Origin of the sequence: Micromonospora sp. NPDC005205, assembly GCF_040608275.1 — a bacterium.
GTDB lineage: Bacteria > Actinomycetota > Actinomycetes > Mycobacteriales > Micromonosporaceae > Micromonospora.
The window spans coordinates 227,785-342,791 of the sequence record NZ_JBEXHV010000002.1; the positions used below are offsets into that span (position 1 = coordinate 227,785).

Here is a 115,007-nt window from a genome sequence, read left to right on the forward strand (position 1 = left end):
CGGCCGGGTCGAGAACAGGTTCGGCCAGCCGTTGCACGGTCCGCTGCGGGTGGATGGGCACCAGCAGCAGACCGACCGCCAGGCCGATCAACCCGCCGACGGCGGCGTCGACGAAACGGGGCACGGACAGGTCCCGTACCGGCGGTTCCAGGGTGGCGATGAGCACAGCGGTGCCGCCGGCCTGGGTGAGCAGCGAACCGCCGCCCTTGAGCAGTACCGCGACGATGATCGCCAGCACGACGACCACACCGGTCTGCCAGGCCCCGATGCCGAAGAACGGCATGAGCGTGTCACCGACGGCGAGCCCGAGGACCACCCCGACCAGCAGTTCGATGGTGCGCCGCAGGCGTGAGCCCATCGAGGCGGCCACGATGCCGACCGCCGTGGTGGGCGCGAGGACCGGGGTGGGATTGCCCAGGAACTGGAACACCACGAACCAGGCCAGCGCTGCCGCGACGCCGGCCTGCACGGACAGCAACCCGTAGAGGCGGAGTCGCCAGGCGCGGGTACGCAGCCCATGGCGCACCCGCTCGCGCAGCCCGTCCCACCTGCGGCTGGCCCGGGCCCCCTCACGCGGGGACGGGTCGCCGCCGGTCGCCGGCTGCTGCTTCGCGGGCATCCGCGCCGCTTACCCAGGGTGGGCGTCCCTATCCGGCAGGGACGCGGCCAGAACCGGTCAGTGGGCCGGATTCGGCGTGTGCGGAAGTTTGCCGAGTTGACGCCAGTTCGTCTCGGCGACCTCGACATCGTAGTGGGCGGCGGCGGCGAGGATGTTCTGAAATGCCAGGTCACGCTCCTTGTCGGTAACGCCCTGGACCTGGTCGAACCGGGCGATGGCGTTACGGACGTGGCCCGCGTCGGTCATCGGCTCCTTGCGTTTGTCGGGGAACGCGAAAACGCTCTCCGGCAACTCGCGCTTGTCCTTGTCCGACAGGCCACCGTGTTTCTCGTGGGGTTTCCAGGTCGACGTCATCCCCCACCGGTACCCGCCAGATGTCCGGTAGCACCTCGCGCGCGGACATTTCCGCTGCTGACCGCCCACCACCACAAGATCCATAACATGCGACCGACGTGCGTGCGGCCGAAGCCCTTGCCCAGCGGTCCTTTGTGGAGTGCGAGCATGGCTTGCATGGCCATCCACAACCTTCTTTAAGGAAGGTTTAGGAAGCTGTTGGTCGTGATCGGGAAGCGCCTACCATACGGCGGCCGTGGCCGTCCGGGTCAGCGCCGTCGTCAGCTCGTGGGGAGTGACCCGTGTCGTACGCCACGTTGCCCGAACCGGACGCGAGCCAACCGCCGCCCCGGCACCGCCCGCCGAGCTGGTTCACCCGCAACAGACTGGGCGCGGCCGCGGGAGCCGCAGTCGCGCTCGTCATCGCCGCCGGAGGCGTGTACCTGGCCAGTGGCGACGTGACGCCCGAGCCGTCGAACGCGGCCAACGCCCTCGAATACCCGTCGCCACCGGCCGGGCAGCCGGCGTCGCCCGGGGTGGCGGCATCGACCGCCGCGACGCCGTTGGCCGCCACGACACCGCCGACCGGCGCGACACCGTCGACCACTGCCGCGCCGAAGGCCCCGGCAACCGGCTGGATTCCGGTCGACCGGGCGACCTGGAAGGCGCAGGCCGACGCGTACCGGGCGTTGAAGATCGACCCCGTTCCGTCCGGGGTGGGCAACCTCCCGGAGTTCCGGGCCGACTGCCAGTACAGCCACCGGCTTCCGGACGACCCGATCGTCGCCCCCGGCCTACCAGGCGCGTCACACATGCACTCGTTCGTCGGCAACAAGGCCGTCGATGCGAGCACGGTCGCCGGCGACCTGACGAAGTTCACGGCCACCTCCTGCAAGCCCGTCCAGGACCACTCCGCCTACTGGGTGCCCACGCTCTACGACAACGCGACGGGAAAGCCGGTCGAGACCACCGGGTTCCGGGTCTACTACCGCTCGCTGGCCAAGAACTCGACAGGCCAGATGCCGATGCCCAACGGCCTGCGCATGATCTCCGGCGACGCCAAGAAGAAGAAGCCGACCCCGCGGGGCGCGACCGGCCAGTTCTACTGCGCCTTCTACGGCCCGGGCGACCTCGACGGCATCGCCCGCAGCACCAACGGCAACTGGCCTATCTGCGGGGGCGACGCGACGCTGCACTTCATGATGCAGTTCCCCGACTGCTGGGACGGCAAGCACCTGGACAGCCCCAACCACAAGGACCATGTGGCGTACGGCGGCGGCAACGGCTGCCCGACCAGCCACCCGGTCCGGATCCCAGCGATCACCTTCGACATCCAGTACCCGGCGAAGGGCACCCCGGCGGGCTACTACCTCTCCTCCGACAAGGAGGGTAGGAGCGCCTCGTCGATGCACGGCGACGCGTTCGTGATGTGGGACGTCGACACCATGAACAAGCGCACCAGGAACTGTGTCCAGGGACGCCGGACCTGCGACAACTACGGTTACCAGAAATAGCCGGGGCCAGGCCCGTGTCGGCCTGGCCCCGGGGTTCTGGGTAGGTCAGCTACGCAGCGTCCACTGCTGGTTCGCACCACCGTTGCAGGACCAGAGGATCATCTTTGTGCCGTTGGCGGTGGCTGCGCCGTTCGCGTCGAGGCAGAGCCCCGACTGGGCGTTCGTGATGGTGCCGTTGCTGTTGACGTTCCACTGCTGGTTCGTGCCGCCGTGGCAGTCCCAGATGATGACCTGGGTGCCGTTGGCCGTGCCGTTCCCGGACGCGTCCAGGCACTTGTTGCCGTAGACGGTCAGTTGCTTGCTGCTGGTGGCGGTCCACCGCTGGTTCGTGCCGCTCCCGCAGTCGTAGAGCTGCACCTGGGTGCCGTTCGTGGTCGACGAGTTCGGCACCTCGACACAGCGGCCGGACTGGCCACCCACGAGCTGCCCCTGCCCCGTACCGCTGCCGCCGCCCTGCTGCTGCCGGACGATGAATGTCGACTCGGCCGATCGGTTGCCCTGTGCGTCGACGACGTAGAGCCGGTATTCACCCTGGGTGGTGGGCACGGCGATGGAGGTGGCGGTGCCGCCGGCCCTGGTCATCGTCGCCCCGGCGGTGAAGGTGGTGGTGCCGGACGGTGCCAGCCAGACCGACTTGGTGGCGTCGCCGGTGCTCCGGATCGGGATCGACGCCGTGGCACTGGCGACGAACGTGCTGGCCGGCAGCACGTAGTTCGGCGCGGAGAAGTTGCTCGCCGGGATGATGTCCCGGTACGCGTCCTCAAGGCCGGAGTTCGCCGCGATGCTGTACGCCGCCGCCGGCCAGACGTAGTCGGAGGAGACGAGGATGTCGGCGACCGTACTGTTCGGCAGGTTCTTGTTGGAGACCTTGTTGATCGGGCCGTAGATCTGGGTGATGCTCAGGTCGTGCTTGCGCCCGAAGTCGTCTGAATTGATCATCCAGGTGACGTTCTTGTCGATGCTCAGCACGTTGTCCCGGAAGGTGATGAAGGCCGATCCCTCGTCCGGGTGCAGTCCGTACTTGTGGCCCGAGGGAACGCCCTGGAGATAGTTGTTGGTGATCGTGGTCCCGGGCTGGCTGCCGAGCGTGTAGATCGGCGCGGTGTCACTCAGGCGCTGCACCGTGTCGATGATGTGGTTGTAGCTGATGGTGTTGTTTCTCGCCGTCGTGGTGGGTCGGTTGGGCTGGATCGAACCCGACGACCCGTCGAAGTTCCACCAGCCCCAGCCGAGCGTGATGCCCGACCACGGGGCCTTCTCGATCCGGTTGCGCTGGATGGTGAGGGTGTCGGCGAAGTACGCCGAGATGGGGCTGTGCCCGTTGAACAGGACGGCGCTGTCGTACAGGTAGTTGTTCTTGATGTCGATGTTCTTCGGCAGCCCCTCGACCGACGCGGAGTACTTCTCCCGGTTGGTCGACGTGCCGTCGCCGATGTAGACGTGCTGGGGATGACCGACATTGATGGCCGACCCCGCGATGTCGTTGGTGGCGTTCCCGATCAACTGGATGCCCTGCACGTCGTTGACCATGCTGATGCCGTCCGCGCCGGTGTGCTCGATCCGGTTGCGTTGCAGCAGGAGGCCGTCGGCGTTCTGGATCTGGATGATGCCGGGGGTGACGTCCACGTTGCGGTAGTGGTAGACGTGGAAGTTGCCCTTCGCGTACACCTGGGCGCCGAGGTTGCCCTGCTGCGCCTGCTTGAAGGACGAGCCGGCGACGTTGAACAGGTTCCAGTCGGAGTGCCGCACCGTCAGGCCGGAGAACGTGATGTTGCGGGCATGGCTTGACGTCGAGGTGCCGGCCACGCGCAGCACTGTGGTGACGTTGTTCGGCGCGTAGACCGTGGCTGTCGACATGTTCTCGGCACTGGCCTTGTAGTAGTAGACCGTCCTCGTGCCCTTGTCGAAGTAGAACTCACCCGGCGCGTCCAGGAACTCGTACGCGTTCATGAGTTTGTGGGTGCCGCCGACCTGGGCGTTGCCGTTGAACGCGCCCTGCGCGATGGCCGCGCCCGGCTGCTGGAACAGGGCGACCCGGCTCCCGCCGTCGGTGGTCACCTGTCGGACGCCGACGATGGCAGTGGTCCAGGTCGTGCCCGTCTCGATCTCGATGTCGTCCTGGTTGCGCGCGATGGCGGGGAAGTCGCTCTGGTTGTACCTGGCGCCGTCACACTGCGACCCCGACTCCCAGGCCCACGCGGCCTGGTTGGCCGTGATGTTGTACGTCCCGAAGCACCCGCCCGAGCTGATCGTCTTCGTCGCCATGACAGCGCGCTTGTCGTTGACGTAGAGCGCCCGCAGCTTGTTGGCGCGGTCCAGCGGCGCCTTCCAGATGTTGCCGCTGTGCTGGGTCCACCCGGTCACCTGGACGCCACCGTCAAGGACCGGCTTCTCGTTGGCGTAGGCCCCGTAGCTGATCCGGTATCCGTTGGTGCCGGAGTCGCTCGACCCGAATTCGATGGTGCTGGTCACCGGATAGGTGCCGCCCCGGAGGAGGACGTTGACGTCGCCGGTCAGGTTCCCGCTTATCGTTCGAACGACGTCCCGTGCACGTTGGATCGTCTTGAACGGCGACTGCAACGTTCCCGGATTGGCGTCGTTACCGTCCGGGGCGACATAGTAGGTCGCCTGGACCGCGGCCGAGGCCGGGAGTTGGTTTGTCAGCACTGCCGGCAGTGTGGCGGCGACAAGCGCCGCCGCCACCAACACTGACATTCGAGCGGTGGATAAGGCTGACTTCACGTCTGTTCCTCTCACTGGTCGTCGATGTGGTGCCCAAAGTGCGTATCGAGCGACGAGTAGGGAACAGCGACGCCACGAAGGGCCGGCGGGGATTTCCGTCGCCCCGACCGCACTCTTTGTTAACCGCCCCGAAATGCTTACTGGGAGCGTAGGTCACACGTCTGACCAATGCAACAGTCAATCGGGGAGCGTCTATGCAGAAATGCCCACGGACCGGGCAGATCAACCATGTCGCCCGGACACCCCTGATCATGTCGTCCGACGAATCCACAGTGCTGCGACGACGTCACCGCCGAGCACCGAGCCGGCACGCGGCCCGAGCCAGGTCGGGGCCGGGTCGACGATCGACCCGGCCCCGACCTCCGGTCAGCTGATGGAGAACTCCGCCAGCCGCAGCGGGGAGTCGAACACCAGGTACACGTCGTGGGTACCGACGACCCGGGCCAACTCGGTGCTGGCGCTGACGTACCGGTACTCGTCGCCGGTGCTGGGCACCGTGGCCGTGCCGAGCAGCCGGCCGGTGGGCGACCCCATCCGGATCTGGATCGCGCCGGCACCCGCACCGACCCTGGCGACCTTCGCGGTGAAGGTTCGCTCGCCGGCACGCAGCGCGGAACCGTCGAAGGAGATCCACTGACCGGCGGCGGTGGCACCGACCGCCGTACCGCGCGGTTTCGTCTCGTCGACGAGCCGGACCCCCGCGTACCTGTCGAAGTTCTCCGCCCGGGTGGGCCGGGACAGGTCGCGGGCCGGGATGGTCTCACCGCGGACCCGGACCGCGGCGCGGGCGCGGATGTCCTCGACGGACGCCCCGACCATCAGGTCGTGGACTGACGACTCGACCACCCACCTGCTGCGGGTGACGTCCCAGTGCGCCAGATCCGCGGCGGGCAGGCGCAGGGTCACCGTACGGGTCTGCCCAGGCGCGAGTTTCACCTGCTGGAACGCCTTGAGCTGGCGGATCGGGGTGGTGTCCCGCGAGGTGCGCTGGTGGGTGTAGAGCTGAACGACCTCGGTCCCGGTCCGGCTGCCGACGTTCGTCACGTCGACACTGGCCGTGATGGTGCCGTCGGCCGCCACCGACTGGGCGCCGGCACGCAGCTGGCCGTACCGGAAGCGGGTGTACGACAGCCCGTGGCCGAACGGGTAGAGCGGCCTCGCGCGGTTGTAGAGGTAGGTCTGCCCGGACGAGATGATGTCGTACTCCAGAAGGTCCGGCGGTAGTTGCGAGTCCGAGCGGTACCAGGTCTGGGTGAGCCGGCCGGACGGGTTACGGTCGCCGAAGAGGACGTCGGCGATGGCGTGACCGGTCTCCGCGCCCGCGTGGGTGGTCCAGACGATGGCCGGTACGTGCTCCTGCTCCCATCGGATGGTGACCGGGTAGCTGGTCTGGAGCACGAGCACGGTCCGCGGGTTGGCCCTGACCACCGCCTTGACCAGTGCCTCCTGGCCGGCGCTCAACGCCGTCGAGGTCCGGTCGTGCGCCTCGCGACCGTTGATGAACGGGTTGCTGCCGACCACCAGCACCGCGGTGTCGGCCGCCTTGGCTGCCGCCACGGCCCGGTCGATGCCGCTGCTGATCAGGTTGCGACTGAAGTGGGTCGCGGCGTCCGGGGTCGATGCGCCGAGCTTGAGGGCGCCGTCGTCGCCGACCGTCACGTACGTGTCGGCGCCGAACCAGCTCTCGGTGGTCTCGTAGCCGACGTAGCGCAGCACCACAGTTCCGTCGGCCTGCGGCTCCAGCTTGAACTGCTGCTGCACGTACCAGCCGTTCGGCTGCTCGTCGCGGGTGATGAACGGCCCCCAGTTGTAGCCGAGGTAGCGGCCGCTGGCGGCGTTGCGCAACGTCACCACGTCCTGCCCCCAGTCGACCACGTCGAACTGGGCGACGAGCGCCGGGACGGCACCGGTCCCGAGGACCGGGTCGGCGTCGGTGGTGCCGGTGGCAGAGACGTACCGGCCGGTCGACACGTCCTTGAGCGCGATCCGGTCCGCCCCGTCGAGCCCGCGCACACTGGCCGAGCTGCCCAGCCGTTCGCGGATGCCGTCGAGCGCGGTCACCTGGTAGGGCAGGTCGCCGCCGTACCAGTCCGAGTAGAGGGTGTCGGCCAACGGGCCGAGCACCGCCACCTTGCGGGTCCGGGCCGGGTCCAGCGGTAGCGCCTGCCGCTCGTTCTTCAGCAGCACCATCGCCTCGCCGGCGGCCTGCCGGGCCAACCGCTGGTGTTCGGGGCTGTTGATGACGTCCGGGGTGATGCCGCCGTGCCGGCCGCCACCCGGGTCGAACTCACCCAGCCGGAATCGGATGTCGAGGATCTCGCGGATCCGGGCGTCGATGTCGGCCTCGGTCAGCAGACCGGCGGCGAGGGCCTGCTTGATCGCGGTGATGGTCGGCTGCGCGTTCGTGTCGTCGGTGATGAAGCTGCTCAGGCCGGCCTTGATGATCGCCGCGTTGCCCTCGGCCTGGGTGGCGTAGTACTTCTGGGTGTTGACGAGGTTGTTCGGCGCCCAGGCGTCGGTGACGTTCATCAGCGGCCTGTCGGTCCAGTCCCGGAACACCGTCATCGGGTCCGGGTCCACTGTCGCCGGACGACCGTTGACCAGGTTGTACGACGCCATCACCCCGGTCGCCGCACCGGCCGTGATGGCCGGCTTGAAGGCCGCGCGGTCGTACTCGTTGAGCACCCGAGGTGGCACGTTCGAGGAGGTCACGTCGCGTCGGACCTCGTTGTTGTAGGCCAGGTAGTGCTTGAGGGTCGGCGCGCTCTTCAGGTGGTTCGGGTCACCGCCGGTCATTCCCGATCCGTACGCGGTGGAGATCTTCGCGGTGAGCAGCGGGTCCTCGGAGTAGCCCTCCTCGTTGCGGCCCCACCGGGGGTCGCGCAGCAGGTTGACCACCGGTGCCCAGAGGTTGAGCCCCCAGACCCGGGGATTCTGCGCGTGGTAGCCGCGCGCCTCGTCCCCGACGGCCGAACCGACCTGCCGGATCAGGTCGGTGTTCCAGGTGCTCGCCATGCCCACCGGCTGTGGGAAGGCGGTGCCGCGAGCCTTGACCACCGCGCCGTTGTTGTCGATGTCGGTGGACCAGGCCACCCCGTGCAACGCCTCGGTGCCGGTCTTGAACAGGCCGATGCCCAGCCGGGGAATGGCGGGCTGGTACTGGTGCAGCCAGGAGATCTTCTCGTCCTGCGTGAGCCGGCCGAGCAGGTCGTCGACCCTGACGTTCACGGGCAGGCTGGGATCTCGGAACGGGTAGGTGGGTTCGGCGAGCGCGGTGCCGGGAACGGCCGGTAGGGCTAGCAGGGCGAGCGCGAGCGCGGTGATTCCGCGCCGAAGGCGCCAGTTCCGCATGCGGTTCTCCTCATGTCGTACGACAGGCGCCCAGCGGACGCCGAGGCCGGCGTGACCAGGCTCGACACCCGGCTGACGGGCCTGAACGACGAATCGTCGAAGCGCTTCGACGACCCGGCCGCGTCACCACGGCCATGATTGTTGTGATCCGCGCAACTATAGATGCCCCTCGATGAGCGGGCAATAGCTGCTCCGACAGGATGAGCCCGTCGGGCCAGCCCAGGACGTCGTGGGAGGCGCACCAACCGAATCACCAGTGGTAGAGCACGTTCACTGTCAGCGCGGCCACCTCGGTGACGAAGAAGACGGCCCATCCCACCAGCTGACGGGAGCCGACGCGCAGATGGGCGATGAGCGCGCCGATGAAATACAGCACCAGCCCAGCGGCGGCGAGGGTGCCCAGCAGCGGTACGGCGAAGCCCGCCAGCAACCCCAACGCGCCTGCCGCCAGCGCCATGCCCAACCGCGGCACCCATGACCGTGGCACGCGCTTCATGTCCGCCTGGGCCTTCGGATAGTCGTGACCGATCAGGTAGGTGACGGCGGCGAAGCCGGTGAAGATCGACGCGATGATGGTGACCGTGACGTAGGCAGCGAACATTCTTTCCTCCGTTGTGTCTGCTCGCCCCCTGGACGATCTGGCAAGGCGGAACGTGACGGCTACGGGATGCGCAGCGATCAGCTCGCCGGTCGCAGCGCGCCGAACCGCACGCCGGTGGCCTGTTCGGACAGTTCCCACAGGCGGCGGCCGTGCTCGGGGTCGGTCGCGGCGGCGGAGAGCTTCGCCGGCGCGGGGTGGCCGCGCAGTTCGCCCGGCCCGCCCGGGGCGACGAGCTGGCCCGGCTGCGCGTGGGGATCGGTGGCGGCGAACAGTTGCGGCCAGACACCGCGATCGACCGGCTGGGCGAGGAGCGGGTTGCCAATCCGGCCCAGCAGCAGTCGCCAGATCGGCGTGGTGGCGCTGCTCTGCAGATTCGTCGCGGTGTAGCCGGGGTGGGCGAGGAAGCTGCCCAGCGGACTCGCCACGGCGCTGAGCCGCCGGTGCAGCTCGTAGGCGAAGATGGCGTTGGCCAGCTTGGACGTGTTGTAGAAGCCCATCGGCGAGTAGCCCCGCTCGCCGGTCGGGTCGTCGAAGCGCATCTTCGCCTGCCGGTGGTTGACCGAGGTGACGGTGACCACCCGTGGGTCCCGGCCGGCCAGCAGGAGGTCGAGCAGGAGCCCGGTGAGGGCGAAGTGCCCGAGGTGGTTCGTGGCGAACTGCATCTCGTGACCCTGCGGGCTGAGGGTGCGCGGCAGGGCCATCACCCCCGCGTTGTTGATCAGCACGTCCACCCGGCGATGGTCGGCGTGCATGCCGTCGGCGAACTCCCGCACGGAGTCGAGGTCGGCGAGGTCGATCCGCCGGACTTCCAGGTCGATGCCGGGCCGGGCTGCGGCGATGTCGGCCGCCACCCGGCGACCTCTCTCCTCGTCGCGGACGGCCAGCACGACGCGCGCACCGCGGACGGCGAGTGCCCGGGTCGTGACCAGGCCGAGGCCCGCCGTGGCACCGGTGACGACGAAGGTGCGGTCGCTCAGGTCGGGAATCTGGTCAGTGGACCAACCATCGACAGTCATGCGACCCACTGTGCTACTCATGGCACTCAGTGTCAAGCAATGCGCATGATGCCAACAACGGCATCATGCGGCAGCGAATGACGTAGCATCGACTGATGAAATCCCGTGCGGACAACAGCCTGGCCGAGCGCAAACGCCAGCTCGTTGCCGACGAGTTGCGTGACGCCGCCCTGATGCTGCTCGCGACCAAGGGTTTCGACGCGGTGACAGTCGACGACATCGTGGCGGCGGCCGGCATGTCGCGGCGCACCTTCTTCCGCTACTTCGCGTCCAAGGAGGACGTGGTCGTCCGGTTCCTGGCCGACACCAGCGCGGACATCATCACCGAACTCGCGGCCCGACCGCCCGCCGAGCCGCCGTCGGTCGCGCTGCGCCACGCACTCTGGGTGCCGCTCGCCGCCTGCAACGACCACCCGGAGCACTCCGAGCGGGCCCGGGTCGTCGTCCGTCTGATCCTGGACACCCCCGCCCTGCACGCCCGCTGGCTGGAACGCCAGATCGGGTGGCGCACCGAGCTGTCCGCCGAGTTGGCCAACCGCCGTCGCCTCGACCCGCACACCGACCCCTACCCACGGATGGCCGCCGGGATGGCACTGCTGGCACTCGACACGGTGCTTCAGCGGTGGCAGCCGGGCGACGACGAGCAGCACCTGGCCGAGCTGATGGACCAGGCGTTCGCCGTCGTGGCACCGGCCCTCGACGCGCCGGCCGCGTCACCCGCCGCCGGCTGAGCGCGAGTCAGCGCGGTTTCAGCACCCTTTCAGGCAGCTCAATACGTTCGCGGCATGACACTCACACGTTCCACGCGCACCAGGCGCGGGACTGCCGTGCTGGCGATGATCACGGTCACCGCGGCAGGCGTGCTCTTCGGTGAGCCCGCGTCGGCCGATCCTGTCCCCGTCCCCATCCCTCAGGCAGCGCTCACCGACCGGGCCTTCGGCCAGGTCGCCGAGATCCACCTCCAGGGTGCCGCTCGGATCAAGACCGCCGTGCTGTCGGCCGAGTTCGTCGGGTGGCACCGGCTGCACCCGAACGCCACCGCCGAACAGGCACAGACCCAGCTCACCGCACGCCAGCAGCTGCTCGACGGCTCGCTGACCGCGTTCGACCTCCTGCTGCCGGAGCAGGACCTGCTGCTCAGGTCCGTCGACATCCTGCTCGGCGCGCCCGGCGGCGACACTTCGACCTCGCCGGAGATCACCGGCCTGGTCGGGGCCGTGATCGGCAAGACGGTCGAGCCGTGGGACACCCGCGAGGAACTCGCCTCCGGCGCGCTGCGGACCGCCCAGTGGCTGCGCGGCCGTGACGACGCTCTCGCCGCGGTGTGGTCCGCGACCCGACAGGCGGGGGCAGCCAGCCCGCCGGTCGCCACCGCCTGGAATGCCGCCCTCGGTGCGCCGATCGGGGTGGACATCACCAGCACCTACGAGGAACTCCAGCAGGATCCCGGGCTCACGCACGTGGACCTCGACGCGATCCTGGCACTGCGGAACGACTCGGTGGCGTACGTCGCGGCCGCCAAGCAGCAGCTGGCCAACCTGCACGCGCAGCTGCTCGGCCTGAGCCTGGAGATCCGCCTCGAGATCGGCGAGAACAACAGCAAGTGTCCGCCAGAGGGGCCGCCGAGCGCCGCGTGCACCGCGGCGGCCAAGAAGGCCGCCGAGGACCGGAACAAGGCTCGGCAGCAGACCATCTCCGACATCAAGGCCGGGGTGGGCATGGTGTCGACGATCATCGGGTTTGCCGACCCCGCCGTCGGCAAGAAATCCAAGGTGATCGGCGAGGCCGTCCTCACCACGATCAGCGCGATCTCCACGTACGCGGCGGCGATCACCGGTCGCGGCCTCGCCGGCTCGATCTTCAGCACCGCGACGTTGGCGATGACCGGCAATATCTTCGGTGCGGTGATGTCCGTCGTCGGGCTCTTCGGCAGCAGTGGACCATCGCTGGACGCGCAGATCCTTGCCCAGGTCACAGCGTTGCGCAACGAGGTACGGGCCCTCGGCGACGAGATGCGCGCCAGCTTCGCGCGGATCGAGGCCCAGATCAACACGGTGTACGCGAACATGATGGCCCAGTTCGACAAACTGAACGCGGCGATCGCCGGCAACACCGCGCAGATCACCCTGGTGCAGCAGCAGGTCGCCCAGCTCGGCCTGCGCCTGGAGGACATCGCCGCCACCGTGCTGGCCGCGATCGGCGATGCCACCCTGCACGACGCCCGCGCCGACATCAACAAGTACATCGGTTACCGGGAGAACTTCGGTCAACCGATCCCGACGTACGGCGAGTTCATCGACCCGGAGAACGAGTTCCACCTGACCGCGACGCAGCTGGCCGGCGGCGCCGCCTTCGTCGTACCGAAAACCGACGCCGACAACCCGGCGGTCGACCCGACCACTGTCCTGAACAGCTTCGGCGAAGCCCGGTCGATCAACTACCTGGCCCGGATCGCCAACGGGCGTGACTCGTCGATGGCCGAGCCGTCGACACCGGTCGGCAACCCGACGGTGTGGAACCTCGGCGCGCAGGCGTACGCCATGCTGATGCTGCAGAACCCGACGTACGCCGCCCAGGTCAGCGCCGGCCGCGCCGCACAGATCGAGGCCGAGGGCACCCGCATCGCCGACCTCGCGGCCAGCTTCGGTCGACCGGCCAACGGCAACGCCAACGCCCTGATCACCGGGCTGGTGAACGAGTACGTCGCCGCCACCGACGAGCTGTCGACAGCGCTGAGGGCCTTCCGGAGCAACGAGGTCCAGGTCCGCTACGAGCCGGACGCCAACGGCGTACAGGTGAAGACGCCCAAGAACTACGACCTGTTCTGGGACACCGACAAGCCGCTCGCCCCGGCGCCGGCGAAGGCCGACGAGGCGACGGTGCCCGCGTGTGAGGGCAGCCGGCAGATCGACCGACCCAGCAACGTCACCTACGAGCTGATGTCGAGCATGGTGCGGGCACTCCACTACGCGTACACGCCGCGCCACGACGAGCCCCCGGCGGGGGTACGGGAGTTGCCCGAGGTCGGCTACTGCTACTCGCCAAGCTGGGTCCACACTCGCATCACCGACAACGGTGGCGTGGTCCGCGCCTACGGCAGGCTGCGGTTGCAGATCCACAGCCGGTTCCGGCTGAACTCGTCAGCGCCCTGGCAGAACTCGCGCACCGCCGACTACACCTGGCCGGGCGAGCAGGTCTACCAGGTCTACTGCGAGTTCTTCAGCTGCGACAGCGAGACCACACCCGAGCAGGGCCTGACCCAGAAGTGGCCGTCCGGCCGGTACGCCTTCGCGAGCGGCGCCACGATCGTGAACAACACGGCACTGGACACCACGCTGAAGTCGACCCTGCGCGGTTTCCTCCAGGCCCGGCAGAAGTCCATGTACGACCGGGTACGGGACCAGAGCACCCAGATCGGCGGGCCGGTGCCCACCGCCCTGAAGAAGGTGAACACTGCGGCGCGGCTGCTTCAGGCGTACACCCGGTTGGGTCTGCCCAACGCCCTCGACTCGGACGACGTGCTGTCCGCGAACCTGTTCGGGCAGTACCAGATCCCGGTGAACATGCCGACGGACGCCAAGATCGGCAATGCCTATGCCAGGGCGAGCGAGAACTACGTCCCCTGCGCGCCCACACCGTGCTCGCTCGAACCCAGCCGCCCACTGCTCAACCAGGTCAGCCTCAAGGCGCCGTGCGAGCCCGCTGTCGACTCGTCGAACCTGCCCGGTGACCCACTGGGCGACTGCCTGATCACCAGCGCGCGGTCCCGCGCCAACACGCTCCTGCAACGGTACGAGGTGTGGGCGGACCAGATGACCGCCGGCCTGCACCGCGAGCGGGTGCCGTGGATGAACGACACCCTGCTGGGCCTGCGCATCACCACACGCCTGACTCACGCCAACTGAGCCAGGGCGTTGCCGGCGTCTACGGGCGCCGGCAACCCCGTCTGTCGTGACCGTCCGACTTGCATCCGGTACCCAGGTACACGCTTACCGTCGTTGGTATGACCACTGACTCCCCGGCGTGGGTGCCCGAGTCGTGCACCTTGCCGAGCAGGCAACAGCCGCTGCGGCTGGCCGAATTCGACAACCTGTTCGCCACCTCCCTGCTGGCGCAGCAGCGGCTCTCCCCCACCGAACTGCTGTGGCGTCTCGACCCGGCCGCCGAGGCGGCCGCCCGGGACCTCGTCGGCCGGGAAAGCTCCTGCTGCTCGTTCTTCTCGTTCACCCTCGCCGCCGACACTCACACGCTGCGCCTCGACGTACGGGTGCCGGCCGCGCACGTCGATGTCCTCGACGCGCTCGCGCAGCGCGCCGCCGCCGGGATGACGGCGTGAGCGGACTGCGCAGCGGCCAGGTCGCCGCCGCGGCCGGGGTGAACCCGCAGACGCTGCGCTATTACGAACGCCGCGGGCTGCTCGCCGAACCAGACCGAAGCCTCGGCGGGCACCGCCTCTACCCGACCGAAACGGTCACCCTGCTGAAGGTGATCAAAGCGGCGCAGCGGCTCGGGTTCACCCTCGACGAGGTCGCCGAGCTTCTCGACGCGGGCCAGCACCGTCACGGTCGCCACCCCGACGCCGGCCTACGGGCCCGTTCCCAGGCAAAGCTCGCCGAGGTCGAGGCGAAGATCGCCGATTTGCAGGTCATCGCCGGCACACTGCGCGCTGCGGTGAAGGCCGGCTGCGACGACCTCGTCGAGTGCGCCGAGCAGCCGTACTGCCCCATCCCCTTCACCACCCTCGGTACGGTCCACGGATGACCGTCGTCCGCTCGATCCTGTTGTTCGTCGTCGCCGCCCTGTTCGAGATCGGCGGGGCGTGGCTGGTCTGGCAGGGCTGGCGCGAGCACCGCGGCCTGTGGTGGATTGCCGCCGGAGTCATCGCCCTCGGCGCGTACGGATTCGTCGCCACCTTCCAACCCGACCCGAACTTCGGACGCATCCTCGCCGCCTACGGCGGCGTGTTCGTCGCCGGATCCCTCGCCTGGGGCGTGATCGTCGACAAGTTCCGGCCCGACCGGTGGGACATCATCGGCGCCGGCATCTGCCTGATCGGCGTCGCCCTGATCATGTACGCGCCGCGTTCGGCAGGCGGCTCCTGATCGCCAGGACGCCAGTGGCCTGAGGTTGCAGAACAACTCGACCTGAGAAGCGGCGCACCGGAGGCGTTCGCAGTGTTCGGACCTGTTCGGAACTGTCCGCGCGTCTGTCATTCACAGAGGGATCGCGCCCACCATCGATCGTGACGACCACACCGGTCGTTTCTCGACGGTAGGAGGTTGCCGATGATCCGCAAGAGTTCACGCTGGTTCGGTGCCACGCTGATGGCGTTGGTGCTCACGGCCACCGGGCTCGTGGCCACCACGAACACCGCCTCTGCGGGGTACCCCATCCTCGTGTATTCGGCCGACCCGTACTCCGCCGGCAACGGCTTCGCCATCTACACCAACTCCGGAATCGATGCGGCGTTCCGAGCCTGCGACGAGGGCAAAGCGGACGGCCGCCGTACCATCGGCCGCATCTGGTGGGAGCCCGTGTACGCCAAGGTCACGCTCCACGCGGCGAACGGCAGCGGCACCTGCTCCGAGCCCTACTACGTCAGACTGCTGGCGGGCACGAGAGTCTATGTCGAAGCATGCGAACGCAATGGCGCGAACGGCGCCGACGAGAAGTGCCGAACGACCTGGGACATTGTGGCGTGACTGAGGTCGGCCGGTCGGCGTTCGCCGACCGGCCAGCCGTCAGGCCGGTCGCCGCCGACGTTCCGGCGGGCGGGACGCCGGCGCGAGCACCGCGGCCTGTGATGAATCGCCGAGCATCAACGCACCATCGCTCGGTTCTGAGGTACGGTCGGCGTCAGGTTCACCGATCCGCTCTGACGATGATCGGAGAGATCATGGACGACGGCCTGCGATCGATCGCCCTCACGGGCACGTGCGCGGCGTTCGTCGCCGCACCCGTTCTCGGGGCGCTGATCGGCGACGGAGAGCAGACAGACCGCTACGACACGGTGATCACGCCTCCGGACTACGCCTTCGCGGTCTGGGCGCCGATCTTCGCCGGATGCATCGCCTCGACCATCGGTCAGTGCCTGCCGCAGGGTCGAGGTGAGCCCATGAGTCGTGCGGTCGGGTGGCCGCTGGTTGGCGCCTACGCGATGAACACCGCCTGGTCGGTTGCCGCGCAGAGCGACCGTTTCGCGCTCACGCCGTTCCTCCTGCCGGCCGCCGCCGGCTTCGCCGCCACCGCTCACCTGCGCCTGCAACGCGCACCCGACACGACCACGTGGACCGCGCTCACACCGCTGAGCACGGGCCTCCTCCTGGGGTGGACGACAGTGGCCAGCGCCGTCAACATTGCCGCAGCCAAGGTCGCCTCCGGCGCTTCTCCGGACGCACCGCGCACAGTTACCGCGTCCGCCGCCGGACTACTCGCCACCTCCGCCGTCGCAGCCGGCGCGGTCGCGCGAAGCCGGCGGGGGCGGCTGCCGCTCGCACTGGCCTCCGGGTGGGGGCTGCTGACGACGGCCCTGTCCGCCAACCGACCTCGCCGTGTCCGCATCGTCGCCGCAGCCGGTGCTGTCATGATCGCCGCAGCCGCCGTGCATACCGGACGCAATCAGCACGCGAGTCGCGGGTAGACCACGCCTCTGGGCGTCGGCATCGCTTACGTCGCTACACCGCGAACCTCATCTCGCCGGAGGCGGTTCGGCGAGCTCCATGCCGTCGCGGTCGCTGGGCTCTCTGGCCACTCGATGCTGAGGTTGACGAACGGTGCGCCGGATCGGCGACATCGGTAGCCAGCTGAGCTGCTCTACGGGGATGGAACGCTCGGTAGCAGGTCGTCGTCGCGTCCGGTCTGGGGTAGCCCAGCCGCAGCAGCGATGGCATCAACGGCCTCGTCCAGCCCGGTGGTCTCGGGCAGAACGAGCTCGTCGGGCCAGCCCAGGACGTCGTGGGCGGCGTACCAGCCGCTCATGTGCTCGGAGGTGAACTCGCTGGCCTGCGGGCGGGTGAGGTGCCGGCGCAAGGTCTCGGGCAGGGACACGTCTAGATAGCAGAACAGCGACCGGCCGCGGTGGTCGTCCCGCAGAGAGGTCAACATGCTTCGATGGCGACTGGTGTGCAAGATGCCCTCCACGACCACGTGATAGCCGTGGTCGAGGGCGAACCGAACCGTCTGCCCGATCAACGCCGGTGCCGCGCCGCCGGGCTTGTCGCGCTCGCGCAGCACGATGCGGCGCAGGTAGTCCTGCTCGACCAGGGCGCAGCCCCGGCCGTGCCGGCGTCGTAGCTCCCGGGCGATGCTGCTCTTGCCCGAGCCGGAGTTGCCTCGGACGCAGACGAGGACCGTGTCCGGGCTGCCGGTGGGTTCAGCGAGCACGATGCCTCCTCGGCGTCAGTCGTTGCGCACAGTGAGTTTGAGGGCGGCGACGGCCAGCTGGGTGAGGTCAGGAAGTTGGTCCTCGCCGAGGGTGACGCCGCGCAGGTTGTCCAGCGGCGTCTTGAGGCCCTGGAGCCGGCTGCCGCGCAGATCGGTGCCGTCGAGGTGGCAGGAGTCCAACTCCAGTCCAGCAAGGTCACACGACCGCAGCGCGATGCTCCGTAGTCGGCAGGAAGACCACGCCCCGTTGGTGAAAGTGCAGTCGGTGAACGCGACCGAACCGGCGGCGGCGACGCGTTGGAAGGTGGCGTAGTCGAAGCGGCAGCCGTCGAACAGGACGTCCTTGAGGCGTACGTCGCTGAGCCTGGTGCCGGTAAATCGGGAGCCGGTAATGGCGCAGCGTTCGATGGCGGTACCGGTCAGGGCCGCGCCGGAGAAGTCGGTGCGGACGATCTCGCAACCGAAGAGGCTGCCCGCCTCCCAGGTGCTCTCGCTCAAGTCCACACCGGTGATCAGGCTGCTGCGGATGCTGACGTCCTCAAGGTGCGAGCCGCGCCACCCTGCGCCCTCGACGAGGGCCTCGGTGAGGCGGTCGACAAGCTCCGTCGTGCTGTCGAGGTCGTCGTGTTCGAGGTCCGGCAGCAGGACCTTCACGTCGCCGATCGTGGAGGTGCGCATGTGTCCTCAACCGCTCAAACTAGCCGGCTCGTAGAGCCGGCCGCGACCAGGCGCTCGAACGCCGTCCGCACCTCGTCCGGGATCTCCTGCGGGATCGCGAACCCGCGCCGTCAACATCACCTACCAATTCCGGTGCGCGCTGGTTCCCTCATGCCGCCAGCGTAGGGCCATCTGGGCAGCGCGACGCCGCTGACTCCAGCACCACGCCTCGTTTGGCCGAGAGGCCAACCCTCACCCCTCACGGCTAGTGCCGGATCCATTCAAATGTGAGACCGTCTATGTAACTGAAGGTGCCTGGGCGGCTGCTTTTAGCGATATGGGTGGTTCCGTTGGAACAACTTCCGTTGTGGGGATCGAGCACAGACGAAGATCCGAGACCGAAGCCCGTCCTGGCACGACCAACGACACTCCGCCTCCTGATCACAGTGAAGGCGGCACCCAACCCCTCCGCGCGGTACGGCGAGACGGTCTGCGTCGGGGCACTGGGCATGGACCCGCCCTGGACGGGTTGGATTCGCCTCTACCCGGTTCACTATCGAGACCTCGACGACGAAGGCAAGTTCCACAAGTACGACATCATCCACGTCGACGCACTGCCAGCCGGTCAGGACCAGCGGCGCGAGAGCTGGAAGCCGATCATGGACACCATCACCACCGAGCGGCACATCGCCAGCCGACAGTCGCGTCGAAACCTCCTCGATCCCCTCGTCGAAGACTCCATGTGCCGACTCAACAAACAGGCCCGCGACGACCGGAGCGCACGATCGATCGCGCTGATTCGCGTGGCCGACATCTCGTCTCTTCAGGTCAAGCGACATCCCGGCTGGTCGGCGGAGGACCGCAAGAAGATCGCTGGCTACCTCAACCAGCTCGACCTACTGGAACCAACCAAGCGCAGCCCGCTTCACGCACCACGCTTCAGCGGTGCCTACCGCTATCGCTGCGCAGACCGTCAGTGCCGCGGTCACCAACAGACACTCTGGGACTGGGAGTTCGTCGCCCTACAACGCCGCCTGGGCCAGCTCACCGACGCGGAGGCTGCGGAACAGCTGAAAAACAGATTCCTCACCCAGCTCTGCGCCGCCGACCGCGACGTCGCCTTCTATGTAGGCAACCAAGCGGCAAGACCGCAGTCCTTCAGCATTGGCGGTGTCTACGCACCGAGACGGCCCACCTCGCGATACCGATTCCACGTCAACCGATGACGTCGGTCAGCACGTCGGCATGGCACGCATCCTCGACGCGGCACCAGCACGCCAACTGCTTCCCCGTTAACTCCCGCCGGGCCCGGTCAACAAGGGCCGGCTGCCCCAGCAGCCACTGCCGATAAAGGCGTAACGCCTCCGCCCGATCATGCTTTCGCAGGCTGAACGGGTTGGCCCAGGGAGAACGCCGTAACCCGAACCCCTGCCGACCCACATACACGGCTCCCGGCGGCACTACCGGGTGATAGAGATCCCCCTGCATGCGAACCCGGAGCTGTCCCCCCACGCCGCCAGCGTAATCGCCACCGACTGGATGCTCGCAGAAGCGCGGCGGACGCCTCCGCGGTCGAATACGCCCGGCCCACCGGGCTCCCGAGCACCCGCAGCGCGACCACCCACCGCCGCCCTACGCGAAGAAGGCCCTGACCCGGTGTGAACCACCAGGTCAGGACCTTGATCGTTAGTGCGCCGCCAGGGACTCGAACCCCGAACCCGCGGATTAAGAGTCCACTGCTCTGCCAGTTGAGCTAGCGGCGCTCACCGACAACGGGACGAGACGCTAGCACGCGGACGTCACCCAAACAGGAGGGGGTTCGCCTCACCGCAGTGTCAGCGTGACCTGCCCGGTTGCGACTCCGGACGGCCGGCCTTCGCACGCTCTGCCGGGGACCGGTCCCGGCCGTGACCTTGACGTACCGGTGGTCGTCGCCGGTGTCGGGCGCGGTGGCCGTGTTCAGCGGTCGGTCAGGTCCGGTGATCAGGCGGGTACGCTCGTCACTGCTGCATGCTGCGCCGACGGTGCCATCGGCCGGCTCGGCCGCGAACCCGCGGCGGCTCCGAGCAACCTCGCGCCGATCCAGGGGAATCAACCAGGTGAGCACCCATTCGATGTTGTTGTTCGTGCTCGCCGCTGTCGCGGTCATCGTCGTCGTGCGGTGGGTGGCGGCCCGCACCGGGCTGCCGGCCGCGGCGCTTCTGCCGCTCATCGGCATCGTGTACGCGCTGCTCCCCGGCCCCAACGTCGGCCTTGACCCCGACCTTGTGCTCATGATCGTGCTGCCGCCGTTGCTCTACAGCGCCGCACTGGACTCCTCGCTGTTGGACATCCGCCGGAACCTCCGCATCGTGGTCAGCTTGTCCGTGCTGCTGGTGCTCCTCACCGGGGTACTGGTCGGCATCGGGTTCCACCTGTTCGTCGCCGGGGCGACGCTCGCTGCCGGGATCGCGGTCGGCGCCGCCATCGCGCCGCCCGACCCGGTGGCCGCCCTGGCGGTGGGCCGCCGGGTGAACCTGCCACCGAAGATGGTCACGATCATTCAGGGCGAGGGGCTGCTCAACGACGCCACAGCGCTGACGATGCTCAGCGTCGCGGTGGCCGCCGCTGTGGGTGGTGAGTTCTCGTTCCCGTCCGCCGTTGCCCAGTTCGTCCTGGCGGCGGTCGGCGGGGTCGCCGTGGGAGCGGCAGTGGCCTGGCTGGTACGTCTGGCCCGACCGTTCACCGCGGACCCACTGTTGTCGAACGCCATCTCGCTCGCGACACCGTTCGTGGCCTACCTGTTGGGCGAGGAACTGCACGTCTCCGGGGTGCTCGCCGTGGTGATCGCCGGGCTGATCGTTGGTCACAAGACACCGCAGCTCACCTCGGGGGCCGCCCGGCTGCAGACCAGCGCGGTGTGGCGGCTGGTCGACTTCCTCCTCGAAGGCTTCGTCTTCCTGCTCATCGGCCAGCAGCTTCCCGAAGTCGTCAAGGGCCTGCGTCAGTACGACACGTCGACCATCGTCATCGCTGTCGCCATATCGGTCGGCGTGGTGCTCCTGCTGCGCCCCGCGTGGCTGGTGCTGACCCAGTCCCTCCCCCGGTCGTTGCACACCCGGCTGGGCGGCATTTCCGAGCAGGACGACCCCGACGAACCCGGGAGTGCCCGGCGGATCGAGCGCGCTGACCGCAACGCCCGCCGGCTCACCTCCCGTGAAGTGGTGGCTCTGAGCTGGTCCGGCACCCGTGGCGTGATCAGCCTGGCCGCGATCTTCACCCTGCCGCTGACCACCAACAGCGGCGCACCCTTTCCCGACCGTGACCTCCTGCTGTTCTGCACCTTCGTGGTCGTCCTGGTGACACTCGTCGGGCAGGGCCTGACGTTCGCGCCGCTCGTGCGGATGCTGGGCCTGCGCGCCAACGAAACCGACCAGGCCCGTGTACGCAACGAGGCCCGCTCGGCGGCGGTCGAGGCCGCCCTGGCCCGCCTCGACGAGGTTGCGGCGGCGGAGCCGGACAGCACGGTGGCCGTCAACACCACGCGTACGCAGCTGCTGGCTCGACTGGCGCGCTACCGCGGGCGGCTGGACCTTCTGGAGCAGAGCGACTCATCCGAGTTGCCCACCTCGCCGGAGTACGAGACGGCGCTTCGGGTCCGGCGGACAGCCATCGCCGCGCAGCGCGAGGAACTCGTGCGCTGGCGCGACTCCGGCCGACTGCCGGACGAGGAACTTCGCGTTCTGGAACGTGAACTCGATCACGAGGAGCTGCTACTCCCGAGGCGGGCTTCCAGCTGACCTGCAGGGTGACGGCGCCCAGCCGCACACTACGGCCACCTGATCGACGAAGTCCCGCTGATCAGTGTCGTTGAGAGCGTTTTCCCAGCGCTCGGACCGCCTCCTGAAGGCGGTGACCACGTCGCGCAGCGCCTGCTCCGGGTCGAACGTGTCCATCAGCCACCCACCAGCGGGACGAGCTTGAGGAACGTGATCCGGGACCCCGCGTGCAGGTGGACCTTGTCGTCCAGGGCCGTCACCTGCCGGTCGTCGACCAGCACCACGAAGCCGTTGCGGCCGAACGCCTCGAGCGTCGTCCGGGTCCGCTCCTCCGGATCGACCTGCGCGCCGGACTCGGCGACCTCCAGAAAGACCCGCCGCCGAATCAACTCGTCGAGGCGTACCTCCTCCTCGAAGACGTCCATGGTCCACTCAGGACCATCCGGCGCTCCGGTCACTTCATCGGCGATGGTGATCATCGGCAGGGCGCAGAGGTTAACTGAGCACTCCGACAGCGTTTCGCTCTCGTTCCACCGCCGTTCAGCCGCTGAACGGGGCGCGATTGATCCGTCGTAGGCCGGGTAGCTGAACAGCATGCGACTACCAACCCTGGCCAGGACCGCGGCAGCGGTCACTGTGACAGCCGCCGCCGGGGCGACGGTCACCGACGCTTCCTCACGCTGGTACCAACGGCTACGCAAGCCGACCTGGCAACCCCCGCCCGTGGCGTTCCCGCTGGTATGGACGCCGCTGTACGCCCTGATCGCGGTGGCCGGCGCCCGCGTGCTGGACCGCACCAGCGAAACCGACCGCGCCGCGTTCACCCGTGCCTACGGGCTCAACCTGGCCCTCAACTTCGGTTGGAGCGCGCTGTTCTTCAAGGCCCACAGACCCGCCATCGCGCTAGCCGAGATCGCCGCGCTCAACGCCTCCAACCTCGTGCTGCTCCGCCGAGCCTCACAGGCCGACAGCGTCGCGGCCGTCGCACTGGCCCCGTACGTCGCGTGGACGCTCTTCGCGACCGCCCTCAACGGCACCATCGTCCGCCTCAACAGCAACAGGTGAGCCTGCGAGCCGTCACCAGGGCACCACACCGGCGTCCTCGAAAAATCCGCCGGTGGGGCCCCCGTCGGGCAGTGTGGCCAGGCGGATGGCGGTCGCTGCGCCCTCCTGGGGAGTACGCACGCCACGGAAGCCGTTGAGGTCGGTGGCGACGAAGCCCGGGCAGGCGCAGTTGATGAGGATGTTCGTGTCTGCCAGTTCCCGGACGTACTGAAGGGTCACCGCGTTCAGGAATGACTTGGAGGGCGCGTAGGCCACAGCGACCGGACCTGTGGAGGTCTCACCACCGGGGCCGGACTGGCGGGCCAGAGAACCGACGCTGCTGGACATGTTCACAATGCGCGGCGAGGCCGACCTGCCGAGCAACGGCAGCATGGCGTTGGTCACCCGGATGACGCCGATGACGTTGGTCTCCACCACCGTGCGGATGACGGCCGGATCGACGCTGCTCGGCTGCTGCGGCCCGCCGCCGGTGATTCCGGCGTTGTTGACCAGGGCATCGAGGCGTCCGGCGCGTTCGGCGATCAGATCGGCCGCGGCGGCGACACTGCTGTCGTCGGTGACATCCAACGGGACACCGAAGGCGTCGACGCCGGCGTCCCGCAGCCGTGCCACCGCCGCGTCCCGCCGGGTCTGCTCGCGGGCCCCGACACCCACGCTCCAGCCCAGCGCACCCAGGCCTGCCGCGATCTCGTACCCGATGCCCTTGTTGGCCCCGGTTACCAGGGCGATCTTCGTGTCACTCATGTCTTCGACTGTGAGTCATGGCCCGCAAGCCGTCCAAGACCACCTGAGTCATGGGCGATACCCTGAAGGTATCGTCGCGCCTCCGTTCCCGGCTAGGCTCGACACGTGGAGACACGGGAGCTGCGGTACTTCGTCGCCGTGGCCGAGGAGCTGCACTTCGGCCGAGCGGCGCAACGCCTGGGCATAGCCCAGCCGCCACTGTCGCGGGCGATCAGTCAGCTCGAACGCCGCCTGGGCGTCACCTTGCTGAAGCGTGACAGCCGGTCGGTGACGCTGACCGAGGCCGGTGCGGTCCTGCTGCACGAAGGACGAGCAGCGCTGGACGCTGTGGAAGCTGCCGAACATCGCACCCGCCGCGCAGCCCTCGCCGTCACTGGTCGCGCCAGCGTCGTCCTGGCGACCAAGGCGGGAGCGACCAGCGAGTTGCTCGCGAAGCTGCTGCACGCCTACGCCACCGAACCGGGATCGGTCGACGTCGACGTGATGCTGTGTGGCCCCGGCGAACAGGAACGGCTGTTGCGGACCGGCCGTGCCGATGTCGCGATCCTTCACCACCCGTTCGACGACCTGACAGGGTTCGACACAGAGGAACTGCACACCGAGGGCCAGGTCGCCATCCTCCCGGCCGGCCATCCCCTCACCACTCGCAGGAGTTTGCAGCTGAGCGAGGTGACCAAGCTGCCCGACCTGCCTCTACCGCGCTGGCCCGGGAATGACGGCACCTATCCCGACGGCCCAGGTCCTGAGGCGCAGAGCCACTCACAACTTTTCCAGCTGATCGCCCTTGGCCGGACCTTGCTGGTCGTGCCTGACTCCGCCCGATCCCAGTTGAACGATGATCTCGTCGCCGTGCCGATCGTGGACGCGCCGGAAGTCACCACTGTCATCGCCTGGCCCCCGCACAGCCGTTCCCGAGCCGTCGCTGATCTGGTACGAGCCGCAGTCCGCCTCTAGCCGCTGGCACCGCACCTCGTCGCACCGGCGTACGCGAAAAAGGCCCTGAACTGGCAAGGATCTGCCAGGTCAAGGCCTTCATCGTTGGTGCGCCGCCAGGGACTCGAACCCCGAACCCGCGGATTAAGAGTCCGCTGCTCTGCCAGTTGAGCTAGCGGCGCTCGTTCGGCAACGGAGAGAACATTAGCACCCCTCCCGAGCGGCCTCCAATTCGGTTCCCCGGGTCCCCCCTTCGGTCGAGCTTTGCCGGCAAAAGCCCCGAACCGGGCACCACCGTCAAGATCGGGACGTGGGTTGCGGCGTCGATGCGGCACGATGTCCGCCAGGTACGCGAGAACAGAGGTGGGCATGGCACGGTTCACGCGAGCCGGGGCGGTGGTGGGCGCCCTGACTCTGGCGGCGGCGCTGGCACTGACCGGATGCGGCGGCGACGGAAAGAAGCCGGAATTCGTTGGCGGTGCGTCCCCGGACGTGAGCGCCACCCCCGGCTCAGCCGCACCTTCGACACCGAGCACACCGAGTGGGCCGGCGCTCACGCTGAGCCCGGCGAACGGCACGAAGAACAGGCCGGTGAGTACGGAGATCAGCGCGAAACTCCCGGACGGCGGGAAGGTGTCAGCTGTCACGCTGACGGCGGACGGCGGCGGCTCGATCGAGGGCAAGCTGCGTAGCGATGGTTCGTCCTGGGTGCCGTCCGCTCCGCTGAAGTGGGGCACCCGCTACACCGCCACGGTGACGGCCAGCGCGTCGGACGGTACGAGCAGCCAGGGCACCAGCAGCTTCACCACGATGGCCAAGCCGAAGTCGACGATCGGGTCGGGCCTGTACCTCTTCGATGACAAGAGTTACGGGGTGGCCATGCCGGTGGTCACCGAGTTCCACCCGGGTATCCCGAAGAAGGACCGGGCGGCGGTGCAGAAGCGGATGTTCGTCAAGACCGACCCGCCGCAGCCGGGCGCGTGGCACTGGGTCAGCAACGGCACGCAGGCCTACTACCGGGCTCCGGAGTACTGGAAGCCGGGCACCACCATCACCGTGCGGATCGCCCTGGCGGGGATGCCCTTGAGCAACGGCAAGTACGGCGACATCGACCGCAAGGCCACCGCCAAGATCGGCCGCTCGTTCGAGATGAAGGTCGACAACGCCAACAAGAAGATGACGGTGTTCGAGAACGGCACGCCGGTACGCACCATTCCGGTGAGCCTGGGCAAGAAGAGCACCCCGTCGTCGAGCGGCACGATGGTGGTGATGGAGAAGAAGGAAGCCACTGTCTTCGACACCCGCGACGACCCGGATCCGGCCAACCGCTACGTGACCGACATCCAGTTCGCCCAGCGGCTCACCTGGGGCGGCGAGTACATCCACGCCGCGCCCTGGTCGGAGCACGTGCAGGGGCGGCAGAACGTCTCGCACGGCTGCGTGAACGTGTCGATGGCGAACGCCAGGTGGTTGTTCGACAAGACCCGGATCGGTGACCCGATCACGATCAAGGGCACCGAGCGCAGGATCACCGCCGGTAACGGTTGGACGGCGTGGAGCCTGAGCTGGTCGGAGTTCATCAAGGGCAGCGCGTTGCCGGTGCCCAGTGGCGGGGCCGGCCCGGCGGTCTGAGCCGTCGGCCTCGTTGCGCCGGCTCGGCCGTTGGCCGGGCCGGCGTACTCTTGCACTCCCGCCGGTCGATGACGACGCGGCGACCCCCGCACTCCCGGCACGGAGACGAGCCAGGCTCATGAAACGCCGGATAGTAGCAGTATTCGGGCACTATTGACGGCGTGTTTCGGTTCACCCTCGGCAACCGGGGCCGGCTCTGGCGCGTCAGTAAGAGACGATGGGGCAGCGACCACAACTGTGAGGGACTTCATGCGAGCTAGCCAGGACCAGCTGATCAGGCCCGGTGGGCGACGCCGCGTGTTCGCGGCAGGGCTCCTCGCCGTGGCGCTGGCCTTCACCTCGGCCTGCACCGACGGCGACGGCGGCAAGTCGTCCTCGTGGCACGGGGGCGGCGAGAACCCGGCACCGAAGGCCGCGGCGACGATCAGTGAGCCGGCGGCAGACGCCAAGGACGTGGCGGCGTCCACCGGCATCACCTTCACCACGAAAGACGCCGTGGAAACCGCGGTCGAGCTGAAGGACCCCGCCGGCAAAGCGGTCGAGGGCGCCCTCGCCAAGGACGGCAAGTCGTGGCTTCCGGCTGGCGCGCTGGCCTACGGCACGAGCTACACGGCCACCGTCACCGCCAAGGGCGACGACGGGCTTCCGGCCACCGCGACGAGCACCTTCACCACCATGGCCAAGCCCGGCAACCAGGTGCGGGTGAGCAGCTTCCTCGGTGACAACCAGGTGGTCGGGGTGGGCATGCCGCTGATCGTGAAGTTCAGCCGGGACATCCCGGAGGACTACCGCGACGACGTGCAGCGCCGGATGACAGTCACCTCGACGCCGGCGCAGGAGGGGATCTGGCACTGGGTCAGCCCCACCGAGATCCGGTACCGGCCGAAGGAGTTCTGGAAGCCCAACAGCAAGGTCTCCTACCGCGTGCAGGCCGGCGGCCTGCCGATGGGTGCGGGTTGGTACGGCCGCGCAGACCTCTCGGTGGACGTCAAGATCGGCGCTGCGGTGGTCATGACCGTCGACAACAAGACCAAGCGGATGACGGTGACCCGCAACGGCTCTGTGATCAAGACCATCCCGGTCAGCCTGGGCAAGAAGAGCACCCCGTCGTCCAGCGGCACCATGGTCGTCATCGAGAAGCTGCGCAAGACGGTCTTCGACACGTTCGAGGAGCTGGGCCCGGAGGAGGGCTACCGCACCAAGATTGACTTTGCGCAGCGCCTCACCTGGGGCGGGGAGTTCATCCACGCGGCACCCTGGTCCGAGGGCCAGCAGGGCACCACGAACGTGTCGCACGGCTGCGTCAACGTGTCGATGGCCAACGGCGACTGGCTCTTCAAGAACACCCAGATCGGCGACCCGATCACCGTCAAGGGCACCGAGCGCAAGCTGCAGAACGGCAACGGCTGGACCGACTGGAACATGAGCTGGGACGAGTACGTCAAGGGCAGCGCCCTCCCGTACGAGCCTCCGGCCGACCCGGACGCCGCCACCCCGGCCCCGGACGGGGCGGTCACCCCGTCCCCCACACCGACCGCCTGAGCCAGCACACGGAAGCCCCCTCCTCGGAGGGGGCTTTCGCGTCGTCCCCTGTCTGGCCCCCACAACGACTCAGGCCCCCTCCGAGGAGGGGGCCTGAGCAGTGAAATTAACTGGGTGACTGAGGGGAATTGAACCCCCGACAACCGGGACCACAACCCGGTGCTCTGCCAACTGAGCTACAGCCACCATGCCGCCGTCGCCCGGTCGAACGCTCCGGGCGGGGTGCGGACCAATAATAGCCACACCACAGCCAGGCACGTCCAGCGGGTTGCCGGTCAGCGCGGCCGCGGTCAGAGTTCGGCGGCGATGGCCTTGGCGGTCTCGACGTCCGGGCCGGGCAGCGGAACGAAGACGGTACGCCGGTAGTACTCCAACTCCCGGATGCTCTCCCGGATGTCGGCCAGCGCCCGGTGCGCGAGACCCTTCTGCGGCTGGCCGAAGTACACGCGGGGGTACCAGCGGCGGCAGAGTTCCTTGATCGACGACACGTCGATCATCCGGTAGTGCAGGTGGGCGTCGAGGCGGGGCATGTCCCGGGCGATGAAGCCCCGGTCGGTGGCGATCGAGTTGCCGCAGAGCGGAGCCGTACGCGGATCCTTGACGAAGGTGCGGACGTACTCCAGCACCAGGTCCTCGGCCTCGGCGAGGGTGACCGCCGAACGACGGACCTCCTCGGTGAGGCCGGACCTGGCGTGCATCGTCTGCACGACCTCCGGCATCCCCTCCAGCGCCGCCTCGTCGGCGTGGATGACCACGTCGACACCGTCACCCAGCACGTTGAGGTCGGGATCGGTGACCAGTGCCGCAACCTCGATCAGTTTGTCCCTGCCGAGGTCCAACCCAGTCATCTCACAGTCGATCCAGACGAGGAGATCAGCCACCGGGACAGCCTACGCGCAGCCCACGCCTCGCGGCTGCGCGCTCTCGGCGGACCGGACCGCTAGGGTTTCGGGGTGCCAGCAGAACCCGTCGCACCGCCCGCCGTCACCGAAGACGATCCCGGCGGCCGTACGGTCCGTCGCCTGGTCGCGGTGGTGGCCCTCGGCGCTGTGCTGCCAGCGCTGTACCTGCCCGGCCTCGTGCACAACTTCTTCGATCTCAAGATTTACATGTCCGCGATGGACTGGTGGCGCGTCGGCCACCCGCTCTACGACTACGTCCAGCCCGACCGGGTGCAGGGCGAGTTGTACTTCACCTACCCACCCTTCAGCGCGCTGCTGCTGTGGCCGTTCGGTCTGTTACGGCTCGGTGCCACCGTGGCGATCTTCACGGCGCTCACAGTGCTGGCCGTGGTGCTGACCACCCGGTGGCTGGTGACGCCGGTGATCGCCCGACACGCCCTGCCCCGCAGGTTCACCCTGATCGTCGCCGTTCTGCTGGTGCTGGCGGTGGAGAGCATCCGCGAGACGATCACCTTCGGCCAGATCAACATGCTGCTGGTCGTGCTGATCCTGGCCGATCTGCTGTTCGCGGTGCCGCAGGCGCGACGCTGGGCCGGGGTGGGTGTGGGGCTGGCGACGGCCCTCAAGCTCTTTCCCGGCATCTTCATCGTCTATCTGCTGGCCACGCGGCGGTGGCGGGCCGCGGCGGTGGCGATCGCGACCGCGGCGGCGGCGACAGTGCTCGCGGCGGCGATCGCGCCTCGTGACTCGTGGCGGTTCTGGACGCACGAGCTGTGGACCACCGAGCGGGTGGGACGCACCGACATCGTCGGCAACCAGTCGCTTTTCGGCCTGCTCAGCCGGTTCACCGAGCCGGATAAGCCGGACCGGCTGCTCTGGTTGCTGCTGGTGGCCGCGGTCGCCGGCTACGGGCTGTGGCGGGCCGCCCGCGCGGCGCGGGCCGGTGACGCGTTGACCGGCCTGACGTTGACCGGGTTGGTCGGTTCCCTGGCCAGCCCGATCACCTGGACCCACCACATCTACTGGTTCGTGCCGGCGGTGGTGCTGCTCGCCGACGCGGCGTTGAGCGCGGACCGCCCGGACGAGGCACGTCGGCGTCGGTGGCTGGCCGGGCTCGCGCTGGGCATCACCGCCGTGACGATCTACGGCGTGGTGACGTTCCAGGCCTGGGGCGCGGGACCGGTCCGCACCCACGATCCGGTGGACTTCGTCGTGCAGAACACCTACGTGCTGCTCAGCCTGCTGCTGCTGGCGGCGTTGCCGGTGCGCTCGGGGCTCGATGCGGAAAATCGCACCAAATGGACAGACCTCCCGAGTAGCCATGTTCGCCGCTAATCTGTCCTCATCTACCTCAAGCGTCGCTCGGGTAGCACCGCTCCCCCGGTGAGGGTGGCCCGCCGCGTCGGCAGCGCGGCGGGCCACTCGCCGTCTCACCCACCACCACCGGCCGGGCCGTCACCCGACCGGGCCGCCACGGGCCGGGTCGTCGCCCGGTGCGGCCGCCACCGGCCGGGCCGTGGGCTCGTCCACGTCGGCCGGCGGCCAGGCGAGACTCAACGTCACCTCCGGCGGGCGGGGCAGCCGGACCGGTTCGGCCAGGTCGGCGAGGGTGGCCGCGCGGGCCGCGCCGATCGCCGACCGGGCGGGTTCCGGGGCGCCGGAGCCGACCGGGGCGAGTTGTCGGAGCGGCAACGGCGAGGTCGGCTCGGGTTGCCGGGGGCCCAGGCCACTCAGCGAGGTGACCCCGAGCCGGCCGGCGAGCACCGGCACCTGATCCGGCTCGACCACGAAGATCACCTCGCGTGGCCGTAGCGGCCGCAGCAGAAGCAGCGCCGCGCACACCACCAGCAGCACGCCGACCGTCAGCAGACCCCAGGTGGCCGGGCCGGTCCACCCGACCCGCAACTCGGCGTGCAGGTCCAGAGCGAGGTCGCCCTCCCCGTCGGGGCGCATCACCACCAGACTCATGGGTTCGCCGGCGAGGTCGTCCGCGCTCCAGTCCAGCGAACCGATCCCCTCGCGTACCCAGAAGGGTTGGCCCAGCGGCGTGACGGACCCGTCGGCCGGCGCGACGCCCGGGGTGTCGGCGGCCGGTCCGGCCGGATCGAGCCGGACCGGCAGCGGACCCCGGGCCAGCGCCACGCGGCGGACCGTGGCGTGCGGCACCGCCTCCAGCCACCCACGCACCTCGGCGGTGGGCGCCAGACCGATGAAGGCCGGCCCGCCCGTGGTGCGGGCGTCCAGGCGCAGCCGGGTCTGGGCGGTACGCGCGAAGGGCGCCTCCTGCCGCAGCAACCGGTCGAGGTCGGTGACGACGATCGCGTGACCGGGCGTGCGGACCGTTTCGAACCGGGCGGCGAAGGACCCGCCGGGGTCGGCGTGTCGGGTCACCAGCCACAGCCCGCCACCGGCGAACAGCGCCGGAATCCCCACCACCAACAGCAGCACTCCGGCGATCATCCGCACGAACCGCATCCGCACCGTCCCCCTCCGCAGCCAAATACCCGGCCGACCTTACCGACGTACACCGTCTGATCAGGGGATATCCACGGCACGGTCGACATTGGCTGCGGAAAGCACGCTGGCCCGCCGGAAGATCCGGCGGGCCAGCGGGTGAAACAGGGTCAGACCTTCGCGACCGGCTCCCGGCGGGTACGCGTGAACGCCAGCCCGCCCAGCACCAGACCGGCCAGGCCGGCGACGAGACCGGCCACACCGAGGCCGACCGCGAGCCCGTTGCCGTCGTCGTCGTCATCGTCGTCCGGCGAGGCCACTGCCGCGCTGGGCGAGGCCGAACCCGCCGGTGCCGCCGCGGCGGCCAGGGTGAGAACCGGAGCGGGGTTCTCCGGCTCCTCGGCACCCGGCGCCGGCTCGTCGATCCACCGCGAGATGTTGCCGTCCGAGTAGGTCTGCAGGACCTTGAAGACCATCGAGTCGACCTGCGGCAGCGGCCCCATCGAGACGGGGAACTCCTGGAACTGACCCGGCTTCACCCCGGCGTCGGCGGAGGCCGTCCAGGTGATCTTGGAGACGGCCTCGGTGAGCTGACTGCCGTGCACCTCGATCGGCGGATCCACCTTGCGCTTCTCCGTGGCGACCGTCCAGCCGGGCACCGGCATCGTCGACACCGAGCCGACCGGGGCGTTCTCCGGCAGCACGACCTCCAGCTTGGTGGTCGACGCGGTGTCGCTCTCGTTGGGCACCCGGAACGCCACCCGGGCGTAGCCACCCTGGGTTGCCTCCTTCGGGTTCACCGTGACGTGCGCGGACGCCGGTCCGGCGAAGCCGAGCACAGCGGTGGCGGCGGCGGTGAACGCCAGGGCGGCAGCGGCGGTTGCGGTACGCCGGAATCGGGTCATGGGTTTCGCGAACCTCTCTAACGGATGGGCACGGTGGCGGTCACCGTGGCCTGGTCGATGTCGGTCGTTCGGGCGGTGATCTTCAGCTGCCAGTCGCCGGACGTCGGCATGCTGATGTCGCCGTAGGCGTGACTGTCCGTCAACCGCAGCAACGGCACCTCGATCGGCTCGATCCCGGCCGAGGGCAGCGCGGCTGTCGCCTTCCACTCCGCGACCAGCAGTGGCTGGTTGGCCTTGTCGTACGCGTACAGGTGCACCGTGTTGTTGCCCCGCCCGGCCGGGCTCACCTCGACCTCGACGGACAGGAGCGGGCTGGCGAGCCTGGTGCTGAAGAGGCCGGACTCGGCCCCGGCGGACGGCCCGGCCGCGGCGGTGCGCGCGGGCGTGGTCTGCACGAGCGTGGCGGACACGGCCAGCACCACGACGGTGACGGCCAGCTCCACCAGGACCGCCCGGCGCACCGGTACCGGGCGTTGCGCCGCGACGCGGCTGCGCACCAACTTCCGGGAGTACGCGGCCACGGCGATCACAATCGCGAACAGCCCGATCTTGGCGAGCAGCAGGCGCCCGTACGTGGTGTCGAAGAGCGCCTGCGGGGTGGCCACCTCGATCAGCGCCTGAACGGTGCCGGCCAGCAGCAGCGCCGAGACGGCGAGCGCCGCCCAGCGCGACCAGATCGGCAGGATCGCGCCCAGCTCCCGCTCGTCGGCCTGGCGCAGCAGGAAGACGGCGAGCATGAGCAGGCCACCAAGCCAGACCGCCATGCTGCCCAGGTGGACCGCGTCGACCACCACCGAGACCGCCGGCGCCGGGGAGGCCGCCGCGTGCCCGGCCAGCGGCCAGGTCAGCAGGGCGGCGCCGCCGAGCACGGCCAGGATGATCGCGTCCGCGCGGCCGGCGGGCCGGGCCAGCAGCGGGCGGAGCAGGAAGATGGACGCTGCCAGCAAGCCGAGTCGGACCAGGTGGGCGGCGCCGAAGGCGCTGCCGAAGACAGTGCCGAACCCTTCGCCGGTGACGTCGAAGAGACCACCACCGGCCGTGTAGGGCACCTGCAACCACAGGTCGGCGAGGGTGGCGAAGGCCACCAGACCGAGGCCGGTCCAGGCCAGCCGGGTCGGCCCCCGGCGGGAGAGCCGGCGCGGCCACAGGGCGGCGAGCACCAGCGCCGGCCCGACCAGCAGCACCAGACCGGCGTAGCCGAGGAAGCGGGCGACCTTCACCGCCGTCTCCACCACCGGGTTGGCGCGGCTGTCAGTGCCGGAGTCGACGGGTGGGGTCGAGGGCGCGCCGACCGAGTAGGTGAACGCGCCGGAAACCGGGTGGCTGTCGGCGGAGATCACCCGGAAGCTGACCAGGTAGGTGCCGCGCGAGCCGGCCGGGTCCACCGGGATGGTCACGACAGCGTCACCGAACGACGGTTCGCCCCGGTCGGCCCGGGAACCGTCCGGTGCGATGATCCGGATCTTGCCGGGCACCTTGCGGACCGACTCACTGAACGTGAGGACCACCTCGGACGGCCCGCTCGGCACGATGGAGGAGGCGGCCGGGCTGCTGCTCTCCAACACCGCGTGGGCGCTGGCGGAGGTGGCTGGCGCGATCAACAGGGCGACGACGGTGACGAGCAGGCCGGCGGCTGCCGCCAGCCTGGCGGCCCAGCGGCGGGGGGCGACAGTCATGCCGGACATGGTCGCCGATAGGTGTGCCTTTCGGCGACCCGAGGGGGGTGGGGGCGTCGGTGGTCGCACGTCATGAACTGGTAGTCGGCCCGGAACGGAGAAAAGTTCCCGACGTGGCGCAGACCATCCAAGGGTCGAACGACCCTGACGCGCCGCCGGCCGCCGCGTAACCTGGTGTGTCGTGATCCCTGTCCCGCGTGACTCCGGTGCCGTCAGTCCGGCAGAGCCGGCCGACGAGGTCGCCCGGGACCCGGCAACCGAGTGGGCGCTGACCGCCCGCGACGGCGACCCGACCGCCCATGCGGCGTTCGTCCGCCTGACCCAGGCCGAGGTCTGGCGGTTCGCCGCCGCCCTGGTCGACCCGGACAGCGCCGACGACCTGACCCAGGAAACCTACCTGCGGGCGTTCCGGGCACTTCCCGCCTTCGAGGGTCGCTCCAGCGCCCGCACCTGGTTGCTCGGCATCGCCCGCCGGGCCTGCGCCGACCACCTGCGCACTGTCATCAGGCGTCGGCGGCTCGACGAGCGCCTGGCGGCGAACGCGTACACCGACCGACCGCACCCCGACCCGGCCGGCCAGTTCGGCGCCGCCGACCTCGTCCGTCGCCTCGGCCCCGAGCGGCGCGCCGCGTTCGTGCTCACCCAACTGCTCGGCCTGTCGTACGCCGAGGCCGCCGCCGTCGAAGGGGTGCCGGTGGGCACCATCCGGTCCCGGGTCGCCCGGGCCCGGGACGACCTGGTCGAGGCGGTCGGCGACGCCCTGACCGGCTGAACGCGGAACTTCCGGCGCGGACGGGACGACAAATGAGCGTGACACCACCTTCCACCCGGTCGGGCCGTTGGCCACTGGTCCGCCCGTGGCTCGGCATCGCGGCCCGACTCGGCCTCGCCGCCGTCTGGCTGGTCGCCGGCGCGTCGAAGGTCAGCGACCTCGCCGCCTCCGGGCGGGCGGTCAACGCGTACCAGGTGATGCCGTACGACGTGGCGACAGTGATCGGCGCGGCGCTGCCCTTCGTCGAGCTGGCGTTGGGCGTGTTGCTGCTGCTCGGGCTGGCCACCCGGCTTGTCGCCGGGGTGTCCGCCGCGCTGCTGGTGGTCTTCATCGCGGGGATCGCCTCGGCCTGGGCGCGGGGGCTGGCCATCGACTGCGGCTGCTTCGGCAGCGGCGGGCAACTGGCAGCGGGGCAGGCACCCAGTTACCTCCCGGAGATCCTCCGGGACCTGGGATTCTTGGTCTTGGCCGGATTCCTGCTGATCTGGCCACGTACGCCGGTATCGGTGGACGGGTGGTTGTCCGGCGAACCCGTTGTGGAGGACGAGGATGAGTAGTCGCAAGGGGCAGCGGGACGCCGCCCGGGTGGTCCGCGAGCAGTTGGCCCGCGAGCGGCGCCGCCGCCGCACGATCTGGGTCTCCGCCGCCGCGGTCGTCGTCCTGGTCATCGCCGCCGGCATCGGCTGGGCCGTCTGGTCCAGCCAGCGCTCCGACGACTTCACCACCCCACCCGGCGCCAACGCGGAGGGCACCGGCATCGTCACCGGCGGCGGGCCGGTCACCGTCGACGTCTACGAGGACTTCCTCTGCCCGGCCTGCAAGCAGTTCGAGCAGACCAGCGGGTCCACCCTCGAACAGTTGGTGGCCGACAACAAGGCGAAAGTGGTCTACCACCCGGTCGCGTACCTCAACCGCTTCTCCACCACCCAGTACTCCACCCGCTCCTCGGCCGCCTCCGGCTGCGCCGCGGCGGGCGGCAAGTACCACGAGTACGCCAAGGCGCTCTTCGCCCAGCAGCCGCCGGAGGGCAGCGCCGGGCTCACCGACGACACGCTCATCGACATCGGCACCAGCGTGGGCCTCGACCGGGGCTCCTTCGGCAGTTGCGTGAAGGATGGGACGTACAAGGGCTGGACCGAACACGTCACCGACGACGCCAGCCGGAGCAACGTCACCGGCACGCCGACCGTCAAGGTCAACGGTCAACCCGTCGAGAACCCCACCCCGGACGCTCTCACCGCAGCCGTGGCGGCGGCCGGCAAGTGATCCGTACCCTGCTGGGCCGCGCCGGCCTGGTCGCCGCCGCAGCCGGCCTGGCGACAGTGATCAGCGCGGCGCCCGCTGCCGCCCACGGCGCGGACGCACCGGACGGCACCGACTACCGCACCCGGACCACCGGCGTCGCACCGGCACGGCCAGGGCTTGAGGTACGCGTCATCGAGGCGGGCGCCCGACTGGAACTGACCAACCGCACCGGCCGCACCATCGAGGTCATCGGCTACTCCGGCGAGCCGTACCTGCGCGTCGGCCCGGACGGGGTCTTCGAGAACAGCCACTCTCCCGCCACGTACCTGAACCGCACCATCGACGGGGACACCGAACTCCCGGCCGAGGCCGACCCGGCCGCCGCACCCTCCTGGCAACGGGTCGACGACGGCACCACAGCGCGCTGGCACGACCAACGCGCGCTGTGGCAGGAGTCGGCACCACCGGCCGCGGTACGCGCCGCACCGGACCGCGAGCACCGGGTCCGGGACTGGACCATCCCGCTTCGCGACGGCACCGACCCGATGGTGATCGGCGGCACGCTGGACTGGGTGCCGCCGCCGGACGCGTACACCTGGTGGGCCGTGACCATCGTGGGCCTGCTCGCGGTGGGCGCGCTCGGCCTGTTCGCCGCCACCGCCCCGGCCGGCGCCCGCGCGCTGTCCGCGCTCGGCGTGCTGCTGATCGTCGGCGGCGCGCTGGCCGTCGGGTACCCGGTGGGACGGGAGTTGGACGCGGGGGCCCAGGGCGTGGGCGGAGTGCTCGTCGGGCTGCTCTCCGGGCAGATCTGGCCCCTGGTCACCGGCCTCGGCGCGATCGCCGCCGGCTGGTACGCGCTGAGCCGCCGCCCGGCCGCCGACTTCGTGGTCGCGCTGGCCGGAGCCTGCCTGGCGCTCTTCGCCGGAGCGTCGAACGCCGCAGTGTTCGCCCGCGCCATCGCCCCGGTGCCCTGGTCGCCCGCGGCCGCCCGGGTGATGGTGGCGCTCTTCCTGATCACCGGGGCCGGCGCGACAGCCGCCGGCGTCCTGCGCCTGCACGCCACCTCCCGCACCACCACGCCAGCAGTCCCAACTCCAGCCCCCTGACCCCCCCCCCGCGCCCCCAGCCCGCGCCGATCTTGCACTTTGGGTTGGCCATATGCGGCTTTCACCCCGAAAGGCGGGGACAGAAAGTGCAAGATCGGCGGGGCGCGGGCATGGCGCGGGGCATGGCGGGGGTTTGGTCGCTGAGAGCGGGGTTCAGGGCTGGGGGGTGAAGCCGTAGGGCAGTTCCAGGCGGTGTCTGGCCAGCAGGGGCGCGTTGTTGAGCAGGGTGGTGGTGGGGGCGTCCGCGACGATCCGGCCGTCGTCGAGGATCACCGAACGCTCGCACAGCTCCGCCGCGTACGGCAGGTCGTGCGTGACCATCAGCAGGGTCACCGGCAGGCCGCGCAGGATCTCGGCGAGCTCCCGACGGGCCGCCGGGTCCAGGTTCGACGACGGCTCGTCGAGCACCAGGATCTCCGGGTGCATGGCGAGCACGGTGGCCACCGCCACCCGGCGACGCTGCCCGAACGACAGGTGCTGCGGGGCCCGGCCCCGGTGCTCACTCATCCCCACCGCGGCGAGCGCCTCGTCCACCCGGGCGGCCAACTCGGCCCCGCGCAGACCCAGGTTCGCCGGCCCGAACGCCACGTCCTCCGCCACCGTGGGCAGGAACAACTGGTCGTCCGGGTCCTGGAAGACGATGCCCACCCGGCGGCGGACCTCGGCCAGGGTGGCCCGATCCGGGGTGACGGTCAACCCGCCGACGCTCACGCTGCCCTCGGTCGGGGTGAGAATGCCGTTGAGGTGCAGCACCAGGGTGGTCTTGCCGGCGCCGTTGGGCCCGAGCAGCGCCACCCGGTCGCCCCGCGGCACGTTCAGGTCGACCCCCTGAAGGGCGACGTGCCCGTCCGGGTACGCGTAACGAACACCCCGAACGTCCAGCGAGACAGCGGTCTGCACAACACCGATCATGACAGCACGACGGCGGTCGCGGCGATGGAGGCCGCCAACACCGGTACGGTCGCCGCGACCAGCCACTGACCGGCGCTCGCCGCACCCTCGCCCTGCCACACAGCGGGCATCCTCCCGGTGTAGCCGCGGGACAGCATCGCCAGATAGACCCGCTCGCCGCGCTCGAAGGCGCGCAGGAACAACGCCCCGATCCCGGCCGCGAAGCCACGCAGCTGCCACAGGAAACGTGGGTCGTCTCCACGGGAGATCCGGGCCACCCGCATCCGCCGCGCCTCGCCGACCAGCACGTCGAGGTAGCGCAGCATGAACGAGGCGATCTGGGTGAGCACCTGCGGGCAGTGCAGCCGGTCCAGCCCCACGATCAGGTCGCGGGTGGTGGTGGTCGCGGCGAGCAGCAGCGAGGCGAGCACCCCCAGGGTGCCCTTGGCCAGGATGTTCCACGCGCCGTGCAGCCCGTCCTCGGACAGCCGCAGGCCCAGCACCTCGACCCGGTCGCCGCTGCCGAGGAACGGCAGGGCGACCGCGAACAACACGAACGGCAACTCGATCAACGCGCGGCTGAGCAACCACCATGGGCCCACCCGGGCCAGCGCCGCCACCGCCGCCACCAGCACGGCGTACGCGCCGAAGGCCCAGAACGCCTCCCGTGGGGTGGCCACCACGGCGAGGGTGAAGACCACCATCGCCACGATCTTGACCTCGGGCGGGAGCCGGTGCACCGGCGAGTCCGACTCGCGGTACAGCACGTGCCCGTGACCGGCTCCCATCCGCGTACCCCTGTTCAGCTTGTCGTGGCGGCGCGCGACGTCGTCGCCGCGTCATCCTCGGCGGGCGTGGCGTCCCCGGTGGGCGTGGCCGCGTCAGCGTCGGTCGGCGTGCCGCCCCGACGGCGCAGCAGCCAGAACCCGCCGGCCCCGATAGCGAAGGTGACCAGCACCCCGAGCACCCCGGAGAGGCCGGTGGAGACGAAGCTGTTCTCGATGCCCCGTACGCCGTAGTCGGCGAGCGGGCTGTCCCCGAGCTCATGGTCCTTCGCCTGCTGCGCCGGGCAGCTGCCGGCCACGATGTTGTCGTCGGCGTCGACGGTGCAGCCCTTGAGCAGCGAGGAGTCCAACCCGTCCGGGTGGGACGAGGCGTAGTTGCTGACCACGCCGGCGAGCAGCAGGGCGACCAGCAGGCCGCCGGCCAGGAAGGCCCAGGAACGGTTCTTCATCGGACACCTCCGGAGACCGGGACAGCGGGGGTGGTGGGGGTGCGCAGGGAGCGCAGCGCGTACACCAGGTCGGGTCGCACCTTCGCGACGGTGAGCACGGTGGTCGCGGTGATCAGGCCCTCGCCGATGCCGATCAGCAGGTGGGTTCCGGCCATCGTGCCGGCCAGGCCGGCCAGGTTGCCGCCCAGGTCGGTGGTGCCGCCCAGCCAGTACTGCACGACGAAGCCCTGGGACGCGACCACCACGCTGAGCATCGCGGCGACGAACGCGGTCACCGCCAGACCAGCCCGGGTCCGGGGCAGCACCCGCAGCAGCAGCGCGATCAGCGCGTACGCCGCGGCGGTGCCGAGCAGCGCCATGTTGGTGATGTTGAGGCCGAGCATCGCCACGCCGCCGTCGCCGAAGACCAGCGCCTGCACGACCAGCACCACGGAGACGCAGAGCGCGCCGACCCACGGACCGACAAGCATCGCGGCGAGCGCCCCACCGAGCAGGTGGCCGCTGACACCGGCCGTGAAGATCGGGAAGTTGAGCATCTGGACGGCGAAGATGAACGCCGCCACCAGGCCGGCCATCGGGGCCAGCCGGTCGTCCAGGTCGCGCCGGCCGCGCAGAACGCAAAAGGTAAGCGCGGCAAGAGCGAGCGCAGCGAAGATCGCTGCCACGGGACCGTCGATGATCCCGTTCGAGATGTGCATCGCCAGTGTCTCCACGCGACCTCCTACGCGTCAGCGGGCCCGACCGGGCCGGCGTGGGACAGCCTATTTCCCAGGAGTAGTTGTTGCCAGAGTCTGGCAACAGGGCATGGCCTTGATCACCTCTACCTGGTCAGGCGGATGAACGGCGGGTTTCCACCAGCCGACCCCCTGATGATCACCCCCCGCATCCCAGCCAACAGACGTAGCGACGGCCCGCGTCGTCGGTGATGGCGCTGGCCGGCACGGCGGTAGGGTCGGGGCCATGACCTCGCCCGACCGACTCTCCCCCGGTGACCCCGCGCCCGAGTTCACCCTCGCCACCGACACCGGCGACCAGCTCTCCCTCGCCGACCTGCGAGGTCGCAAGGTCGTCCTGTACGCCTACCCGGCCGCGATGACTCCCGGCTGCACCAAGCAGGCCTGCGACTTCCGCGACTCACTCGCCTCACTCCAGGCCGCCGGCTACGAGGTCGTCGGCATCTCCCCGGACAAGCCGGAGAAACTGGCGAAGTTCCGCGAGCGCGACGCCATCACCTTCCCGCTGGTGTCCGACCCGGACAAGTCGGTGCTGACCGCCTACGGCGCGTACGGCGAGAAGCAGCTCTACGGCAAGACCGTCACCGGCGTGATCCGCTCGACGTTCGTGATCGACGCCGACGGCAAGGTCGAGCGGGCGCTCTACAACGTCAAAGCAACCGGGCACGTCGCCAAGCTCCGCCGCGACCTCGGCCTGGACTGACCTGTCGCACCGGGGCGCTACGTTCCGTCAGTGGTCCGATACAAGTACACACCGGAAGCACTGGCCGCCGCTGCCGCCGTCGCCCGCAACATCACCGAGGTGATGCGGTTGCTCGGCGTTCGGGTCAGTGGTGGCTCACACGCGCACATCAGCCGACAGCTCAAGCGGTTCGGCATCGACACGTCGCACTTCACGAGGCAGGCACACAACAAGGGGCGACGTGGCGAACGGCGCATCACCTCCTCGCAGCTCCTGGTCGTGCTGCCCGACGGGTCCCGGCGGACGCCAGGCGCGCGGTTGAAGTGGGCGCTGGGCACGATCGGCGTGCTGGAGGAGTGCGAGGGGTGCGGGATAGGGCCGGCGTGGCGGGGCGCTTCGCTCATCCTGCACGTCGACCACATCAACGGGGATTTCCTCGACAACCGGCCGCCGAACCTGCGAATTCTCTGCCCGAACTGCCACAGCCAGACCGACACCTACGCCGGCCGCCGGAACCGTTCTTCTGAACTTCCCATCGTCGCGACGCCGACCGATGGAGAGGAACGCGAGTCCGGCTCCGAACGCCGACCGGCCACTCGCCAAGAAATTGTCGACGTGTGCGGCCGGGTCGATGCCCAACAGGTGACGGCCACGGCGGCAGCACGACAGTTGGGCTGGACCCCGGCGTATCTGCACAAGATTCGGCGAAGACTGGAGCAGGACGGGGTGTTGAGACCACGTCCGAACCGTGGTTGGCGTTCGAGGGCTCATCGTGAGGCGGTAATAGAACAGGCGCTGGAGCACCCGGATGTCGGGCCGAAGCGGCTGTCCGGCATCCTTCGCGATTTGCCCCGTGGGGGATGCAGAGTTGGTCACGGCACGATCTCGACCATTCTCAAGGAGGCCGGGCTCAACACCGTCGCAGCCAGACACTCTAGACTCAGGGAGTTGGCGGGAGTGGCGTAACGGCAGCCGCGCAGGTCTTAGGAACCTGTATCCGGAAGGATGTGGGGGTTCGAATCCCCTCTCCCGCACAGGCAACACCGATCACATACCCGCGCACGGTTGTCGGGCGCGTCACTGCCGCGGGTCGTGGCCCTGGTCGTTGGGTCAGGATGGCGAGCGTGAGTCTGCGCTTCGTCCTTGATCCTGACCTGACCCCGCAGCTACGCGCCGAGATCGTCGACCTCTGGGTGGACGTCAGCAATGCGGGCGGGGCGGTCGGCTTCGTACCACCTGTCACCGCCGCCGACGTGCACGTCACCGCCGATCCGACCTTCGCCGGCATCGCCGACGGACCGGACCAGCTGTTGGTCGGCTACTCCGGGGACCGGCTGGCGGCAATGCTGATCTTCAGTGACAACCGTTTTCCGCTCACGGCGCACTGGTGCACAGTGAAGCGGGTGATGGTCCACCCGGACACCCAGGGCGCCGGCTACGGCTCGGCGCTGATGGTGGAGGCCGAGCGACTGGGCAGGGCGTTGGGCCACGAGGCACTGCACGTCACGGTGCGCGACGGGCTGGGGTTGGACAAGTTCTACGGTCGCCTCGGGTACCGGGAGGTCGGCCGGCTTCCGGGTGCGTTGCGGGTGGCCCCCGATGACGACCGGGACGAGATCCTGATGTGGCTCGATCTGACGGTGGCCGGCTGAGCGGTCAGCCCTCGCACCACCGGGCGTTGGCCCGGGCCGAACTGGTGGTCGGCGCGTCGGTGGCCGGAGCGCTCGTCCTCGCCACCTCGACCGAGCGACGGGTCGGCGTCGGCGTGACGGCGGGTCGGCTGCTTGGCGGACGGGTCGACGCGGACGGACGGCGGGTGGCGGCACCGGCACCGGGTCCGTACATCCGGATCGTGCTGTTCTGCACCTGGCCCGGTGCCATTCGGATGCCGCCGGCTGTGACCCGGTTGCCGTACACGTCGGTGACCCGGACGGTGAACGGGCCCGGCCCGGCGCCGGAGGCGATCAGCCAGTAGTTGTAGTCCTGCCGGGCGGCCGACTGCCAGGGGTCGCTGTCGCGCTGCCGGACCTCGACGGACCGCAGCGGGTTGCCGTGGTTGCCGACGCGGACGGCGAACCACCACTGCGACGCGCCCTCCTTGATCCGGAAGCTGAGTGGTCCGGGCAGAGGCGGGTTGACCACCGCGCGGTAGGTCACCGGAACGAGGCCCTGGACGGGGTCGGCGATCCGGGCGAACGCCTCGCGGGACAGGTCGAGGTGGCCGGGCTCGCACTCCGGGCACTGGTCCATGATGAGCACCCGGACGGTGCCCTTGGGGCCGACGACGTCGAGGAATCCGCCGCAGGCGGCACCGGCGGAGTATTCCGTCGGACCGAGCGCGACGTAGAGCCGGTTGGCGGGGGCAGCCGGGTTCGAGCAGTTGCCGCCGGCGCCCTTGGAGTCGTAGAAGGTGGCCTTGCCGGTGTGCGTAGCGTTGCCGGTGGGTGGCGCGGCGGCCAGCGTCCGGCCGGCGGCGCAGGCCGGGGTGGAGCCGGATCGCAGGGTGAGGGTGAGCCCGAGCGTCGCCGCGAGGACTGTGACGCCGGTGGCTACCAGCCAGGGTTTCGCGCCGGACGACGGCGCGGGCCGGTCCTCTGGAGGATGGTCCAGGTCGATGTTGATGTCGACAGCGCTTCCGTCCGTCACGACGGCGATGCTGCCGGACCCGGTCGGGTACGGACAAGCGGGCTAAGCCAAAGCTAAGACAGCATCGACGGACGGTGACCGTGGGGTGCCGGTTGCTGGTCGGCTCCCGGTCAGGGCGCGAGAACCACCGGGGCGTCCACAGCCAGCGGTCCGCTGTCGAGCGGCACCAGGTTCAGTCCGAAGAGGAGTTTCTGCTTGACGTTGCGGTGCCGCCCGAGGGTGCGCAGCGGCTCCCTGGTGCGTACCCCGGTCTCCTGGTCGGTGGTGGTCACCACGCAGCGGTCGCACGGCCCGGCGGCCTGGAACGTCCGGTCGCCGATGCGCAGCCGCCGACCCACCCAGTCGTCCTCGGCCCAGGCCGGCGCACCGTCGACGACCAGGTTGGGTCGGAAGCGGGTCATCGGTACTGGTTCCTCCCCCGCCTCGGCCAGCCAGTCGTTGAGGGCGTCGAGGGAGGTGGCGTTGGCCAGCAGCACCGGGTAGGCGTCGGCGAAGCTGACCTGGTCACCGGTGTCGTGTTCGCGGGTCCCGGCGGCCAGGTGGCGGGTCGGCTGGGCCAGCCAGACCAGTCGGACCGGTCGGCCTAGCAGGGCGCCGAGCCAGTCGTCGGCCGCGTGGCCGGCGGGCAGCGCGGGGACCGGGAAGGTGCGGCTGCGGAAGGTACGGACCGGGACCGGTTCGCCGCCGGCCGGCTCGGGCACGTCGAGGTCGGGGTGCCCGTCGGCGCGCAGTGACAGACCCCCGGGGTGCACGGAGGCGCGCAGGCTGACGAGCCGGGTCGTGTCCCGCTGGGTGACGCCGACCCCGTCGGCGTCCACGAGCATCCAACGCCGGTCGCCGGCCAGACCCCACCGGTGCACGAACGCGCCGTCGTGGTCGAGCCGGTGACAGCCCTTGACGGGGTACGTGTGAATCGAGGTCAGCCGCACCCGGCTACCATGCCACGCCGATCCCGTCGCCCGGGTACCAGTGGTTGGCCGGGGTCTCCCGGTAGGCGAGGAACCGCCGGCCGGTGCGTTCGGCGTGCTCAGCGAGCACGTTGGTGCTGGTGACGTTGTCGGTGAGCAGGATCGCGCCGGGTGCGAGCTTGGGTTCCACGGCGTCGAACTCACGCTTCTCGTGGGCACGGCTGTGGTCGCTGTCGTGCAGGAACAGGTCGACCGGGCGGTCCAACGCGCCGATCGAGGCGATCGAGTCGCCGATCACCAGGTCGACGACCTCCGACCACGGCGCGACCCCGGCGAGGTAGCCGGCCTCGGGGTTGATGTCCAGGGAGGTGACGCGGCCCGGGTGCCCCTCCTGCGCGTTGCGCAGCAGGGCGGACGCCAGGACGACGCTGCCGAGTCCCTTGTCGACGCCGGTCTCGACGACGTGGGCGGGGCGGGTGGCACGGACGATGGCGTACCAACCGATCCGCCGGGCGTAGCGGATCTCCTTGTCGGCGAGGCCGCGCCGGTCGGAGGCGGCGATCGCCGCCAGGAGGTGTTGGCGCAGGCCGTCGTCCGACTCGATCTCGCCGAGGTACGCCCGTACCTGTCTGACCGGGATGTCGCAGACCACGCTGACGAACCAGGCGAGGTGGTTGCGGCTCAACGAGGTGAGGTCGTACGTGTAGTTGTGGTGCTCGCGGGAGGTCAGCAGCCAGCGCGCCGAGCGGCGCAGCATCTTCGCGTCGTGCCGTGCGACAGTGCGAAGCCTCTTGGGAAAGGCGGCGATCGGGGCGAGTGGAGTACGCGCGACGGCCCGTCGGAGCTTGATTCGATCCACGGGTGCCGTTGTAGCAGGGTTCGGGCGGCAGCGGGAGCGTCCTCGCGAAAGCCGATGTTCACGTTGCCTTCACCTGTCCGCAGGGGCAGCAGAATAGGGCCTGGAAAAGGTTCCCGGGCCGGCGTTACCGGCAGTCCGTCCGAACGCAGGGTCGGGTTCGCCGCACCGGTCGGCGGGCGTGCGATAGCCGAAAGGACGAGGGTGCACGTCAGGCGCACTCAATCAGTAGCATCGCCGGCATGTCTGGTGCTCAGCGGTACACCGATGCCGACACCGAATTCTTCGACCCACACGCAGCCGATCCGCAGGAGGATGTCCCGGCCGGGGGCAAGCGGCGACGTCGCGGCCCTCGCTGGCGTCGCGTCCTCGTCATCTGCCTGGTAGTCGCAGCGATCCTGGGCGGCGGCAGCATGATCGGTGGCGCCCTCTATCTCCGCTCGGTCGAGAAGGACATCGACCGGGTGGATGCCTTCGCCGACGTTCCCGAGGAGGGGCGTCCGCAGGCGGTGGCCGACGGCGCGATGAACATCCTGATCCTGGGCAGCGATTCCCGCGACCCGGAGAGCACTGGCGGCTCGCGCACGGACACCATCATCGTCGCGCACATCCCGAAGGACCGAGCGAGCGCGCAACTCGTCTCGATCCCTCGGGACACCTGGGTGAACGTGCCGAAGGCCAAGAACGGCCAGCACGGCGGCCGCGATGCGAAGATCAACGCAGCGTACGCCTGGGGTGGCATTCCGCTGATGGTGCAAACAGTCGAATCGTTCACGACGGTGCGAATCGACCACGTCATGATTGTCGACTTCGCTGGCTTCAAGGAAATCATCGACGCCCTGGACGGCGTCGACATCAACGCGGAGAAGTCGTTCACGTCGATCCACCCGCCGTTCCGCAAGTTCGAGCAGGGCGTGCAGCGGATGGACGGCGAGACGGCCCTGGACTACTCCCGCCAGCGCAAACAGTTCGCTGACGGCGACTTCGCCCGCATCCGTCACCAGCAGCAGGTCATCAAGGCCATCCTCGACAAGGCCGTGTCCGGCGGCATCGTCACCAACCCTGGGCGGCTCAACTCCTTCGTCAAGGCGACCTCGAGCGCCGTGGCGGTGGACGAGAAGATGTCGCTCGTCAGCATGGCGACAGACCTGCGGAGCCTCCGTGGTCGTAACCTCACCTTCGTCACAAGCCCGACGAAGGGCACCGGTCGAGTGGGCAGCGAAAGCGTCGTCTTCGCGAACACCGAGAAGGCAAAGACCTTCTACGATGCCGTGCGCCGGGACTCCGTCGACGAGATTCTCGCCAGCGCCAAGTAACCCCTGGGCCGGTGGCCGTTGCCGTCCGCCGCCTTGTCTCGAATTACGGACCGGCCAGGTCAGCCGGCCCTCACGGGGAGGTCCACAATGTCCAATCAGCCCGCTATGTGGCATCGACCGGTGCCGGCCGATGACCGGGCCGGCAACGCCACCGACGCCCAGGGCGACGGTGAGGGGGACGACGAAGGGAGTCGCGGCGGGAGTAGCCCTCCCGCCTACCAGTTCCCCGGTTACCAGCCTGCCGGCTACCAACCTCCCGGTTACCAGCCTGCCGGCCACCAGACCCCGGCCTTCCCTGCTCCCGCCGACCGGCGCTCGACCTCGCCGGCCCCGGCACCCGCACCCGCACCTGAACAGCACGAGCCTCGCGCCGGCCTGGACACGACTGCCGTCCTGCCGTACGCCGGCTCGCGCGCCTCGACCCGGACCCGGTGGCTGCGGGCCTGGATGATGACCGCGCCGGTCGACGTCCTGGCACTGCTGACGCCGTTGCTCGTCACTCAGCAGTACTGGCGCGGCACCCTGGCCATGACGGTCCTGACCGTGATCGTCTTTGCCAGCGGCGGCCTCTACCGGGCACGACGGCACGTGAGCTTCCTCGACGAGGTGCCGAGCCTCTGCGGGCGTCTGCTGGCCGCGGCGTCCGCGGTCGCCATCGTCGCGGCGATGCGTCACGAATCCGCCGAGTACGTCTTCAGCTTCACCCGCGGTGTCGCCGCGTCGGCAGGGCTGGTCATCCTCGGCCGGGCCTTCACCCGCGAATTCGCCATCATCGCCCGCAAGCGCCGGTGGGTCGAGCACAACACCATCATCGTCGGCAGTGGCCCCACCGCCGTGGAACTCGCCCGGCTCCTGCGCCGCTACCCCCAGTACGGCCTGCGCTTCGTGGGTTGTGTCGACACCCCGGACGGCCCGTCGGCGCTGCCGCTGATCGGATCCCTCGACGACCTCGACAGCCTCGTACGGCTGCGCGAGTGCGACGTGGTGATCGTCGCGGACGCGAGCTGCTCCGAGACCTCACTCATGGAGATCCTGGCCCGGCCACGGACGGCGGAGTGCGACCTGTGGGCGGCCACCCCCCTCTGGGGGTCCCGTTCGCACGGCGACCACATCGGCGCGGTCCCGGTCGTCAGCATCGGCGACATCACCCTCTCCGGCCCGCAGTCCGCGCTCAAGCGCGCGTCGGACATCGCGTTCGCCTCGGTGGCGCTGCTCCTGCTGAGCCCGGTGCTCCTCATCTGCGCTGTCGCCACGCTCATCGACGGCGGCCCCGGCATCTTCTTCTACCAGGAGCGCATCGGTCGGTTCGGCCGACCTTTCAACATCATCAAGTTCCGGTCCATGCGCCCCGTCGACGAGCACGAGTCGCAGACCAACTGGTCCATCGCCAACGACCGGCGGGTCGGGCCGATCGGTCGGATCATGCGCAGGACCTCCCTCGACGAGCTGCCGCAGCTCTGGAACATCCTCCGTGGCGACATGAGCGTGGTCGGCCCCCGACCCGAGCGCCCCTACTTCGTCGAGAAGTTCTCGGCCGAATACCCCCAGTACGCGATGCGCCACCGCGTTCCGGTCGGGCTCACCGGTCTGGCACAGGTCAGCGGGTTGCGCGGCGACACCCCGATCTCCGACCGGGCCCGCTTCGACAACTTCTACATCGAGAACTGGTCCCTCTGGCTCGACGTCAAGGTGGTGCTCCGTACGGTGACCGAGGTGTTCCGCGCCGGCGGCCGCTGATCCGCCCACGCACCGGCACACCGCCGGGTACGGCCACGGCCGTGCCCGGCGGCCGTGTGCAGGTCGTACCCCAACGCATGGAGAACGCAATGCCGAACGTATCCGTCGTGATCCCCACCACCGGCCGCCCCAGCATCGCCGACGCGGTGCTCTCCGCCCGATCGCAGCAGGGCACATCCGTACACATCGTGGTCGTCTGTGACACCCCGGAGGTGCCGCAGACGGTGCGGAACCTGGGGCAGCACATCGACCGGGTGGTCTGCACCGGCGGCGGCCGGCGCGGGTCGTACGCCCGCAACCTCGGAGTCACCCACGCCATCCCGGGCAGCCACGTCGCGTTCCTCGACGACGACGACACCTGGCTGCCGACCAAGCTGGCGGCACAGGTTCCCGCGCTCGAGCGGGTCGCGGCGGCCGGGTTCCGCCCTGTCGTGTCGTCCCGGATCCTGCAACGCAAGGACGGCGCGGAGCCGCTGCCGACACCGGCACCCGCCGAGGTGATCCCCGACGGCATGCTGCCGGAGGACTACCTGTTCCGCCGCCGTCACCTCGGCATCGGCCGGCAGTCGTTGCCCACGTCGACGCTCCTGACCACGTACGAGTTGGCGACCGAGTGCCGCTGGGACGAGACGCTCCCCCGACACCAGGACTGGGACTGGCTGGTCCGGGTCGCCCGGCTGCCGCGCGTGAAGATCGTCCAGGTGGAGGAGGCGACGGCCGTCTACACGGTGGGCAGCCCCGGGTCGATCTCGGCCGGCGCCGACTGGCGTACCTCGTGGCACTGGGCCCAGCGCTGGGAGGGAGTGTGGGCACCGGGGACCTTCTCGGACTTCATCGCGGCCCAGACCCTCCGCTACGCTCTCCAGGCCCGGGACCGGGAGGGCGTGCGGGAGATGGTGCGGGCGATCCGCCGCAACTCGCCTCCGTCCGCCCGGAACGCGGTGCTGGCGGCGCTCGGGCTCGTACCCAGGTCGACCCTGGAACGGGTCGCCATGCGCAAGTCGAAGGCCCCCAGCAGCCCCACTCGACCGCTTGAGACCGAACGGCCACACTGATGCGTCTGCACTTCGTACTGCCGCAGCTCGAGCCGTACTACGGCATGGAGCGCGCCGCAGTCCTGGTGATGCGCGGGCTCGCACGTCACGGCGTGGAGGTGTCCGCGACGGTTCTGTCCCGGGGAGTTCCGCACGGGCTCGACGATCTCCGTATCGACACCCTGGACCTCGGGTCGCGGCTCACCCGGCTGGTGGAGGCCGTACCCCCGCTGCGCCGCAGGCTGCGGAGCCTGCCCCCGGACGTGGAGGTCGTCGCCAGCGGGTTGTGGGGCAGCGTGCCCGTCGGGGCGGCTCTGGCTGGCTCATCTCGGACCTTCATCGCATGGGAGCACTCGCTGCTGCCCGAGCGAATGCGGGCCGACCGTCGGGTACGGATGCTCGCCCGTGCTTCCGGGTTCGGTGCCCTCCGGCCACGGCTCGTCGTGGCCGTGTCCGACGGCGTCGCCCGGACGGTACGCAGTCTTCACTCCGGGTCGCGCGTCGTCACGATCCCCAACCCGGTGCCGACCGCGCCGTTCGTCCCGCCCCGGCCGATCGCCGATCCAAGGAGGATCCGGCTGGTCACCACCGGCGCGCTCCGCCCCCTGAAGAACCACCTGTGCGCCATCGACGCGCTCGCGGAACTGCCCACCTCCTACCACCTGACCCTTGCCGGAGACGGCGAGGAGCGGACACTGCTGGAGACCCGGGCGCGCGAGCGCGGCCTGGCGGATCGGGTGACCTTTCTCGGTCGGATCCCTGACGTCCGTGGGCTGCTGACCGACGCCGACCTGCTCGTCCACCCGTCACTGGCGGAGACCTTCGGATTCAGCCTCGTGGAGGCAGCCGAAGTGGGGCTGCCCGTCGCCGCGATGCCCGTGTCCGCCGTCGACGAGATGGTGCCGGACCTGGTGCCCGGCGTGCTGACGACGGCCCCGACCTCGACCGCCCTCGCCGAGGCGATCAGGCACCTGACGGGTTTCGGCCGGCCCGGTCCGGTGGAGTTCGAGAAGGCCTGGCACGCCCGCTCGGCCGCCTTCGATCCGGCCGGGATCAGCCGACAGTGGGTGGAGGCGGTACGACGATGACCCTCGCCCAAGGAGCAGTCGACCTCGTGGGCGAGCCGGACCGGAGCGCGTCGCCACGTCACCGGGCGCCTCGCCGGGGTGACGCCTTCCTGCGCAAGTCCGGCAGGTTCTTCGTGGGAACCCTGCTGCGGACTCTCGCCCAGGGAGCACTCTTCGTGCTGCTGGCGCGGGAGATGCCCATCGACACGTATGGCCTCTTCGTCGGCATCACGGCCTTGGTGGCGGTCATCTCGCCCTTCGCGTCGGCCGGCGCACCGAGCCTGATCTTCCAGAGCCACGCCGACGCGCCTGCCGAGTGGGCCCGTCACCTGGCCCGAGGGCTGCTGCTGTCGGTGGTGTTCGGGGCTGGCGCGACAGTGCTCGTCGCTGCGGCGGGCGCGCTGATCTGGGGCGCGCAGGCGAGCCTGATCGACCTGTTCTGTCTGGCCTTCGCCGACCTGGTGGCCTGGCGCCTCATCGAGGCGGTGGCCGCCTCAGTCCAGGCCCGGGGCCGGATTCTGCTGGCCTCCGTCATCCCCGCGTTGCTACAGGTCTCCCGGTTGGTCGGGGTCATCGTGCTGGCTGCGGCGGCCGGGCCGGTCACCCTGCACGCCTGGGCCGTGACCTCGGTGCTGCTGTCGACGGTGGTGTGCGTGGCAGTGGTCCTGGGTGGCCTACGCGGGTCAGGTCGGACTCCCCTGGAAGTCCGGGGATCGTTGGCGCAGGCGCGGACCGGCATGCTGTTCGCCGTGGGTCTGTCCGCCCAGACCGTGTACAACGATCTCGACAAGGTGATGCTCTCCAAGCTGGGCACCACGGAGAGCGCGGCCATCTACGCCGCGGCGTACCGCGTCGTCGACTTCGCGTACACGCCCGCCCGGTCGATGGCGGCTGTCGCGTACCCCAACTTCTTTGAGGCGGGGCGCAACGGCCCTCGAGCCGCACTGCGGCTCACGCGCAAGCTGCTGCCGCGCTACCTGGCGTTCAGCGTGCCGGCATCGCTTCTTCTCGTCGCGTTCGCCTGGATGATGCCAGTGGTCTTCGGCCCCGAGTACGAGGCCGCCACCCTCGCTCTGCAGGGCCTGAGTGCACTGCTGGTGCTGAAGGCAATCCATTACCTCGCCGCCGATACCCTGTCCGGTGCCCGTATGCAGGGACGCCGGACTGTGGCCCAGATTGCGGTCGGCGTGGTCAATGCCGGCCTGAACGTCTGGCTGATTCCGGCGTACGGGTGGCAGGGTGCGGTGGTGTCGAGTCTGGTGTGCGACGCTCTGCTCGCCGTCCTGCTGTGGGGGTGCCTCGTCGCTGCCCTGCGACGCGACCCGCACCGCGACGCCGATGCTGAGGCGGCATCGGCAGCTGACCGAGAAAGGGTCTGACGTGACCACCATCTTCGGTGTCCTACTGACCGTCGGTGGCATCGCGGTAGCCCTGTGGTTGGTCCGAGTCCCGCGGAACATCGCCGCCGCCTTTGGCGACGGTGCGACCGCTGTCGCTCTGGTCGGGTTCGCCGTGCTCACCAACGCGGCGCCCGCGCTCGTCGGCGACAAGAGCTCGGCGCTGATCGGCGTACTGCTGATCACGCTGCTGGCCTGGCTGGTGCTCACCGGCCGGGCGGTTCTGCGCGGACCTTCCGATGTGTGGCTGCGGATCTCGATCGCGATGGCCGGCGCGCTGCTCGCCTGGTCTGCCGGCGTCGACGCCCTCACCGGAGACGGCTTCTACGGTTCTCGGTTGCCGGCTTACTCGGCGGCCGCGCTAGTGCTGCTCGCCGTCTGGTTGATGGCTGCCCGCACCGCAGTGAGCGTCCGGGCGGTGGCCTACACGGGGCTGGCGGTCCTGGCACTGCTGGCCATCCCGACCGCGCTGTACGAGCAGTCGTGGCGAACCTGCACCGGCGGGCAGTTGGAGAAGTGTTCGCTGGCCGGGGCACTGTTCAAGAGTTTCTACGACTCTGAGAACTACGTTGCCATGATCGCCTCGTTCACGGCGGTGGCGGCCGTCTGCGGCCTGCGTCGCTGGGAGCGGTGGGCCGCTGTGGCGTTCTGCCTGCTGATCATCATTGCCACCGGATCCCGGACCAGTTTCCTGGCCCTCGCAGCGGTAGGCGGATGGCTGCTCGGCGCGTCGTTCCTCGAGCGGCGGCGAGCGTACGCACAGATCAACTTCGCGTTCTGCGTTGCCTTGGTCGTCGGCGCCGTGGGAGCGGCCACCTACCTGACCTGGAGCGCGTCCAAGACCACCCTGAGCAACCGTGGCAACATCTGGGTCCACGTTCGCGAATACATCGCAGGGTCGGAGGTGACCGGCGTCGGGGTCTCGAAGTGGTACTACCTCCGGGACATCGGCGACGCGCCTCACCACTTCTTCCACTCCGGCTACGTCTTGGCCATCTTCTCCGGGGGCTTCGTCGCGCTGACATTGTGGGGCCTCTGGTTGGCTGCGTTGCTGCACCGACCAGTCGTCGACGGGCGGGCCTTCTCCGCAAAGACCCCGCTCGTCCTCTTTGTCATCTACTCGTTCACCGAAGTCGTGTGGAACCCGCTGTCGGCTGACGGGCTGACCTGGATCGCCATGCTGCTGATGCTGACCGCCTCGGTGTCCGCGACCCCGGCCCGCGCCCAGTCGCCCGGACCGGTGGACCTGGTAGACCGGCCCGGCCCATTCGCCAGCCTCAGGTGGCTGACGGGACGGCATCACGCCACCGCGGCAGCACCGGCCAACCCCGGGACGTCCACGACAGTTGGTACGCCGGTTGCGGTTTCCAGTTTCCGTCCGGATATCCAAGGGCTCCGGGCCTTCGCCGTCGTCGTGGTGATCGCCGATCACGTCTTCCACTGGCCGGCTGGCGGCTTCGTCGGAGTCGACGTCTTCTTTGTCATCTCCGGGTTTCTCATCAGCGGCCTCCTGCTCAAGGAACACCAACGGACCGGCAGGATCTCCTTCACGGACTTCTATCGACGACGGATCCGGCGGATCCTTCCGCTGGCGCTGCTGGTCCTTGTCACCACCTACCTCGCGGCCTCCCTGCTGTTCATCGGCGAGCGCCTGCGGTCGACAGCCTGGGATGCCCTGGCCGCTGCCCTCTTCTCGGCCAACTGGCGCTTCGCCGCCGCCGGCACCGACTACTTCCAGGCGGATGGGCCCGTGTCGCCGCTACGGCACTACTGGTCGCTTTCGGTCGAGGAGCAGTTCTACTTCGTCTGGCCGGTCCTGATCACACTGGTTCTCGGCTTCACCGCACAACGGCTCCGCTGGACGCAACCGAAGGCACGGTGGGTGCTCGGCGGCATCATGGCGGTGCTAGCCCTCGCCTCAGTCGCCTTCGGCCTGTGGCAGACAGGACATGCCCCCACCGACGCGTACTACTCGACCTTCTCCCGCGCCTGGGAACTGGCGGTGGGTGGGCTCATCGCGCTGACGGCACACCGGTGGGCGGCCCTACCGGCCCGGGTACGGCTCGCCATGCAGTGGGTTGGCCTCGGGGGTCTGGTCGCCTCGCTCTTCCTCGTGGGCCCCCAGACGCCATTCCCCGTCCCGGGTGCGGCGCTGCCGGTGCTCGCCGCGGTCCTGGTGGTGGCAGGCGGTGCCGGCGGCGCGCCGCGAATGCTGCCGCTCACGAATCCCGCGTCACGGTATGTCGGCGATATCTCCTACTCCCTCTACCTGTGGCACTTCCCACTGATCGTTCTGATCGGCGCGGTGCTGCCGGCAGAGAGCAGCAAGACGCAACTCGTCGTGCTCGCCGGCACCGCGTTGTTGTCCGTCGCCTCGTACCACCTCTTGGAGGACCCGATCCGGCGCTCCTCGTGGCTGGACAGCAAGCCGCGGGAACCGGGCCGCCCCCGGTCCCGGGTGCGTGGTCTCCTGTGGGGCGCACCGGTCGCCGCCCTCACTGCGGGCTTGGTCCTGGTCACCGTAGTCGCCTTCGGGCCCGGATCCCGGCCGCCCGCACCGAATCCGGCCGCCTTCACGAGCGAGACCGCACTGGCCGCCGCAGTCGAGGAGGCGTTGCGGGCGAAGGAGTGGCCGCCAGTCACCCCCGCCCTGTCCGAGGTGGGTCGGCAGGGCTTCGCCCGGGAGGACTCCCAGGGTTGCGGACCGGCCACACCGCGCGGTCGGGACTGTTCAGCTGTCAACGTCGATCCGCAACGCCTTGCCGTGGTGGTCGGCGACTCGACCGCCATCGCGTGGCTGCCGGCCATCCGGGCTGCGCTGGAGCCTCAGGGCTGGACGGTCCACCCGATGACCTACGTCGGCTGCCCGCTGCTGTCGACGACGACCATCGCCGACGACGACAGCATTACCCGGGCCTGCCCGGCCCACAAGGAGATCGTGCGCTCGTTCATCGCCGACGTGAAGCCGGCGCTGGTCATCGTGACCAACACCTACGCGCAGCGGCTGCAGGCAGAGGGCGGGAAGCCCTCGCTGCCCATCTGGGAGGCATCGGCCAGGAAGGCCAGGGAGTGGCTCTCACCCGCTGGCGAAGTGGTTGCCCTTCAGCCCCCGCCTCCGGCGATGAACCCGACCGCTTGTGCCACCCGCTTCTCCAGCCCGAAGGACTGCGTGGCGAAAATTCAGGCGCTGTGGCGGTCGTACGCGGAGGCCGACGAACGCGTGTGGAGCGAACCGGGATCCGCGTACGTATCGACCCGGTCGTGGTTCTGCGCCCCTGACGATCGTTGTCCCGCGTTCGTGAACGGTGTGGTCGTGCGGCGGGACGCCTCACACATCACCAGCGAGTACGCCCGCAGCCTCGCGCCGCTGTTGACGGCAGCTCTGCGACCCTCGCTCGCCAAGGCGCTGACGACCCCAGCCGCCATGCCCGGCAGCTAGCCATCAACGATCGGCAGGTCCTGGAAGGCCAGCAGTCCGGCCCCGATACCCGTGACGATCCCCGGCGCGGTCCGGCCCAGATAGCTGACGCCGCTCGTGGGGAACGCGGGGCCGGTGAGCGTCAGCTCCAACTGGCCACCGTCGCGGTACTCCACGCCACTGACCGAGACCCCGCTGCGGGTGATCCGAAAGTCGGCCGCGGCCCCGGGGTTGACAGTGAGCTTGTCGTTGTCGCGGAGCTGGATGACGACCCGGGTGCGGCCGTCGACGAATGCCGCCGAGCGGGGGTTCGGCGCCGCTACACCAGCGGCCGCACCCCCGTAGAGATCACGAGCCACCGTCGCGAAGACCTGGTCACCGAGTTCCCGGTAACCCTTCTCCCATGCGAAGTGGCAGTTTTCTCGGCCAGTGAGGCCGCTGGTGGACAGCACTGTCACCCCGAGCGTGTCCGCCATCCGCCGCTGGGCCTCTCGGAGCGGGCCAGGCGAGCTGTCATCGCAGGGCGACGTCCGTACCTGGAACACGTAGTAGCGGCTGTCCGTCCCCAGCTCGGCACGCCAGTTACGCAGCAGGTTCGTGACACCGGCCATGTGCCCAGCGGCGTCGTTCCGGTCAGCCTCGCCGTGGTACCAGAAGACCGCCCGGATCTGGCCGAACAGCCCTGCGGCAAGGAGACGCTGGCGCAGCCGACCGTAGTTGGTACGTACGTCTCCGGGGTCAACGTCGCTACGTTGGAAGTACGACACGGTCTTTCCGGCGAAGCCACCGTTGAGGATGGCCACCGGCACCTGGTAGGTGTCCACGAGCCGCCGTGCTGTCCGGATCCCCCACTGACCCACCGACCCGGGTTGCTGGATGACGTCAGAGACCGCGTAGTTCCAGCTCCGCTCGGCCGCTGAGAAGTCCGGTTCCGGAGTCGACGAGCCGAAACTGCGAATGAACTCGTGTTCCTCCTCCCCTGAGGATCCGCGGTAGGCAGCCGCCACCGCGTTCGACTGGCCTTGAATCACGTACACGTCGCCGGCCACGACACCCTCCCACCGGGCGACGCGACGATGCACACCGTCGCCCAGCACGTAGAGGTCGAATCGGTACGCGCGCAGCGCTGCGGAGATCCGGTGGCGGAGTGAGAACGCGCCACCGGGACGGACCACCGTGCTTTCCTCCCAGGCTTCGGAACCGCTGACGACCTTGATGCGCACTGCGGCGGCCCGCGGGTCCGCGGCCCGTCCGGCCACCAGCACCGTCGCGCCGCCTGCTTCATCTCGCTGGTACAACTGCCGGTCCGCTGGATGTTGATCGACGGCGAGGAGGGCTGGGCGGGCATACACGGTCAGGCGCCGCTGCCCGAGCGCACCTGCGTTGTCGGCGAAGGTCCAGTCGGAGTTACCGGTCGGCGCCGATCCGATGCCGAGGGAGAGCGGCCGACCCGGTTGGGTGAAGCCGTTGACGGCCAGGATCGTCTGTGGCACCTCGGCGGCTGGTCGGTCTGCGGCCACACGATGCACCTGGAATGAGCCATAGAAGTCTGCGACCTGGGGATCGTCGTCGGCGTCGTACTGCTGAGTCGAGGCGGCGGGGATCTGGCGGGAGGCGAAAGGACGATAGCTGTTGGGCCATATCTCCAGATAGCCGGTGAGACCGGTCCCGGTGGTAAGCCCGGGGACGTTCGTAGCGACTTCCAGGTCGGCGACGCGCTGCCGGACGATCGGGTCGGATCGGTCGGGCAGGCCCAGCCGGTGGACGTCGTCGGTGAAGGGCGCCATTGCCGTCCATACCCACTGTCGGCCGGGTGGGCGGTCCAGTTCGAGGCAGTAGCCGACCCGGTCGAATCCGCCGGTGATGGTCGAGGATTTGTCGAAGACGAGGGCCGGGGGCCGCCCGTCCCCCCGTTCGGGCAGGTCGATGGCACTAACTGGGAGGAAACCAGCCATGCCGCCGGCATTGGCGGAGCAGGCGGTGTCGTCGATTGGCGTCACTGGTCGCTGCGCGTCGTCGAACTCCGGCGCCGACCAGGCGGCGGTGGGCCGGCCGCCGTCCGACGGTGGCCAGTCAATCGCTACGACGACCGCCACCAGTAGACCGACAACGCCAGCAGCAACCCAGACGAGGCGAGGCCCCGCCCAAAGACGGCCCAATGCGGGGATGGGACCGGGCAACCGTGGACCTCCTAGTAGCTGCCTCTACGACGCCCGAGCACAAACACCACCAGCACCACGAGCCCGACGGCCAGGGCCCCGCCGGCGCCGGCGAGCAACGGCACCGCCCATGCGGGCCGGTCCGACGTGCCGCCGTTCCGACCGCTCGCCATGGCGGCCTCGCGGTAGGACTGGGCAAGCAGATTGGCCGGCGACGACCTGGCCGCTTCGTCAAAGCGTGCCGCGGCGGTCGAATCGTCGCCGGCGAAGTACGCCTCCAGCCCGCTGCGATAGACCTTGTCGGCCGGGCCGAGATCGTTGCTGATCCCCGCGGCACCGAGCAGACCAACCATGGTGGAGACCGGCACGAGGATGCGGTTGGCCTTGTCCGGCCTCAGCAGGTCGGAGTCCACCATGCCGACGATGCGGCCGCTCGGGTCGATTGCTATGCCGCCCTTCGAGTATGGCCCCAGGTCCTCGTTCACGCGGTAGACAGTCAGGGCCGAGCGATCGTCCACCCCGGTGACGTTCACCGTCTTGGTTTCCACTCTGTATTCGGCGGACCGGTAGGTGGTATCCGTGGTGTTGTAGCCGAGGAGCATGACGGGGGTGTCCGCGGCGACGACGGCAGACGGATTCAACTCAGCGGTCGGTAGATTCTCCTGAGCGAGCTTGACCAGGGTGAGGTTGCCAGCTTCGACGGGAAGCGTCCGCACCACTGCGCCACTCACCGCTGGGGTCGCCGTCAGGTCACCCTTAGCGAGGTTGAGCTGTCCATACAGCTTCAACTCGGGCTGGTCGGCCGCACCCATGCCGGTGAAGGCCGAGGTCCTCACCCGGTCCCTGATGAAGGCATCGAAGTCCTTCGCGGCGAGTCGTCCCTCCGAAACCAGCACATTGGCCACGGTGTTCAGGGCACCGCCGAGCAGGATCTCGGGCGGCGGTTGCAGGCAGATGCCGTTACTGAGGGCGTATCCACCGTGGTTGATGACAAACCCGCTGCAGCGCCGGCTGACGGTGACCGGGCCCTCGCGCAGCAGCGCATTGTCGACCTTGTTTCGGAGGTACCCGGTGAAGACTGCTTCAAGGAACACCATGGACGGTCCGGCCACCGCCAACGCACGTTCCTCGGGGCTACGCAGGGCGGCCTCCGCCCATGGCTTCAGGCCAGGAAGCGCCTGCGCCTCGCCCGGGAAGGCAGTGGACGTCACCGGGGGCGTGGGCACTGGATCTGCGGGGTCACCGGACGTCACCGCCCAGATGCCCACCCCACCTCCCACGACCACAACCACGGCCAGCGCGGAGAGCGCGGCCCACAGCCCGGTGCGCCGCCTGGGTGGCGCGGACGGCTTGATCCGACGGACGGGCGCGGCGAACGGATCGTGCGTGGGCAGCTCGCTCTGCATGCCGGGTTGGGCAACGGGCACCTGAACTGTGTGCGCGGAGGCCGGTTCGCCAGCGGGCGACGCCGGGGCGGCCGAGACGGGCTGGGTGGTCGAGTCGGCTGCCTGGCCAGGGATGAGGTTGCCGTGGATGGCCCACGGCGCTGGCGGCCCCCCGGAGACGGGCTGCGGCACACCCGACACCGGCTGCGGCACACCCGACACCGGCTGCGGCACACCCGACACCGGCTGCGGCACACCGGAGACGGGCTGCGGCACACCCGACACCGGCTGCGGCACACCCGACACGGGCTGCGGTGCTACGTCGACTGCCTGATACTCGACGCCGAGGGCTCGGAACAGCCGCTCCGCCCCAGGCCCAGCCTCAGCGGGATACGCGACCCACGGGCTCGCCGCGGAGAAGTCCGCGTACGCGAAGGCAGGCCCGTCGCTCGACTGGGCGAGAGCGTTCGCCACAGTGACGAACGCTTGTCGCCACTTGACGTCGGCGGCCACGGCGGCATCCAGCACCGCCACCGTAGCGAAACGTCCCTGCCCATCGATCGCGGCCCAAGCCTTACCCACCGGGGATCCACCCAACATGTGGGTGAAGCGGTATGGGCCCTCCGGCTGCATTGGCACTCCTCCGCTCGACGCCCTGCGGATAGTACCGAGCGGCACACAACTTGCCACCCGCCGGTCGACGGACGGAGAGATCAACCATCGCGCAGGTTGTAGCGAGCGGACGCCCGTCCGCGGTCCCCTGCAGGGCCGCTCGCTCCGGCCGTCACCTCCTGCTGATCACGACGACCGGTTCCGGCCCGGAGGTGACCGAGCGCACCTGGTAGGCGGCCAGCGCGGCGCGCCAGTCCGGCTCGCTGGGATGGGTGTAGGTCCGGATCAGCCACACCTGCGTTCCAGGTGGCCGCGTCGATGCTTTCGCCAGGATCTCGTCCAGGGCCCGCTGAATGCTCCGCGCGCCGCCGGCCGGGTCAATCAGAGGGAGCACCACGTTCGGTCGGTTGGGCATGCCCACCGTGAAGCCCACGGTGCTGGATATGGGCGCGACGAGTTCGAGGGGGTCGTCGGAGTAGAGGGCGAATCCAAACCAGGCCGGTCCGGCGACCACCACTATGTCGTTCGGGCCGGCGTGTGTGGCGACGTAACGGGTAGCCGAACCAATGGTCGTCACCGCGCTGTGGTTGCGCCAGAGGCCGGCTTCGTCGCCGTCGAAGCGCCACCAACGCTGGTTGGCGACCGCGTAACTGGACAGCAGCAGCGCGCAGATCACGCCGGAGACAACGACCGGCCGACCACGACGGACCACCATCGCGACCAGGTCAGCCAGTCCCGCGACGCCAATGCCAGCGACCACCGCGGTGAGCACAAGCAGAAAGTGCGAGGTGCGAAGGTCGAGAAGGGGGTAGATCTGCGCGAGTCCCAGCCCAGTAGCCACGACCGGTACCAGCAGGATGGCGATGCCTGTACCAGGGCGACCTTGACGGACCAGGGTCAGCACACCGAGCAGCAGCAGCGCGACGAGGAGCCATCCGGGAACGCCAAGCAGGGGAAGCAGATTGCTGATCCGGGCTACGAGGTATTCGGGTAGCGAGGAGAGGGTCGGGAAGTAGGAGGTCCAATAGCCGTGCATGGCGTCGTTGTCGGCGCGGACGGAGACACCGAAGTAGACAGCTGCCGCAAACCCTCCGGCAGCGAGGCCGGCGACCGCTGTTCGAACAGTCCTCGACCAGTTACGAGAGAAAACCGCAGCGGCGAACAGCAGGCCCCCGAAAACGCAGGGTGCGATGATCGCGGTCGTGTGGCTCACCAGCATCCCTGCGAAGACCACCGCTACTACGACGGCAAGCCTCCGTCGGGACCACGACTGCTCCGTCCAGGCGGCCAGGGCGAGCAGGCAGACCGCCACTGCGGCGTCAGCCGTGTACTGCTTCAGGTCGTGACGGATCTGCTGGGCCGGCAGCAGCAGGACGACGAGCCCGGTCACAAGGCCGATGAGAATGCCATGCGCACGGTTCCGGCCAACAGCACGACCGAAGAAGTAGGCCGCGACGACGGTCAGCAGTTGGAAGCCCAGGGGTACGACCCGGAGGTGGTCGATGTCCGGGACCAGTCGGAGCAGGAAACTCCACCCGATCGGGCTCGACGAGGTCGTCACCGGCAGGTCGGCGAGGGGAAAGCGGACCGAGAGCGCGACCCACGCCTCGTCGCCCCAGTACTGGGCTGTCAGCCACGACCGGATGTCGTTGACGACGAAGAAGGCCCCGATAAGGGCGAGGATCGGCAGCGCCTCACCGACCGCCCCCCGAACGCGCGGAGAGGGCGCCGGACGAGAGGCCTGAATGGGTGGGGCGTCCTCGACTGCGACCACGACGCTCCTTCTCGCTGGCGCGATCCTGCTCGCGCTGGACGCCCGCATGTTACGAGTCGCGACGGCTGAACGGGGGGCGGGGGTGACCCGAGGTGGTTGTCTATGAAAGTTTCTATGCATAGAGTCAGCTCATGAATGAAGGAGCTGTCGCGGCACCCGCTGACCGGGTGCTCGACCTGTTCCAAGGGGTGCGCCTCACCCCCACCCAGCGCCGCATCGCGCACTGCCTGGTGCAGCACGCCCCCGGCGTGGCGTACCTGTCCGCCGCCGAGGTCGCCGAGCTGGCCGGCGTGAGTCAGCCGTCGGTCACCCGGTTCGCCGTCGCGCTCGGGCACGACGGCTACCCGGCCCTGCGCCGCCGGCTGCGCGACCTCACCGGCTCGACTCCGGGCGGATCGACGGACACCGGCAACGAACTCCAGCAGGCGGTACGCGCGGAGATGGGCAACCTGGACCGGCTGGCCGGTCAGCTCGCCGACCGGGACCGGATCGCCGAGACCGGGCGGTTGCTCGCCGAGAGTCGCCCACTGCCGGTGCTCGGCCTGCGCGCCGCCGCGCCACTGGCCGCGTACTTCGCCTACTTCGCGGCGAAGGTGCACCCGGACGTACGGGTCCTCGACGACGGCGGCAGCCTGCTCACCGACCGCCTGGAGCAGGCGGCCGAGGCCGGAGCGTCCGCCGTCCTGGCCTTCGTGCTGCCCCGCTACCCCCGGGAAACCCTGGACGCGCTGCGCGACGCCCGCCACGCCGGGTTGACGGTGGTGGCGATCACCGACTCACCGGTCAGCCCGGCCACCGAACACGCCGACGTGGTGCTCGCCGCCGCGGTCGGCGCGCAGCTCGTCTTCGACCTGCACACCGCCCCGATGACCCTGGCCATGGTGCTGTTGCAGGCGATCTGCGACGCCACACCGGGCGAAACCCAGCGCCGACTGGAGGCATTCGAAGCCTCCGCGGCCCGCCGACAGTTGTTCCTCGGTTGACCGGAGGAGAACCAGAGATGACCCAGTCCATTCGTGCCGCACGGGGCAGCCAGCTGACCACCCGCGGGTGGCAGCAGGAGGGCGCCCTGCGGATGTTGATGAACAACCTCGACCCCGAGGTGGCCGAACGCCCCGACGACCTGGTGGTCTACGGCGGCACCGGTAAGGCGGCGCGGGACTGGCCGTCGTACCACGCGTTGGTCCGCACGCTGACCGACCTGCGCGAGGACGAGACGATGCTGGTGCAGTCGGGCCGTCCGGTGGGGGTGATGCGCACCCACGAGTGGGCGCCGCGGGTGCTGCTGGCCAACTCGAACCTGGTCGGCGACTGGGCGACCTGGCCGGAGTTCCGCCGCCTCGAACAGCTCGGCCTGACCATGTACGGGCAGATGACGGCCGGTTCGTGGATCTACATCGGCACCCAGGGCATCCTCCAGGGCACCTACGAGACGTTCGCGGCGGTGGCCGCCAAAATCGCCGACGCCCGCGGCGACGGGCAGGGGCAGAGCGGGAGCACCCTCGCCGGCACGCTGACGCTGACCGCCGGCTGCGGCGGAATGGGCGGCGCGCAGCCGCTCGCGGTCACCATGAACGGCGGCGTCTGCCTGATCGTGGACGTGGACCGCACCCGGCTCGACCGTCGGGTGCACGACCGCTACCTGGATGAGGTCGCCGACTCCCTGGACGACGCGATCGCTCGGGTCCGCGCGGCGAAGCGGGAGCGCCGGGCCCTGAGCGTGGGCGTGGTCGGCAACGCCGCCGAGGTCTTCCCGGACTTGCTGAACCGGGGCGTCGAGATCGACATCGTGACCGACCAGACCAGCGCGCACGACCCGCTGGCGTACCTGCCGGTGGGGGTGGAACTGGCCGAGGCCCGGGACTACGCCGCCGCGAAGCCGGCCGAGTTCACCGACCGGGCACGCGCGTCGATGGCCCGGCACGTCGAGGCGATGGTCGGCTTCCTCGACGCGGGCGCCGAAGTGTTCGACTACGGCAACTCGATCCGGGGTGAGGCGCAGCTCGGCGGCTATCAGCGCGCCTTCGACTTCCCGGGCTTCGTGCCCGCGTACATCCGGCCGTTGTTCTGCGAGGGCAGGGGTCCGTTCCGGTGGGCGGCGCTCTCCGGCGACCCGGCCGACATCGCGGCCACCGACCGCGCCATCCTCGACCTGTTCCCGGAGAACGAGTCGCTGGCCCGGTGGATCAAGTTGGCTGGCGAGCGGGTCGCCTTCCAGGGCCTGCCGGCCCGGATCTGCTGGCTCGGTCAGGGCGAACGGGACCGGGCGGGCGTGCGGTTCAACGACATGGTCGCCTCCGGCGAACTCTCCGCACCGGTGGTGATCGGCCGGGACCACCTGGACACCGGCAGCGTCGCGAGCCCGTACCGGGAGACCGAGGCAATGGCCGACGGCTCCGACGCCATCGCCGACTGGCCGCTGCTCAACGCCCTGGTCAACACGGCAAGCGGGGCGTCCTGGGTGTCCATCCACCACGGCGGCGGGGTGGGTATCGGCCGGTCGATCCACGCCGGGCAGGTGTGCGTGGCCGACGGCACCGCCCTCGCCGGTCAGAAGATCGAGCGGGTGCTCACCAACGACCCGGCGATGGGCGTCATCCGGCACGTCGACGCCGGCTACGAGAGCGCCCGCGAGGTCGCCGACCGCACCGGGGTCCGGGTACCGATGACGGAGGGGGGTGCCGCGTGAGCGCGAGGAGTGCAGCGGAGCGGAGCCCCGCAGTCGCGAACAACAGAGACTCAGCGAGCGACGACCTTTCCGCCCGCTTCCGGGCGCTGTGGGACGAGATCGCGCCGGTCGGGCGGGACGCCGACAGCGGCGGCTATCTGCGGTACGCGCTGACCGAGCCGGAGCGGGAGCTGCGCGCCTGGTTCCGGGCGCAGGCCGAGCACCGTGCCATGCCGGTCACCGAGGACGGCAACGGCAATCTCTTCGCCCACTGGGGTGACCCGCAGGCGTCCGACGCGGTGCTGACCGGCAGCCACTTCGACTCGGTGCCGCACGGCGGGGCGTACGACGGGCCGCTCGGCATCGTGAGCGCGTTCCTCGCCGTGGACGAGCTGCGCGCCGCCGGCGTCACCCCCGGCCGACCGCTGGTGCTGGGTGCCTTCGTCGAGGAGGAGGGAGCGCGCTTCGGCGTACCCTGCCTGGGGTCTCGGCTGCTCACCGGGGCGCTGGCGCCCGAACGCGCGGCCGGCCTGCGCGACGCGGCCGGGGTGAGCTTCGCCGAGGCGCTCGGTGACCGGCCGGCGGGCGCCCGCCCGGAGCTGCTGGGCCGGATCGGGGCGTTCGTCGAGCTGCACGTCGAGCAGGGCCGCGCGCTCGTCGACACCGACGCGCCGGTCGCGGTGGCCAGCGCGATCTGGCCGCACGGCCGCTGGCGCTTCGACGTCGTCGGCGAGGGCAACCACGCGGGTACGACCCGGATGGCCGACCGCCGCGACCCGATGCTGACCTACGCGTTCACGGTGCTGGCGGCCAACAAGGAGGCCCGGCTGCGCGGCGCGCACGCCACTGTGGGTCGGGTCGCCGTCGAACCCAACGCCACAAACGCGATCCCGTCGAAGGTGACCGGTTGGCTGGACGCCCGGGCCGCCGACCCGGAGACGCTCGCCGGCCTGGTCGACGCGGTACGCGGCAAGCTCGCCGAGAGGGCCCGCCGCGACGGTACCGAGGTGACCGTCACCGAGGAGTCCGCCACAGCGGTGGTCGCCTTCGACGGCGGGCTTGCCAAACGCCTCGCCGCGCTGCTCGACGCGCCGGTGCTGCCCACGGGCGCGGGGCACGACGCCGGGGTGCTCGCCGCGTACCTGCCCACCGCGATGCTCTTCGTGCGCAACCCGACCGGCGTCTCGCACTCCCCCGCCGAGGCCGCCACCGACGACGACTGCGCCGCCGGGGTGCGGGCGCTGGCCCGGGTGCTGGAGGAGCTGACATGCCGGTGACACCGAACCGCTGGCTCGCCGAGTACGCCTGGCTGCCCGAGCACGCCGAACCCACCCCCGACGTGCTGATCGAGGTCGAGGACGGCCGGATCACCGCGGTGACGCCGCTGCTGGGAGCGCACGGACCGGAGGCCGGGGTCGAGGTGTACGCCGACGCGGTGGCACTGCCCGGACTGACCCTTCCCGGCCTGTCCAACGTGCACTCGCACGCCTTCCACCGGGCGCTGCGCGGGCGTACCCACGGCGGCCGGGGTGACTTCTGGACCTGGCGGGACCAGATGTACGGCATCGCGGACCGGCTGGACCCGGACACCTACCTCGCCCTGGCCCGGGCCGTCTACGCCGAGATGGCGCTCGCCGGGATCACCTGCGTGGGCGAGTTCCACTACCTGCACCACCGGCCCGACGGCGGCGCGTACGACGACCCGAACGAGATGGGCGCGGCGCTGGTCGAGGCCGCCGCGCACGCCGGGATCCGGCTCACGCTGCTCGACGCCTGCTACCTGACCTCCAGCGTGGACGGTCAGCCCCTCGCCGGGCCGCAACGCCGCTTCGGCGACAGTGACGCGGGCCGCTGGGCCGAGCGGGCCGCGGCGTTCCAACCGACGGACCCGCACGTCCGGGTCGGCGCGGCCGTGCACTCGGTGCGGGCCGTCCCGGCCGATCAGTTGCGCACCGTCGCCGACTGGGCCCGGGAGCGGCAGGCGCCGCTGCACGTGCACCTCTCCGAACAGCCCGCCGAGAACGACGAGTGCCGGGCCGTGCACGGGCACTCGCCCACCGCGCTGCTCGCCGAGCACGGCGTGCTCGGGCCGCACACCACCGCCGTCCACGCCACCCACCCCACCAGCGCGGACCTGTCAGTGCTCGCCGACAGCCGGACCGGGGTGTGCCTCTGCCCGACCACCGAGCGGGACCTCGCCGACGGCATCGGCCCGGCCCGGCTGATGGCCGACGCCGGCATCCGGTTGAGCCTCGGCAGCGACAGCCACGCAGTGATCGACCTGTTCGAGGAGGCTCGGGCGGTCGAGCTGGACGAGCGGCTGCGGACCCGCCGGCGCGGCCACTTCGCGCCGCTCGACCTGCTGAACGCGGCCAGCGTCGCCGGGCACGCCGCGCTGGGCTGGGCCGACGCCGGAAGGATCGCGGTGGGCACCCGCGCCGACCTGGTGACGGTACGCCTGGACAGCGCCCGCACCGCCGGGGTGCCACCGGTGGGCGCGTTCTTCGCCGCCGGCGCGGCGGACGTCGAGCAGGTGGTGGTGGACGGCCGGGTGGTGGTGGCCGAGGGCCGGCACCTGAACGTCGACGTACCGGCCGAACTGTCGTCCGCGATCGAGGCGGTGACGCCCGCATGAGCGGCAGCCTGCTCGTCGACAACATCGGGGAACTGGTCACCAACGGTGCCGGCGAGGGCCCGCTCGGCATCCGCCGCGACGCCGCCGTGCTGGTCGAGGCGGGTCGGGTGGTCTGGGTCGGGCCGTCCGCGTACGCGCCGGCCGCCGACCACCACGTCGACGCCGGTGGTGCCGCCGTGCTGCCCGGGTTCGTGGACAGCCACGCCCACCTGGTCTTCGCCGGGGACCGGGCCCCCGAGTTCGCCGCCCGGATGGCCGGTCAGCCCTACACCGGCGGCGGCATCCGGACCACCGTCGGTGCCACCCGGGCCGCCACCGACGAGGAACTGCGTGCCACGGTGCGCCGGCTGCGCGGGGAGGCGCTGCGCCAGGGCACCACGACCATGGAGATCAAGAGTGGGTACGGCCTGACCGTCGCCGACGAGGCCCGCTCGCTGCGGATCGCCGCCGAGACCAGCACCGAGACCACCTTCCTGGGCGCGCACGTGGTGCCCGCCGAGTACGCCGACCGCCCCGACGACTACGTGGGGTTGGTCTGCGGGCCGATGCTGGCCGCCGCCGCTCCGTACGCAAAGTGGATCGACGTGTTCTGCGAGCGCGGTGCCTTCGACGTGGACCACGCCCGCGCCATCCTGGCCTGCGGTCAGGCCGCCGGCCTGGGCGTGCGGCTGCACGCCAACCAGCTCGGCCCCGGCCCCGGGGTGCAACTGGGTGTGGAGCTGGACGCGGCCAGTGTCGACCACTGCACCCACCTGAGCGACGCCGACGTGGCCGCCCTGGCCGACACGGCCCACAGCGACGGGTCGGGCACCCGCACCGTGGCGACCCTGCTGCCCGGCGCGGAATTCTCCACCCGCTCGCCCTACCCGGATGCCCGCCGGCTGCTCGACGCCGGTGTCACGGTGGCGCTGGCGACGGACTGCAACCCCGGCTCGTCGTACACCTCGTCGATGCCCTTCTGCGTGGCCCTCGCGGTCCGCGAGATGCGGATGACCCCGGCGGAGGCGGTCTGGGCCGCCACCGCCGGTGGCGCACGGGCGCTGCGCCGCGACGACATCGGTGTCCTCACCCCCGGCGCACGGGCCGACCTCGTCGTCCTCGACGCGCCGTCACACCTGCACCTGGCCTACCGGCCCGGTGTCCCCCTGATCCGCCAGGTAATACGCAACGGAGTTCCGCAATGACGCACGTGACCATCCAGCCCACCGGAGTCTCGGCCGACGACGTGCTCGCGGTGGCCCGCGGCACCGCCACCGTCGTCCTCGCCCCGGCCACCATCGACGCGATGGCGACAAGCCGGGCCATCGTGGACGGCATCGAGTCGTCGGGCCGTCCCGTCTACGGGGTCTCCACCGGGTTCGGCGCGTTGGCAAACACCTTCGTCGCGCCGGAGCGGCGGGCCGAGCTGCAACACGCGCTGATCCGCTCGCACGCCGCCGGGGTGGGCGCCCCGATGCCGCGCGAGGTGGTCCGGGCCATGATGCTGCTGCGCGTCCGGTCCCTCGCCCTGGGCCGCTCCGGGGTCCGGCCGCTGGTCGCGGAAGCCCTGGTCGACCTGCTCAACCACGACATCACCCCGTGGGTCCCCGAGCACGGCTCGCTGGGCGCCTCCGGTGACCTGGCGCCGCTGGCGCACTGCGCGCTGGTACTGCTCGGCGAGGGCTGGGTGCTCGGCCCGGCCGGTGAACGGCAGGACGCCGCCGACGCGTTGACCGCCGCCGGGCTCAAGCCGATCGAGCTGGCCGCCAAGGAGGGGCTGGCGCTGATCAACGGCACCGACGGCATGCTCGGCATGCTGCTGCTGGCCATCCACGACGCGGAGCACCTGTTCGCCATGGCCGACGTGACGGCCGCGCTGGCCATCGAGGCGATGCTCGGCTCGGAGCGGCCGTTCCTGCCCGAGCTGCACGCGATCCGCCCACACCCCGGTCAGGCGACGTCGGCGGCGAACATCCACCGCCTGTTGCAGGACTCCCGGGTGATGGACTCACACCGCGACGACCTGGCGCACGCCGTGCAGGACGCGTACTCGATGCGCTGCGCGCCGCAGGTGGCCGGCGCGGCCCGCGACACCCTGGACTTCGTCCGCACCGTCGCCGGCCGGGAACTGGTGTCCGTTGTGGACAACCCGGTGGTGCTGCCGGACGGCCGGGTCGAGTCGACCGGGAACTTCCACGGCGCACCGCTCGGCTTCGCCGCGGACTTCCTCGCCATCGCCGCCGCCGAGGTGGGCGCGATCGCTGAGCGGCGGGTCGACCGGCTGCTCGACGTGACCCGCTCCCGGGAACTGCCGGCGTTCCTCTCCCCCGACGCCGGGGTCAACTCCGGGCTGATGATCGCCCAGTACACGGCGGCGGGGATCGTCGCCGAGAACCGTCGACTGGCCGCCCCCGCCTCGGTGGACTCGCTGCCCACCAGCGGAATGCAGGAGGACCACGTCTCGATGGGCTGGGCCGCCGCGAAGAAGCTGCGCACCGTCCTGGACAACCTGACCAGCCTGCTCGCGGTGGAGCTGCTGGCCGGCGTACGCGGCCTCCAACTGCGCGCCCCACTGGAGCCGTCCCCGGCCGGCCGGGCGGCCGTCGCCGCGCTCGGTACGGCAGCCGGCGAGCCCGGCCCGGACGTGTTCCTCGCCCCGGTGATGGAGGCGGCCCGTGCCGTCGTTGCCGGGCCGGAGTTACGCGCCGCCATCGAACGGGAGGTCGGCCCGCTGGGCTGATCTCCGGCGGGTCGCTGTCGTCCGCCGCGGGTCAGGCGGCGGGCGGCAGCACCTTGGCGATCAGCTTGGCCAGCTCGCGCAACGCCTTGCCCCGGTGACTGATGGCGTCCTTCTCCGCCGGGGTCAGCTCGGCGTTGGTCCGGTCCTGTCCGTCGCCCAGGAAGATCGGGTCGTAGCCGAACCCACCGTCACCGCGCGGCGCGCGCAGCACCCGACCGGACTGCCGGCCGTCGACGAGGTGCTCCTTGCCGCCCGGCAGCACCAACGCGACGGTGCAGACGAACGAGGCGGCCCGCTGCTCGTCGGGCACGTCGCCGATCTGGTCCAGCACCAGCTGAAGGTTGGCCCGGTCGTCGCCGTGCTTGCCGGACCAGCGGGCGCTGAACACCCCTGGCATCCCGTTGAGCGCGTCGACAGCGAGCCCGGAGTCGTCGGCGATGGTCGGCAGGCCGCTCTGCCGGCAGCCCTCCCGCGCCTTGATCAGCGCGTTCTCGCCGAAGGTCAGGCCGGTCTCCGGCAGCTCCGCGTACTGCTCGATGTCGTCCAGCCCGAGCAGAGCGATCCGGTGCGCGCCGAGCGCGCCGTCCAGGATCCGCTGAAGCTCGACCAGCTTCTTACGGTTACGGGTGGCGAGCAGGACCTTGTTCATGCGAGTGCCTTCCGCTGGGCTTCGGCCAACTCGGCGCAGCCGGCGACGGCCAGGTCGAGCAGGGCGTCGAGCTGGTCGCGGGCGAACACGCCCGCCTCGCCGGTGCCCTGCACCTCGACGAAGTCGCCAGTGCCGGTGCACACCACGTTCATGTCCACCTCGGCGGCGACGTCCTCCTCGTAGCAGAGATCGAGCCGGGCCTCCCCGGCGATGATCCCCACGCTGACCGCGGCCACCGAACGGTGCATCACCTTCTCCGGCTTACCGGCCAACGACTTGCGGGCGGCAAGCCAGCTCACCGCGTCGTGCAACGCGACGTACGCGCCGGTGATAGCGGCCGTGCGGGTGCCGCCGTCGGCCTGGAGCACGTCGCAGTCGAGCACTATCGAGTTCTCGCCGAGCGCCTTGAGGTCGATGCTGGCCCGCAGACTCCGGCCGATCAACCGGGAGATCTCATGGGTACGGCCACCGACCCGGCCCTTGACGCTTTCCCGGTCGGAGCGGGTGTTGGTGGCCCGGGGCAGCATCGCGTACTCGGCGGTCACCCAACCGAGCCCGGAGCCCTTGCGCCAGCGGGGCACCCCTTCGGTGACGCTCGCCGTGCAGAGCACCCGGGTGCCGCCGAACTCGACGAGCACCGAGCCCTCCGGATGGGTGCTCCAGCCTCGGGTCAGGGTCACCGGTCGGAGTTGAGAGGGCCCTCGCCCGTCAGGTCGCGCCATGCCTGCACCCTATGCGGTGCGGCGATCCACCCCGCTCGCGGTGCCCAGGAGAACGCCCGCGCCGTGCACACCGAGGAACCCGGCGACCGCGGCCGGCGAGCCGAACTCCTCGGCCCGCGCCCGGGACCCGGTGCGTCAGATGTCGTAGCTGGCGCCGGGCCGGACCACCTCGAGCGGCCCGTTGTACGCGGCGGCGGCCGACTCCAACGTGTGCGCCTCGCTGCCCCAGGCGGGCACCAGGTGGGTGAGCAGCAGTCGACCCACAGCGGCCTTGGTCGCCGCCTCGCCGGCCTCCCGGCCGGTCAGGTGCAGATCCGGCGGATTGTCCACGCCGTCGAGGTAACTGGCCTCGCAGAGGAACACGTCGGCGTTCTGGGCCAGCCGCAGCAGCGCCTCACAGGGCGCGGTGTCCGACGAGTAGCACAGCGAACGGCCGTCGTGCTCCAGCCGCACACCGTACGTCTCGACGGGGTGGTTGACCCGGTCGACGGTGACGGCGAACGGGCCGATCGGGAAGGTGCCCGGCTGGAGCGCGTAGAACTGGTACACGTCCTCCACCGAACCGTCGTCCCCGTAGGCGGCGCTGAGCCGGTCCGGCGCGCCGGCGGGCGCGTACACCGGCAACGCCGGGTAGGGGCCGTCCGGGGCGTACCGGCGCACCACCACGTAGAGCACGGCGTCGAACATGTGATCACAGTGCAGGTGGGTCAGCAGGATGGCGTCCGGGGCGTGCAACCCCGCGTACCGCTGGAGGCTGGACAGCGACCCCGAGCCGAAGTCGACCAAAAGCCGGAAACCGTCGGCCTCGACGAGGTAGGCCGAGCAGGGCGACTCGGGGCCAGGGAAACTGCCGGCGCTCCCCAGAACTGTCAGTCGCATCGAGTGGTCTCGCTGTCACTGTCAGTAGCAGCTGTGCCGGCGATGGTCCCAGCCATGATCTCTACCGACGCGTACGCCACGCTGCGCAGCCTACGCTGGCGCACCCGGCAGCAAGAATCATCCAACGGAAGTTGTCACGAACGTGACACCTGCTCGCGGTACATCAAAAGGCGTACGGGCCGTCGACGAATGTCGACGGCCCGTAATCGGCAGACCAGATCGGTCAGGCCCAGAGCTGCCCCTCCAGGGCGTCCTCGGCGTCGGCGAGGGTGCCGCCGTACGCGCCGGTGGACAGGTACTTCCATCCGCCGTCGCAGACCACGAAGGCCACATCGGCCCGCCGGCCGTCGCGCACCGCCTCGTGCGCCACCGCCAGCGCGGCGTGCAGGATCGCACCGGTGGAGAAGCCGGCGAAGATGCCCTCCACCTCCACCAGCTGGCGGGTGCGCAACACCGCGTCCCGGGTGCCGACCGAGAACCGCCGGGAGAGCACCGAGGCGTCGTAGAGCTCCGGAACGTATCCCTCGTCGATGTTGCGCAGCCCGTAGACCAACTCGCCGTAGCGCGGCTCGGCAGCCACGATCTGAATGCCCTCGACCTTTTCCCGCAGATAACGCCCGGTGCCCATCAGGGTGCCGGTGGTGCCCAGCCCGGCCACGAAGTGCGTAATGCTGGGCAGGTCGTGCAGCAGCTCCGGCCCGGTCGTCTCGTAGTGCGCCCGCGCGTTCGCCTCGTTGCCGTACTGGTAGAGCATCACCCAGTCGGGGTGCTCGACGGCGATCTGCTTCGCCGTGGCGACCGCCTGGTTGGAACCACCCGCCGCCGGCGAGAAGATGATCTCGGCCCCGTACATCCGGAGCATCTGCACCCGCTCGGTGGAGACGTTCTCCGGCATCACGCAGACCAACCGGTAGCCGCGCATCTTCGCCACCATGGCCAACGAGATGCCGGTGTTGCCGCTCGTCGGCTCGAGGATGGTGTCACCGTTGCGGAGCCGGCCAGCCTCCTCCGCCGCCCGGACCATGAACAGCGCCGCGCGGTCCTTGATGCTGCCGGTGGGGTTGCGGTCCTCCAGCTTGGCCCAGAGCCGCACCGGAGGGGCCCCCTCGGGCGCCGTCGGGGAAAGTCGGGGCAGGCCGACCAGCGGCGTACCCCCGCAGGCGTCGAGCAGGCTGTCGTACCGCGCCATGGCGGCCGACCTCAGCGAGCCGCGACGGCGTCGCGGGCCACCGCGTCGACGGCACTCTGCGAGCTGATGCTGTGCGAGCTGATCGCCGCTGCCGCGGCGCTGTGCGCGCTGATCGCCGCTGCCGCGGCGCTGTGCGCGCTGATCGCCGCTGCCGCGGCGAAGCCGAACGCGCCGCCGGCCACCGCCGGCAGGATGGTGACGCTGTCGCCATCGGAGAGCTTCGCGTCGAGCGCACCGAGGAAGCGAACGTCCTCGTCGTTGACGTAGACGTTGACGAAGCGGTGCAGCGTGCCCGCGTCGGTGATCAGCCGGCCGCGCAGACCGCCGTGCCGGGAATCCAGGTCGGTGAGCAGATCGGCGAGCGTGTCGCCGGTGCCGTCGACGACCTTGGCGCCGCCGGTGTAGCTGCGCAGGATGGTGGGGATGCGAACCTCAATGGCCATGATGGGAACTCCTCGATCGGGTGTGCCTACGGTGACGGGACGAGATGGCTGCGGCGCTGACAGGTCAGCGGCCGGAACACTCGTAATCGACCGTCGCCGGGCTCTGCCCGAACATGTAGGACTGGACGGCGTGCGGGTCGACACCGGCCTTCACGACACGGACCGGCTCCTCGGTGATCACGCCGTCGACGATCCGGAACGACCGGATCTCCTCCGAGTCGGGCTCACGGGTCGAGACGAGCAGGTAGTGCGCCCCCGGCTCACCGGCGAAGGCGACGTCCGTCCGCGACGGGTACGCCTCGGTGGCGGTGTGCGAGTGGTAGATGACGACGGGCTCCTCGTCCCGGTCGTCCATCTCCCGCCACACGCGCAGATGCTCCATCGAGTCGAACTCGTAGAAGGTCATCGACCGCGCCGCATTGTCCATCGGGATGTGCCGGGTCGGGGTGTCGCTGCCGACGGGACCGGCGACCACGCCGCACGCCTCGTCAGGGTGATCCCGGCGCGCGTGGGCGACGATCGCGTCAATGATCGACCGGTCGATGCTCAGCACGTGTACCAGCCTAACGCCTGCCGGGCACAGGTCGAAGTGGTGCCGGTCACCCTTAGTCGATCAAGGCGTTGAGCAGCGACTCCTGTAGATACCCGAGATAGGCGTAGACCGAAAGCTGGAACACCCGACTGGAACCCGGGTCCTCAGCGACAGCGTCGTCCAGCTCCTCGCCCAGATCCGTGCCGTCCTTGATCTCCAAGCGGACGCCCATCGCGAGCCGTGCGTCGTTCAGCGCCCGCAACCACGCCTCGGCGGCCTCGGCGTCCAGCCGCACCTCGCCGCCGGCCTCGTCCGGCAACGCGGCCAGGATCGCCCCCGCCTGATCGATCTTCGCGGTCTTCAGGTCGCCCTCGGTGTAGCGGCGGAACTCGGCGGTGCCGGGAGCATCCTGCGGGTAGACCGCCGGAAAGAGCCGACCGACCACCGGGTCGGTGTGGTCGAAGCCATCGGTGAGCAGACCCACCACCTCGGAGGCGACCTTGCGCAGCACCCGCACCTCGTCGACGGCGAAGACGGCGACGTAATGACCGGCCTGGCGATGGAACATGCTCATGACCTGTCCACCGTCGCCCACAGCCCGTACGCGTGCAGCTGCGACGCGTCGTGCTCCATCCGTTCGCGGGCACCGGTGGAGACCACGGCACGGCCCTTGTGGTGCACGTCCAGCATCAGCTGTTCGGCCCTCTCCCGGCTGTAGCCGAAAAGCTTCTGGAAGACCCAGGTCACGTACGTCATCAGATTGACCGGGTCGTCCCACACGATCGTCACCCACTGCCGGTCGGACGCCGGCACCTCGTCAGTGTCCGGCGTCTCGACCGGTGCAACCTGCGGAGCCGCCATGCCCCCCATCGTGCCACCGGTTCCCCGGAACCGAGGAACCGGAACGCCGGACCGGCGCGGATCACCCACCCCGGGCCCTCCCGACCCGCCCCGGACGCCATCGGAGGTGGGGTCCGGCCCGGACCCGGACCAACCGGTGGGCGCGCCGTCAGGCGAGCAGAATGCCGTGATCGACTGCATCGGAGAGCACCACGCCCAGCGAGAGGCGGATCACCTCGAACCGTCGGGAGATCTCCCTGGACAAGCCCAACTCGACCTCGCGCACCGCCCGCTGGGACCAGGCTCGCGCCGCGCTGTGGTCACCGTTGCCCGGCGTACGCCACTGCTGCCAGCACCCGCCGGAGAGCGCCACCGCAATGGGCGGGAGCACCTCGTCCCGGGACGCCATCGGATAGCTGGCGGCGGCATCGATCGCCTCCATACCGGTCAACTCGGCCACGCCCGCCGTGCTGGTGATCAACAGCACCTTGTCCAATTCGTGGCCGGGCCGGTGATCGGCCAGGCCGTACTGCACAGCGGTGGCGATCCGGCGGCGCACGCCTTCGGCTGGCGGCGCGCCGAGCACCTGGGACGCGACGTCGGTCATGATGCCGCGCACCGCCTGATCGCACTGCGCGGTCGCCAACAACGACAACGCCGCCATCTCACGGTCGAGAAGATCCGGTAGGCCGGCAAGGCCGACTCCGAACACGATCTCCTGAACGGCCCGAAGGTGGATGTTCGCCAACTCCAGGGCGAGGTGCTGGCGGATCCGCTGAGCACACGAGCGGGCATGGCGGTCGAGCCGCTCGGACCAGTCACCCGGATCGGCGGCCACGGCCACACGGCCCTGCTGGCCCGGCAGGATCGGTGGGTCGACGCTGGCCCGCTGCAACCCCTCACGCGACGCCCAACCCACCAGCGCCCGCCGTAGGTCGGCGGCAGTGTCGGCGCCGTCGACCGGGAACCACCGCGCGCCGGCCAGCGCCGGCACCGCGGCCAGGAGCGCCGCCCGATGCGCCTCCACAGTGACCGCGACCGCATCCACCTCGGTCTCCGCACCCCCGACCGGCGGGACGGACGCCCCCGCGCCCTCCGTAGTCGCCGTGCCGTCGGCCAGCGGAGCCCACCCCGCCGCGCCCGGGGTCACCGCGAAGACGACCTCCACCGAGGTCGGGGCGACTTCGGCGAGCAGGTTCAACTCGGCGGCGGTGAAGGCCTGGTCGGCGGCGATCACGAAGAGCATCGCGCCGGCCCGGCCCACCGCTTCGAGCAGCACCCGGGTGCCGGACACACCGAGGGTGGCAGTGTCCGGAACGTCGACCAGGGTGAAGTGCCGCAGCAGCGGCTGGGGCACGCTCAGCTCGACACGCCGGGGCGGGCGGGCCAACGCCGGACCGGCGGCGTCCCGGTCCGCGCCGTACGAGTGCGGCTGCCGGTAACCGGGCACGAACGCCGCCCGGGTGGGCACCTTGGCGTCGCGCACCACCAACCAACTGCCCGCCGGCACTGTGAGCATGACCGGGTCGAGCTCGAGCAGGGTGGCCAGCACCGCACGCCGCTCGGCACCCGCCGGGCCAACGGCGACCACACCGAGCGGCTCATCCGGGGCGGCGCCGGACACGCCGACCCGGGTGGGGAGGGGGCCGCAGGTCGGTAGGTCTGCTGGGCCGGTCATGTCGTCCGGCGAATCGACCGAGGGGAGAGGGCCCTGCTTCATCAGGTGCCTCCCGTTGCGGGTGACCGGAAATCCGGTCGCGGAATTTCCGGTACGTCAATCGGATGTCGGAAGACTACGGGCGGGCCGACGACCGGGCGGAACACCTCGAATACTCAGCGGTAATTGTGCGATTACTCAACTTCGCACGGTGACGGTACGGGCGCGGACGGATTCCGGTCGATATGCTGCGCGAATGAGTCGATGGGAGTTCGTCGGCCGCACGGATGAGCTCAACCGCCTGCTGGAGGCCGTGACCGGCGAGGCCGGCCGCGGGCTCTTCTTCAGCGGCAGCGCTGGCATCGGCAAGAGTCGCCTGCTGCGCGAGGGCGTGGGCGCGTTGCCCACCGACCGGTTCGCGATCTGGTCCATCGCCGCCAGCGCCACCACCGCGGCGCTGCCGTTCGGTGGGCTCGTCCAGGTCCTCCCCGCCGAGCAGCCGCAGGGCCTCTCCCCCGCCGGCATCCTGCGCTGGGCGCTCAACGTTCTGCAACAGCAGGCGGCCGGCCGACGAATCGTGCTCGCCATCGACGACGCCCACCTGCTCGATCCCCCCTCGGCCGCACTCGTGCATCTCGTCGCCCGCGCCGAGAACGCCACAGTGGTCGGCACCCTGCGCGACGGTGAGCAGATCCCGCTGCCGATCCGCGCACTCTGGACCGACGACCTGGTCGAGCACGTCGAGCTGACCCCGATGCCGCAGGAGGAGACCACCGACCTGCTGGCGGCGATCCTGGGCGGCCCGGTCGACGCGAACTCCGCCGACCGGCTCGGCCGGCTGTCGGCCGGCAACCCGCTGCTGCTGCGCGAGCTCGTGCACGCCGCCAACGGCAGCGCCGAGTTGAAGCGCACGTACGGGATCTGGAAGTGGACCGGGCGTCTGGAACTGGCGCCCAACCTGACCGACCTCATCGACACCCGGGTCGGCAAACTCACCGACGGCGTCCGCGCGGTCGTCGAGCTGGTCGCGTTCGGCGAACCACTGGGCCTGCACCTCCTGCGGCAGGCCGCCGAACAGTCGGACGTGGAGACCGCCGAGGAACGCGGGCTGATCACCGTCATCCAGCACGACCGGCGCACCAACGTCCGGCTGGCACACCCGCTCTACGGCGAGGTGATGCGCCGTCGCTGCCCGGTCAGCCGCACCCGCCGGCTCCAGGCACACCTCGCCGACCTGCTCGAGCAGGTCGGCAAACGCCGACGCGACGACCTGTTGCGGGTGGCGGTCTGGCGACTCGACTCGGGCACCGCACAGGATCCGGCTCTGCTGCTGGACGCCGCGGTGCAGGCGTTCACCCGCTACGACGTGCCGCTGGCGACCCGCCTGGCGCGGGCCGCGCTGCACGCCGACGGCGGCTACGACGCGGCGGAGCTGCTGGCCACCATCCTGATGTTCGCCGACCGGCCCGACGAGGCGATCGACGTCCTCGACGCGGTCACCCCCATGCCCGGCGACGAGCGACGGCTCTGCCGGTGGCTGACAGTACGCGGCATGGTCAGCTACTGGGGGCTGAGCCGGGAGTCCACGGTGGAGGAGATCGCAAGCCGGGCCGAGCAGCTCAGCGACTCCGCCGACCGGTCCCGGGTGCACGCATTCGAGGCGATCATGCGCCTGCACCGCCTGGACACAGCCACCGCCGTGCAGCTCAGCCGACGGGTGCTCGACCGTCCGGCGGCGGGCGTCGCCGCCCGCGAGCTGGCCCGCTCCACCATCGCGTACGTCCAGGCCGCGCAGGGCGAGCTGACCCGCAGCGGTACGGCGATCGCCCAGGTGCACTCGGCCGCGGCGAGCTGGCGCACCGACATGCCGTACCTCCAGTTGGCCCTGGAACTGGCCCGAGGCACCCGGCTCATGCTCACCGGCGACCTGGCCGGGATCGACACGATCGTGGCCGACGAGTTCGCCGACCTCGCCGGAGCCGGCGACTTCCGCCTCGGCACCGGCTACCTGGCCATCCTTCAGGCGTACGCGGCCCGGCTGCGTGGGCAGAGCGACGCGGCCATGCGGACCTCGCTGGGTGCCTGCGCGGTGCTGGCCACGAGCCGGGTCTACGCCGGTCTGGCCCAGGCCGAACGCGCCCAGGCGGCGGCGCTGCGCGGTGACGCCGCGCAGGCGGTTGCGGCGATGGCCGAGGCCGACCGCACGCACGCGCCGGGCATGGCGGTGCTCTACCCGTGGCTGGAGCAGGCCCGGGGCGCGTCGCTCGCCACGTCGGGCGACCTGCCGGGCGCGGTCAAACACCTCGGTGACCTGGTGGACCGGCTGCGCTCCGACGGCTTCGCCGGGCACGAGGTGCATGTCCTGCACGACCTCGTCCGACTCGACCAGGCGGGCATGGCCGTCGGCCCGACCTGCTCCGACGGCAGCCGCCGCACCGTCGCGCAGCGCCTCGCCGAGCTATCCGAGCGGGTCGACGGGGTGCTCCCGCCGCTGCTGGCCCGGCACGCCCGCGCCGCGGTGACCGACTCCCCCACCGATCTGCTGGCGGTCGCCGACGACTACTCCGCCCTGGAGTTGACCGTGTACGCCGCGGAGGCCACCTCCCAGGCCGTCCAGCGGCTGCGCCGGCAACACTCGGCCGCCGCCAACGACGCTCGGGAACGCCTCGCCGGGTTGCTCGGGCGCTGTGACCTGATCCGGACGCCGGCGCTCCAGGCCGGCGCGCCAGTGCTCACCGAGCGGGAATGGCAGGTGGCGCGCCTCGCCGCGCACGGCGCTCCCAGCCGGGCCATCGCCGAACGGCTCTACCTCTCGGCGCGCACCGTGGAGAACCACCTCCAGCGGATCTACGCCAAGCTCGGCGTCACCGCCCGGGCCGAACTCTGGGCGGCGTTGCGCTCGATCCCGGGCCACGACGGCGGCGACCCGAGCTGAACCTTAGGCTGGGGCGGTGAGCAACCACCGCCCCGCGCTCCTGACCGACCACTACGAGCTGACCATGGTCAGCGCGGCACTGAAGGACGGCACCGCCGATCGCCGGTGCGTCTTCGAGGTGTTCAGCCGCCGGTTGCCCAGCGGTCGCCGGTACGGCGTGGTCGCCGGGACGGCCCGTCTGATCGAGCTGATCCGCGACTTCCGGTTCGACCCCACCGAGGTCGATTTCCTGCTGCGGACCGGGGTGGTCGACGAGACGGCGGCGGCGTGGCTCACCGACTACCGCTTCACCGGCGACGTCGACGGGTACGCCGAGGGTGAGCTGTTCTTCCCCGGTTCACCGATCCTCACCGTCTCCGGCGGCTTCGCCGAATGCGTGGTGCTGGAGACGGTGGCGCTGTCCGTGCTCAACCACGATTGCGCGGTGGCCGCCGCGGCGGCCCGGATGGTGACCGCGGCGCGGGGCCGGACGCTGATCGAGATGGGGTCGCGTCGGGCACACGAGGAGGCGGCAGTGGCCGCGGCGCGGTCCGCGTTCCTGGCCGGGTTCCGGTTCACGTCCAACCTCGCCGCCGGCGCGCGCTACGGCATCCCGACCGCGGGCACGGCAGCGCACGCGTTCACCCTGCTGCACGACGACGAGCGGGCTGCGTTCGCCTCGCAGGTCGCCACGCTGGGCAAGGACACCACGCTGCTGGTCGACACGTACGACATCAGCCAGGGCATCCGCAACGCCATCGCGGTGGCCGGGCCGGACCTGCGGGCGGTACGGATCGACTCCGGCGACCTCGCGGTGATCGCTCAGCAGTCCCGGGAGTTGCTCGACTCGCTGGGCGCCACCGAGACCAAGATCATCGTTTCCGGTGACCTGGACGAGTACGCGATCGCCGCGCTGGCCGCCGAACCGGTGGACATGTACGGCGCCGGCACTGCCGTGGTCACCGGCTCCGGGGCACCGACCGCCGGGCTGGTCTACAAATTGGTCGAGGTCGAGGGCCGGCCGGTCGTGAAGCGATCCGAGCACAAGGCCACCATCGGCGGCCGGAAGGTAGCGGTCCGCCGGCACAAGCCGACCGGCACCGCCACCGAGGAGGTCATCGTCCCGCAGGGCGTTCCCGACCGGCAGCCCAACGACCGCCTGCTCCAGCAGTCGTACGTGGTCGCCGGCGAGTCGGTGGCGCTGCCCACCCTCGACGAGTCACGCGAGCACCTGCGGGAGTGCCTGATCTCCATCCCGTGGGAGGGACTGAAGCTCTCGGCCGGCGACCCGGCCGTGCCGGTCACCGTCGTACCCGCTGGCTGAGTCATCCCCCGAGCGCCACCGACCGACAGTGCGGAGAGAGGAAACCCCCCGATGGCCAACGCGCTGATCATCGTGGACGTGCAGAACGACTTCTGCGAGGGCGGCTCGCTGGCCGTCGCCGGCGGCGCAGGGGTGGCCGCCGGCATCTCCCGGTTACTCGCCGCCGAGCCGGACCGGTGGACGCACGTGGTCGCCACCAAGGACTACCACGTCGACCCGGGTGCCCACTTCGGCGATCCCCCGGACTTCGTGGAGTCCTGGCCCCGGCACTGCGTGGTCGGCACCAGCGGTTCGGAATTCCACCCGGAACTGAACACCGCGAAGGTCGAGGCGATCTTCCACAAGGGCGAGCACGCGGCGGCGTACTCCGGTTTCGAGGGCCATGCCGACGACGGCGAGTGCCTGGCCGACTGGCTGCGCCGGCGCGACGTGGACCGGGTCGACGTGGTCGGCATCGCCACTGACCACTGCGTCCGGGCGACGGCGCTGGACGCCGCCCGGGAGGGTTTCGCCACCACCGTGCTGCTGGAGTTGACCGCCGCCGTCGCCCCGGCGACCACCGACGTGGCCCTACGCGCCATGGAGGGCGCCGGGGTGCTCATGCACGGCCAGCCTGTGATCAGGGCCGCATGAGGCGCTAATTGGTTGGCCAAGGGGCCGCCGCCGGTCGAGGATGTCGCCGGAGGTACGGACCCACGTGAACATGAAGCCTTACCGGCGGGCGCTCGCCCTGCCCGGCCTGCGGTCGCTGCTACTGGTTGCCGTCCTCGCCCGCATTCCGCTCACCGCGACCGGGGTGACGCTGACGTTCCACGTGGTGCTCGATCTTGATCGAGGCTATGGGGCGGCCGGCCTGGTGGGCGCGGCGGTCACGGTGGGCGCGGCGATCGGCGGGCCGCTGCTCGGCCGACTCGTGGACCGGCGTGGACTGCGCCCGGTCCTGGTGCTCACCGCGATCGCTGAGGCGATCTTCTGGTCCACCGCGCCGTCGCTGGCGTACCCCGTGCTCCTGCCGGCCGCCTTCGTGGCCGGCTCCCTGGCCCTGCCCATCTTCTCCGTGGTCCGTCAGTCGATCGCCGCGCTGGTACCCGAGGACCAACGCCGCCCGGCCTACGCACTGGACTCGATGTCGGTGGAGCTGTCCTTCATGATCGGCCCGGCGTTGGCGGTGGCCCTGGTCACCGCGATCTCCGCGCAGACCACCATGTATCTGGTCGGTGGCGGCATCGTCGCCGCCGGGATCGCCCTGTGGGTCGTCAACCCACCGATCCGGGAGGCCAACGAACCCACCGGCCCACAGCGCCGGGTGCCGCGCCGGGAGTGGCTGACCCCGCGACTGCTCGCCATCCTGGCGCTCAGCGCGGCCGCGACCCTGGTGCTCGGGGGCACCGACGTGGCGGTGGTCGCTGTCCTGCGGGCCAGCGGCGAGGTCGGCTGGACCGGCGTGGTCCTGGCCATCTGGGCGGTCGCCTCGCTGGCCGGCGGTTTCGCCTACGGTGCCGTACACCGATCGTTCTCCCCGCTGGCACTGACCGCCGCGCTGGCGCTGTGCACCATTCCGGTGGGGCTGGGCGGTGCGCACTGGTGGCTGCTGTGCCTGGCGCTGATCCCCGCCGGCGCGCTCTGCGCGCCGACCATCGCGGCCGGCTCGGACGCGGTCAGCCGCCTGGTACCGGCCGAGGTGCGCGGTGAAGCGATGGGTCTGCACGGCTCCGCGGTCACCGTCGGCATCGCGGTCGGCGCACCGCTCGCCGGCGCGGTGATCGACGCCAGCGCGCCACTCTGGGGCTTCGTGGTGACCGGGGCGCTCGGCGCGCTGGTCACCCTGGTGGTGCTCCCGATCGAGCTGCGCCGCCGCCGCATCGCCGAAGCGGCCACCCCGCCGCCCGCCGAGGCCGACCTCACCCTCGCCGCCCGCTGACAGCCGGGCCCAGATCCAACGGCCCGGCCCGGACAGGGCCATCTAAGCCGGGCACGCCCCGGGCGGCAGCCCAGACCGGGCCGCGCACTACGGGCCGGGGCCACGCACTACGGCCCAGGGCCACGCACTACGGGCCGGGGCCACGCACTACGGGCCGGGGCCAGGCACTGCCGGCCGGGCGGGCCAGGCACTGCCGGCCGGGGCCGGGCGCTGTGGGCCGGGCGCTGTGGGCCGGGCAGGGCGGGCAGGGCAGGGCGGGCAGGGCGGTGTCGGCCAAGGCGCTCAATATCTGACGTAGCTACATCGGCCCGCTCAGTTCCAGGCGTGCCGGGACAACTGCATATCCCGGTGTCCGCCCGACAGCCGGCAGGCATACACGCCATAAAGCGTGATGTCTGTGAGTCATCGTGATGACTCACAGACATCACGCTTACTAGCGACATTGCCTGCTCCGGCGCCGGCGCCGGCGCCGGCGCCGGGCGGGCCGGGCCGACGCCAGCCGGGCCAAACTGCACCGGGCCGGGCCAGGCCGAACCAAGCCGGGCCAGGCCGAACCGAGCCGAGCCGAGCCGAGCCAGGCCGAACCGAGCCAGGCCGGACGGAGCCAGGCCGGACCGAGCCAGGCCGGACGGAGCCAGGCCGAACCGAGCCAGGCCGACCGAGCCAGGCCGAACCGAGCCAGGCCGACCGAGCCAGGCCGGACCGAGCCAGGCCGACCGAGCCAGGCCGGACCGAGCCAGGCCGACCGAGCCAGGCCGGGCCGAAACGAGCCGAAAAGGGGCCGAGCGAACCGACGCCAGGCCAGGCCGACCCAGGACAGGCCGGGCCGGGCCGGGCCGGGCCGGGCCGGGCCGGGCCGGGCCGATGCCGAGCGGGCCTGGGGAGCGAGGGGGAGCGGCCGGAACGAGGGCGAACAGTGGGAGTGACAGTGGCTGGAAATGGCGACGGGCGCCGCTCCCGGTGTCCCGGGGGCGGCGCCCGTCGTACTGCTGAGCTTGAGTGTCAGTGCCGGTCGACGTCGCTCGCGGTGTCCTCGCGGTAGCTGGCTCCGCCGTCCGACTCGCTGGTGAGCGGCTTGGCGCCACCCTCCGGCGGGCCGGCCAGGCTCTGGCCACCGGCCGCCAACTCCGGGAACTTCGCGTCGAACGCCGGCCGCTCGGAGCGGATCCGCGGCATCCGGTCGAAGTTGCGCAGCGGCGGCGGGCTGCTGGTCGCCCACTCCAACGAGTTGCCGTGACCCCAGGGGTCGTTCACCTCGACCACCGGGCCGGTCTTGTACGACTTCCAGCAGTTGTAGATGAACGGCAGCGTGGAGATACCGGTGATGAACGCGCCGATCGTGGAGATCGTGTTCAGCGTGGTGAAGCCGTCGGCCACCTGATAGTCGGCGTACCGGCGGGGCATGCCCTCGGCGCCGAGCCAGTGCTGCACCAGGAACGTGGTGTGGAAGCCGATCATGGTGAGCCAGAAGTGCACCTTGCCCAGGCGCTCGTCGAGCATCCGGCCGAACATCTTCGGGAACCAGAAGTAGATGCCCGCGAAGACCGCGAACACGATGGTGCCGAAGAGAACGTAGTGGAAGTGCGCCACCACGAAGTACGAGTCCGACACGTGGAAGTCGATCGGCGGGCTGGCCAGCAGCACACCGGTGAGACCACCGAAGAGGAAGGTGACCAGGAAGCCGACCGCCCAGAGCATGGGCGTCTCGAAGCTGATCTGGCCCCGCCACATGGTGCCGATCCAGTTGAAGAACTTCATACCGGTCGGCACGGCGATCAGGTAGCTCAGGAAGCTGAAGAACGGCAGCAGCACCTGGCCGGTGGCGAACATGTGGTGCGCCCAGACGCTCATGGAGAGCGCGGCGATCGCGACGGTCGCGGCGACCAGACCCTTGTAGCCGAAGATCGGCTTGCGGGAGAAGACCGGAATGATCTCGCTGATGATGCCGAAGAACGGCAACGCGACGATGTACACCTCGGGGTGACCGAAGAACCAGAACAGGTGCTGCCAGAGCATCGGCCCACCGGTTGCCGGGTCGTACACGTGCGCGCCGAGGATGCGGTCCGCGGCGAGCGCGAAGAGCGCGGCGGCCAGCAGCGGGAAGACCAGGATCACCAGAAGGCTGGTGACCAGGATGTTCCACGTGAAGATCGGCATCCGGAACATGGTCATGCCGGGCGCACGCAGGGTCAGCACCGTAGTGATCATGTTCACGGCGCCAAGGATGGTGCCCAGGCCGGAGATGGCCAGACCCATGATCCACATGTTGGCGCCGACGCCCGGCGAGTGCTCGACGCTGCTCAGCGGCGCGTACGCGAACCAGCCGAAGTCAGCGGCGCCACCCGGGGTGATGAACCCGGCGGTCGCCATCGTTCCGCCGAACAGGTACAGCCAGTAGGCGAAGCTGTTCAGCCGGGGGAAGGAGACGTCAGGCGCGCCGATCTGGATCGGCACGATGTAGTTCGCGAAGGCGAACACGATCGGCGTCGCGAAGAACAGCAACATGATCGTGCCGTGCATCGTGAAGAGCTGGTTGTACTGCTCGGGCGACAGGAACTGCAGCCCGGGTCGGGCCAGCTCAGCACGCATGACCAGAGCCATCAGGCCACCGATCATGAAGAACACGAACGCGGTGATCATGTACATGATCCCGATCTGCTTCGCGTCCGTGGTTCGCAGCAGCCGCGCGATGGCCGACCCCTTGACCGGCTCCCGGACCGGCCAGGGCCGGGTCACGACCGGCTTGGGTGCGACGGTGGTCACGAGTGGCCTCCGGTTCTCGGTTGTCCCGCTCGGCACACGCTGGTTATCGGCGGGCCGTCATCCGCAAGGAGGATAGTCCCCGGCAGGTCGCAGCGCCGCGTGGGGTGGCGTGACACGATCTACTACGGGCCTACAGCGGGCCGAGCAGGAGCCGGTAGTGCTCCCCGAAGATCCGGTCGCCGCGTCCGCGCAGCAGCGGGTCGCGCAGCGCCGGCGGGACGTCCCTGGTGCGGTTGCGGTCCCGGGTCCGGTCCCGCACCCATCGGGTACGCGGACGGCGACGACTTTCGTACGCCACCAGGGCCGCCTCCACGCTGTTGGCGGCGCGCAGCGACTCGGCCAGCACCACGGCGTCCTCGAGGGCCATTGCCGCACCCTGCGACAGCGTGGGCGCGGTGGCGTGCGCGGCGTCGCCGACCAGCAGGACGCGCCCCCGGTACCAGCGACCCAACTCCACCTCGTCGGTGATCCCGACGTGCACCTCGTCGAGGGCCGCCAGCACCTCGGGCACCGGGCCGCGGTAGTCGGCGAAGAGGTCCCGCAGCCGGGCGAGGGGGTCGGCGGGTTCCTCGGTGCCGGCCTCGTCGGCGTAGATGTGCAGCCGTCCGGCACCGATCGGCACCATCAGGAACCCGGAGCGCTGGCCGAGTAGCGCGGTCCACTCGGTGACCGGTGGGCCGTCGCGTAGGAGGGCCCGGTAGACGACCTGCCCGACGGGGCGCGGCGGCCCACCGAGCGCGGCCAGCGCGCGGACCGAGGAGCGTGGCCCGTCGGCACCGATGACCAGGTCGTACTCCGTGGTGGTGCCGTCGGTGAAGGTGACGCCCACCGCGCCCGGGAGCAGGTCCAGGGTGCGGACCTCGGCGCCGTGCCGGACGGCGCCGCCGGCACCGCTGAGCAGCACCCGGTGCAGGTCGGCCCGGGGCAGCGCCCGGCACTCGCCGACGCCGGCCCAGAGGGCGTCGAGGTCGACTTCGCAGAGTTGCGCGCCGGCGGCGTCGTAGAACCGCTGCCGGTGGATCACCTGCCCGATCGGCCGGACCGGGTCGTGCAGGTCGAGCCGGTGCAGCGCGCGGGCGGCGTTGCCGGGCAGGTAGAGACCGGTCTCGGTGGACTCCCCCGGTGGCAGCTTGTCGGTGACGTCGGGCCGGAAGCCCGCCAGGCGCAGCGCCCGGGCTACGGCCAGGCCGGCGATGCCCGCGCCGACGACGAGGATGCGCAGGGGGGAGCCACCCATGGTGGTGTACGCCTCCGGAGGGGGAGCGGCACGCGTTGGAGGCAACACGCTACTCGGAGCGATCGGCGCACACCAGGCCCAATCGGTCCACTCCCCGCCGCTCGTCGGCGACCCGAGCCGCTTGGCTGGCCGTCCGTCGGCAGCCGTCCGGCGGGGCATGGCAATCCTCACAATTCACCAGTTCGACGCGGACGGTTGCGCACCAGTTTCAGACATGTAAATGTGTCGTTGAGCGTGGGAGCGCTCCCGCACCACCCCACCACATCCGGCGCCCGGCACGCGCCGAGTCGAGGAGTGTCATGAAACGTCAACTTCGGGCCCTGGCCGCCGCCGGGTTGCTGGTCGCCAGTTCACTGGTGGCCGTGGCCCTCGGCGGGAGCGCCTCCGCCGACACCCAGATCTGCGAACAGTACGGCTCGACAGTCATCCAGGGCCGCTACGTGGTGCAGAACAACCGCTGGGGCACCACCGCCCAGCAGTGCATCAACGCCACCAGCAACGGCTTCGAGATCACCACGCTGAACGGGAGCAGCCCCACCAACGGGGCGCCCACGGCGTACCCCTCGGTGTTCTTTGGTTGTCACTACACCAACTGCTCCCCCGGCACGAACCTGCCGATCCAGGTGAGCCAGATCAGCAGCGCCACCAGCAGCATCTCCTACCGCTACGTCAGCGGCGCCACCTACAACGCGTCGTACGACATCTGGCTGGACCCGTCGCCCAAGCGGGACGGCGTGAACCAGATGGAGATCATGATCTGGCTCAACCGGCAGGGCCCGATCCAGCCCATCGGCTCGGTCGTCGGCACCACGAACCTGGCCGGCCGTACCTGGGAGGTCTGGCGGGGCAGCAACGGCTCCAACAACGTCATCTCCTACGTCGCGTCCTCGGCGATCTCCAGCCTGAACTTCAGCGTGCTGGACTTCATCAACGACACCCGTAACCGGGGCGCGATCACCAACTCCTGGTACCTGACCAGCATCCAGGCCGGCTTCGAGCCGTGGCAGGGCGGTGTCGGCCTCGCGGTGACCTCGTTCTCGGCCAACGTCAACGGTGGCGGTCAGCCGCCCACCAACCCGACGACCCCGCCGCCGAGCGGTGGCGCGAGCTGCGCGGTGAAGTACACGGCGAACTCGTGGAACAACGGCTTCACGGCCGACGTGCAGATCACCAACACCGGGTCCAGCGCGATCAACGGTTGGACGCTGAGCTACAGCCTGCCCGGCGGGCAGACGGTCACCAACGCCTGGAACGCCACGGTGAGCCAGAGCGGGTCGACGGTGACCGCCCGCAACGTCGGCCACAACGGGTCGGTCGCACCGGGGGGCACGGCCAGCTTCGGCTACCAGGGCACCCTGAGCGGGGCCTACTCGTCCCCGACCAGTTTCTCGCTCAACGGGGCGAACTGCTCCCGCTCGTGAACTGACGGTGGGGGCGCGACCGTACGGTCGCGCCCCCACCATTCAGGAGATCCACTCGGGTTCCTTGAAGTCGGGGCATCCTCGCACGTGGGACACCCCGACTTCAGGGAAGTCGAGTCGATCAAGTCAGGGCCGGGCGGGTCAAGCCACGGCGGGCGTCGGGGTCAGACTCGGGTGAGGCGGACGGCGTCGGCGACGATCAGACCGGTGGCGCTGCTCCACCGGCTCACCGCCACCCGGTTGGCGTCCCCGGCCGGCAGCGTGAACGTGCCGAGGGACCGCCACTGCCCGCCGGTGGCCCGCTGGTCGACGACGACCGTCCGGTTGCCGGTGGTAGTGGCGACGATGTACGGGGCGGCACCGTTGTATCCGGAGGTCGCCGGCCACCAGGCGTCGACCCGGTAGTTGGCGGTGGCCGGGACGTTGAACTTGTACCAGGCGGCGTCACTGGCCGCGACCGGCTCCGCGTACCGGTAGTCGGCGCCGTAGCGCTGCGCCGAGTACGTCGACACACCCCAGTTCGCGCTGGCGGTGAACCGCCCGGCGGTGGTGTTGTCCACGATGGAGGACCACGCCGGCGGGTTCCCGCCGGACATCTTCGCGGCCACGTCGGCGCGCATGACGTTCAGGTCGATGAAGGACGGGTCGATCTTGCCGCTGGTGCTGGTCTCCCGGTGGCCCCGGGCGTAGCTGCTGTCCCGGCCGAGCCGGGTGAGCACGGCCGCGGTGGCGGCGAGCGAGGCGTTGTACTGCGCGGCGGTCATCTCCTGGTTGACGCCGTTGTAGTCGATCTCCCATCCGATCATCAGGGTGTTGCCGTCCCCGGCGGGGATCGGTCCGCTGCCGCCGCTGGCCCCGGCGTGGTTGCACCGTCCGGCTGAGATGACGTGGAAGACACCGTTGTAGTCGACCAGCGCCTGACACAGCGGGCCCGGCAGGTCGGACCGGCCGTTGATGCAGATGTTGAGTGCCGGGTGCGGGTTGCTGGCGCTGGAGGTCGAGGCGGTGTGGTGCCAGAGCACTCCGATCGGGTCGAAGGACCCGGGCCGCATCCGGTTGAGCCAGTCCCCCTCGACCACGACCTGGACCCCGGCGGCGCGCAGCACGTCCACCAGCCAGGGGATGGTCGCCATCAGGCGTCCTGAAGCAGGTCGGCGAGGCATTCGGCCTTCGGCGCGGCGCTCGCGGCGGCGGGTCGGGTGACGACGGTCAGCGCGGCGACCACCAGGGCGGGGATGCCGAGCACCCCACGACGGGGCAGACGGATGGACGGGGTTCTGGCCATGGCGATCCTCCAGCGACTGGCGGGTACGAACGGATCGACGAACGTGATGACGGGACGCTATACCGTCACGTACGTCGATGTCGATACCCTTCATTCCCCCGTCACGCTGTGAAGGAATTCGCCGACTCAGACCTCACCGAGCGCGTCGATGTCGCGCATCTCCTCCGCCGTGAGCGAGAAGTGGAAGACGTCGAAGTTGGCGGTGATCCGCTCCGGGGTCACCGACTTCGGGATCGCCACGATCTCGTGGTCGATGTGCCACCGCAGCACCACCTGCGCCGGGGAGACACCGTGCGCGGCGGCGATCCTGACCAGCACCGGGTCACTGAGGTCGCTGGTCTTGAACGGGCTGTACCCCTCCAGCACCACGCCCCGGTCCCGGTGCTCGGCGTGCCGCTGCCGGTCGTACAGCGCCGGGCTCCACTCGATCTGGTTGACCGCCGGGTTCTCCTCGGTGGACTGGATCAGCTCGTCGATCTGGGCGGTGCTGTAGTTGCTGACACCGATCGCCCGGGTGAGGTTCTCGTCCCGGGCGGCGATCAGCTCCCGCCAGAGCGGGATGCTGTCCCCCGGCGACGACGGCGGCCAGTGGATCAGCCAGAGATCCAGGTGGTCGACGCCGAGCGCCTCCAGGCTGGCCTCCAGCGTGGCGCGCTCCTGACCCACCCGGTTGGGCGGGAGCTTGGTGGTGATGAATAGGTCCTCCCGACGCAGCCCGCTCTCGCGTACCGCCCGGCCGACCTCCCGCTCGTTGCCGTACACGGTGGCGGTGTCGAGGTGCCGGTAGCCGGTGTCGAGCGCGGCCAGCACGGCGTCGTAACCGGCCTGGCCGGTGGCCTGCCAGGTGCCGAAGCCGAGCAGGGGCATCCGCACGTCACCGGGGAGCAGGGCGGTGGGCTGGTCGGTGAGGTCCATGAGGTCCGTTCTACCCCGCCGCGCCCCCGACCGCCGAGCGAACCGGACACTCCGGCGTCCAGCGCACCGGTCCGCTCTGCCGGAGAATGCGGGTGTGACCGACCGGCTGGACGAGTACCGGCGACGGCGGGACGCGGCCCGCACACCCGAGCCGGTGCCGTCGGAGAGCCCGCCGCCGGCCGGCCCCGACGCCGACGCCGCCCGCTTCGTCATCCAGCAGCACCACGCCCGCAGCCTGCACTGGGACCTGCGCCTGGAGCACGAGGGAGTGCTCGCGTCCTGGGCTGTCCCGCGCGGTCTACCCCGCGATCCGGGTCACAACCACCTCGCCGTGCACACCGAGGACCACCCGATGGAGTACCTCGACTTCGCCGGTGAGATCCCCGCCGGTGAGTACGGCGGCGGCCGGATGCTCATTCACGACCGGGGCACCTACCGCTGCGAGAAGTGGCGCGACGACGAGGTGATCGTGACGCTCTCCGGTGAGCGGACCGCCGGCCGCTACGTCCTCTTCGCCACCGGGGGGCGGGACTGGATGGTCCGCCGCACCGACCCCGCGCCGCCGGGCTGGACGCCGATGCCCGATCTGGTCCGACCGATGCACGCCACGTCCGCCGCCGGGCTCCCCCGCGACCTCGCCGCCTGGGGGTACGAGCTGCGCTGGGACGGCGTGCGGGCGATGGCGTACGTCTCCGGAGGGCGACTGCGGCTGCTCTCCGAGGCCGACGAGGAGATCACCGGCGGGTATCCGTGGCTGCGCGCGATGGCCGAGGCGCTCGCGCCGACCGAGGCGGTGCTCGACGGTGTGCTGGTCCGCATCGACGGTGCCGGCCGGGTCCGCCCGGTCCGGCCGGCCGCCGGCAGCCGGGTCCCCGCCGGCGCCCAGTACCTGATCGTCGACCTGCTCTGGTTGGAGGGCGTGAGCAGCGTCGACGTGCCGTACGCGCAACGCCGGGAGCTGCTCGATGGGCTGGTCTTGTCCGGTACGCACTGGCAGACTCCGCCGTGGTTCCCGGGCGCGGGCGACGAGGCCCTGCGTGCCGGGCGGGAACAGGGCCTGCCGGGCGTGGTCGCCAAGCGACTGGACTCGGTCTACCAGCCGGGGCGGCGCAGCCGGCACTGGCTGAGCATCGACGCGGTGTGACGGCGAGGAGCGACGTGTACCTGACTCACCTGGACTGCCCGCGCTGCGGCACGGAACACGCCGCCGACCGGTTACAGAATCTCTGCGAGTGCGGGTCGCCGCTGCTGGCCCGCTACGACCTGCCGGCTGTGGCGACCGTGGTCACCCCGGAACACTTCCCGCTGCGCCCGGCCGACCTGTGGCGCTACCGGGAGCTGCTGCCGGTCGCCGACCCTCGGCACGTCACCACGCTGGGTGAGGGCTGGACGCCGCTGTTGCGGGCCCCGGCGTACGGCACCGAGATCGGCATCGCGGACCTGATGGTCAAGGACGAGGGGCTGATCCCGACCGGCTCGTTCAAGGCCCGGGGCGCGGCGGTCGGGGTGAGCCGGGCCCGCGAGCTGGGCGTCGAGCGGATCGCGATGCCCACCAACGGCAACGCCGGGTCGGCCTGGGCGACGTACGCCGCGCGGGCCGGAATGGGCGCGACGATCGTCATGCCGCTGGAGGCGCCGAGCATCTGCCGGCGCGAGTGCGTCGCCGCCGGTGCCGACCTGCGCCTGGTCGACGGGTTGATCGGCGACGCCGGTCGGCGGGTGGCCGAGCTGATCGCGGAGTCGAACGGGGCGATCTTCGACGCCGGCACGCTGCGTGAGCCCTACCGGCTGGAGGGCAAGAAGACGATGGGGTACGAGATCGTCGAGCAGCTCGGCTGGCAGACGCCGGACGTGATCATCTATCCGACCGGCGGCGGGGTGGGCCTGATCGGCATCCACAAGGCGCTGCACGAGCTGCGCGAGCTGGGCTGGATCGGCGACAAGCTGCCCCGGCTGGTGGCGGTGCAGTCCACCGGCTGCGCGCCGATCGTGCGGGCCTTCGCCGCCGGCGAGGATCGGGCCCAGCCGTGGACGGACGCGCACACCGTGGCGTTCGGCATCACGGTGCCGGCCCCGCTGGGCGACGAGCTGATCCTGGCGGCGCTGCGGGAGTCCTCCGGCACGGCGGTCGCCGTCGACGACGCGGACATCCTGGCCGATCTGCGGGACTTCGCCGCCCGGGAGGGGCTGCTGCTCTGCCCGGAGGGGGCGGCCTGCCTCACCGCGGCCAAGCAACTGCGCGCTGGCGGGTGGATCCGGGCCGGCGAGCGGGTGGTGGTGCTCAACACCGGCGCCGGGCTGAAGTATCCGGACACTGTCGACGTCTCCGGCGTACCCCTGATGGGGTGAGGTGACGGCGCCCCGCGGACCGGGCGGTGCGCGGGGCGCCGTCGTGCCGGTCTACTGGTAGGTGATGTCCGAGGGCGAGTAGAGGCAGTTGACGCCGTCGGCGCCCTCGCCGATCTCGGTCGGCTCGCTGCCCTTCGGTACGCCCTTGTACTTCACGCAGATCGAGGTCTCCCGGTCCGGGTCGCCGACGATGGTGATCCGGCTGAACCGGGCGGTGTCGCCCCAGTTGGTGTTGATGCCGGCGATCGCGTCGGTGTTCCGGACGATGACGTTGTCGATCACCACGTGCCGCTGGTACGACGTGGAGCAGTTGCCGCAGGCGCGGTAGAGCTTGCCGGCGTTCTCCACCCGGAAGTTCTTGATGTAGACGGTGCCCGAGCCGTTGTGCTGGAAGACCTTGTCGCTGGCCGAGCGGGCCCCACCGCCGTCGACCGTGTACGTGGTGCCGCCGCGGAAGGTCGCCGCGTCCTCGCCGACGTCCTCCCACCAGACGTTGATCAGGGTGCAGTTGCCCTCGCAGTGCACGCCGTCGCCGGCCGGAGCACCGATGATCACGTTGCGCAGGGTGGCGCCGGCGGCCAGCTCGAACATCGGGTCCTGACTCTCGCTCTGCCCGCCGTCACCGATGCCGTAGTAGCGCTTGAGCCCACCGTCGAACGAGCCGGAGACCGGGATCGTGGCGTCCACCTTCTGACTGCCGGTGGGCGTCGGCCAGCCAGCCGGCGGAGGTGTGGTGGTGGGTGGCGGAGTGGTCGTCGGTGGCGGGGTGGTCGGGGTGCCGCCGCCGGACGAGTCGACAAGCACGTCGTCGAAGCCGCCACTGGCGTACGCGGTGACCAGGCCGATCCGGCCCGCACCGGCCAGGCTGTTGCTGCCGGACGCGATCTGGGTGCCGTTGACGAAGCCGCGGATGGTGCTGCCGCTGGTCTCGATGCGCAGCGTGTACCAGGTGCCGGTGCCGATGCCCAGCGCGGCGGAACCGATCGCCGTGACGGAGCTTCCGTTCACCGCCTGGAGTTCGGCCCGGCCGGAGCCGAGCAGGGCCAGCCGGTACATCTTGGTGCTGCTGGTGGAGCGGGCGGCGAGCCCGACCAGGGCGCTGGACGAGCCGAAGCTCGTCGGCCTGACCCGGGCCTGCACGGAGTAGTTGGTCCAGCTGCTCTGGCCGGCGAACTGGCGGGCCAGCTCGCTACCGGCGTTGGACTGGTTGAGCACGCCCGAGCCGTCGACGGTCCAGGTGCCACCGGACTTGGACCAGCCGGAGGTGTCGCCGTCGGTGAAGTCGTCGCTGAAGACGGTGGCCGCGAAGGCCGAGGTCATGCCGGCGGCGAGGGCTGCCGCGGTCACCCCGGCGCCCACCGCCAGCAGGAGTGGTCGGCGGCCGGAGAGTCGTCTTTTCTGCACAGGTGTCCTCCTTGACGCATGTGGTGGTGATCCCTCGGCGGCCGCACCGAGACGGGTTCGCACGGCGTGCGGCGTTGAACGGGATCGGTGTGCGCCCCCGTCGTCGGACGCCCGGATCCGAAGCGGGGTGAAGCGGGATCAACAGCCCTGGGAAAGGGCTTTCCCACTCCATCGAGGCTAGGGCTATCCAACCATCAGCGTCAATGCCTGGCGCTTGCAGGTCTGTTGCAGGATTCCGGCCCTGACGGAAACGCCCACCGGGTCAGTAGCTCTCCGGCTCGGTGATCCGCCAGGCCGCGTTGATCAGCCCGATGTGCGAGAGCGCCTGTGGCATGTTGCCCAGCTGCATGCCGGTGGCGAGGTCGATCTGCTCGCTGAACAGTCCCACGTCGTTGGAGTAACCGACGACCCGCTCGAAGAGCGCCTCCGCGCGCTTCGGCTCACCCGTCATCACCAGGCACTCCACCAGCCAGAACGAGCACAGCAGGAACCCGGCCGGGTCGGTCGTCCAGCGCCGCAGCAGGCCGTCCTCGGTGCCCAGCTCGCGCTCGACCATCGCGATCGTCGAGCGCATCCGCGGGTCGGTGGCCGGCAGGAAGTGCGTGACCGGCAGGGCGAGCACCGAGGCGTCCAGCTCCGGCGATCCGAACGCGCCGGTGAACGCGCCGATCCGGTCGTTCCACCCCTCGCGCAGCACCGTGTCGCGGATCTCGTCGCGTACCCGCGCCCAGCGACGGGGGTCGGCCCGATCACCCAGCCGGTCGGCGAGCCCCACCGCCCGGTCCATGGTCAACCAGCAGGACACCTTGGACGAGACGTAGTGGCGCTCCTCGTCGCGGGTCTCCCAGATGCCCCGGTCCGGCAGGTGCCACGTCGTGGCCACCTGCTCGGTCAGCCCGAGCACCATCTCCCGAAGCTCGTCCTCGAACCGCGTGCCCAGGTAGTCGCGCAGCCGCCACACCGCCGACATCACCTCACCCGGCACGTCGAGCTGCCGCTGCCGCCAGGCGTCGTTGCCGACCCGCACGGGTCGACTGTCGCGGTAGCCGCGCAGATGGTTGCAGTGGTGCTCGGAGAGGTCGCGCTCCCCCTCCAGCCCGAAGAGCACCGGCACGGGCTCGTCGCCGAACCGGCCGATCGAGCGGGTCACCCAGGTGAACAGCCGGGACGTCTCGTCCGGGCAGGCCGCCACCCAGAGAGCCCGCATGGTCAACGAGAAGTCCCGCAACCAGGAGTAGCGGTAGTCGTAGTTCCGGTCGCCGCCGATCTGTTCCGGCAACGACGAGGTCAACGCGGCGGCGACCGCGCCACTGCGGGCGTACGTGAGACCGGTCAGGACCGTCGCGCTGTGCGTGACGAGTTCGGGGTAGCGACCGGAATAGGTATGCGTCTCCCGGAACGCCCGCCACGCCTGCGTCGTCTCGGCAAGGGTGGTCAGCGGGTCCACCCGGGCCGGCGGGTCGCCGTACGCCTCACCGAACGCGAGGTCCATCCCGATCACCTGACCGGCGGAGACCTCGAACTCGTGGGTCACCCGGTCGGTGCCCGCCCGCAGGTGCAGACCTCCGGCGCGCAACATCAGCACCACCGGGCCGGCACCGGCCAGCACCCCGCCGTCCGGCTGCTCGTGCAGGTACGGCGTGAGCAGGCCGTACTCCGGGCGGGGCGCGAAGTCCAACGCCATGCGCACCCGCCCGGAGAGCCCCTGAACGACCCGGATCAGCACGGCGGGTGAGTTCTTGCCCAGCTCGTGGGCGCGGGCGCCGACCTCGGCGGCCAGCGCGTCGGTGACCGCCACGCTGCCGTGCGGGGTGTGGTGCACCGTCCGCAGCACCAACGTGTCCGGCAGGTACGCCCGCTCCACCCGGTGACCCGGGCCGCCGACCCCTACCGGCGCCAGCCGGAAGTGGCCGGCTCCCGGGTCGAGCAACCGCGCGAACACGGACGACCCGTCGAACCGGTGCGGGCACCACCAGTCGATCGAGCCGTCCTTGCCGACCAGGGCACCCGAACGAGAGTCCGACAGAAACCCGTAGTCGGAGATCTGCGGCTGCTGCTCCACCCGCCGGGGGTACCCGCATCGGCCCGGATCAGGCCGGAGGCGATCACTCGGTCGGTGGCTCGTCCTCGCCCGCCGCCTCGGCCGCGTCGGCCTCTTCCTTGGTCTTGTGCACGGCCTTGTCGGCGTGCTCCGGCGGCCCGTACACCGTGTAGAGCACCAGCGGGTTGGGACCGGTGTTGACGAAGTTGTGTTTGGTGCCCGCCGGCACCACGACCAGGTCGCCCGCGACGACCTTCCGCTTCGCGCCGGCGACCCGCGCCTCGCCGACGCCACTCACGAAGGTGAGGATCTGGTCGATGTCCTCGTGCACCTCCTCGCCGATCTCCCCATCGGCGGGGATGGTCATGATGACCAACTGGGTGTGCTCACCGGTCCACAGCACGCGCCGGAAATCCGGGCTCTGCTCGGCGACAGTCGCGATAGTGAAATGCTCCATGCCCACGCTCTTACCCCGTCCGGCGGTGCGCCACGCCGGGGTTCACGAATGGTGGAATTCCTGACGCTGGGCGGGTTTGGATCCGCACGGACCGGGGATCGAGGAGCGGACCGGCGCGAACGGCCGGTCGAGCCAGGTCCCCGCCGGCGTACCGCCGAACGGCTGCGGTGGTGGGAGACGGCCAGAGCGCGGCGACGTTCCGATCACGGAGCGGCGCCGCGCGCTCTTGTGACCTAGCGGTGCAGCCAGGTGAGCAGGTCGGGTGGGGCCAGCGCCGCGACCCGTCGCCGGTAGCGGACGAGGCCGGCCTCGTCCAGGAGATCTCGCCCCTGCCCTGAGCCGCCACGGCGAAAGAACGCCTGCCGGTCGCGCAGCACGCCGCGCGTGTCCGGTGCGAGCCGGTCAGCCCGCTCCCGCATGCGACCGAAGGTGGCCGCCTCCACCAACTCCGGCCCCGGGCTCGGGAGTTTCCACCGGTCGGCGAGCCGGCGCATCTCACCGCCCAGATCGGCCAGCAGGTCGTCGTAGTGCACAAGCTCGACGTTCGGCTCGTGCCGGCGGGCCCACGCGTCGCTGAGGTGCATCAGCACTCCGGGCAGCGAATCCAGCGCGGCGCGGGGGTCCGCCTCCCGGTCGACCCAGCTCGGCAACCACTCCCGTACCGAGGGCCGCTGCGGGGGCGGCCCGGCCGGGACGGGTTGGCCGGTCAGCTCGGCGATGCGCGCCCGGTCCAGGTTCGCGCCCTGGTGGTAGAGGGAGACCGCCATGTCCAGCGGGTGCCGGGCCACCACCACGTAGTGCGCCCGAGGGTCGAGCGGCACCCCGTCCAGCGGGGTGTGCGTCTTGATGAACCGCCGGTGTGGCTGGGCGGCCAGCCGGTCGTACACGGTGGCCTGCGGCTCGCCCAACCAGTCCAGCCACGGCGAGAGCTCTGTCAGCGGCGCTGGCAACTCCGGGGTACGGAGCACCAGGAGCGCACAGATCATCTGCATCCACGTGGTGCCGCTCTTGGAGCGGGTGCTGATCACGATGTCACCGTCGCGGAACGGGAACCCGCCCCACCGCGCGCTGTCCTCTTCGTCGGATTGGTAGCGGTGAATCGGCGTGGGCATCGGTGGATGGTAGTCGCCGAACCGACAGTCGAGCAGCCGAATTCCGGCTTACATTCCTGGGGCATGTCCATCTGCCTGGCTAGATTGAAGTATGGTGCCCGCCCACGGGGGCCGGGCGACGGCACCGGTCTACCGCCCCATCCTCGCCAACCGACGGGGCGAGCTTGAGGCCCTGAGCCACCTCGATCCCGCGTACGCCGCACTGGTCGCCCCGATCCTGGAGATCGGCGCGATCGGTCGGTCCACGACGGACGCCATTCGCCGGATGCCACCCGGGCTGCTGCCCGCCGTCGACGTCAGCGCACTGCCCGACATCCCCGAGGCGGAGCTGACCCGTTGGGGCGTACCGGTGGTGCCGGTGATCGGGCTCTCCGAGAACGACCACCGGCTGGTCGCGCACGGCGCGGCGGCGCGGGCGTACGGCCGACGCGCGCTCATCCGGCTACGGGCCGGTCGGGACCGGGCCGGGCCGGACGCGAGCACCACGGCTGTGGAACGGATCTGGCGGTTCACCAGCCTCGCCCCGGAGGAGTGCGACCTGCTGGTGGACGCGGGGGACGTCTGCTGCCCGGCGGAGGTGCGGACCGCCGAGCCCCGGGTACGCCACCTGCTGGACTGGGCCCGCCGACACGCCTGGCGGTCGGTGACGGTGGCGGCGGGCGGTATGCCTCCGACGCTGTCCCGTCTGCCCACCGACGAGCCTGTCCAACTGGACCGTTGGGACTGGCGACTGTGGCGGCGGCTGGCCGACGCCGGGGTCGACTACGGCGACTACGGCGTCCACCCGGCCGGGCCGGGCGCGGATGACACTGGCGACCGGTTGCCGACCGTGCGCTACACCGACGACGGCAGCTGGTGGGTCTACCGCTGGGCGCGACGCGGCGGCCGGGGCGACGACCGCTTCGCCGACCTGTGTCGCACGCTGGTGTCGGCACCGCACTGGCCGACCACCGGTGCGGCCTTCTCCTGGGGTGACCATGAGCTGCTGCGCCGGGCCCGCCGGGGCGCCGGGGCCGGCTCGACCGCCAACTGGGCGGCGTGGAGCACCTCGCACCACCTGGCGCACGTGCTCGCCACGCTGTCGCATCCGGCAGGAGACGGCGCGCCGCGGTGGCACCCCGGGCAGGGGCCACCACCGCAGCGGGGACGATCGCTGCGCTGAGGCGGGGTCTACTGCTTCTCGGTGAAGCCGAACTGGATGATGCCCTCGTCGTCGACCGTCGCGTCCACCGACGCGTCCCCGAGCAGCTCGGCGGCGTCCTCGTCCAGGAAGATCCGGGCGCCCTGGTTGTCGACCACCCGATCGCCCTGTACCGGTTCGGGCACCAGCTCGACGGTGAGCGAGCCCGCCTCGGTGTCGGCGGCGATACGCACACCGCCGTCCTGGGCGACGTCCTGTTGGTTGGCGAGGTCACGGATGACGAGCACGGCGTTGTCGGTCATGGTGAGCATTGACGGAACTCCTCGTGAATTGTCGGCTCGCGGTCGGATACCGCGCGGACCGGACAGTCGGTCCGCGTACGAGCAACGTGGGAGGCGACAGAGGGGCGAACGATCATCGCCGTCGCATCGAATCGGGGCAGCTGACGGCCCCGTCACTCCCACCGTGCCCGCTGGCCGACCATCCGTCAAATAGAGCCAGGTCAGTGGAGAACGGCGGCCGGCGCCAGCCAGGCGCGAATCTCGTTTACCGCCGCGCGGCCGGCCCGGTTGGCCCCGATAGTGCTGGCCGAGGGGCCGTACCCGACCAGGTGAACCCGAGCGTCGGCGACCACCCGGGTGCCGTCCATGGTGATACCGCCGCCCGGCGCACGCAGCCCCAGCGGGGCGAGATGGTCGATGGCAGCCCGGAAGCCGGTGCACCAGAGGATCACGTCCGCCGACACGTTCCGCCCGTCCGTCCAGGCCACCCCGTCGGGTGTGATCCGGTCGAACATGGGTAGCCGGTCGAGGACGCCGCGCTCGCGCAGTCGGCGTACCTCCGGGGTGACCGGAAGCCCGGTCACGCCCACCACACTTCCCGGTGGCCGGCCGGAGCGGACCACCCGGTCCACCCGAGCCACCGCGGCGCGACCCAGTTCCGGGCCGAACTCCTCGTCGTTGAACGTCGGCGGCCGGCGGGTCACCCAGGTGGTGGCCGCCGCGACCGTGGAGACCTCGCCGAGCAGTTGCACGGCCGAGGTGCCGCCGCCGACCACCACCACGCGCAGGCCGGTGAACTCGGCGGGCCCCCGGTAGTCGGCGGTGTGCAACTGGCGTCCCCGGAACGTCGACCGGCCCGGGTAGTGCGGCCAGAACGGTCGCGTCCAGGTGCCGGTGGCGTTGATCAGGGCCCGGGCGGTCCAGGTGCCCCGGTCGGTGCGCACGTCCAGTCGTCCGTCCGGGCGGGAGTGCACCCCCCGGACCCGCACCGGCCGCCGCACCGGCAGGTCGAAGGCCCTCTCGTACCCGGCGAAGTAGGCGCTGACCTGCTCGGAAGCCGGGCGCTGCGGCTCGGTGGGCGGGAACGGCAGCCCGGGAAGGTCATGGAAGCCGTGCACGCGGTCGAAGACCAGCGTCGGCCAGCGGTGCTGCCAGGCGCCGCCGGGCCCGTTGTCGGCGTCGAGGATGACGAAGCCGCTGCCGGGCGCGAAGCCGGTGCGGTGCAGGTGGTAGCCGGCGCTCAGGCCGGCCTGCCCGGCGCCGATCACCACGACGTCCACAAAGTGGGTGTCCACGTGGGCTACAACGCGCGGGACGTCATCGCTGTGCCCGTCCTCGACCGTCGCGCCGGTCACAGACCGCCATTCCGGCTTCGGCCACCTGAGCTGCGCTTACGCTGAGTGAATGAGTGACTTCCGTCGGTACGCGGCCGAATTCCTCGGCACCTTTCTGCTGGTGTTCTTCGGAGTGGGCAGCGCGGTCGCCGCCCGGGTCCAGGGCGGCGTGGTGGTGGTGGCGCTGGCCTTCGGGTTCGTGATGGTGGCCCTCGTCTACACGATCGGCCCCCTCTCCGGCAGCCACGTCAACCCAGCGGTGACGCTCGGTGTGCTGCTCTCCGGCAAGATCTCGGTACTCGGGGCGGTGGCGTACTGGATCGCGCAGTTCGTCGGCGCGACAGTCGCGGGTTTCGTGCTCTGGGCGCTCACCCGTTGGGGCGACGTCGCGGACCAGACCGGGGCCCTGGGCACCAACGGTTACGGCGCGCACATCAACCGGGGCGGGGCAGCCGTGCTGGAAGTCGTGCTGACCTTCCTCTTCGTGCTGGTGGTGCTGGTGGTGACCAGTCGGAGTGAGAATCCGGGCACCGCCGGGCTGGCCATCGGCCTGGCCCTGGCCGTTACCCAACTGGTGGGCGTGACGCTGACCGGAGCTGCGGTCAATCCGGCCCGCGCGCTCGGCCCGGCGGTCTTCGAGGGCGGCGTGGCGCTGCGGCAGCTCTGGGTGTTCATCGTCTTCCCGCTGCTCGGTGGGGCGCTCGCCGCGCTCGTCGCACCACTGGTCATGGGCGCACAGCGGCACTACTGGGGTGGCCACGAGAAGACGGTCGGCAAGCCAAAATGACACGGACGGCAATAACTTTCGCCTGAGGGCCTTTTCTGGCGATTATCTCCGTGACAGCATCAGCGGATGCATCGTCGTCACTTTCCCCGGGCCCTCGCGCTGCTCGCGCTGGTCGCCACCGCGGCCACCGCCGCCGCGCCCGGTGCCACAGCCGAATCGCCCACCCCCGCGACGACCCGCCTGCACGACACCATCGACACGATCCTCGCCGACACCCGGCTGGCCGGCGCGCAGGCGTCGGTGGTCGTCGTCGACACCAGCACGGGCCAGACGCTCTACGACCGCAACGGCGACCGCCGGCTGGTCCCGGCGTCCAACACCAAGCTGCTGACCTCGACCGCGGCCCTTGAGCTGCTGGGTCCGGGGCACCGCTTCGGCACCGACGTACTCGCCAGCGGCAAGCGCCGTGCGGGCCTGCTCTCCGGCAACCTCTACCTGCGCGGTGGGGGCGACCCGACAATGCTCGCCGCCGACTACGACGCGCTCGCCGCGCGGGTCGCCGCCGACGGCGTGCGGGTGGTCACCGGAAACCTGGTCGCCGACGACACCCGCTACGACAACACCCGACTCGGCCCCGACTGGACCTGGGACGACGAGCCCTACTACTACGCCGCGCAGGTCTCCGCGCTCACCGTCGCCCCGGACGCCGACTACGACGCGGGCACCGTGATCGTGCACGCCGCACCAGCCGACCGGGCCGGCGCCCCGCCAGTGGTCACCACCACCCCCGCAACCGGGTACGTCACTGTCGACAACCGCGCCCGGACGGTCAGCGACGGCGAGACCTCGATCTCGATCGAGCGCGAGCACGGCGGCAACACCGTCGTGGTGACCGGTCAGATCGCCGTCGGCGACGAGCCCGCCAGCGACTGGGTCACCGTCTGGGAACCCACCGGCTACGCGGCCGACGTGTTCCGGTCGGCGCTGCACCGACACGGCGTCCGGGTGCTCGGCCGGACCGTGCTCGGCCAGCCCACCCCGGAGACGGCCCACCCGGTGGCACGCCACGACTCGATGAGCCTGGGCGATCTGATGACGCCATTCCTGAAGCTGTCCAACAACGGGCACGCCGAGGTGTTGACCAAGGAGATCGGTCGGGTGCTCTCCGGCTCCGGCACCTGGACGGCCGGCCTCACCGCGATCAGCGAGTACGTCGCCGACACCGGAATGGACACCGGGAGTCTGCGCCAGCGTGACGGCTCGGGATTGTCCCGGCGCAACCTGATCCCGGCGGCCGAGTTCGTCGACCTGCTGAGCGCGGTCCGCGCCGAACCGTGGTTCGCGACCTGGTACGCGGCGCTGCCGATCGCCGGTCAGCCGGAGCGGTTCGTCGGCGGCACTTTGCGCAGCCGGATGGCCGGCACGCCGGCTGCGGGCAACGTGCACGCCAAGACCGGCAGCCTGACCGGTGTATCCGGGCTCTCCGGCTACGTGACCAGCGCCGATGGGCGACTGCTGGCGTTTTCCATCCTGCTCAACAACTACCTGACGGCGTCGGTGAAGTCGCTCGAGGACCAGGTCGCCGTGGCGCTTGCCGGTTTCCGCGAGGGTGGTGCGTCGACGGCACGGGTGGCCCCGCCGGCGGTGCCGGAGACGCCGCGTACCCCGGAGGGCGTCGAGTGTTCCTGGGTCAAACCGATCACCTGCTGAACGATGGCCGGGAGGCGCGGACGCGCCTCCCGGCCCGGCGAGCGCTCAGGCCGGACGGTCCGGTGGGGGGACCACCGCCGTCGGGTCACCGCGTTCGATGAGCGCGGCGATCTCGGCGGCCCGCAGCCCGCGCAGCGCCAGCACCCGGGTGCCCCAGCGGTGCAGGCGGCACGGGTGCGGGCTGGCGTCGTTACGGCAGACCACGCCCCCGGACCACCGCCGGGGGGCGTGCACCACCACCGCCCGTACGGCGAACTGGGTGTCCTCGCCCGTCACGTACGGCGGCAGGGGGATGTCGCGAAGAACCTCCCCGGACGCTTCACCGGTGCCGGACGAAGCGGCACGACGGAGACGGTGGGCGGTGCTGCTGCTCATCGGCTGCCTCCACACTGGATGGTCGGATGGGGACAGCAGAAAGTTACGATGCGTTCGACGGTCCGCGACGGACAAACTGTCCCGCTGGCCGACCGCACAGCGATCAGTCAGTCAGTCAACGCACCGTCACGGCCTGGAGGCCGACGTTGCCGCAGTGCTGCGTGAACACCTTCTCGACGGTCCAGTTCAACAGCAGCCGGGCACCCTTCGGCAGAGTGAAGCGGATCGTGAACTGGGCGCTCTGACTGGTGTAGGGGTCTTCCAGTCGGGCGATGCTGGCGGGCCCGCCGGTGGACAGCCGCGCTTCCAGTCGCCCCCGAGCCATCCAGGTGCCACCGTAGAGCTGGACAGTGCGCGGCTCACCACTGCCGGCGACGGCGAGGCTGAACCCGTTCCCGGCACCGCAGACGTAGACGCCGTTGGAGCTGCCGTCCGTCGACCGCTCCGGCGTGCCGTCGGCCCAGCGCACGTACTCCTGGTTGCCGTCCCAACCGACCCGCCGACCCGGGCCACTGCCGTCGATGATCTCGCCGGAGCCGGAACGCTTGCGGTTCGTCGACCTGCCGCCGCGCTCCCCCCAGTGCACCCAGTCCCGGGCGCCCACGGCGGTGAGGTCGACGATGGCGGGCATCTCGCCCCGGCTCACCGTCAGCGCCGGCGAACCGGGCTTCGGCGGTGGCGGGGCGGGCGCGCTGGCCGACGGCGTCGGTTCCGGCGAGGGTGGGCGCTGGCGCGGACGCAGGCCGGGCGTCGCCGGCCCCGTCTCGCCGGTGCGCCCCTCGGCGGCCGGGAAACGAGGGGAACTGACGGAAACGCCACCCGGAACCGCCTGGTCGTCGTCCGGCGCCGGACCGGACCGGGTGGCGAGATACGAGATCAACACCACCAGGCAGACGAGTACGGCCGTTCCCTCCACCGCCCAGCGCCGCCGCTGTCGGGCGCGGCGCAACACACTGCGGGTCTTCCCGGCGGTAATGGCACGCGGACGGTGCTTCGACGGCGTGTCGCCAGCCCTCGAACCAGCCCGCGTGCGGTCTTCGTCCGCCACCGACCCCTCCAACTCCGCCGCCCGGCCGTTTTGGACCGCCGAGGACCACACGCAACCACTGTGGGCAGTTTCACGTTTACCCGGGCGTGGACGACACGCTAGATCCGGACTGCCGGACGTGTCCAGCCCACAATGGGACGCTGCCGGACAACCCGACCGCCCCGGACGGGCACCTGGGCAGACCAGAAGCCCTTTCCGGGTCAGCCGATCCGGAAGCCGAGCAGTTGCGCGACGACCACTGCCTGCTCGACGTCGATCACGGCACCGGCCCGTTCGACGGCCGTCGGGTCCAGCGCGGTGAGATCGCTGCCCCGCAGGTCGGCGCCGTCGAGCCGGACGTTTGTCAGCTGCGCCCCGGAAAGATCGACACCGGTGACCGTAGCACCGTTGAGGTTGGCCCTGGTGAGGTCCACCTCGCGCATGCGCACCCCGGTCAGCCGGACGCCACGCAGGTCGGCGCCGGGCAACGCGACGAAGGACCAGTCACCGCCGTCCACCGTCAAGGGACGCAGATCGCACTCACTGAAGGTGCTGCCGACCAGCTTGCAGCCGGTGAACTCGGCCTCGAAGAAATTGCACCGCCGAAACACGCAACGGGTGAAGGCGGAGTCGACATGTCGGGAGGCGTTGAACGCCACGTTGCCGAACGTGCACCCGGTGAAGACAGCACCCCTGCTCACCGCCTCTGTCAGGTCCACCCCGAAGAACTCGCAACCCACGAAGTGCCGGTCGGTCAGCTCCTCGCCGTACCAGTCCTCGTTGCGGAACGTCACGTCCTCGGTCAACTCAGGCATCCGGCCAGGCTAGTGGGCGCGGCCGACAGCCGACCGCCGGCGGGGCCGGTGCCGGCCCCCTTCCCGCTTCGTTGTACCGGCGAGTAGGTTCGGCGGCGTGAGTGTGGCTCGGAGCAAGGACCCGGATCAGATCGGTTTCGACAGGGCGCGGCTGGCGCGGATCGACGAGCACTTCGGCCGGTACGTCGACGACGGCCGGCTGGCCGGCTGGCAGGTGGTGGTCACCCGGCGCGGCGAGGTGGCGCACTCCTCGACGTACGGGCTGCGCGACCGCGAGTCGGGCGCACCGGTCGAGGCCGACACCCTGTGGCGGATCTACTCGATGACCAAGCCGGTCACCTCGGTCGCGGCGATGATGCTGTGGGAGGAGGGCCGGTTCGAGCTGACCGACGAGATCAGCCGCTGGCTGCCCGAGTTCGCCGACCTGCGGGTCTACTCCAAGGGGTCGGCGCTCAAGCCGTACACGGTGCCGGCGGTCGAGCCGATCCGGGTCTGGCACCTGCTCACCCACACGGCCGGCCTGACGTACGGCTTCATGCAGACCTCGGTGGTCGACGGGCTCTACCGGGCCGCCGGCTACGACCTGTACCCACCAGCGGACGTCGACCTGGCCGGCGCCTGCGCGGCCTTCGGCGAGCTGCCGCTGCTGTTCCAGCCCGGCTCGGCGTGGGGCTACTCCGTCGCCACCGACGTGCTCGGCCGACTCGTCGAGGTGATCTCCGGGCAGAGCCTCGACGCGTTCTTCGCCGACCGGATCTTCGGCCCACTGGGCATGACCGACACCCGCTGGTGGGTGGAGGCCGACGAGGCCGACCGGCTGGCCGCGCTCTACGTACCGGAACCGCGCAGCGGTCGGGCCGTCCGCTACGACAGCCTGGGGTCGCTCGCGTTCAGCAAGCCGGCGCTGCTCTCCGGCGGTGGCGGCCTGATCTCCAGCGCCGCCGACTACCACCGGTTCACGCAGTTGCTGCTGCGCGGCGGCGAGCTTGACGGCGTCCGGCTGCTCGGGCCGCGCACTGTGCGGTTCATGACCCGCAACCACCTGCCCGGTGGTCGGGATCTGGGCACCCTGTCCACCGGCGGCTTCGCGGAGACCACACTGGACGGGATCGGCTTCGGTCTCGGCTTCGCGGTGGTCGACGACCCGGTCCCCAGCCGGGTGCCCAGCAGCGTCGGCGAGTACTACTGGGGTGGGGTGGCCAGCACCGCGTTCTGGGTCGACCCGGCCGAGGAGATCACCGCGCTGCTGTTCACGCAGCTGATGCCGTCGAGCACCTACCCGCTCCGCTCCCAGCTGCGCCAGCTCGTCTACGCCGCCCTGGTCGACTGACCGGTGTGGGGTCCGTCGTCTGCGGCTGACGGACCCCACACCTCAGGTCAGCGGAGCTGCTGCGCCTGGATCGCCCGGATCTTCGCCGGCTTCACGGCCGAGAGGTTCGAGATCAGGTACGCCCGCACGCTGCCGTCCGGGAACACCGCCCACAGGTCCGCCACGCCGTCGGCGTTCTGGTCGGCGGCGGTGAGGCTGCTGATCGCGACGCCCGTGTTCCACCCGGAGGCGAGCCGGTACTGCGTGTAGGCGAGCGCGCCGGTCCCGTCGCCGTTGTCGGTCATGGTGACGCCCTGCCAGAGGTAGAGGTCACCGGTGGTGGCGTTACGCAGCACCAACGCCGCCCCCGAGGCCAGCTCGGTGCTGGCGAGGGTCCAGTTCTGCCAGTCGCTGCCGCCGGTCGGAGTGGCGTTGCCCTGCGGCAGCGGAAGGTAGAGGCTGGGTGCCCAGACGTTGGGGTAGTAGGCCAGGCGGTAACCGTTGCTCGCGTCGCCGACGATGCCCAGCAGGTCCGGGATGCCGGTGTCGACGCCGTCCGCCGTGAACCCGTTGACGAGCTGGATCGGAGAGTTGCCGTACTCGTCGAGGAGGTAATCGCGGATGAGAGTGACCTGTCCGCTGCCGCGGTACGGGTTCACCATCGTGCCGTCGCCGACGCCCGCGATGAAGCTGCCGCCTCCGGCGTTGACGCCACCCGGGTAGTAGGCCAGGAAGTCCTGGTTCGCGGTGCCGAAGAAGCGTCCGGTGATCACCTGGGCGCCGTCGAAATCCGCGGCCGGGATGTCGTTGCCGGAGACCCCGTTGCCGTGGACGCCGATGTTCACGGCCGGGACCTTCACGCGGCCGGTGCCGACGCCGGTGGTCGCGTCGACCCGACCCCGCGCCGCCCAGACGCCGGAGGCGAGGCCCGTCGTGGTGCCGCCGACGGTCACCAGGTCGGGAACGCCGTCGCCGTTGAGGTCCTTGTCGACAGGGCCGGCGACGGCCGAGGTCGGGGTGTTGGCCGGGGCGGCCTGAGCCGGCAGGGCCGGCGCGACGACGGCGAACGCGAGGGTGGCCGGCACCGCCCAGGCGAGCAGTCGGCGAGGGACGGAAGGGTTGTTCATGGGTCCCCGTTCGGGTCAGTGGATCTTGCTTGGTTCACCGTAGTCGATGCGCACCAGCGTGTGGATCCACCGAACGAGGGGTCAGTCGGCGAGACGGGCCGGGAAGCCACCGGTGGCGATCGGGCCCCAGGCGTCGATGGTGATCCGGATCAGCGACTTGCCCTGACGCACCATCGCCGCCCGGTAGTCGTCCCAGTCCGGGTGCTCGCCGGAGATGCTGCGGAAGTACTCGACGAGCGGCTCCAGCGCCTCGGGCAGGTCGAGCACCTCGGCGGTGCCGTCGATCTGCACCCAGGGGCCGTTCCAGTCGTCACTGAGCACGCAGGCCGAGACCCGGGGGTCGCGGCGGAGGTTGCTCACCTTGGCCCGCTCGGGGTAGGTGGAGACGACCAGTCGCCCCTGCCCGTCGACCCCGGCGGAGACCGGGGAGGACTGCGGTCGCCCGTCCGCCCGGGTGGTCATCAGCACGACGCGGTGTCGCGGCCGGAGGAATTCGAGCAGGCCGTCCCGGTCGACCCGGGTGTTCCTTGCGATGCTGCGTGCCATCCCCCGTTCCTACCAGGGTGCGGGCGCAGCGGCGGCGGCGGGTCAGCGGGGTCGGGCCGCGGCGCGGCGCGCCTCCTGGGTGGGCACCCGGAGACGGCCGGACGGACGCCAGGCCCGACCGTTGGCGTAGATCACCCGAAAGCCGAGGTACGACGCGAGCGGAGCCCAGTGGGCGGAGCCCATCCGCAGCTCGGCGGCATTGTGGCGCTGGCCGTTGGCGAGCACGTCGAGGAGCACGGTTTCGAAGGCCGCCGATTCGACCCAGTCGACTTCCCGGGTGAACCCGCAGATGAGAGCGGCTCCGGTGACCTCCAGGAACTCGCGCAGCACCGCGTCCGAGGCGCGCAGCACCGAGCAGCTGCCGAAATAGAGTCGCCGCCCCTCCGCGCGGCCGGCCATCAGCTCGGCCACCTCGTTCAACTCCACCGACTGCCAGTCGGTGAGGCAGAGCCGGCTCGGCTCGCCGTGCATGGCGAAGAAGCCGACCCGATGGTCGGCGTACTGCTTGAGCAGCCAACGGTCCAGGAAGTAGAACAGCTCGTCGCGGGTGGCCGCGTCCTTGTGGATGAACCGGATCTTGCCCAGCCGCTCCAGCAGCTCGAGCGTGGGCAGCACCGAGCCCCGCTCGTTGAGGTCACGGTGCCACTGACCCTCGACACAGAAGACGCCACCGCGTGCCACGTGCACCTCCGCCAGTCCGCCGCCCGGAGCTGACGTTACCGGCCGCGATCACCCCGGGAACATCACCCTCCGTGTGGCAGATTGCGACATTCGGTGCGCTTGACCGTAGGAGGGGTGATCGGTGGGAGATGGCTGTTTCGCAAATCAGTCGAATTCCCAGCCAATACCCAGCCGCAGCGGATTGTGAGCACGATTCTCGTTAACCACCTCCAACGGCACTGATCAGTGCGAGGGTGGAAATCACGGGACTTCTCGGTCGATGTCCTGGAGCCACCCCATTCGCTCTCCTATCGGGAGGACTTCTGTGCGCGTAAACACCTTGAAGCGGGTCGCCGTCGCATTCGCCCTGGCACTGCCAGGGGCCGTAATCGCCACGGTGGTCGCCGCACCGGCGGCGCACGCGGACGGCTGTTACACCTGGAACCGCACCCTGAGCCAGGGGCGGTCCGGCGATGACGTCCGCCAGTTGCAGATCCGGGTCGCCGGGTGGGCCGGCTACCGGGACATCGTGGAGAACGACGGCCGCTACGGGCCGAAGACCGCCGCCGCGGTCAAGCGGTTCCAGCAGGCGTACGGGCTGCGCGCCGACGGCGTCGCCGGCCCACAGACCTTCGCCAAGCTCTACCAACTCCAGGACAACGACTGCACGCCCGCGCACTTCACCTACGGCGAGTTGGACAACGGGTGCGGCGGGAGCGGTTACAGCGGCGGCCCGCTAGCGGCGAACCAGACCAAGCAGAACGCGCTGCGCACCATGTGGAAGCTGGAGGCGCTGCGTAAGAGCCTCGGCGACAAGCCGCTCTACGTGTCGAGCGGATACCGCAGTCGCGCCTGCAACAACCAGGTCGGCGGCGCGTCCGACAGCCAACACCTGTACGGCAACGCGGCCGACGTGACCTCACGGACGTCCTCGCTGTGCCAGGTCGCCCGCGGCGCCCGCAACAACGGCTTCAGTGGGATCTACGGGCCGGGCTACCCCGACCACGACGACCACGTGCACGTCGACTCGCGCCGGGAGAACAACAGCGACGACAGCTCGAACACGACGAGTTGGTCCGCCCCGGACTGCGGGGTCGGCAACTGAGTCGACCGCTCAGAGCGACGTCGGTCCGACGCGGAGGGGGGAATCTCCGCGCCGGGCCGACGTCGTGTCGCCCCGGGTCGTGTGGGCGGAGGGGGACAGCGCGCTCAGCTCGCCCGGGGCCAGCGCGGCGCGGTGACGGGGGGAGTCACCGGCCGGCCGGTAGCGGTGGGCCGTACCCCCTGGGGGACGGCCCGCGCGGCCTGTTGCCGCGACGGCCCGGTCGCCGTGAACGGAAACGGCACGTGCACGAACGGATTGCCATGCCGGATCAACGCTTCGATCTGCCGCTCGTTGAGCCCGTGTGTCTCCAACACCCGACGCCCCCAGCGGTGCAGTCGGCACGGGTAGGAAGCGCCGTCGTTGCGGCACAGCGGCCCGGTGGGCCACTCCTCGGCGGTGTGCACGACCACCGCCCGGACCGCGAGCCGGACATCCTCCGGTGTCAGTGGTGCCGGCATTGGCACCTCACCCAGTACCTGATCGATGGGATCCGTCGACTGCTCACCAACTCGCACGGCAGGCCTCCCGCAGTTCGGCAGCGGTACGGCGGACCTACCGCACCGACATCCTCGGCCATGGGTACGGCGGACACCGGACGAAAGTTCAATTCCGGTACGCGGTAAGCAGATCCTCCGCCGACAGCACCTGGATGCCGTCCACCGCGGTGCCGCTGCGCGACACGGCGACGACCGGCACCGACTCGTCGGCGCCGGGAAGCAGAGACCGGTGCAGGAGCAGCCGGCCCAGGTCATGCGCGTCAAAGGGTCGGCTCTCCTGCCACTTGACCGATCCGACGAAACTGATCCGCTGAGCGACGGGCGCCCGGTCGGCGCCGACTATGTCGATCTCCGGGTCGTTGGTCCGGGTCCAGTAGCCGCCGATCGTCGCCGCCTGCGCCGGCAGATGGTCACCGGGCAGCCGGCGCAGCGCCTCCCGGACGACAGGTTCGATGGCCCGCCCCCGCCAGGACGTCCACGACCGGTCGATCCGGTCCAGGGTCAGGTCGCCACGCCCCCGCTCGATCTCGGAGAGGTGCGGCCCCAGGAACGACAACCAGAAGCGCAGGTAGGGGTCGGCCACCGCGTACCGGGTCTCCCGCGACGGCCTGGTCGACAGCGGAACCGCGACCTCCACGGCCCGCTTCTGGGTCAGCAGGCGCAGGGCGCGGTTGAGGGACGCCTGTGGAAGGTCCCCTGCGGCGCGGGAGATCAGCGAGAAGGTCCGCTCACCGGAGCCGATGGCCCGCAGCACCAGACCCGCCTGGGACTGCGGCGGGAACTCCGCCGCCAGTGCCCGCTCGCCGCTCACCAGCAGGGCGGAGGTCGGATCCCGTACCGCGTCGGTCAGGTAGTCGTGGACGGACGCACCAGTCGGCCACTCGTCGAGGATCAGCGGCAGACCGCCGGAAACCAGGTAGGCGTCGAACGCGTCGGCGGCGGACAGGCCGAGCATGTCGCTGACGTCGGCGGGGCTCAGCGGCGGAATGACCATCTCAGTGGCTCGCTGGTGGAACGGCCGGCCGTAGTCGTTGAGGGCTTCCATCATGGCCAGGTCCGATCCGACGCAGATCAGGAGGACCGGCCGCCGGGACAACTCGCGATCGAAGATCTTCTGCAGCGTTCCCTCGAAGCCCGGGTCGCCCGCGACGAGGTACGGCATCTCGTCCAGGACGACGACGCTCGGCCGGTCGGACGGCAGCGCGGCGGCGAGCAGCGTCAGCGCGGCGTCCCAGGTCTGTGGTTGCTGCTCCCGAAGGATCTGCGCACCGGGCAGGGTCGAGGCAGCGGCCTCCTCGACGAAGAGCGCGAGCTCGGCTGCGACGGTCGGCTGCGCGGAGGCGGTGAAGAAGAGATGCGGCACGCCGGCCCGCTCCACGAACTCCTCCACCAGTCGGGACTTTCCCACCCGTCGGCGACCTCGCATGAGAAGGGCTCGCCCAGGCCGCCCCGCACGGCCACCCCGTTGCACCCGAGAGAGCATGCCGCCCAGAAGGTGGAGCTCATGGTCCCGTCCGACAAAGCCGGTCACGATCACTCCTGACACTACCAACAATGGAACAACCAAAAATGAGTGTAACCTCATCCGTGTTGGTGTGCCGCCCAACCGGCCTGGGGAAACCGCTGGTCAGACGAGGCCGGCGTCGTGCACGAGCAGGGCCACCTGGACCCGGTTGTTCAGCTCCAGCCGGGTCAGCAGCCGGGACACGTAGGCCTTCACCGTCGCCACGCTCATGAACAACTCCCCCGCGATCTCCGCGTTGGTGTGGCCCCGCCCGAGCGCGACCGCCACCTGCCGCTCCCGCTCGCTGAGCCCGGCGAGGAGCCGCAGCGCCCGTTCCCGGCGCGGGTCCGGGCCGACCGGGCCGGGGGCGGCGGCGGTCACGTGGGCGATCAACGTCCGGGTCACCGTCGGCGAGAGCGTCGCCTCGCCCGCCGCGACCCGGCGTACGGCGCGCACGATCTCCGCCGGCGGGGTGTCCTTGAGCAGGAAACCGGCCGCCCCGGCGCGGAGTGCCCGCAGCACCTGTTCGTCGGCGTCGAAGGTGGTCAGCACCAGCACCTCCGGCGGGTGCGGTTGGGCACGCAGCGCCTCGGTGGCGGTCAGCCCGTCGACCCGCGGCATCCGGATGTCCATCAGCACCACGTCCGGGGCGTACGCGGCGACGGCCGCCGGCACCTCGCCACCGTCGGCCGCCTCGCCGACCACGGCCAGGTCCGGCAGACCGCCGAGGATCATGGAGAGCCCGGCCCGGACCAACGCGTCGTCGTCCACGATCAGCACGCGCACCGGCGGCGCAGCCGCTCCGGCCGCTCCGGCCGCCCCGGCCGCTCCGGTCGCGTCCGGCGGTCCGGCGGCGCTGGTCACGCCGGCCACGGCAGCCAGGCGGCCAGCCGGAAGTCACCGCTGTCGTCCCGACCGTAGGCGAGCCGCCCACCGGCCAGGGTGACCCGTTCACTGATGCCGACCAGGCCGGTGCCGGCACCTGGCAGTGTGCCGCCGGGCGGCACGCCGACCGGCCACCGGTTGCCGATCGCCACTGTCAGTCCGGCGCCCGGCCCGCCGGCCACATCGACGGTGACGGCCGCGCCGGCAGCGTGCTTGCGGGCGTTGGTCAGCCCCTCCTGCACGATCCGGTACGCGGCCCGGCCCAGCGCCGCCGGCACCTCCGCCGGGCTGGCGACGCTGTCGCTGACATTCACCCGCACCCCGGCCGACCGTGACTCGGCGATCAGCGCCGGCAGGTCGGCGAGGGTGGGCTGCGGCGGCTCGGGGGCGTCGCCGGCACCGTCGTCCTCGGCGCGCAGCACCCCGATCACCTCGCGCAGGTCCTGGAGGGCGGCATGCGCGCTGCCCCGGATCACCCCGGCGGCCCGGGCCACCTCGTCGGCCGGTGCGTCCGGACGGAACTCCAGCGCACCCGCGTGCAGGCTGAGCAGCGAGATCCGGTGGGCCAGCACGTCGTGCATCTCCCGGGCGATCCGGGTGCGTTCGAGGTGGCGGGCCTGGGCGATCCGCAGTTGCTGCTCCGCCTCTGCCCGCTCGGCCCGCTCGCGCAGCGACACGATCAACTGCCGGCGGGCCCGGACGAACATCCCCCAGGCCAGCACGGCGAGAGTGATCACCACACCCCAGGACACGGTGCCCCAGTACGGCCAGTTCGGGTCCGGGCGTGCCCAACTGAAGACCAGGTTGGTGAGGAGCCCGGCACCGGTGACCGCGGCCGCGACGGCGGTCCGGCGATGCACCACCACGGTGAAGTAGATGATCAACAGCGGGACGGCGGCGGCCATCGAGAACAGGTTCAGCGGCAGGGTGGCCACGGCCAGCCCGAGCGGCCAACGCCGACGCACCCAGAGCAGCCCGCAGCAGACCAGCCCGAGCACCGCGTCGACGCCGACCATCCAGTCGTGTGGCAGCGCGATCGCCGCCTCCGGGTTGGGCGACAGGGCGTCGAAGGTGGCGAACAGCACCCAGAGCAGGCCGACCAGGAAAGCGAGGCCGTCCACCACCCAGTCGCGCGTGGTGCGGCGCGGGTGCGCCCGGTCACGCTCGGCGGGCACCACCAGCTCCCCTGGCAGCAGCCAGGGGTGCTCGGGGACGGCGAGGCTGGTCACGACGCCATGCTAGGCAGCCGACGGGCGACACGACCAGCTACCAAAGTCGAGATCCGATGATCGACCAAGGTCGAGACGGCACCGACCGGTGGCCGCAGCGGATGGCCGGGCGGCGCGGGCAGGCTCAACCGCATGATCACCGTGGAGAACCTCACCAAGCGGTACGGGCCACACCCGGCCGTGGACGACGTGTCGTTCCAGTGCGAGCCGGGCACCGTCACCGGCTTCCTCGGCCCCAACGGCGCCGGCAAGTCCACCACCATGCGCATGATCTGTGGGCTGACCATGCCGACCGCCGGCCGCGCCACCGTCTCCGGGCACCCGTACCGGGAACTGCCCAACCCGGGGCGGGAGGTCGGGGTCCTGCTGGACGCCTCCGCCCAGCACGCCGGGCGCACCGGCCGCGAGGCGTTGACGCTGTCCGCGTACACGATGGGTCTGGACCGGCGCGAGGTCGCCGCGAAGCTCGACCTGGTCGGGTTGAACGCGGTGGCCGCGAAGCGTCGGGTACGGGCGTACTCGTTGGGCATGCGCCAACGGCTCGGGCTGGCCCACGCGCTGCTCGGCGATCCCCGGGTGTTGATCCTCGACGAGCCGGCCAACGGCCTGGACCCGGAGGGGATCTTCTGGATGCGCGGTCTGCTGCGTGACTTCGCCGACCGGGGCGGCACCGTGCTGCTCTCCTCCCACCTGCTGCGCGAGGTGGAGGCGGTCGCGGACCGGCTGGTGGTGATCGGGGGCGGCCGGATCGTGGCCCAGGGCGACAAGAACGAGCTGCTGGCCGGGGGCGGCACTGTGGTTCGCGCCCGCGACGACGCGGCGCTGCGTCGGGCGCTGGAGGTGGCCAACCTGAGCGCCGCCGACAGCTCGGAGGGCCTGCTCGTGCAGGCCGACGCCGAGGCGGTCGGCCAGGCGGCGGCCGATGCCGGCGTCGCGCTGGCCGAGCTGCGACCCGCCAGCGGCGGCGGCCTGGAACAGCTCTTCCTCACCCTGACCGCCGGCGAATCGACCAAGGAGGCCGTTCGATGACCACCACCACCGCACCCGCCGCCGGCGCCGTCGCGCCCCGGCACCACTCTCCGGTACGCCGACCGTCGCTGCTCCGTCTCAGCGCCGTGGAGGTGCGCAAGCTCGTCGACACCCGGGCCGGCCGCTGGCTGCTGATCACCATCGGACTGGTCACCGCCGCGATCGTCACCCTGCAACTGATCTACGCCAACGACGCCGACCAGACCTTCCTCAACTTCTTCGTCCCCTCGCTGCTGCCAGTGTCGGTGCTGCTGCCGGTGCTGGGCATCCTGTCGATCACCAGTGAGTGGTCGCAGCGCACCGCCCTCACCACGTACGCCCTGGTGCCTCGCCGGGAGCGGGTGGTCGCCGCGAAGCTGATCGCCGTGTCGCTGACCGCGCTCGTCTCGGTGCTGGCCAGTCTCGTCGTCGCCGCCGTCGGCACGCTGGTGGCGTCCGCCACCGGCGGGGCGGGCACCTGGCAGTTCGACTGGTCGCTGGTCCTCAACGCGGGGATCCTCCAGGTCACCAGCGTGTTGATGGGTGCCGCCTTCGGTCTGCTGCTGCTCAACCCGCCGCTGGCGATCGTCGGCTACCTCCTGCTGCCCACCCTGTGGGGGGTGCTCGGCGAGATGGTCAAACCGCTGCGCGGTCCGTCCGAATGGCTGGACACCAGCAAGACCATGGAACCGTTGTTCAGCAGCGACGCCGTCACCGGCGGGCAGTGGGGGCGGATAGCGGTCTCCCTGCTGGTCTGGATGGTGCTCCCGCTGGCCGCCGGCCTGTTCCGGACGCTACGCCGCGAGGTGTCCTGACCATGGAGATGGCCAGCTACCGTCCGCGCACCGTGG

Annotated in this window: 102 protein-coding genes, 4 tRNA genes and 2 pseudogenes (2 of these 108 only partly in view); 50 read left to right on the top strand and 58 right to left on the bottom strand. The window is 70.5% G+C overall.

Annotation, left to right across the window (positions count from 1 at the left end; all coding sequences use genetic code 11):
* Both ABZU43_RS05740 and ABZU43_RS05745 read right to left on the bottom strand, forming a co-directional pair.
* Positions 1-619 carry the 5' portion of an FUSC family protein gene (locus ABZU43_RS05740; protein ID WP_355005385.1) on the bottom strand. 596 nt of this gene lie to the left of the window's left edge, so 619 of the gene's 1,215 nt are visible here — the first part of the coding sequence; the start codon lies at positions 617-619; its stop codon lies off the left edge, out of view.
* A gap of 57 nt (positions 620-676) precedes the next feature.
* Positions 677-973 (bottom strand): DUF6582 domain-containing protein, encoded by a 297-nt coding sequence (locus tag ABZU43_RS05745; RefSeq protein ID WP_355005386.1) that lies wholly within the window; start codon positions 971-973, stop codon positions 677-679.
* Positions 974-1,254: 281 nt separating this feature from the next.
* On the opposite strand from ABZU43_RS05745, the gene ABZU43_RS05750 reads away from it, so the two are divergent.
* Positions 1,255-2,466, top strand: a complete 1,212-nt coding sequence (locus tag ABZU43_RS05750; protein WP_355005387.1) for a DUF1996 domain-containing protein — start codon at positions 1,255-1,257, stop codon at positions 2,464-2,466.
* A gap of 45 nt (positions 2,467-2,511) precedes the next feature.
* Here the strand turns inward: ABZU43_RS05750 and ABZU43_RS05755 are convergent, their stop codons facing one another.
* From ABZU43_RS05755 to ABZU43_RS05770, 4 genes are all read right to left on the bottom strand, one after another.
* Entirely contained in the window at positions 2,512-5,181 is a 2,670-nt protein-coding gene (locus ABZU43_RS05755) for a ricin-type beta-trefoil lectin domain protein (protein ID WP_355005388.1), read from the bottom strand.
* Positions 5,182-5,574: 393 nt separating this feature from the next.
* Positions 5,575-8,559, bottom strand: a complete 2,985-nt coding sequence (locus tag ABZU43_RS05760; protein WP_355005389.1) for a glycoside hydrolase family 3 C-terminal domain-containing protein — start codon at positions 8,557-8,559, stop codon at positions 5,575-5,577.
* Positions 8,560-8,809: 250 nt separating this feature from the next.
* The gene (locus ABZU43_RS05765; protein WP_355005390.1) at positions 8,810-9,160 is read right to left on the bottom strand and encodes a DoxX family protein; all 351 of its coding nucleotides are present in this window, start codon (positions 9,158-9,160) and stop codon (positions 8,810-8,812) included.
* A gap of 77 nt (positions 9,161-9,237) precedes the next feature.
* Positions 9,238-10,176, bottom strand: coding sequence for an oxidoreductase (locus ABZU43_RS05770; protein WP_355005391.1), 939 nt, complete (start codon positions 10,174-10,176; stop codon positions 9,238-9,240).
* Positions 10,177-10,271: 95 nt separating this feature from the next.
* Here ABZU43_RS05770 and ABZU43_RS05775 point away from each other — a divergent pair, with 95 nt between their 5' ends.
* The 7 genes from ABZU43_RS05775 to ABZU43_RS05805 all read left to right on the top strand — a co-directional run bounded on the left by ABZU43_RS05775 (position 10,272) and on the right by ABZU43_RS05805 (position 16,816).
* Complete coding sequence (locus ABZU43_RS05775; RefSeq protein ID WP_355005392.1) at positions 10,272-10,907, top strand: TetR family transcriptional regulator; 636 nt, start codon at positions 10,272-10,274, stop codon at positions 10,905-10,907.
* 54 nt (positions 10,908-10,961) lie between these two features.
* Positions 10,962-14,081 carry a hypothetical protein gene (locus ABZU43_RS05780; RefSeq protein ID WP_355005393.1) on the top strand — a complete coding sequence of 1,040 codons (3,120 nt, stop codon included), beginning with the start codon at positions 10,962-10,964 and terminating at the stop codon, positions 14,079-14,081.
* 98 nt (positions 14,082-14,179) lie between these two features.
* Positions 14,180-14,512, top strand: a complete 333-nt coding sequence (locus ABZU43_RS05785; RefSeq protein ID WP_355005394.1) for a hypothetical protein — start codon at positions 14,180-14,182, stop codon at positions 14,510-14,512.
* Positions 14,509-14,937, top strand: coding sequence for a MerR family transcriptional regulator (locus ABZU43_RS05790; protein ID WP_355005395.1), 429 nt, complete (start codon positions 14,509-14,511; stop codon positions 14,935-14,937). The genes ABZU43_RS05785 and ABZU43_RS05790 overlap by 4 nt, the downstream gene beginning before the upstream one ends.
* Positions 14,934-15,278 carry a YnfA family protein gene (locus ABZU43_RS05795; protein WP_355005396.1) on the top strand — a complete coding sequence of 115 codons (345 nt, stop codon included), beginning with the start codon at positions 14,934-14,936 and terminating at the stop codon, positions 15,276-15,278. Before ABZU43_RS05790 ends, ABZU43_RS05795 begins: the two co-directional genes overlap by 4 nt.
* A gap of 183 nt (positions 15,279-15,461) precedes the next feature.
* The gene (locus tag ABZU43_RS05800) at positions 15,462-15,878 is read left to right on the top strand and encodes a hypothetical protein (RefSeq protein ID WP_355005397.1); all 417 of its coding nucleotides are present in this window, start codon (positions 15,462-15,464) and stop codon (positions 15,876-15,878) included.
* Positions 15,879-16,057: 179 nt separating this feature from the next.
* On the top strand, positions 16,058-16,816 hold the full coding sequence (locus ABZU43_RS05805; protein ID WP_355005398.1) for a hypothetical protein: 759 nt from the start codon (positions 16,058-16,060) through the stop codon (positions 16,814-16,816).
* A gap of 173 nt (positions 16,817-16,989) precedes the next feature.
* Here ABZU43_RS05805 and ABZU43_RS05810 read toward each other — a convergent pair whose 3' ends face one another.
* Positions 16,990-17,559, bottom strand: a complete 570-nt coding sequence (locus tag ABZU43_RS05810; RefSeq protein ID WP_355005399.1) for a kinase — start codon at positions 17,557-17,559, stop codon at positions 16,990-16,992.
* A gap of 15 nt (positions 17,560-17,574) precedes the next feature.
* Positions 17,575-18,237, bottom strand: coding sequence for a pentapeptide repeat-containing protein (locus ABZU43_RS05815; RefSeq protein WP_355005400.1), 663 nt, complete (start codon positions 18,235-18,237; stop codon positions 17,575-17,577).
* Positions 18,238-18,551: 314 nt separating this feature from the next.
* On the opposite strand from ABZU43_RS05815, the gene ABZU43_RS05820 reads away from it, so the two are divergent.
* Positions 18,552-19,442, top strand: a complete 891-nt coding sequence (locus tag ABZU43_RS05820; protein WP_355005669.1) for a hypothetical protein — start codon at positions 18,552-18,554, stop codon at positions 19,440-19,442.
* On the opposite strand, the gene ABZU43_RS05825 is transcribed toward ABZU43_RS05820, so the two are convergent.
* Complete coding sequence (locus ABZU43_RS05825) at positions 19,432-19,704, bottom strand: DUF4326 domain-containing protein (protein ID WP_355005670.1); 273 nt, start codon at positions 19,702-19,704, stop codon at positions 19,432-19,434. The two genes, ABZU43_RS05820 and ABZU43_RS05825, sit on opposite strands and share 11 nt — an antisense overlap.
* A gap of 202 nt (positions 19,705-19,906) precedes the next feature.
* A tRNA-Lys gene (locus tag ABZU43_RS05830) sits at positions 19,907-19,979 on the bottom strand.
* 351 nt (positions 19,980-20,330) lie between these two features.
* Between ABZU43_RS05830 and ABZU43_RS05835 the strand changes: the two genes are divergently transcribed.
* A complete protein-coding gene (locus tag ABZU43_RS05835) occupies positions 20,331-21,995 on the top strand; it encodes a Na+/H+ antiporter (protein ID WP_355005671.1) in 1,665 nt (554 codons plus the stop codon).
* A gap of 155 nt (positions 21,996-22,150) precedes the next feature.
* On the opposite strand, the gene ABZU43_RS05840 is transcribed toward ABZU43_RS05835, so the two are convergent.
* The gene (locus ABZU43_RS05840) at positions 22,151-22,570 is read right to left on the bottom strand and encodes a hypothetical protein (RefSeq protein ID WP_355005401.1); all 420 of its coding nucleotides are present in this window, start codon (positions 22,568-22,570) and stop codon (positions 22,151-22,153) included.
* On the opposite strand from ABZU43_RS05840, the gene ABZU43_RS05845 reads away from it, so the two are divergent.
* Positions 22,569-23,039 (top strand): TspO/MBR family protein, encoded by a 471-nt coding sequence (locus ABZU43_RS05845; protein ID WP_355005402.1) that lies wholly within the window; start codon positions 22,569-22,571, stop codon positions 23,037-23,039. The genes ABZU43_RS05840 and ABZU43_RS05845 overlap by 2 nt on opposite strands.
* 12 nt (positions 23,040-23,051) lie before the next feature.
* Here the strand turns inward: ABZU43_RS05845 and ABZU43_RS05850 are convergent, their stop codons facing one another.
* Positions 23,052-23,783, bottom strand: a complete 732-nt coding sequence (locus ABZU43_RS05850; protein ID WP_355005403.1) for an SDR family oxidoreductase — start codon at positions 23,781-23,783, stop codon at positions 23,052-23,054.
* Between the two features lie 105 nt (positions 23,784-23,888).
* Between ABZU43_RS05850 and ABZU43_RS05855 the strand changes: the two genes are divergently transcribed.
* On the top strand, positions 23,889-24,737 hold the full coding sequence (locus ABZU43_RS05855) for a LysR family transcriptional regulator (RefSeq protein WP_355005404.1): 849 nt from the start codon (positions 23,889-23,891) through the stop codon (positions 24,735-24,737).
* An 85-nt stretch (positions 24,738-24,822) separates the two neighbouring features.
* Here ABZU43_RS05855 and ABZU43_RS05860 read toward each other — a convergent pair.
* A tRNA-Lys gene (locus ABZU43_RS05860) sits at positions 24,823-24,898 on the bottom strand.
* Positions 24,899-25,085: 187 nt separating this feature from the next.
* On the opposite strand from ABZU43_RS05860, the gene ABZU43_RS05865 reads away from it, so the two are divergent.
* Positions 25,086-26,348: an Ig-like domain-containing protein gene (locus ABZU43_RS05865; protein ID WP_355005405.1), complete on the top strand. Its 1,263-nt coding sequence runs from the start codon at positions 25,086-25,088 to the stop codon at positions 26,346-26,348.
* A gap of 249 nt (positions 26,349-26,597) precedes the next feature.
* Entirely contained in the window at positions 26,598-27,890 is a 1,293-nt protein-coding gene (locus ABZU43_RS05870) for an Ig-like domain-containing protein (protein WP_355005406.1), read from the top strand.
* A 113-nt stretch (positions 27,891-28,003) separates the two neighbouring features.
* Here the strand turns inward: ABZU43_RS05870 and ABZU43_RS05875 are convergent.
* Positions 28,004-28,076: transfer RNA gene (locus ABZU43_RS05875), tRNA-His, on the bottom strand.
* A 104-nt stretch (positions 28,077-28,180) separates the two neighbouring features.
* Positions 28,181-28,771: an oligoribonuclease gene (orn, locus tag ABZU43_RS05880; protein WP_355005407.1), complete on the bottom strand. Its 591-nt coding sequence runs from the start codon at positions 28,769-28,771 to the stop codon at positions 28,181-28,183.
* Between the two features lie 72 nt (positions 28,772-28,843).
* On the opposite strand from orn, the gene ABZU43_RS05885 reads away from it, so the two are divergent.
* Positions 28,844-30,127 carry a glycosyltransferase 87 family protein gene (locus tag ABZU43_RS05885; protein WP_355005408.1) on the top strand — a complete coding sequence of 428 codons (1,284 nt, stop codon included), beginning with the start codon at positions 28,844-28,846 and terminating at the stop codon, positions 30,125-30,127.
* Positions 30,128-30,416: 289 nt separating this feature from the next.
* On the opposite strand, the pseudogene ABZU43_RS05890 reads toward ABZU43_RS05885, so the two are convergent.
* The 3 genes and pseudogenes from ABZU43_RS05890 to ABZU43_RS05900 all read right to left on the bottom strand — a co-directional run.
* A pseudogene (locus tag ABZU43_RS05890) lies at positions 30,417-30,724 on the bottom strand (hypothetical protein); the annotation flags it as partial.
* 692 nt (positions 30,725-31,416) lie between these two features.
* Positions 31,417-32,151 (bottom strand): YcnI family protein, encoded by a 735-nt coding sequence (locus ABZU43_RS05895; RefSeq protein WP_355005409.1) that lies wholly within the window; start codon positions 32,149-32,151, stop codon positions 31,417-31,419.
* A gap of 17 nt (positions 32,152-32,168) precedes the next feature.
* A complete protein-coding gene (locus tag ABZU43_RS05900; RefSeq protein WP_355005410.1) occupies positions 32,169-33,836 on the bottom strand; it encodes a copper resistance protein CopC in 1,668 nt (555 codons plus the stop codon).
* A 172-nt stretch (positions 33,837-34,008) separates the two neighbouring features.
* On the opposite strand from ABZU43_RS05900, the gene ABZU43_RS05905 reads away from it, so the two are divergent.
* From ABZU43_RS05905 to ABZU43_RS05920, 4 genes are read left to right on the top strand one after another with little or no spacing between them, the layout of a single operon-like run.
* Complete coding sequence (locus ABZU43_RS05905) at positions 34,009-34,599, top strand: sigma-70 family RNA polymerase sigma factor (protein ID WP_355005411.1); 591 nt, start codon at positions 34,009-34,011, stop codon at positions 34,597-34,599.
* 32 nt (positions 34,600-34,631) lie between these two features.
* Positions 34,632-35,156: a MauE/DoxX family redox-associated membrane protein gene (locus tag ABZU43_RS05910; RefSeq protein WP_355005412.1), complete on the top strand. Its 525-nt coding sequence runs from the start codon at positions 34,632-34,634 to the stop codon at positions 35,154-35,156.
* Positions 35,149-35,865: a thioredoxin domain-containing protein gene (locus ABZU43_RS05915; protein WP_355005413.1), complete on the top strand. Its 717-nt coding sequence runs from the start codon at positions 35,149-35,151 to the stop codon at positions 35,863-35,865. Before ABZU43_RS05910 ends, ABZU43_RS05915 begins: the two co-directional genes overlap by 8 nt.
* Positions 35,862-36,950, top strand: coding sequence for a hypothetical protein (locus ABZU43_RS05920; RefSeq protein ID WP_355005414.1), 1,089 nt, complete (start codon positions 35,862-35,864; stop codon positions 36,948-36,950). The genes ABZU43_RS05915 and ABZU43_RS05920 overlap by 4 nt, the downstream gene beginning before the upstream one ends.
* 153 nt (positions 36,951-37,103) lie before the next feature.
* Here the strand turns inward: ABZU43_RS05920 and ABZU43_RS05925 are convergent, their stop codons facing one another.
* The 4 genes from ABZU43_RS05925 to ABZU43_RS05940 are packed head-to-tail and all read right to left on the bottom strand — an operon-like array spanning position 37,104 to position 39,788.
* Positions 37,104-37,862, bottom strand: a complete 759-nt coding sequence (locus tag ABZU43_RS05925; protein ID WP_355005415.1) for an ABC transporter ATP-binding protein — start codon at positions 37,860-37,862, stop codon at positions 37,104-37,106.
* Positions 37,859-38,629 carry a cobalt ECF transporter T component CbiQ gene (gene cbiQ, locus ABZU43_RS05930; protein ID WP_355005416.1) on the bottom strand — a complete coding sequence of 257 codons (771 nt, stop codon included), beginning with the start codon at positions 38,627-38,629 and terminating at the stop codon, positions 37,859-37,861. Before cbiQ ends, ABZU43_RS05925 begins: the two co-directional genes overlap by 4 nt.
* Before the next feature lie 14 nt (positions 38,630-38,643).
* Entirely contained in the window at positions 38,644-39,075 is a 432-nt protein-coding gene (locus tag ABZU43_RS05935; protein WP_355005417.1) for a PDGLE domain-containing protein, read from the bottom strand.
* Entirely contained in the window at positions 39,072-39,788 is a 717-nt protein-coding gene (locus tag ABZU43_RS05940; RefSeq protein ID WP_355005418.1) for an energy-coupling factor ABC transporter permease, read from the bottom strand. Before ABZU43_RS05940 ends, ABZU43_RS05935 begins: the two co-directional genes overlap by 4 nt.
* A 247-nt stretch (positions 39,789-40,035) precedes the next feature.
* Between ABZU43_RS05940 and bcp the strand changes: the two genes are divergently transcribed.
* The 4 genes from bcp to ABZU43_RS05960 all read left to right on the top strand — a co-directional run bounded on the left by bcp (position 40,036) and on the right by ABZU43_RS05960 (position 42,143).
* Positions 40,036-40,512 (top strand): thioredoxin-dependent thiol peroxidase, encoded by a 477-nt coding sequence (gene bcp, locus ABZU43_RS05945; RefSeq protein WP_091393498.1) that lies wholly within the window; start codon positions 40,036-40,038, stop codon positions 40,510-40,512.
* Between the two features lie 99 nt (positions 40,513-40,611).
* Positions 40,612-41,457: a hypothetical protein gene (locus ABZU43_RS05950; protein ID WP_355005419.1), complete on the top strand. Its 846-nt coding sequence runs from the start codon at positions 40,612-40,614 to the stop codon at positions 41,455-41,457.
* Positions 41,443-41,525 (top strand) — tRNA-Leu (locus tag ABZU43_RS05955). Before ABZU43_RS05950 ends, ABZU43_RS05955 begins: the two co-directional genes overlap by 15 nt.
* A gap of 90 nt (positions 41,526-41,615) precedes the next feature.
* Positions 41,616-42,143 (top strand): GNAT family N-acetyltransferase, encoded by a 528-nt coding sequence (locus tag ABZU43_RS05960; protein WP_355005420.1) that lies wholly within the window; start codon positions 41,616-41,618, stop codon positions 42,141-42,143.
* A gap of 4 nt (positions 42,144-42,147) precedes the next feature.
* On the opposite strand, the gene ABZU43_RS05965 is transcribed toward ABZU43_RS05960, so the two are convergent.
* The 3 genes from ABZU43_RS05965 to ABZU43_RS05975 all read right to left on the bottom strand — a co-directional run bounded on the left by ABZU43_RS05965 (position 42,148) and on the right by ABZU43_RS05975 (position 44,904).
* A complete protein-coding gene (locus tag ABZU43_RS05965; protein WP_355005421.1) occupies positions 42,148-43,137 on the bottom strand; it encodes an expansin EXLX1 family cellulose-binding protein in 990 nt (329 codons plus the stop codon).
* 110 nt (positions 43,138-43,247) lie between these two features.
* Positions 43,248-44,066, bottom strand: a complete 819-nt coding sequence (locus tag ABZU43_RS05970) for an MOSC N-terminal beta barrel domain-containing protein (protein WP_355005422.1) — start codon at positions 44,064-44,066, stop codon at positions 43,248-43,250.
* Positions 44,067-44,070: 4 nt separating this feature from the next.
* On the bottom strand, positions 44,071-44,904 hold the full coding sequence (locus tag ABZU43_RS05975; protein WP_355005423.1) for a class I SAM-dependent methyltransferase: 834 nt from the start codon (positions 44,902-44,904) through the stop codon (positions 44,071-44,073).
* A 410-nt stretch (positions 44,905-45,314) separates the two neighbouring features.
* On the opposite strand from ABZU43_RS05975, the gene ABZU43_RS05980 reads away from it, so the two are divergent.
* The 6 genes from ABZU43_RS05980 (at position 45,315) to ABZU43_RS06005 (ending at position 54,891) form a co-directional block, all read left to right on the top strand.
* Complete coding sequence (locus ABZU43_RS05980; protein ID WP_355005424.1) at positions 45,315-46,217, top strand: LCP family protein; 903 nt, start codon at positions 45,315-45,317, stop codon at positions 46,215-46,217.
* A gap of 87 nt (positions 46,218-46,304) precedes the next feature.
* Positions 46,305-47,954, top strand: a complete 1,650-nt coding sequence (locus ABZU43_RS05985) for a sugar transferase (protein WP_355005425.1) — start codon at positions 46,305-46,307, stop codon at positions 47,952-47,954.
* Positions 47,955-48,043: 89 nt separating this feature from the next.
* Positions 48,044-49,009, top strand: coding sequence for a glycosyltransferase family A protein (locus tag ABZU43_RS05990; RefSeq protein ID WP_355005426.1), 966 nt, complete (start codon positions 48,044-48,046; stop codon positions 49,007-49,009).
* Entirely contained in the window at positions 49,009-50,076 is a 1,068-nt protein-coding gene (locus tag ABZU43_RS05995) for a glycosyltransferase (protein ID WP_355005427.1), read from the top strand. Before ABZU43_RS05990 ends, ABZU43_RS05995 begins: the two co-directional genes overlap by 1 nt.
* Before the next feature lie 26 nt (positions 50,077-50,102).
* Positions 50,103-51,434 carry a polysaccharide biosynthesis C-terminal domain-containing protein gene (locus ABZU43_RS06000; protein ID WP_355005428.1) on the top strand — a complete coding sequence of 444 codons (1,332 nt, stop codon included), beginning with the start codon at positions 50,103-50,105 and terminating at the stop codon, positions 51,432-51,434.
* A 1-nt stretch (position 51,435) separates the two neighbouring features.
* The gene (locus ABZU43_RS06005; protein ID WP_355005429.1) at positions 51,436-54,891 is read left to right on the top strand and encodes an acyltransferase family protein; all 3,456 of its coding nucleotides are present in this window, start codon (positions 51,436-51,438) and stop codon (positions 54,889-54,891) included.
* Here ABZU43_RS06005 and ABZU43_RS06010 read toward each other — a convergent pair.
* The 3 genes from ABZU43_RS06010 to ABZU43_RS06020 form a co-directional block, all read right to left on the bottom strand.
* Positions 54,888-56,966, bottom strand: a complete 2,079-nt coding sequence (locus ABZU43_RS06010) for a sialate O-acetylesterase (protein ID WP_355005430.1) — start codon at positions 56,964-56,966, stop codon at positions 54,888-54,890. The two genes, ABZU43_RS06005 and ABZU43_RS06010, sit on opposite strands and share 4 nt — an antisense overlap.
* Positions 56,967-57,061: 95 nt before the next feature.
* Positions 57,062-59,047, bottom strand: a complete 1,986-nt coding sequence (locus tag ABZU43_RS06015) for a hypothetical protein (protein WP_355005431.1) — start codon at positions 59,045-59,047, stop codon at positions 57,062-57,064.
* Between the two features lie 151 nt (positions 59,048-59,198).
* Positions 59,199-60,920, bottom strand: a complete 1,722-nt coding sequence (locus tag ABZU43_RS06020) for a hypothetical protein (protein ID WP_355005432.1) — start codon at positions 60,918-60,920, stop codon at positions 59,199-59,201.
* A gap of 11 nt (positions 60,921-60,931) precedes the next feature.
* Between ABZU43_RS06020 and ABZU43_RS06025 the strand changes: the two genes are divergently transcribed.
* The 6 genes from ABZU43_RS06025 (at position 60,932) to hutH (ending at position 68,822) form a co-directional block, all read left to right on the top strand.
* Entirely contained in the window at positions 60,932-61,783 is an 852-nt protein-coding gene (locus ABZU43_RS06025; RefSeq protein WP_355005433.1) for a MurR/RpiR family transcriptional regulator, read from the top strand.
* A 17-nt stretch (positions 61,784-61,800) separates the two neighbouring features.
* Positions 61,801-63,489, top strand: coding sequence for a urocanate hydratase (gene hutU, locus ABZU43_RS06030; protein WP_355005434.1), 1,689 nt, complete (start codon positions 61,801-61,803; stop codon positions 63,487-63,489).
* A gap of 86 nt (positions 63,490-63,575) precedes the next feature.
* Positions 63,576-64,745, top strand: coding sequence for an allantoate amidohydrolase (locus ABZU43_RS06035; RefSeq protein ID WP_355005672.1), 1,170 nt, complete (start codon positions 63,576-63,578; stop codon positions 64,743-64,745).
* Positions 64,736-66,103, top strand: coding sequence for a formimidoylglutamate deiminase (locus ABZU43_RS06040; RefSeq protein ID WP_355005435.1), 1,368 nt, complete (start codon positions 64,736-64,738; stop codon positions 66,101-66,103). Before ABZU43_RS06035 ends, ABZU43_RS06040 begins: the two co-directional genes overlap by 10 nt.
* Positions 66,100-67,287, top strand: a complete 1,188-nt coding sequence (gene hutI, locus ABZU43_RS06045) for an imidazolonepropionase (protein ID WP_355005436.1) — start codon at positions 66,100-66,102, stop codon at positions 67,285-67,287. The genes ABZU43_RS06040 and hutI overlap by 4 nt, the downstream gene beginning before the upstream one ends.
* Positions 67,284-68,822 (top strand): histidine ammonia-lyase, encoded by a 1,539-nt coding sequence (gene hutH, locus ABZU43_RS06050; RefSeq protein ID WP_355005437.1) that lies wholly within the window; start codon positions 67,284-67,286, stop codon positions 68,820-68,822. The genes hutI and hutH overlap by 4 nt, the downstream gene beginning before the upstream one ends.
* Before the next feature lie 31 nt (positions 68,823-68,853).
* Here the strand turns inward: hutH and rdgB are convergent, their stop codons facing one another.
* The 9 genes and pseudogenes from rdgB to ABZU43_RS06095 all read right to left on the bottom strand — a co-directional run bounded on the left by rdgB (position 68,854) and on the right by ABZU43_RS06095 (position 75,796).
* Positions 68,854-69,471 carry an RdgB/HAM1 family non-canonical purine NTP pyrophosphatase gene (gene rdgB, locus ABZU43_RS06055; RefSeq protein ID WP_355005438.1) on the bottom strand — a complete coding sequence of 206 codons (618 nt, stop codon included), beginning with the start codon at positions 69,469-69,471 and terminating at the stop codon, positions 68,854-68,856.
* Positions 69,468-70,193, bottom strand: coding sequence for a ribonuclease PH (gene rph / locus ABZU43_RS06060; RefSeq protein ID WP_355005439.1), 726 nt, complete (start codon positions 70,191-70,193; stop codon positions 69,468-69,470). Before rph ends, rdgB begins: the two co-directional genes overlap by 4 nt.
* A 135-nt stretch (positions 70,194-70,328) precedes the next feature.
* Entirely contained in the window at positions 70,329-71,072 is a 744-nt protein-coding gene (locus ABZU43_RS06065) for an MBL fold metallo-hydrolase (RefSeq protein WP_355005440.1), read from the bottom strand.
* A gap of 223 nt (positions 71,073-71,295) precedes the next feature.
* Entirely contained in the window at positions 71,296-72,261 is a 966-nt protein-coding gene (locus tag ABZU43_RS06070) for a cysteine synthase (protein ID WP_355005441.1), read from the bottom strand.
* 143 nt (positions 72,262-72,404) lie between these two features.
* Positions 72,405-72,704: pseudogene (locus tag ABZU43_RS06075) on the bottom strand (MoaD family protein); the annotation flags it as partial.
* Between the two features lie 64 nt (positions 72,705-72,768).
* On the bottom strand, positions 72,769-73,257 hold the full coding sequence (locus ABZU43_RS06080) for a M67 family metallopeptidase (protein WP_355005442.1): 489 nt from the start codon (positions 73,255-73,257) through the stop codon (positions 72,769-72,771).
* Positions 73,258-73,309: 52 nt separating this feature from the next.
* The gene (locus ABZU43_RS06085) at positions 73,310-73,810 is read right to left on the bottom strand and encodes a DUF2017 domain-containing protein (protein WP_210780952.1); all 501 of its coding nucleotides are present in this window, start codon (positions 73,808-73,810) and stop codon (positions 73,310-73,312) included.
* Positions 73,807-74,097, bottom strand: coding sequence for an ATP-dependent Clp protease adapter ClpS (gene clpS, locus ABZU43_RS06090; protein ID WP_088946433.1), 291 nt, complete (start codon positions 74,095-74,097; stop codon positions 73,807-73,809). Before clpS ends, ABZU43_RS06085 begins: the two co-directional genes overlap by 4 nt.
* A 148-nt stretch (positions 74,098-74,245) precedes the next feature.
* Positions 74,246-75,796, bottom strand: a complete 1,551-nt coding sequence (locus tag ABZU43_RS06095) for a hypothetical protein (RefSeq protein ID WP_355005443.1) — start codon at positions 75,794-75,796, stop codon at positions 74,246-74,248.
* A 193-nt stretch (positions 75,797-75,989) separates the two neighbouring features.
* Here ABZU43_RS06095 and ABZU43_RS06100 point away from each other — a divergent pair, with 193 nt between their 5' ends.
* The 4 genes from ABZU43_RS06100 to ABZU43_RS06115 are packed head-to-tail and all read left to right on the top strand — an operon-like array spanning position 75,990 to position 81,892.
* A complete protein-coding gene (locus ABZU43_RS06100) occupies positions 75,990-78,668 on the top strand; it encodes a LuxR C-terminal-related transcriptional regulator (protein WP_355005444.1) in 2,679 nt (892 codons plus the stop codon).
* Positions 78,669-78,684: 16 nt separating this feature from the next.
* Positions 78,685-79,971 (top strand): nicotinate phosphoribosyltransferase, encoded by a 1,287-nt coding sequence (locus ABZU43_RS06105; protein ID WP_355005445.1) that lies wholly within the window; start codon positions 78,685-78,687, stop codon positions 79,969-79,971.
* 51 nt (positions 79,972-80,022) lie between these two features.
* The gene (locus tag ABZU43_RS06110) at positions 80,023-80,604 is read left to right on the top strand and encodes an isochorismatase family protein (protein ID WP_355005446.1); all 582 of its coding nucleotides are present in this window, start codon (positions 80,023-80,025) and stop codon (positions 80,602-80,604) included.
* 40 nt (positions 80,605-80,644) lie between these two features.
* On the top strand, positions 80,645-81,892 hold the full coding sequence (locus tag ABZU43_RS06115; protein WP_355005447.1) for an MFS transporter: 1,248 nt from the start codon (positions 80,645-80,647) through the stop codon (positions 81,890-81,892).
* 1,002 nt (positions 81,893-82,894) lie between these two features.
* Here ABZU43_RS06115 and ctaD read toward each other — a convergent pair.
* Together ctaD and ABZU43_RS06125 are read right to left on the bottom strand one after the other, a co-directional pair.
* A complete protein-coding gene (ctaD, locus tag ABZU43_RS06120; protein WP_355005448.1) occupies positions 82,895-84,655 on the bottom strand; it encodes a cytochrome c oxidase subunit I in 1,761 nt (586 codons plus the stop codon).
* A 130-nt stretch (positions 84,656-84,785) separates the two neighbouring features.
* Positions 84,786-85,892: an FAD-dependent monooxygenase gene (locus tag ABZU43_RS06125; RefSeq protein WP_355005449.1), complete on the bottom strand. Its 1,107-nt coding sequence runs from the start codon at positions 85,890-85,892 to the stop codon at positions 84,786-84,788.
* 299 nt (positions 85,893-86,191) lie between these two features.
* Between ABZU43_RS06125 and ABZU43_RS06130 the strand changes: the two genes are divergently transcribed.
* Positions 86,192-87,313: a cellulose binding domain-containing protein gene (locus ABZU43_RS06130; protein WP_355005450.1), complete on the top strand. Its 1,122-nt coding sequence runs from the start codon at positions 86,192-86,194 to the stop codon at positions 87,311-87,313.
* A 164-nt stretch (positions 87,314-87,477) separates the two neighbouring features.
* On the opposite strand, the gene ABZU43_RS06135 is transcribed toward ABZU43_RS06130, so the two are convergent.
* The 3 genes from ABZU43_RS06135 to ABZU43_RS06145 form a co-directional block, all read right to left on the bottom strand.
* Entirely contained in the window at positions 87,478-88,446 is a 969-nt protein-coding gene (locus tag ABZU43_RS06135; RefSeq protein WP_355005451.1) for an N-acetylmuramoyl-L-alanine amidase, read from the bottom strand.
* Positions 88,446-88,598 (bottom strand): hypothetical protein, encoded by a 153-nt coding sequence (locus ABZU43_RS06140; protein ID WP_238666485.1) that lies wholly within the window; start codon positions 88,596-88,598, stop codon positions 88,446-88,448. Before ABZU43_RS06140 ends, ABZU43_RS06135 begins: the two co-directional genes overlap by 1 nt.
* A 126-nt stretch (positions 88,599-88,724) precedes the next feature.
* A complete protein-coding gene (locus ABZU43_RS06145; RefSeq protein WP_355005452.1) occupies positions 88,725-89,513 on the bottom strand; it encodes an aldo/keto reductase in 789 nt (262 codons plus the stop codon).
* Between the two features lie 94 nt (positions 89,514-89,607).
* Here ABZU43_RS06145 and ABZU43_RS06150 point away from each other — a divergent pair, with 94 nt between their 5' ends.
* A complete protein-coding gene (locus ABZU43_RS06150; RefSeq protein ID WP_355005453.1) occupies positions 89,608-90,657 on the top strand; it encodes a DNA polymerase ligase N-terminal domain-containing protein in 1,050 nt (349 codons plus the stop codon).
* A 14-nt stretch (positions 90,658-90,671) separates the two neighbouring features.
* Positions 90,672-91,862: a threonine synthase gene (locus tag ABZU43_RS06155; RefSeq protein ID WP_355005454.1), complete on the top strand. Its 1,191-nt coding sequence runs from the start codon at positions 90,672-90,674 to the stop codon at positions 91,860-91,862.
* A gap of 51 nt (positions 91,863-91,913) precedes the next feature.
* Here the strand turns inward: ABZU43_RS06155 and ABZU43_RS06160 are convergent, their stop codons facing one another.
* From ABZU43_RS06160 to ABZU43_RS06175, 4 genes are all read right to left on the bottom strand, one after another.
* Entirely contained in the window at positions 91,914-93,266 is a 1,353-nt protein-coding gene (locus tag ABZU43_RS06160; protein WP_355005455.1) for a pectate lyase, read from the bottom strand.
* A gap of 262 nt (positions 93,267-93,528) precedes the next feature.
* Complete coding sequence (locus ABZU43_RS06165) at positions 93,529-95,328, bottom strand: glycoside hydrolase family 15 protein (protein WP_355005456.1); 1,800 nt, start codon at positions 95,326-95,328, stop codon at positions 93,529-93,531.
* A 43-nt stretch (positions 95,329-95,371) separates the two neighbouring features.
* Complete coding sequence (locus ABZU43_RS06170) at positions 95,372-95,764, bottom strand: cupin domain-containing protein (RefSeq protein ID WP_355005457.1); 393 nt, start codon at positions 95,762-95,764, stop codon at positions 95,372-95,374.
* A gap of 233 nt (positions 95,765-95,997) precedes the next feature.
* A complete protein-coding gene (locus ABZU43_RS06175; protein WP_355005458.1) occupies positions 95,998-96,876 on the bottom strand; it encodes a sulfotransferase domain-containing protein in 879 nt (292 codons plus the stop codon).
* A gap of 91 nt (positions 96,877-96,967) precedes the next feature.
* On the opposite strand from ABZU43_RS06175, the gene ABZU43_RS06180 reads away from it, so the two are divergent.
* A complete protein-coding gene (locus ABZU43_RS06180) occupies positions 96,968-98,038 on the top strand; it encodes a hypothetical protein (protein ID WP_355005459.1) in 1,071 nt (356 codons plus the stop codon).
* Between the two features lie 8 nt (positions 98,039-98,046).
* Here ABZU43_RS06180 and ABZU43_RS06185 read toward each other — a convergent pair whose 3' ends face one another.
* Positions 98,047-98,328 carry an adhesin gene (locus tag ABZU43_RS06185; RefSeq protein WP_091393621.1) on the bottom strand — a complete coding sequence of 94 codons (282 nt, stop codon included), beginning with the start codon at positions 98,326-98,328 and terminating at the stop codon, positions 98,047-98,049.
* 191 nt (positions 98,329-98,519) lie between these two features.
* Positions 98,520-99,593 carry an NAD(P)-binding domain-containing protein gene (locus tag ABZU43_RS06190; protein WP_355005460.1) on the bottom strand — a complete coding sequence of 358 codons (1,074 nt, stop codon included), beginning with the start codon at positions 99,591-99,593 and terminating at the stop codon, positions 98,520-98,522.
* Positions 99,594-99,702: 109 nt separating this feature from the next.
* On the opposite strand from ABZU43_RS06190, the gene ABZU43_RS06195 reads away from it, so the two are divergent.
* Both ABZU43_RS06195 and dacB read left to right on the top strand, forming a co-directional pair.
* Positions 99,703-100,419 carry an aquaporin gene (locus ABZU43_RS06195; protein WP_355005461.1) on the top strand — a complete coding sequence of 239 codons (717 nt, stop codon included), beginning with the start codon at positions 99,703-99,705 and terminating at the stop codon, positions 100,417-100,419.
* Between the two features lie 66 nt (positions 100,420-100,485).
* Positions 100,486-102,069, top strand: coding sequence for a D-alanyl-D-alanine carboxypeptidase/D-alanyl-D-alanine-endopeptidase (gene dacB, locus ABZU43_RS06200; RefSeq protein ID WP_355005462.1), 1,584 nt, complete (start codon positions 100,486-100,488; stop codon positions 102,067-102,069).
* 45 nt (positions 102,070-102,114) lie between these two features.
* Here the strand turns inward: dacB and ABZU43_RS06205 are convergent, their stop codons facing one another.
* From ABZU43_RS06205 to ABZU43_RS06215, 3 genes are all read right to left on the bottom strand, one after another.
* On the bottom strand, positions 102,115-102,444 hold the full coding sequence (locus ABZU43_RS06205) for a hypothetical protein (protein WP_355005463.1): 330 nt from the start codon (positions 102,442-102,444) through the stop codon (positions 102,115-102,117).
* A 115-nt stretch (positions 102,445-102,559) separates the two neighbouring features.
* Complete coding sequence (locus ABZU43_RS06210; RefSeq protein WP_355005464.1) at positions 102,560-103,492, bottom strand: hypothetical protein; 933 nt, start codon at positions 103,490-103,492, stop codon at positions 102,560-102,562.
* Positions 103,493-103,692: 200 nt separating this feature from the next.
* On the bottom strand, positions 103,693-104,286 hold the full coding sequence (locus ABZU43_RS06215) for a pentapeptide repeat-containing protein (protein ID WP_355005465.1): 594 nt from the start codon (positions 104,284-104,286) through the stop codon (positions 103,693-103,695).
* Positions 104,287-104,383: 97 nt separating this feature from the next.
* Between ABZU43_RS06215 and ABZU43_RS06220 the strand changes: the two genes are divergently transcribed.
* Entirely contained in the window at positions 104,384-105,616 is a 1,233-nt protein-coding gene (locus ABZU43_RS06220) for a serine hydrolase domain-containing protein (protein ID WP_355005466.1), read from the top strand.
* A 47-nt stretch (positions 105,617-105,663) separates the two neighbouring features.
* On the opposite strand, the gene ABZU43_RS06225 is transcribed toward ABZU43_RS06220, so the two are convergent.
* From ABZU43_RS06225 to ABZU43_RS06235, 3 genes are all read right to left on the bottom strand, one after another.
* A complete protein-coding gene (locus ABZU43_RS06225; protein WP_355005467.1) occupies positions 105,664-106,722 on the bottom strand; it encodes a hypothetical protein in 1,059 nt (352 codons plus the stop codon).
* Between the two features lie 81 nt (positions 106,723-106,803).
* Positions 106,804-107,268, bottom strand: coding sequence for a PPOX class F420-dependent oxidoreductase (locus ABZU43_RS06230; protein WP_355005468.1), 465 nt, complete (start codon positions 107,266-107,268; stop codon positions 106,804-106,806).
* A 42-nt stretch (positions 107,269-107,310) separates the two neighbouring features.
* Positions 107,311-107,949 (bottom strand): hypothetical protein, encoded by a 639-nt coding sequence (locus tag ABZU43_RS06235; RefSeq protein ID WP_355005469.1) that lies wholly within the window; start codon positions 107,947-107,949, stop codon positions 107,311-107,313.
* A gap of 304 nt (positions 107,950-108,253) precedes the next feature.
* Between ABZU43_RS06235 and ABZU43_RS06240 the strand changes: the two genes are divergently transcribed.
* Complete coding sequence (locus ABZU43_RS06240; RefSeq protein ID WP_355005470.1) at positions 108,254-109,033, top strand: D-Ala-D-Ala carboxypeptidase family metallohydrolase; 780 nt, start codon at positions 108,254-108,256, stop codon at positions 109,031-109,033.
* 104 nt (positions 109,034-109,137) lie between these two features.
* Here the strand turns inward: ABZU43_RS06240 and ABZU43_RS06245 are convergent, their stop codons facing one another.
* From ABZU43_RS06245 to ABZU43_RS06260, 4 genes are all read right to left on the bottom strand, one after another.
* Positions 109,138-109,491 carry a hypothetical protein gene (locus ABZU43_RS06245; protein WP_355005471.1) on the bottom strand — a complete coding sequence of 118 codons (354 nt, stop codon included), beginning with the start codon at positions 109,489-109,491 and terminating at the stop codon, positions 109,138-109,140.
* 145 nt (positions 109,492-109,636) lie between these two features.
* Complete coding sequence (locus ABZU43_RS06250) at positions 109,637-110,938, bottom strand: DUF234 domain-containing protein (protein WP_355005472.1); 1,302 nt, start codon at positions 110,936-110,938, stop codon at positions 109,637-109,639.
* A gap of 219 nt (positions 110,939-111,157) precedes the next feature.
* Positions 111,158-111,916 (bottom strand): response regulator transcription factor, encoded by a 759-nt coding sequence (locus ABZU43_RS06255; protein ID WP_355005673.1) that lies wholly within the window; start codon positions 111,914-111,916, stop codon positions 111,158-111,160.
* Positions 111,895-113,148 (bottom strand): histidine kinase, encoded by a 1,254-nt coding sequence (locus tag ABZU43_RS06260; RefSeq protein WP_355005473.1) that lies wholly within the window; start codon positions 113,146-113,148, stop codon positions 111,895-111,897. Before ABZU43_RS06260 ends, ABZU43_RS06255 begins: the two co-directional genes overlap by 22 nt.
* Positions 113,149-113,280: 132 nt before the next feature.
* Here ABZU43_RS06260 and ABZU43_RS06265 point away from each other — a divergent pair, with 132 nt between their 5' ends.
* The 3 genes in view from ABZU43_RS06265 to ABZU43_RS06275 are tightly spaced (at most 2 nt apart) and all read left to right on the top strand, a layout consistent with a single transcriptional unit that may run on beyond the window.
* Positions 113,281-114,177: an ATP-binding cassette domain-containing protein gene (locus ABZU43_RS06265; protein ID WP_355005474.1), complete on the top strand. Its 897-nt coding sequence runs from the start codon at positions 113,281-113,283 to the stop codon at positions 114,175-114,177.
* Positions 114,174-114,971, top strand: a complete 798-nt coding sequence (locus ABZU43_RS06270) for an ABC transporter permease (RefSeq protein WP_355005475.1) — start codon at positions 114,174-114,176, stop codon at positions 114,969-114,971. The genes ABZU43_RS06265 and ABZU43_RS06270 overlap by 4 nt, the downstream gene beginning before the upstream one ends.
* A gap of 2 nt (positions 114,972-114,973) precedes the next feature.
* Positions 114,974-115,007, top strand: the 5' end (the start) of a protein-coding gene (locus tag ABZU43_RS06275) for a hypothetical protein (RefSeq protein ID WP_355005476.1). The gene runs 716 nt beyond the window's last position; only the first 34 of its 750 coding nucleotides appear in the window; the start codon lies at positions 114,974-114,976; its stop codon lies beyond the right edge, outside the window.

Coding starts and splice junctions, on each gene's coding strand:
- ABZU43_RS06205 (WP_355005463.1), bottom strand. CDS start 102,444: ATGAGCAGCAGCACCGCCCACCGTCTCCGTCGTGCCGCTTCGTCCGGC.
- ABZU43_RS06245 (WP_355005471.1), bottom strand. CDS start 109,491: ATGCCGGCACCACTGACACCGGAGGATGTCCGGCTCGCGGTCCGGGCG.
- ABZU43_RS05835 (WP_355005671.1), top strand. CDS start 20,331: ATGTTGTTGTTCGTGCTCGCCGCTGTCGCGGTCATCGTCGTCGTGCGG.
- ABZU43_RS05840 (WP_355005401.1), bottom strand. CDS start 22,570: ATGCTGTTCAGCTACCCGGCCTACGACGGATCAATCGCGCCCCGTTCA.
- ABZU43_RS05755 (WP_355005388.1), bottom strand. CDS start 5,181: ATGTCAGTGTTGGTGGCGGCGGCGCTTGTCGCCGCCACACTGCCGGCA.
- ABZU43_RS06095 (WP_355005443.1), bottom strand. CDS start 75,796: ATGAAGCAGGGCCCTCTCCCCTCGGTCGATTCGCCGGACGACATGACC.
- ABZU43_RS05775 (WP_355005392.1), top strand. CDS start 10,272: ATGAAATCCCGTGCGGACAACAGCCTGGCCGAGCGCAAACGCCAGCTC.
- ABZU43_RS05780 (WP_355005393.1), top strand. CDS start 10,962: ATGACACTCACACGTTCCACGCGCACCAGGCGCGGGACTGCCGTGCTG.
- ABZU43_RS05770 (WP_355005391.1), bottom strand. CDS start 10,176: ATGACTGTCGATGGTTGGTCCACTGACCAGATTCCCGACCTGAGCGAC.
- ABZU43_RS06225 (WP_355005467.1), bottom strand. CDS start 106,722: ATGAACAACCCTTCCGTCCCTCGCCGACTGCTCGCCTGGGCGGTGCCG.
- ABZU43_RS05990 (WP_355005426.1), top strand. CDS start 48,044: ATGCCGAACGTATCCGTCGTGATCCCCACCACCGGCCGCCCCAGCATC.
- ABZU43_RS06020 (WP_355005432.1), bottom strand. CDS start 60,920: ATGCATAGAAACTTTCATAGACAACCACCTCGGGTCACCCCCGCCCCC.
- ABZU43_RS06170 (WP_355005457.1), bottom strand. CDS start 95,764: ATGGAGCATTTCACTATCGCGACTGTCGCCGAGCAGAGCCCGGATTTC.
- ABZU43_RS06040 (WP_355005435.1), top strand. CDS start 64,736: ATGCCGGTGACACCGAACCGCTGGCTCGCCGAGTACGCCTGGCTGCCC.
- ABZU43_RS06025 (WP_355005433.1), top strand. CDS start 60,932: ATGAATGAAGGAGCTGTCGCGGCACCCGCTGACCGGGTGCTCGACCTG.
- ABZU43_RS06065 (WP_355005440.1), bottom strand. CDS start 71,072: ATGCGACTGACAGTTCTGGGGAGCGCCGGCAGTTTCCCTGGCCCCGAG.
- ABZU43_RS06230 (WP_355005468.1), bottom strand. CDS start 107,268: ATGGCACGCAGCATCGCAAGGAACACCCGGGTCGACCGGGACGGCCTG.
- ABZU43_RS05895 (WP_355005409.1), bottom strand. CDS start 32,151: ATGACCCGATTCCGGCGTACCGCAACCGCCGCTGCCGCCCTGGCGTTC.
- ABZU43_RS05870 (WP_355005406.1), top strand. CDS start 26,598: ATGCGAGCTAGCCAGGACCAGCTGATCAGGCCCGGTGGGCGACGCCGC.
- ABZU43_RS05995 (WP_355005427.1), top strand. CDS start 49,009: ATGCGTCTGCACTTCGTACTGCCGCAGCTCGAGCCGTACTACGGCATG.
- ABZU43_RS06130 (WP_355005450.1), top strand. CDS start 86,192: ATGAAACGTCAACTTCGGGCCCTGGCCGCCGCCGGGTTGCTGGTCGCC.
- ABZU43_RS05745 (WP_355005386.1), bottom strand. CDS start 973: ATGACGTCGACCTGGAAACCCCACGAGAAACACGGTGGCCTGTCGGAC.
- hutH (WP_355005437.1), top strand. CDS start 67,284: ATGACGCACGTGACCATCCAGCCCACCGGAGTCTCGGCCGACGACGTG.
- ABZU43_RS06180 (WP_355005459.1), top strand. CDS start 96,968: ATGGTGCCCGCCCACGGGGGCCGGGCGACGGCACCGGTCTACCGCCCC.
- ABZU43_RS06215 (WP_355005465.1), bottom strand. CDS start 104,286: ATGCCTGAGTTGACCGAGGACGTGACGTTCCGCAACGAGGACTGGTAC.
- rdgB (WP_355005438.1), bottom strand. CDS start 69,471: ATGAACAAGGTCCTGCTCGCCACCCGTAACCGTAAGAAGCTGGTCGAG.
- ABZU43_RS05850 (WP_355005403.1), bottom strand. CDS start 23,783: ATGAGTGACACGAAGATCGCCCTGGTAACCGGGGCCAACAAGGGCATC.
- ABZU43_RS05760 (WP_355005389.1), bottom strand. CDS start 8,559: ATGCGGAACTGGCGCCTTCGGCGCGGAATCACCGCGCTCGCGCTCGCC.
- ABZU43_RS06125 (WP_355005449.1), bottom strand. CDS start 85,892: ATGGGTGGCTCCCCCCTGCGCATCCTCGTCGTCGGCGCGGGCATCGCC.
- hutI (WP_355005436.1), top strand. CDS start 66,100: ATGAGCGGCAGCCTGCTCGTCGACAACATCGGGGAACTGGTCACCAAC.
- ABZU43_RS05815 (WP_355005400.1), bottom strand. CDS start 18,237: ATGCGCACCTCCACGATCGGCGACGTGAAGGTCCTGCTGCCGGACCTC.
- ABZU43_RS06185 (WP_091393621.1), bottom strand. CDS start 98,328: ATGCTCACCATGACCGACAACGCCGTGCTCGTCATCCGTGACCTCGCC.
- ABZU43_RS06085 (WP_210780952.1), bottom strand. CDS start 73,810: ATGAGCATGTTCCATCGCCAGGCCGGTCATTACGTCGCCGTCTTCGCC.
- ABZU43_RS06265 (WP_355005474.1), top strand. CDS start 113,281: ATGATCACCGTGGAGAACCTCACCAAGCGGTACGGGCCACACCCGGCC.
- dacB (WP_355005462.1), top strand. CDS start 100,486: ATGCATCGTCGTCACTTTCCCCGGGCCCTCGCGCTGCTCGCGCTGGTC.
- ABZU43_RS05925 (WP_355005415.1), bottom strand. CDS start 37,862: ATGATCGGTGTTGTGCAGACCGCTGTCTCGCTGGACGTTCGGGGTGTT.
- ABZU43_RS05980 (WP_355005424.1), top strand. CDS start 45,315: ATGATCGGTGGCGCCCTCTATCTCCGCTCGGTCGAGAAGGACATCGAC.
- cbiQ (WP_355005416.1), bottom strand. CDS start 38,629: ATGGGAGCCGGTCACGGGCACGTGCTGTACCGCGAGTCGGACTCGCCG.
- ABZU43_RS05805 (WP_355005398.1), top strand. CDS start 16,058: ATGATCGGAGAGATCATGGACGACGGCCTGCGATCGATCGCCCTCACG.
- ABZU43_RS06195 (WP_355005461.1), top strand. CDS start 99,703: ATGAGTGACTTCCGTCGGTACGCGGCCGAATTCCTCGGCACCTTTCTG.
- ABZU43_RS06070 (WP_355005441.1), bottom strand. CDS start 72,261: ATGGCGCGGTACGACAGCCTGCTCGACGCCTGCGGGGGTACGCCGCTG.
- ABZU43_RS05765 (WP_355005390.1), bottom strand. CDS start 9,160: ATGTTCGCTGCCTACGTCACGGTCACCATCATCGCGTCGATCTTCACC.
- ABZU43_RS06100 (WP_355005444.1), top strand. CDS start 75,990: ATGAGTCGATGGGAGTTCGTCGGCCGCACGGATGAGCTCAACCGCCTG.
- ABZU43_RS06175 (WP_355005458.1), bottom strand. CDS start 96,876: ATGCCCACGCCGATTCACCGCTACCAATCCGACGAAGAGGACAGCGCG.
- ABZU43_RS06015 (WP_355005431.1), bottom strand. CDS start 59,047: ATGCAGCCGGAGGGCCCATACCGCTTCACCCACATGTTGGGTGGATCC.
- clpS (WP_088946433.1), bottom strand. CDS start 74,097: ATGGCGGCTCCGCAGGTTGCACCGGTCGAGACGCCGGACACTGACGAG.
- ABZU43_RS05985 (WP_355005425.1), top strand. CDS start 46,305: ATGTCCAATCAGCCCGCTATGTGGCATCGACCGGTGCCGGCCGATGAC.
- ABZU43_RS06110 (WP_355005446.1), top strand. CDS start 80,023: ATGGCCAACGCGCTGATCATCGTGGACGTGCAGAACGACTTCTGCGAG.
- ABZU43_RS05800 (WP_355005397.1), top strand. CDS start 15,462: ATGATCCGCAAGAGTTCACGCTGGTTCGGTGCCACGCTGATGGCGTTG.
- rph (WP_355005439.1), bottom strand. CDS start 70,193: ATGGCGCGACCTGACGGGCGAGGGCCCTCTCAACTCCGACCGGTGACC.
- hutU (WP_355005434.1), top strand. CDS start 61,801: ATGACCCAGTCCATTCGTGCCGCACGGGGCAGCCAGCTGACCACCCGC.
- ABZU43_RS05915 (WP_355005413.1), top strand. CDS start 35,149: ATGAGTAGTCGCAAGGGGCAGCGGGACGCCGCCCGGGTGGTCCGCGAG.
- ABZU43_RS06135 (WP_355005451.1), bottom strand. CDS start 88,446: ATGGCGACCATCCCCTGGCTGGTGGACGTGCTGCGCGCCGCCGGGGTC.
- ABZU43_RS05825 (WP_355005670.1), bottom strand. CDS start 19,704: ATGCAGGGGGATCTCTATCACCCGGTAGTGCCGCCGGGAGCCGTGTAT.
- ABZU43_RS06115 (WP_355005447.1), top strand. CDS start 80,645: ATGTCGCCGGAGGTACGGACCCACGTGAACATGAAGCCTTACCGGCGG.
- ABZU43_RS05795 (WP_355005396.1), top strand. CDS start 14,934: ATGACCGTCGTCCGCTCGATCCTGTTGTTCGTCGTCGCCGCCCTGTTC.
- ABZU43_RS06145 (WP_355005452.1), bottom strand. CDS start 89,513: ATGGACCTCACCGACCAGCCCACCGCCCTGCTCCCCGGTGACGTGCGG.
- ABZU43_RS05865 (WP_355005405.1), top strand. CDS start 25,086: ATGGCACGGTTCACGCGAGCCGGGGCGGTGGTGGGCGCCCTGACTCTG.
- bcp (WP_091393498.1), top strand. CDS start 40,036: ATGACCTCGCCCGACCGACTCTCCCCCGGTGACCCCGCGCCCGAGTTC.
- ABZU43_RS05785 (WP_355005394.1), top strand. CDS start 14,180: ATGACCACTGACTCCCCGGCGTGGGTGCCCGAGTCGTGCACCTTGCCG.
- ABZU43_RS05935 (WP_355005417.1), bottom strand. CDS start 39,075: ATGAAGAACCGTTCCTGGGCCTTCCTGGCCGGCGGCCTGCTGGTCGCC.
- ABZU43_RS06270 (WP_355005475.1), top strand. CDS start 114,174: ATGACCACCACCACCGCACCCGCCGCCGGCGCCGTCGCGCCCCGGCAC.
- ABZU43_RS06140 (WP_238666485.1), bottom strand. CDS start 88,598: ATGGCCAGAACCCCGTCCATCCGTCTGCCCCGTCGTGGGGTGCTCGGC.
- ABZU43_RS05900 (WP_355005410.1), bottom strand. CDS start 33,836: ATGTCCGGCATGACTGTCGCCCCCCGCCGCTGGGCCGCCAGGCTGGCG.
- ABZU43_RS05845 (WP_355005402.1), top strand. CDS start 22,569: ATGCGACTACCAACCCTGGCCAGGACCGCGGCAGCGGTCACTGTGACA.
- ABZU43_RS05910 (WP_355005412.1), top strand. CDS start 34,632: ATGAGCGTGACACCACCTTCCACCCGGTCGGGCCGTTGGCCACTGGTC.